The 115,343-nt window shown below is 36.8% G+C and carries 109 protein-coding genes, 17 tRNA genes, 1 other RNA gene, 4 riboswitches and 1 other annotated feature (1 of these 132 running past the window's edge); of the genes, 84 read left to right on the top strand and 43 right to left on the bottom strand.

Features of this window, described 5'->3' with window-relative positions; translation table 11 throughout:
• Nucleotides 1-38: 38 nt before the first annotated feature.
• The 19 genes from B3D94_RS06625 (at nt 39) to B3D94_RS06715 (ending at nt 3,485) form a co-directional block, all read left to right on the top strand.
• Nucleotides 39-114: transfer RNA gene (locus B3D94_RS06625), tRNA-Val, on the top strand.
• A gap of 4 nt (nt 115-118) precedes the next feature.
• Nucleotides 119-194 (top strand) — tRNA-Asp (locus tag B3D94_RS06630).
• A gap of 10 nt (nt 195-204) precedes the next feature.
• Nucleotides 205-280 (top strand) — tRNA-Thr (locus B3D94_RS06635).
• Between the two features lie 7 nt (nt 281-287).
• Nucleotides 288-371 (top strand) — tRNA-Tyr (locus B3D94_RS06640).
• Between the two features lie 4 nt (nt 372-375).
• Nucleotides 376-449 (top strand) — tRNA-Trp (locus B3D94_RS06645).
• Between the two features lie 43 nt (nt 450-492).
• Nucleotides 493-568: transfer RNA gene (locus tag B3D94_RS06650), tRNA-His, on the top strand.
• Nucleotides 569-577: 9 nt separating this feature from the next.
• A tRNA-Gln gene (locus B3D94_RS06655) sits at nt 578-652 on the top strand.
• A gap of 13 nt (nt 653-665) precedes the next feature.
• Nucleotides 666-738: transfer RNA gene (locus tag B3D94_RS06660), tRNA-Lys, on the top strand.
• Nucleotides 739-756: 18 nt separating this feature from the next.
• Nucleotides 757-833 (top strand) — tRNA-Arg (locus B3D94_RS06665).
• Between the two features lie 15 nt (nt 834-848).
• Nucleotides 849-925 (top strand) — tRNA-Pro (locus B3D94_RS06670).
• A 9-nt stretch (nt 926-934) separates the two neighbouring features.
• A tRNA-Ala gene (locus B3D94_RS06675) sits at nt 935-1,010 on the top strand.
• 13 nt (nt 1,011-1,023) lie between these two features.
• A tRNA-Ser gene (locus B3D94_RS06680) sits at nt 1,024-1,116 on the top strand.
• Nucleotides 1,117-1,120: 4 nt separating this feature from the next.
• Nucleotides 1,121-1,196 (top strand) — tRNA-Phe (locus tag B3D94_RS06685).
• 6 nt (nt 1,197-1,202) lie between these two features.
• A tRNA-Gly gene (locus B3D94_RS06690) sits at nt 1,203-1,276 on the top strand.
• Nucleotides 1,277-1,280: 4 nt separating this feature from the next.
• Nucleotides 1,281-1,354, top strand: a tRNA-Ile gene (locus B3D94_RS06695).
• A 7-nt stretch (nt 1,355-1,361) separates the two neighbouring features.
• Nucleotides 1,362-1,438, top strand: a tRNA-Asn gene (locus tag B3D94_RS06700).
• A gap of 1 nt (nt 1,439) precedes the next feature.
• Nucleotides 1,440-1,511 (top strand) — tRNA-Glu (locus tag B3D94_RS06705).
• A 340-nt stretch (nt 1,512-1,851) separates the two neighbouring features.
• Nucleotides 1,852-2,898, top strand: a complete 1,047-nt coding sequence (locus B3D94_RS06710) for a nitric oxide synthase oxygenase (protein ID WP_069479774.1) — start codon at nt 1,852-1,854, stop codon at nt 2,896-2,898.
• Nucleotides 2,899-2,963: 65 nt separating this feature from the next.
• Nucleotides 2,964-3,485 carry a hypothetical protein gene (locus tag B3D94_RS06715; RefSeq protein ID WP_291755913.1) on the top strand — a complete coding sequence of 174 codons (522 nt, stop codon included), beginning with the start codon at nt 2,964-2,966 and terminating at the stop codon, nt 3,483-3,485.
• 57 nt (nt 3,486-3,542) lie between these two features.
• On the opposite strand, the gene B3D94_RS06720 is transcribed toward B3D94_RS06715, so the two are convergent.
• Nucleotides 3,543-4,775, bottom strand: coding sequence for a CynX/NimT family MFS transporter (locus tag B3D94_RS06720; protein WP_291755915.1), 1,233 nt, complete (start codon nt 4,773-4,775; stop codon nt 3,543-3,545).
• A gap of 151 nt (nt 4,776-4,926) precedes the next feature.
• Nucleotides 4,927-5,103: riboswitch (Lysine riboswitch) on the top strand.
• 81 nt (nt 5,104-5,184) lie between these two features.
• On the opposite strand from B3D94_RS06720, the gene B3D94_RS06725 reads away from it, so the two are divergent.
• From B3D94_RS06725 to B3D94_RS06745, 5 genes are all read left to right on the top strand, one after another.
• Entirely contained in the window at nt 5,185-6,648 is a 1,464-nt protein-coding gene (locus B3D94_RS06725) for an amino acid permease (protein WP_036122337.1), read from the top strand.
• A 163-nt stretch (nt 6,649-6,811) separates the two neighbouring features.
• Nucleotides 6,812-7,504, top strand: coding sequence for a response regulator transcription factor (locus B3D94_RS06730; RefSeq protein ID WP_291755919.1), 693 nt, complete (start codon nt 6,812-6,814; stop codon nt 7,502-7,504).
• Nucleotides 7,505-7,509: 5 nt separating this feature from the next.
• Entirely contained in the window at nt 7,510-8,445 is a 936-nt protein-coding gene (locus B3D94_RS06735) for a sensor histidine kinase (RefSeq protein WP_291755921.1), read from the top strand.
• A gap of 136 nt (nt 8,446-8,581) precedes the next feature.
• Nucleotides 8,582-9,505, top strand: coding sequence for an ABC transporter ATP-binding protein (locus B3D94_RS06740; protein ID WP_291755923.1), 924 nt, complete (start codon nt 8,582-8,584; stop codon nt 9,503-9,505).
• Complete coding sequence (locus B3D94_RS06745) at nt 9,498-10,187, top strand: ABC transporter permease (protein WP_193830718.1); 690 nt, start codon at nt 9,498-9,500, stop codon at nt 10,185-10,187. The genes B3D94_RS06740 and B3D94_RS06745 overlap by 8 nt, the downstream gene beginning before the upstream one ends.
• A 614-nt stretch (nt 10,188-10,801) precedes the next feature.
• Here the strand turns inward: B3D94_RS06745 and B3D94_RS06750 are convergent.
• Nucleotides 10,802-12,067 carry an Nramp family divalent metal transporter gene (locus tag B3D94_RS06750; RefSeq protein ID WP_258269866.1) on the bottom strand — a complete coding sequence of 422 codons (1,266 nt, stop codon included), beginning with the start codon at nt 12,065-12,067 and terminating at the stop codon, nt 10,802-10,804.
• A gap of 214 nt (nt 12,068-12,281) precedes the next feature.
• On the opposite strand from B3D94_RS06750, the gene B3D94_RS06755 reads away from it, so the two are divergent.
• The 9 genes from B3D94_RS06755 (at nt 12,282) to B3D94_RS06795 (ending at nt 21,444) form a co-directional block, all read left to right on the top strand.
• A complete protein-coding gene (locus B3D94_RS06755) occupies nt 12,282-12,971 on the top strand; it encodes a response regulator transcription factor (protein WP_291755931.1) in 690 nt (229 codons plus the stop codon).
• Nucleotides 12,968-14,263 (top strand): HAMP domain-containing sensor histidine kinase, encoded by a 1,296-nt coding sequence (locus B3D94_RS06760; RefSeq protein ID WP_291755933.1) that lies wholly within the window; start codon nt 12,968-12,970, stop codon nt 14,261-14,263. Before B3D94_RS06755 ends, B3D94_RS06760 begins: the two co-directional genes overlap by 4 nt.
• Nucleotides 14,260-14,925 (top strand): PepSY domain-containing protein, encoded by a 666-nt coding sequence (locus B3D94_RS06765; RefSeq protein WP_291755936.1) that lies wholly within the window; start codon nt 14,260-14,262, stop codon nt 14,923-14,925. The genes B3D94_RS06760 and B3D94_RS06765 overlap by 4 nt, the downstream gene beginning before the upstream one ends.
• Nucleotides 14,926-15,017: 92 nt before the next feature.
• Nucleotides 15,018-15,536, top strand: coding sequence for a PepSY domain-containing protein (locus B3D94_RS06770; protein ID WP_291755939.1), 519 nt, complete (start codon nt 15,018-15,020; stop codon nt 15,534-15,536).
• Nucleotides 15,537-15,749: 213 nt separating this feature from the next.
• A riboswitch (cyclic di-AMP (ydaO/yuaA leader) is annotated at nt 15,750-15,899 on the top strand.
• A gap of 119 nt (nt 15,900-16,018) precedes the next feature.
• Nucleotides 16,019-17,842, top strand: coding sequence for an APC family permease (locus tag B3D94_RS06775; protein ID WP_069479787.1), 1,824 nt, complete (start codon nt 16,019-16,021; stop codon nt 17,840-17,842).
• Between the two features lie 164 nt (nt 17,843-18,006).
• Nucleotides 18,007-18,108, top strand: a riboswitch (purine riboswitch).
• 130 nt (nt 18,109-18,238) lie between these two features.
• Complete coding sequence (locus tag B3D94_RS06780) at nt 18,239-18,823, top strand: xanthine phosphoribosyltransferase (RefSeq protein ID WP_069479788.1); 585 nt, start codon at nt 18,239-18,241, stop codon at nt 18,821-18,823.
• On the top strand, nt 18,823-20,121 hold the full coding sequence (locus tag B3D94_RS06785; protein ID WP_069479789.1) for a nucleobase:cation symporter-2 family protein: 1,299 nt from the start codon (nt 18,823-18,825) through the stop codon (nt 20,119-20,121). The genes B3D94_RS06780 and B3D94_RS06785 overlap by 1 nt, the downstream gene beginning before the upstream one ends.
• Nucleotides 20,122-20,348: 227 nt before the next feature.
• On the top strand, nt 20,349-20,699 hold the full coding sequence (locus B3D94_RS06790; RefSeq protein ID WP_291755946.1) for a VOC family protein: 351 nt from the start codon (nt 20,349-20,351) through the stop codon (nt 20,697-20,699).
• 223 nt (nt 20,700-20,922) lie between these two features.
• Entirely contained in the window at nt 20,923-21,444 is a 522-nt protein-coding gene (locus tag B3D94_RS06795) for a DUF2179 domain-containing protein (protein ID WP_008179593.1), read from the top strand.
• 36 nt (nt 21,445-21,480) lie between these two features.
• On the opposite strand, the gene B3D94_RS06800 is transcribed toward B3D94_RS06795, so the two are convergent.
• Complete coding sequence (locus B3D94_RS06800; protein WP_291755956.1) at nt 21,481-22,770, bottom strand: DUF2252 family protein; 1,290 nt, start codon at nt 22,768-22,770, stop codon at nt 21,481-21,483.
• 171 nt (nt 22,771-22,941) lie between these two features.
• Here B3D94_RS06800 and B3D94_RS06805 point away from each other — a divergent pair, with 171 nt between their 5' ends.
• Nucleotides 22,942-23,514 (top strand): YitT family protein, encoded by a 573-nt coding sequence (locus B3D94_RS06805; RefSeq protein WP_069479792.1) that lies wholly within the window; start codon nt 22,942-22,944, stop codon nt 23,512-23,514.
• Between the two features lie 57 nt (nt 23,515-23,571).
• On the opposite strand, the gene B3D94_RS06810 is transcribed toward B3D94_RS06805, so the two are convergent.
• The 4 genes from B3D94_RS06810 to B3D94_RS06825 form a co-directional block, all read right to left on the bottom strand.
• Complete coding sequence (locus B3D94_RS06810) at nt 23,572-24,468, bottom strand: DMT family transporter (RefSeq protein ID WP_291755959.1); 897 nt, start codon at nt 24,466-24,468, stop codon at nt 23,572-23,574.
• A gap of 105 nt (nt 24,469-24,573) precedes the next feature.
• Nucleotides 24,574-25,734, bottom strand: a complete 1,161-nt coding sequence (locus B3D94_RS06815; protein ID WP_291755961.1) for a PucR family transcriptional regulator — start codon at nt 25,732-25,734, stop codon at nt 24,574-24,576.
• Between the two features lie 145 nt (nt 25,735-25,879).
• A complete protein-coding gene (locus tag B3D94_RS06820) occupies nt 25,880-27,298 on the bottom strand; it encodes an amidase (protein ID WP_291755963.1) in 1,419 nt (472 codons plus the stop codon).
• Nucleotides 27,288-27,473: a hypothetical protein gene (locus B3D94_RS06825; RefSeq protein ID WP_069479796.1), complete on the bottom strand. Its 186-nt coding sequence runs from the start codon at nt 27,471-27,473 to the stop codon at nt 27,288-27,290. Before B3D94_RS06825 ends, B3D94_RS06820 begins: the two co-directional genes overlap by 11 nt.
• Nucleotides 27,474-27,800: 327 nt before the next feature.
• Between B3D94_RS06825 and B3D94_RS06830 the strand changes: the two genes are divergently transcribed.
• The 3 genes from B3D94_RS06830 (at nt 27,801) to B3D94_RS06840 (ending at nt 31,296) form a co-directional block, all read left to right on the top strand.
• The gene (locus B3D94_RS06830; RefSeq protein ID WP_069479797.1) at nt 27,801-28,682 is read left to right on the top strand and encodes an EAL domain-containing protein; all 882 of its coding nucleotides are present in this window, start codon (nt 27,801-27,803) and stop codon (nt 28,680-28,682) included.
• Nucleotides 28,660-29,610: a GGDEF domain-containing protein gene (locus B3D94_RS06835; RefSeq protein WP_291755967.1), complete on the top strand. Its 951-nt coding sequence runs from the start codon at nt 28,660-28,662 to the stop codon at nt 29,608-29,610. The genes B3D94_RS06830 and B3D94_RS06835 overlap by 23 nt, the downstream gene beginning before the upstream one ends.
• Before the next feature lie 291 nt (nt 29,611-29,901).
• A complete protein-coding gene (locus tag B3D94_RS06840) occupies nt 29,902-31,296 on the top strand; it encodes an L-cystine transporter (protein ID WP_291755969.1) in 1,395 nt (464 codons plus the stop codon).
• A 49-nt stretch (nt 31,297-31,345) separates the two neighbouring features.
• Here the strand turns inward: B3D94_RS06840 and B3D94_RS06845 are convergent, their stop codons facing one another.
• The 3 genes from B3D94_RS06845 to B3D94_RS06855 all read right to left on the bottom strand — a co-directional run bounded on the left by B3D94_RS06845 (nt 31,346) and on the right by B3D94_RS06855 (nt 33,668).
• Nucleotides 31,346-31,660, bottom strand: coding sequence for a hypothetical protein (locus tag B3D94_RS06845; RefSeq protein ID WP_069479799.1), 315 nt, complete (start codon nt 31,658-31,660; stop codon nt 31,346-31,348).
• 100 nt (nt 31,661-31,760) lie between these two features.
• A complete protein-coding gene (locus B3D94_RS06850) occupies nt 31,761-32,300 on the bottom strand; it encodes a DUF1273 domain-containing protein (protein ID WP_193833583.1) in 540 nt (179 codons plus the stop codon).
• 228 nt (nt 32,301-32,528) lie between these two features.
• On the bottom strand, nt 32,529-33,668 hold the full coding sequence (locus tag B3D94_RS06855) for a DUF418 domain-containing protein (protein ID WP_291755972.1): 1,140 nt from the start codon (nt 33,666-33,668) through the stop codon (nt 32,529-32,531).
• Between the two features lie 103 nt (nt 33,669-33,771).
• Between B3D94_RS06855 and B3D94_RS06860 the strand changes: the two genes are divergently transcribed.
• Both B3D94_RS06860 and B3D94_RS06865 read left to right on the top strand, forming a co-directional pair.
• Nucleotides 33,772-34,473 (top strand): response regulator transcription factor, encoded by a 702-nt coding sequence (locus B3D94_RS06860; RefSeq protein WP_025115602.1) that lies wholly within the window; start codon nt 33,772-33,774, stop codon nt 34,471-34,473.
• Nucleotides 34,470-36,113, top strand: a complete 1,644-nt coding sequence (locus B3D94_RS06865) for a sensor histidine kinase (protein ID WP_291755976.1) — start codon at nt 34,470-34,472, stop codon at nt 36,111-36,113. The genes B3D94_RS06860 and B3D94_RS06865 overlap by 4 nt, the downstream gene beginning before the upstream one ends.
• A gap of 373 nt (nt 36,114-36,486) precedes the next feature.
• Here B3D94_RS06865 and B3D94_RS06870 read toward each other — a convergent pair whose 3' ends face one another.
• Nucleotides 36,487-37,404, bottom strand: coding sequence for a TetR/AcrR family transcriptional regulator (locus B3D94_RS06870; RefSeq protein WP_069479804.1), 918 nt, complete (start codon nt 37,402-37,404; stop codon nt 36,487-36,489).
• Nucleotides 37,405-37,561: 157 nt separating this feature from the next.
• On the opposite strand from B3D94_RS06870, the gene B3D94_RS06875 reads away from it, so the two are divergent.
• The 8 genes from B3D94_RS06875 (at nt 37,562) to B3D94_RS06910 (ending at nt 46,230) form a co-directional block, all read left to right on the top strand.
• Nucleotides 37,562-39,076, top strand: a complete 1,515-nt coding sequence (locus B3D94_RS06875) for a DHA2 family efflux MFS transporter permease subunit (RefSeq protein WP_036122415.1) — start codon at nt 37,562-37,564, stop codon at nt 39,074-39,076.
• A 154-nt stretch (nt 39,077-39,230) separates the two neighbouring features.
• The gene (locus tag B3D94_RS06880) at nt 39,231-40,250 is read left to right on the top strand and encodes a serine hydrolase domain-containing protein (RefSeq protein ID WP_291755979.1); all 1,020 of its coding nucleotides are present in this window, start codon (nt 39,231-39,233) and stop codon (nt 40,248-40,250) included.
• Entirely contained in the window at nt 40,247-41,560 is a 1,314-nt protein-coding gene (locus B3D94_RS06885; RefSeq protein WP_349679780.1) for an ABC transporter substrate-binding protein, read from the top strand. Before B3D94_RS06880 ends, B3D94_RS06885 begins: the two co-directional genes overlap by 4 nt.
• A 28-nt stretch (nt 41,561-41,588) precedes the next feature.
• On the top strand, nt 41,589-42,533 hold the full coding sequence (locus B3D94_RS06890; protein WP_291755984.1) for a carbohydrate ABC transporter permease: 945 nt from the start codon (nt 41,589-41,591) through the stop codon (nt 42,531-42,533).
• 11 nt (nt 42,534-42,544) lie between these two features.
• Nucleotides 42,545-43,372: a carbohydrate ABC transporter permease gene (locus B3D94_RS06895; protein ID WP_291755986.1), complete on the top strand. Its 828-nt coding sequence runs from the start codon at nt 42,545-42,547 to the stop codon at nt 43,370-43,372.
• Nucleotides 43,359-44,372 (top strand): N-acetylglucosamine kinase, encoded by a 1,014-nt coding sequence (locus tag B3D94_RS06900; RefSeq protein ID WP_291755989.1) that lies wholly within the window; start codon nt 43,359-43,361, stop codon nt 44,370-44,372. Before B3D94_RS06895 ends, B3D94_RS06900 begins: the two co-directional genes overlap by 14 nt.
• A 5-nt stretch (nt 44,373-44,377) precedes the next feature.
• Nucleotides 44,378-45,283 carry an N-acetylmuramic acid 6-phosphate etherase gene (murQ, locus tag B3D94_RS06905; protein ID WP_069479809.1) on the top strand — a complete coding sequence of 302 codons (906 nt, stop codon included), beginning with the start codon at nt 44,378-44,380 and terminating at the stop codon, nt 45,281-45,283.
• Between the two features lie 71 nt (nt 45,284-45,354).
• Nucleotides 45,355-46,230, top strand: a complete 876-nt coding sequence (locus B3D94_RS06910; protein WP_291755991.1) for a MurR/RpiR family transcriptional regulator — start codon at nt 45,355-45,357, stop codon at nt 46,228-46,230.
• A gap of 289 nt (nt 46,231-46,519) precedes the next feature.
• On the opposite strand, the gene B3D94_RS06915 is transcribed toward B3D94_RS06910, so the two are convergent.
• Nucleotides 46,520-48,706 (bottom strand): MMPL family transporter, encoded by a 2,187-nt coding sequence (locus B3D94_RS06915; protein WP_291755992.1) that lies wholly within the window; start codon nt 48,704-48,706, stop codon nt 46,520-46,522.
• A 118-nt stretch (nt 48,707-48,824) separates the two neighbouring features.
• Here B3D94_RS06915 and B3D94_RS06920 point away from each other — a divergent pair, with 118 nt between their 5' ends.
• From B3D94_RS06920 to B3D94_RS06935, 4 genes are all read left to right on the top strand, one after another.
• Nucleotides 48,825-49,454 (top strand): TetR/AcrR family transcriptional regulator, encoded by a 630-nt coding sequence (locus B3D94_RS06920; protein WP_254664212.1) that lies wholly within the window; start codon nt 48,825-48,827, stop codon nt 49,452-49,454.
• A 451-nt stretch (nt 49,455-49,905) separates the two neighbouring features.
• Complete coding sequence (locus tag B3D94_RS06925) at nt 49,906-50,334, top strand: DUF1641 domain-containing protein (RefSeq protein ID WP_004227758.1); 429 nt, start codon at nt 49,906-49,908, stop codon at nt 50,332-50,334.
• A gap of 45 nt (nt 50,335-50,379) precedes the next feature.
• Entirely contained in the window at nt 50,380-51,564 is a 1,185-nt protein-coding gene (locus B3D94_RS06930) for an NAD(P)/FAD-dependent oxidoreductase (protein WP_069479813.1), read from the top strand.
• A gap of 128 nt (nt 51,565-51,692) precedes the next feature.
• Nucleotides 51,693-52,646: a methyl-accepting chemotaxis protein gene (locus B3D94_RS06935; RefSeq protein ID WP_069479814.1), complete on the top strand. Its 954-nt coding sequence runs from the start codon at nt 51,693-51,695 to the stop codon at nt 52,644-52,646.
• 67 nt (nt 52,647-52,713) lie between these two features.
• Here the strand turns inward: B3D94_RS06935 and B3D94_RS06940 are convergent, their stop codons facing one another.
• Nucleotides 52,714-54,375: a M20/M25/M40 family metallo-hydrolase gene (locus B3D94_RS06940; protein WP_291756010.1), complete on the bottom strand. Its 1,662-nt coding sequence runs from the start codon at nt 54,373-54,375 to the stop codon at nt 52,714-52,716.
• 238 nt (nt 54,376-54,613) lie between these two features.
• On the opposite strand from B3D94_RS06940, the gene B3D94_RS06945 reads away from it, so the two are divergent.
• A complete protein-coding gene (locus B3D94_RS06945) occupies nt 54,614-55,342 on the top strand; it encodes an IclR family transcriptional regulator (RefSeq protein ID WP_069479816.1) in 729 nt (242 codons plus the stop codon).
• A 40-nt stretch (nt 55,343-55,382) separates the two neighbouring features.
• Here B3D94_RS06945 and B3D94_RS06950 read toward each other — a convergent pair whose 3' ends face one another.
• Together B3D94_RS06950 and B3D94_RS06955 are read right to left on the bottom strand one after the other, a co-directional pair.
• The gene (locus B3D94_RS06950) at nt 55,383-56,624 is read right to left on the bottom strand and encodes an MFS transporter (protein WP_291756013.1); all 1,242 of its coding nucleotides are present in this window, start codon (nt 56,622-56,624) and stop codon (nt 55,383-55,385) included.
• A 64-nt stretch (nt 56,625-56,688) separates the two neighbouring features.
• Nucleotides 56,689-56,947: a binding site (T-box leader), on the bottom strand.
• 36 nt (nt 56,948-56,983) lie between these two features.
• Nucleotides 56,984-57,625, bottom strand: a complete 642-nt coding sequence (locus tag B3D94_RS06955; protein WP_291756016.1) for a hypothetical protein — start codon at nt 57,623-57,625, stop codon at nt 56,984-56,986.
• A gap of 64 nt (nt 57,626-57,689) precedes the next feature.
• On the opposite strand from B3D94_RS06955, the gene B3D94_RS06960 reads away from it, so the two are divergent.
• Nucleotides 57,690-58,658 (top strand): quinone oxidoreductase family protein, encoded by a 969-nt coding sequence (locus B3D94_RS06960; protein WP_069479818.1) that lies wholly within the window; start codon nt 57,690-57,692, stop codon nt 58,656-58,658.
• A 47-nt stretch (nt 58,659-58,705) separates the two neighbouring features.
• Here B3D94_RS06960 and B3D94_RS06965 read toward each other — a convergent pair whose 3' ends face one another.
• Both B3D94_RS06965 and B3D94_RS06970 read right to left on the bottom strand, forming a co-directional pair.
• Complete coding sequence (locus B3D94_RS06965) at nt 58,706-59,512, bottom strand: EcsC family protein (protein WP_291756019.1); 807 nt, start codon at nt 59,510-59,512, stop codon at nt 58,706-58,708.
• Nucleotides 59,513-59,662: 150 nt separating this feature from the next.
• Nucleotides 59,663-61,021, bottom strand: coding sequence for a PLP-dependent aminotransferase family protein (locus B3D94_RS06970; RefSeq protein WP_069479820.1), 1,359 nt, complete (start codon nt 61,019-61,021; stop codon nt 59,663-59,665).
• 96 nt (nt 61,022-61,117) lie between these two features.
• Here B3D94_RS06970 and B3D94_RS06975 point away from each other — a divergent pair, with 96 nt between their 5' ends.
• The gene (locus B3D94_RS06975) at nt 61,118-61,702 is read left to right on the top strand and encodes a GNAT family N-acetyltransferase (protein WP_291756021.1); all 585 of its coding nucleotides are present in this window, start codon (nt 61,118-61,120) and stop codon (nt 61,700-61,702) included.
• Nucleotides 61,703-61,815: 113 nt separating this feature from the next.
• Nucleotides 61,816-62,967, top strand: a complete 1,152-nt coding sequence (gene ldmS, locus B3D94_RS06980) for an L-aspartate--L-methionine ligase LdmS (protein WP_291756023.1) — start codon at nt 61,816-61,818, stop codon at nt 62,965-62,967.
• Nucleotides 62,968-62,984: 17 nt separating this feature from the next.
• Here the strand turns inward: ldmS and B3D94_RS06985 are convergent, their stop codons facing one another.
• The 6 genes from B3D94_RS06985 to B3D94_RS07010 all read right to left on the bottom strand — a co-directional run bounded on the left by B3D94_RS06985 (nt 62,985) and on the right by B3D94_RS07010 (nt 67,324).
• Nucleotides 62,985-63,692 carry an ABC transporter permease gene (locus B3D94_RS06985; RefSeq protein ID WP_069479823.1) on the bottom strand — a complete coding sequence of 236 codons (708 nt, stop codon included), beginning with the start codon at nt 63,690-63,692 and terminating at the stop codon, nt 62,985-62,987.
• Nucleotides 63,689-64,537, bottom strand: a complete 849-nt coding sequence (locus tag B3D94_RS06990) for an ABC transporter ATP-binding protein (protein WP_069479824.1) — start codon at nt 64,535-64,537, stop codon at nt 63,689-63,691. The genes B3D94_RS06985 and B3D94_RS06990 overlap by 4 nt, the downstream gene beginning before the upstream one ends.
• 147 nt (nt 64,538-64,684) lie before the next feature.
• A complete protein-coding gene (locus B3D94_RS06995) occupies nt 64,685-65,641 on the bottom strand; it encodes a LytTR family transcriptional regulator DNA-binding domain-containing protein (protein ID WP_291756026.1) in 957 nt (318 codons plus the stop codon).
• 12 nt (nt 65,642-65,653) lie between these two features.
• Complete coding sequence (locus B3D94_RS07000; protein WP_083244588.1) at nt 65,654-66,268, bottom strand: dienelactone hydrolase family protein; 615 nt, start codon at nt 66,266-66,268, stop codon at nt 65,654-65,656.
• A 223-nt stretch (nt 66,269-66,491) separates the two neighbouring features.
• On the bottom strand, nt 66,492-66,740 hold the full coding sequence (locus tag B3D94_RS07005; protein ID WP_069479827.1) for a hypothetical protein: 249 nt from the start codon (nt 66,738-66,740) through the stop codon (nt 66,492-66,494).
• Between the two features lie 188 nt (nt 66,741-66,928).
• A complete protein-coding gene (locus tag B3D94_RS07010) occupies nt 66,929-67,324 on the bottom strand; it encodes a GNAT family N-acetyltransferase (protein WP_069479828.1) in 396 nt (131 codons plus the stop codon).
• A 532-nt stretch (nt 67,325-67,856) separates the two neighbouring features.
• Here B3D94_RS07010 and B3D94_RS07015 point away from each other — a divergent pair.
• From B3D94_RS07015 to B3D94_RS07030, 4 genes are all read left to right on the top strand, one after another.
• Nucleotides 67,857-68,906: an NAD(P)/FAD-dependent oxidoreductase gene (locus tag B3D94_RS07015; RefSeq protein ID WP_291756032.1), complete on the top strand. Its 1,050-nt coding sequence runs from the start codon at nt 67,857-67,859 to the stop codon at nt 68,904-68,906.
• A gap of 18 nt (nt 68,907-68,924) precedes the next feature.
• A complete protein-coding gene (locus B3D94_RS07020; RefSeq protein WP_291756035.1) occupies nt 68,925-69,788 on the top strand; it encodes a helix-turn-helix domain-containing protein in 864 nt (287 codons plus the stop codon).
• 107 nt (nt 69,789-69,895) lie between these two features.
• Nucleotides 69,896-71,410 carry a DEAD/DEAH box helicase gene (locus tag B3D94_RS07025; protein WP_036122476.1) on the top strand — a complete coding sequence of 505 codons (1,515 nt, stop codon included), beginning with the start codon at nt 69,896-69,898 and terminating at the stop codon, nt 71,408-71,410.
• 16 nt (nt 71,411-71,426) lie between these two features.
• On the top strand, nt 71,427-72,206 hold the full coding sequence (locus B3D94_RS07030) for a YqhG family protein (protein ID WP_069479831.1): 780 nt from the start codon (nt 71,427-71,429) through the stop codon (nt 72,204-72,206).
• A 35-nt stretch (nt 72,207-72,241) separates the two neighbouring features.
• Here the strand turns inward: B3D94_RS07030 and B3D94_RS07035 are convergent, their stop codons facing one another.
• Both B3D94_RS07035 and B3D94_RS07040 read right to left on the bottom strand, forming a co-directional pair.
• Nucleotides 72,242-72,562 (bottom strand): ArsR/SmtB family transcription factor, encoded by a 321-nt coding sequence (locus tag B3D94_RS07035; protein ID WP_069479832.1) that lies wholly within the window; start codon nt 72,560-72,562, stop codon nt 72,242-72,244.
• Nucleotides 72,562-72,984, bottom strand: a complete 423-nt coding sequence (locus tag B3D94_RS07040) for an SRPBCC family protein (RefSeq protein ID WP_036122484.1) — start codon at nt 72,982-72,984, stop codon at nt 72,562-72,564. The genes B3D94_RS07035 and B3D94_RS07040 overlap by 1 nt, the downstream gene beginning before the upstream one ends.
• A 166-nt stretch (nt 72,985-73,150) precedes the next feature.
• Between B3D94_RS07040 and B3D94_RS07045 the strand changes: the two genes are divergently transcribed.
• From B3D94_RS07045 to ytxJ, 6 genes are all read left to right on the top strand, one after another.
• A complete protein-coding gene (locus tag B3D94_RS07045) occupies nt 73,151-73,789 on the top strand; it encodes a LysE family translocator (RefSeq protein WP_291756043.1) in 639 nt (212 codons plus the stop codon).
• Nucleotides 73,790-74,011: 222 nt separating this feature from the next.
• Entirely contained in the window at nt 74,012-74,884 is an 873-nt protein-coding gene (locus B3D94_RS07050) for a LysR family transcriptional regulator (protein WP_291756045.1), read from the top strand.
• Between the two features lie 119 nt (nt 74,885-75,003).
• Nucleotides 75,004-75,711 (top strand): CoA transferase subunit A, encoded by a 708-nt coding sequence (locus tag B3D94_RS07055; protein ID WP_291756047.1) that lies wholly within the window; start codon nt 75,004-75,006, stop codon nt 75,709-75,711.
• Nucleotides 75,711-76,352: a 3-oxoacid CoA-transferase subunit B gene (locus B3D94_RS07060; protein WP_069479836.1), complete on the top strand. Its 642-nt coding sequence runs from the start codon at nt 75,711-75,713 to the stop codon at nt 76,350-76,352. The genes B3D94_RS07055 and B3D94_RS07060 overlap by 1 nt, the downstream gene beginning before the upstream one ends.
• Before the next feature lie 69 nt (nt 76,353-76,421).
• Nucleotides 76,422-76,835, top strand: coding sequence for a VOC family protein (locus B3D94_RS07065; protein WP_291756051.1), 414 nt, complete (start codon nt 76,422-76,424; stop codon nt 76,833-76,835).
• 100 nt (nt 76,836-76,935) lie between these two features.
• Nucleotides 76,936-77,265, top strand: a complete 330-nt coding sequence (gene ytxJ / locus B3D94_RS07070; RefSeq protein ID WP_291756053.1) for a bacillithiol system redox-active protein YtxJ — start codon at nt 76,936-76,938, stop codon at nt 77,263-77,265.
• Between the two features lie 52 nt (nt 77,266-77,317).
• On the opposite strand, the gene B3D94_RS07075 is transcribed toward ytxJ, so the two are convergent.
• Together B3D94_RS07075 and ssrS are read right to left on the bottom strand one after the other, a co-directional pair.
• Nucleotides 77,318-77,779: a hypothetical protein gene (locus tag B3D94_RS07075; protein ID WP_029986952.1), complete on the bottom strand. Its 462-nt coding sequence runs from the start codon at nt 77,777-77,779 to the stop codon at nt 77,318-77,320.
• Between the two features lie 264 nt (nt 77,780-78,043).
• Nucleotides 78,044-78,236, bottom strand: a non-coding RNA gene (gene ssrS, locus B3D94_RS07080) — 6S RNA.
• Between the two features lie 247 nt (nt 78,237-78,483).
• Between ssrS and B3D94_RS07085 the strand changes: the two genes are divergently transcribed.
• Nucleotides 78,484-78,822 (top strand): zinc ribbon domain-containing protein YjdM, encoded by a 339-nt coding sequence (locus B3D94_RS07085; protein ID WP_069479839.1) that lies wholly within the window; start codon nt 78,484-78,486, stop codon nt 78,820-78,822.
• Nucleotides 78,823-78,845: 23 nt separating this feature from the next.
• Here B3D94_RS07085 and B3D94_RS07090 read toward each other — a convergent pair whose 3' ends face one another.
• Both B3D94_RS07090 and B3D94_RS07095 read right to left on the bottom strand, forming a co-directional pair.
• Nucleotides 78,846-79,394: a zf-HC2 domain-containing protein gene (locus B3D94_RS07090; protein ID WP_291756058.1), complete on the bottom strand. Its 549-nt coding sequence runs from the start codon at nt 79,392-79,394 to the stop codon at nt 78,846-78,848.
• A 103-nt stretch (nt 79,395-79,497) separates the two neighbouring features.
• Nucleotides 79,498-80,136: a YfbR-like 5'-deoxynucleotidase gene (locus B3D94_RS07095; RefSeq protein ID WP_175422971.1), complete on the bottom strand. Its 639-nt coding sequence runs from the start codon at nt 80,134-80,136 to the stop codon at nt 79,498-79,500.
• 171 nt (nt 80,137-80,307) lie between these two features.
• On the opposite strand from B3D94_RS07095, the gene B3D94_RS07100 reads away from it, so the two are divergent.
• A complete protein-coding gene (locus B3D94_RS07100; RefSeq protein WP_025115556.1) occupies nt 80,308-80,748 on the top strand; it encodes a DUF2269 family protein in 441 nt (146 codons plus the stop codon).
• A gap of 47 nt (nt 80,749-80,795) precedes the next feature.
• Here the strand turns inward: B3D94_RS07100 and B3D94_RS07105 are convergent, their stop codons facing one another.
• From B3D94_RS07105 to B3D94_RS07120, 4 genes are all read right to left on the bottom strand, one after another.
• The gene (locus tag B3D94_RS07105) at nt 80,796-82,637 is read right to left on the bottom strand and encodes an FtsX-like permease family protein (RefSeq protein ID WP_291756063.1); all 1,842 of its coding nucleotides are present in this window, start codon (nt 82,635-82,637) and stop codon (nt 80,796-80,798) included.
• Nucleotides 82,627-83,388, bottom strand: a complete 762-nt coding sequence (locus B3D94_RS07110; protein ID WP_258269814.1) for an ABC transporter ATP-binding protein — start codon at nt 83,386-83,388, stop codon at nt 82,627-82,629. The genes B3D94_RS07105 and B3D94_RS07110 overlap by 11 nt, the downstream gene beginning before the upstream one ends.
• Before the next feature lie 103 nt (nt 83,389-83,491).
• On the bottom strand, nt 83,492-84,478 hold the full coding sequence (locus B3D94_RS07115; RefSeq protein ID WP_291756067.1) for a sensor histidine kinase: 987 nt from the start codon (nt 84,476-84,478) through the stop codon (nt 83,492-83,494).
• Nucleotides 84,475-85,164, bottom strand: a complete 690-nt coding sequence (locus B3D94_RS07120) for a response regulator transcription factor (protein WP_291756070.1) — start codon at nt 85,162-85,164, stop codon at nt 84,475-84,477. The genes B3D94_RS07115 and B3D94_RS07120 overlap by 4 nt, the downstream gene beginning before the upstream one ends.
• A gap of 367 nt (nt 85,165-85,531) precedes the next feature.
• Between B3D94_RS07120 and B3D94_RS07125 the strand changes: the two genes are divergently transcribed.
• Nucleotides 85,532-86,542: a GGDEF domain-containing protein gene (locus tag B3D94_RS07125; RefSeq protein WP_291756072.1), complete on the top strand. Its 1,011-nt coding sequence runs from the start codon at nt 85,532-85,534 to the stop codon at nt 86,540-86,542.
• A 43-nt stretch (nt 86,543-86,585) separates the two neighbouring features.
• Here B3D94_RS07125 and B3D94_RS07130 read toward each other — a convergent pair whose 3' ends face one another.
• Nucleotides 86,586-87,698: a response regulator gene (locus B3D94_RS07130; RefSeq protein ID WP_291756074.1), complete on the bottom strand. Its 1,113-nt coding sequence runs from the start codon at nt 87,696-87,698 to the stop codon at nt 86,586-86,588.
• 496 nt (nt 87,699-88,194) lie between these two features.
• On the opposite strand from B3D94_RS07130, the gene B3D94_RS07135 reads away from it, so the two are divergent.
• From B3D94_RS07135 to nhaC, 8 genes are all read left to right on the top strand, one after another.
• A complete protein-coding gene (locus B3D94_RS07135; RefSeq protein WP_193830778.1) occupies nt 88,195-88,950 on the top strand; it encodes a 3D domain-containing protein in 756 nt (251 codons plus the stop codon).
• Nucleotides 88,951-89,072: 122 nt separating this feature from the next.
• Entirely contained in the window at nt 89,073-89,624 is a 552-nt protein-coding gene (locus tag B3D94_RS07140) for a superoxide dismutase family protein (protein WP_291756079.1), read from the top strand.
• A 276-nt stretch (nt 89,625-89,900) separates the two neighbouring features.
• Nucleotides 89,901-90,893 (top strand): TAXI family TRAP transporter solute-binding subunit, encoded by a 993-nt coding sequence (locus B3D94_RS07145; protein WP_291756082.1) that lies wholly within the window; start codon nt 89,901-89,903, stop codon nt 90,891-90,893.
• Between the two features lie 114 nt (nt 90,894-91,007).
• A complete protein-coding gene (locus B3D94_RS07150) occupies nt 91,008-91,526 on the top strand; it encodes a DUF1850 domain-containing protein (RefSeq protein ID WP_069479850.1) in 519 nt (172 codons plus the stop codon).
• Nucleotides 91,523-93,562 carry a TRAP transporter permease gene (locus B3D94_RS07155; RefSeq protein ID WP_291756085.1) on the top strand — a complete coding sequence of 680 codons (2,040 nt, stop codon included), beginning with the start codon at nt 91,523-91,525 and terminating at the stop codon, nt 93,560-93,562. The genes B3D94_RS07150 and B3D94_RS07155 overlap by 4 nt, the downstream gene beginning before the upstream one ends.
• Before the next feature lie 239 nt (nt 93,563-93,801).
• Nucleotides 93,802-93,945, top strand: coding sequence for a hypothetical protein (locus tag B3D94_RS07160; protein WP_175422972.1), 144 nt, complete (start codon nt 93,802-93,804; stop codon nt 93,943-93,945).
• Between the two features lie 190 nt (nt 93,946-94,135).
• Nucleotides 94,136-95,245, top strand: a complete 1,110-nt coding sequence (locus B3D94_RS07165; protein ID WP_069479852.1) for an amidohydrolase — start codon at nt 94,136-94,138, stop codon at nt 95,243-95,245.
• 280 nt (nt 95,246-95,525) lie between these two features.
• The gene (gene nhaC / locus B3D94_RS07170) at nt 95,526-96,974 is read left to right on the top strand and encodes a Na+/H+ antiporter NhaC (RefSeq protein WP_069479853.1); all 1,449 of its coding nucleotides are present in this window, start codon (nt 95,526-95,528) and stop codon (nt 96,972-96,974) included.
• A gap of 56 nt (nt 96,975-97,030) precedes the next feature.
• Here nhaC and B3D94_RS07175 read toward each other — a convergent pair whose 3' ends face one another.
• Nucleotides 97,031-98,272: a hypothetical protein gene (locus tag B3D94_RS07175; RefSeq protein ID WP_069479854.1), complete on the bottom strand. Its 1,242-nt coding sequence runs from the start codon at nt 98,270-98,272 to the stop codon at nt 97,031-97,033.
• Between the two features lie 80 nt (nt 98,273-98,352).
• On the opposite strand from B3D94_RS07175, the gene B3D94_RS07180 reads away from it, so the two are divergent.
• Nucleotides 98,353-99,465 (top strand): mandelate racemase/muconate lactonizing enzyme family protein, encoded by a 1,113-nt coding sequence (locus B3D94_RS07180; RefSeq protein ID WP_069479855.1) that lies wholly within the window; start codon nt 98,353-98,355, stop codon nt 99,463-99,465.
• Between the two features lie 11 nt (nt 99,466-99,476).
• Nucleotides 99,477-100,157 (top strand): benzoate transporter, encoded by a 681-nt coding sequence (locus B3D94_RS07185; RefSeq protein ID WP_069479856.1) that lies wholly within the window; start codon nt 99,477-99,479, stop codon nt 100,155-100,157.
• A gap of 59 nt (nt 100,158-100,216) precedes the next feature.
• Here B3D94_RS07185 and B3D94_RS07190 read toward each other — a convergent pair whose 3' ends face one another.
• Nucleotides 100,217-100,927, bottom strand: a complete 711-nt coding sequence (locus B3D94_RS07190) for a Fe-S oxidoreductase (protein WP_291756093.1) — start codon at nt 100,925-100,927, stop codon at nt 100,217-100,219.
• A gap of 118 nt (nt 100,928-101,045) precedes the next feature.
• On the opposite strand from B3D94_RS07190, the gene B3D94_RS07195 reads away from it, so the two are divergent.
• Entirely contained in the window at nt 101,046-101,477 is a 432-nt protein-coding gene (locus B3D94_RS07195; RefSeq protein WP_069479858.1) for a DUF4395 domain-containing protein, read from the top strand.
• A 291-nt stretch (nt 101,478-101,768) separates the two neighbouring features.
• On the opposite strand, the gene B3D94_RS07200 is transcribed toward B3D94_RS07195, so the two are convergent.
• The 3 genes from B3D94_RS07200 to B3D94_RS07210 form a co-directional block, all read right to left on the bottom strand.
• On the bottom strand, nt 101,769-102,731 hold the full coding sequence (locus tag B3D94_RS07200) for a multidrug resistance efflux transporter family protein (RefSeq protein ID WP_069479859.1): 963 nt from the start codon (nt 102,729-102,731) through the stop codon (nt 101,769-101,771).
• A gap of 153 nt (nt 102,732-102,884) precedes the next feature.
• Nucleotides 102,885-104,111: a peptidase T gene (gene pepT / locus B3D94_RS07205; RefSeq protein WP_069479860.1), complete on the bottom strand. Its 1,227-nt coding sequence runs from the start codon at nt 104,109-104,111 to the stop codon at nt 102,885-102,887.
• Between the two features lie 29 nt (nt 104,112-104,140).
• Nucleotides 104,141-104,791 (bottom strand): lysoplasmalogenase, encoded by a 651-nt coding sequence (locus B3D94_RS07210; protein WP_069479861.1) that lies wholly within the window; start codon nt 104,789-104,791, stop codon nt 104,141-104,143.
• Nucleotides 104,792-104,998: 207 nt separating this feature from the next.
• On the opposite strand from B3D94_RS07210, the gene B3D94_RS07215 reads away from it, so the two are divergent.
• Nucleotides 104,999-106,678 carry a hypothetical protein gene (locus B3D94_RS07215; protein WP_069479862.1) on the top strand — a complete coding sequence of 560 codons (1,680 nt, stop codon included), beginning with the start codon at nt 104,999-105,001 and terminating at the stop codon, nt 106,676-106,678.
• Nucleotides 106,679-106,721: 43 nt separating this feature from the next.
• On the opposite strand, the gene B3D94_RS07220 is transcribed toward B3D94_RS07215, so the two are convergent.
• Both B3D94_RS07220 and chrR read right to left on the bottom strand, forming a co-directional pair.
• The gene (locus tag B3D94_RS07220; protein ID WP_069479863.1) at nt 106,722-107,147 is read right to left on the bottom strand and encodes a hypothetical protein; all 426 of its coding nucleotides are present in this window, start codon (nt 107,145-107,147) and stop codon (nt 106,722-106,724) included.
• Between the two features lie 210 nt (nt 107,148-107,357).
• A complete protein-coding gene (gene chrR, locus B3D94_RS07225; RefSeq protein ID WP_291756102.1) occupies nt 107,358-108,089 on the bottom strand; it encodes a class II chromate reductase ChrR in 732 nt (243 codons plus the stop codon).
• A 366-nt stretch (nt 108,090-108,455) separates the two neighbouring features.
• Here chrR and B3D94_RS07230 point away from each other — a divergent pair, with 366 nt between their 5' ends.
• Nucleotides 108,456-109,976 carry a succinate CoA transferase gene (locus B3D94_RS07230; protein ID WP_069479865.1) on the top strand — a complete coding sequence of 507 codons (1,521 nt, stop codon included), beginning with the start codon at nt 108,456-108,458 and terminating at the stop codon, nt 109,974-109,976.
• An 81-nt stretch (nt 109,977-110,057) separates the two neighbouring features.
• Here the strand turns inward: B3D94_RS07230 and B3D94_RS07235 are convergent, their stop codons facing one another.
• Nucleotides 110,058-111,539: a DASS family sodium-coupled anion symporter gene (locus B3D94_RS07235; RefSeq protein ID WP_291756106.1), complete on the bottom strand. Its 1,482-nt coding sequence runs from the start codon at nt 111,537-111,539 to the stop codon at nt 110,058-110,060.
• A 201-nt stretch (nt 111,540-111,740) separates the two neighbouring features.
• A complete protein-coding gene (locus B3D94_RS07240; RefSeq protein ID WP_069479867.1) occupies nt 111,741-112,373 on the bottom strand; it encodes a glycerol-3-phosphate acyltransferase in 633 nt (210 codons plus the stop codon).
• 155 nt (nt 112,374-112,528) lie between these two features.
• A riboswitch (SAM riboswitch) is annotated at nt 112,529-112,642 on the top strand.
• A gap of 116 nt (nt 112,643-112,758) precedes the next feature.
• Between B3D94_RS07240 and B3D94_RS07245 the strand changes: the two genes are divergently transcribed.
• The 3 genes from B3D94_RS07245 to B3D94_RS07255 form a co-directional block, all read left to right on the top strand.
• Complete coding sequence (locus B3D94_RS07245; protein WP_089985945.1) at nt 112,759-114,063, top strand: O-acetylhomoserine aminocarboxypropyltransferase/cysteine synthase family protein; 1,305 nt, start codon at nt 112,759-112,761, stop codon at nt 114,061-114,063.
• A gap of 326 nt (nt 114,064-114,389) precedes the next feature.
• Complete coding sequence (locus B3D94_RS07250; RefSeq protein WP_291756115.1) at nt 114,390-114,776, top strand: hypothetical protein; 387 nt, start codon at nt 114,390-114,392, stop codon at nt 114,774-114,776.
• Nucleotides 114,777-115,247: 471 nt separating this feature from the next.
• Nucleotides 115,248-115,343: the start of a homoserine dehydrogenase gene (locus tag B3D94_RS07255; protein WP_291756117.1), read on the top strand. The gene runs 891 nt beyond the window's last position; the window shows 96 of its 987 coding nt (coding positions 1-96); it begins with the start codon at nt 115,248-115,250; its stop codon lies off the right edge, out of view.

The following is a 115,343-nucleotide window of genomic DNA, read 5'->3' on the forward strand; positions in this document are numbered from 1 at the left end:
CCCTGTGAGAGTAGGACGTCGCTTCGCTTATTTTTTATGGAGGATTAGCTCAGTTGGGAGAGCACCTGCCTTACAAGCAGGGGGTCGGCGGTTCGAGCCCGTCATCCTCCACCATTTTGGTCCCGTGGTGTAGCGGTTAACATGCCTGCCTGTCACGCAGGAGATCGCCGGTTCGATCCCGGTCGGGACCGCCATTTTTTTATTGCCGGTGTAGCTCAGTTGGTAGAGCAACTGACTTGTAATCAGTAGGTCGTGGGTTCGACTCCTATCGCCGGCACCATTCCCTTGGAGGGGTAGCGAAGTGGCTAAACGCGGCGGACTGTAAATCCGCTCCTTAGGGTTCGGCGGTTCGAATCCGTCCCCCTCCACCATTTTAGGGGCATAGTTCAACGGTAGAATAGAGGTCTCCAAAACCTTTGGTGTGGGTTCGATTCCTACTGCCCCTGCCAGGTATTGAGGTACTCGTTCATATATGGCTGTTATTATATAGTGGCGGTTGTGGCGAAGTGGTTAACGCATCGGATTGTGGTTCCGACATTCGTGGGTTCGATTCCCATCAGTCGCCCCATTTTAAAATTGGGGTATAGCCAAGCGGTAAGGCAACGGATTTTGATTCCGTCATGCCTAGGTTCGAATCCTAGTACCCCAGCCATTTTTTCTTTTACGAGCCATTAGCTCAGTTGGTAGAGCATCTGACTTTTAATCAGAGGGTCGAAGGTTCGAGTCCTTCATGGCTCATCATTTTTTATTAATTTTGCGCCCGTAGCTCAATTGGATAGAGCGTCTGACTACGGATCAGAAGGTTATGGGTTCGACTCCTGTCGGGCGCGCCAATTTATTCATGTTTTCGGAATGTAGCTCAGCTTGGTAGAGCACTTGGTTTGGGACCAAGGGGTCGTAGGTTCGAATCCTGTCATTCCGACCATCTATAAATGGGGCCTTAGCTCAGCTGGGAGAGCGCCTGCCTTGCACGCAGGAGGTCAGCGGTTCGATCCCGCTAGGCTCCACCATTTTAATATTTTTGGAGGTATACCCAAGTCTGGCTGAAGGGATCGGTCTTGAAAACCGACAGGCGGGTAACACCGCGCGGGGGTTCGAATCCCTCTACCTCCTCCATTTCGGGTCAGTAGCTCAGTTGGTAGAGCATTAGATTGAAGCTCTAAGTGTCGGCGGTTCGATTCCGTCCTGACCCACCATTATTTGCGGGTGTAGTTTAATGGTAAAACCTCAGCCTTCCAAGCTGATGTCGTGAGTTCGATTCTCATCACCCGCTCCAAAATGGGCCTATAGCTCAGCTGGTTAGAGCGCACGCCTGATAAGCGTGAGGTCGATGGTTCGAGTCCATTTAGGCCCATCATTATTCCGAAGTAGCTCAGTTGGTAGTAGCACCTGACTGTTAATCAGGTTGTCGCAGGTTCGAGTCCTGCCTTCGGAGCCACGGCCCGTTGGTCAAGTGGTTAAGACACCGCCCTTTCACGGCGGTAACACGGGTTCGAATCCCGTACGGGTCATCAAGCATGTAGCACAGTTGTGTGCTACATGCTTTTTTCTATGTCTTTTCATAAACATGTTTAAAAGCTAAAAATCTTTTGATAAGGTTTTGTAGCTTTTGAATGTTAGGTCTAAATTCATTTCCTTCTCCCAAATGCTAATAATCCCTTTCTTTTTTATAGGCTCGTTTAAAGGAGTACTACAATTCAATTCAATTCAATTCAAACTATCTGGAGCGATGCTTCCTACTAAATTTGAACAAACTATTTCATATATGCAATATGTATGTTTTTTCACTAGCTATTTTCATGGTGCTTATTGACTTGTTCCTCTAATATGAGGATAAGTGGAGGAATCGATATGAATATACAGGAGATACAATGTTTTTTAAATCAATACCAGCTGGAACAAAATGAATCCAAACTTTGGTTAGAAAATAGATTACAACAGATTAAAAGTGCAGGGGAATATAAGCCTACTACAGAGGAGCTAGTTTTTGGCGCACGAGTTGCATGGCGTAATAGCAATAAATGTATTGGACGGCTGTTTTGGCAATCATTACATGTTGTAGATGCACGAGAAGTTTTAGATGAACAGGGCATTTTTCAAAAGTTACTAGAGCATATTGAGTATGCCACAAATCATGGGAAAATTCGTCCAACTATAACAGTGTTTGCAACTGATAGAGTACGGATTTGGAATCATCAGCTAATTCGTTACGCAGGCTACGAGACAGAAGAGGGCATTATTGGGGATGCACATTCTATCACTTTTACAAAAATATGCGAATCGATGGGCTGGAAAGGCGAGTATACGCCGTTTGATGTGTTACCACTCGTCATACAGGTAGACGGCCGTGCTCCCCAGCTATTTACGATTCCTGCTGAGTATATTTTAGAGGTTCCAATACGACATCCTGAATCGGAGGATGTAGAGAAATTAGAGTTAAAATGGTATGCTGTTCCTATTATTTCGAGCATGCGTTTTCAAATGGCTGGCATTGATTTTCAAGCGGCTCCATTTAATGGCTGGTATATGGGAACTGAAATTGGGGCACGCAATTTAGCCGATTATGAGCGCTATAATATGCTGCCAGCTATTGCGGATATATTTAATCTGGATACAACCAAACAAGCTTCTCTTTGGCGTGACCGAGCATTAGTGGAGCTCAATATAGCTGTCCTTCATTCTTTTAAAGAGGATGGTGTGAGCATTGTAGATCATCATACTGCTGCTCAGCAGTTTAAATTATTTGAGGAAGCTGAGGAATTAGCAGGGCGAGAAGTTACGGGTAACTGGACATGGTTAATCCCACCACTTTCCCCTGCGACCACTCATATATTCCATAAGCCTTATATAAATACCTACCATACGCCCAATTATTTTTATCAGAAACCATGTTATTAACTTTAAAGGAGTTGTTCATAAACGAACAGCTCCTAAGTACCTTTTTGGGAGAGAGGAAATTCAAGATGTTGACCCAAAATATTTCGAATATCCCTTGGCAACAATTGACGACACCTTATGGCAGAGGAACAGACATTCCTCGTCTAATTGAACAGAAACAATATCAAGAGCTGACTGAACTAATTGAACATCAAGGAACACTTTGGCAGGTGACGCCATGGGTTGTACTTATTCTTTTAAAAAAGCTCTCAAGTAAAAATGTAGAGGAAGTCTCCTTAGCAGAAATAGAGCTTTATTTAGCTGTGGCACATGCGATAACTGAAAATTATCAAGATTCAACATATAACGTTTCAACGATGCAGGAGCTTTTGGATAAGAGATATTTATGGGTGGAAAATGAAGAGGATGATGAGCTTGAATGGGAGGAAGATACACCTAGAGGCTATGAACCAGAAGCTTTTTTAGGCTATTATTATTTTAGTTTTTTACTCCTTCAAGAGGCAATCCCTGTTTTTACTGCTATTAAGGCACGTACCAAGAGCACAACAGAGGAAATTAAGGAACTGCTAGCCTTACTAAAACATTAAAAAAAGAAATGTTATATAGATAAAGCAGATGGGCTCAGCTTCCCAATCTGCTTAAATTTAATAGACATATTCATCTTTAGAAGCTCGCATGGAACATAAGAAGAGTGTCATAGCTACAACAACAAAGAGCCAACCTGTAATATTCCAACCACCAAATAAATCATGGAGGTATCCGAATAGAATCGGCCCAATGGCAGCGAATAAATAGCCCAATGATTGTGCAAACCCTGATAGATCAGCGGCTTCAAATGCTGTACGCGTACGGAGTGTAAAGAACATCATTGCTAATGCGAATGAAGCTCCACCTGCTAAACCTAGAAGGATCATCCATAATATCCCCAACGTTGTCCATTCCATTACAACGCCGACAAATCCTACTAAATAGAACGATGTAAACATAAAGACAAGTGGTCTTTGTGAAGCCATTTTACCAGCAATAATGGGGACAGCCAATGCCATGGGGACTTGTGAGAATTGCATAATGGAAAACATCCAACCAGCTTTATCAGGAGCCAATCCCTGCGCAATATAAATTTCAGGAATCCAAGCTGCTGTCGTATAAAATAATAAAGATTGTAAGCCCATTGCACCGGTTACTGCCCATGTAACAGGTGATTTCCAAAGGGGTTTACCTGTTTTCTTGGCCATAGTAGCTGGTTCTGGCTTATTCAATTTCAATTGAGGTATCCAAATTAAAATCGTTAATACGACTAATATAAGCGCTACAGCCAATGCTCCTTGCCAACCTAGAGAAGAATTAGCTATTGGATAACTAATACCTGCTCCAAGTCCAGCCGTTAAGTTCATAGACATAGTAAAAAATGCCATTAGTAACCCTACATGGTATGGAAATTTTAATTTTAATAAACCTGGAATCAACACATTTCCAAATGATATGGCTACGCCAATGAGCACTGTGCCAAATACAAGTAACCCTGTTGTACCAAGGGAGCGTAGTACAATTCCTAAGGCCAATAAAATAGTGGATAAAAATAAGGTTAGCTCAAGCCCAAGTTTTCGTGCTACAACTGGTGCGAACGGTGATATAATGGCAAAAGCAAGCAATGGAATAGTTGTCAAAAAACCGGCTAGAACATTGGAAATACCAAGATCGTCACGGATAAAGGATACAATTGGACCCACAACAGTTAGTGGCATTCGTAATGTAGACGCTATAAATATTATTCCAAAAACTAATAATAAGGTTGTTCCCTTCCAGCTAATTTTTCTGCTCGGGTAGCTGGCGGAATGATCATGTAAAGTCAAAATAATTCCCCCTGTTATAACCATTCTAATTGAACTACTATAACACTTTATCACACTATTAAAAATAGTGGAAAATTCACAAAATACAAAACATTAATGGTTATATTGAAATGTCTTAGGTCTTATGTTAGTATAGTAAGCATCATAAATTTAATAATTATATGCCTCATGTTTGTATTGAGGTAGAGGTCGCGATATTTATAAGTAAGCTAATTGAAATGACAAGCATTGAAGAGATTAGCTGAAAGGAAATATTGCCGAAGTGTGAGGGGACTTGAAAACCTCATGCTGGGGCTGTCTCCGAAAGGAACAGAACTGTCACGTTTGTACAACGTGTTGAGCTATCGTTTAGGAAAAACTGAGATTAACTTAGCCATCACATTGTTCATGTGATGGCATTTTTTTGCCTCATAAATAGGAAGGAAGCTATATCGTGAGTGAAATAAAAGTAAATCAGCTCGGCCATAAAGCACCGAAGCTGAAAAAAGAATTAAAAAGCCGTCATATCACAATGATTTCTTTAGGCGGTACAATTGGTACAGGGCTATTTCTAGCCAGTGGTGGCGCCATTGCACAAGCAGGACCGGGAGGCGCATTGCTTGCCTATGCGTTAATCGGTATTATGGTATATTTCTTAATGACAAGTTTAGGTGAAATGGCTGCATATATGCCGTCCTCGGGTTCTTTTAGTACGTATGCGACAAAATTTGTAGATCCAGCTTTAGGCTTTGCACTTGGCTGGAACTATTGGTATAACTGGGCAATTACGATTGCAGCAGAAATTGCGGCAGTGTCATTAATTATGAAATATTGGTTCCCAGATAGCTCATCAGCACTTTGGACAGTATTATTTATTGTAATTGTACTGACATTTAATTTATTGTCTGTAAAGAGCTATGGTGAAAGTGAATATTGGTTTGCGATGATTAAAGTGGCTACGGTCATTGTATTTATTATTATTAGCATATTAATGATTTTTGGTATTTTAGGTGGACAGGCACCTGTAGGTTTTACAAATTTCTTTATTAGTGATGGACCATTCCATGGTGGCTTCCTTGCTACATTTGGTATTTTCCTTGCAGCAGGATTTTCATTCCAAGGAACAGAGTTACTGGGGGTTACAGCAGGGGAAACAGATGATCCAGGAAAAAATATACCGAAGGCAGTAAAATCGGTGTTTTGGCGTATTATTTTATTTTATATTTTAGCTATTGCTGCTATAGGGATGTTGATTCCATTCACAGATGAGCGCTTATTATCGGAGGATATCGCTGTATCTCCATTTACGCTGGTGTTTGATCGTTTAGGCATTGCTTTTGCTGCTTCCTTAATGAATGCCATTATTTTAACGGCTATGCTATCAGCAGGAAATTCTGGACTGTATGCATCTTCACGTATGCTATGGCAATTAGCAGTGGATGGTCATGCTCCTAAATTTTTTGCAAAGTTAAGTCGTCGAGGTATTCCGATTTATGCATTGATCGCAACGTTAGCTGTAGGCTGTGTAGCGTTTTTAGCGTCATTCTTTGGTGATGGGGTTGTTTATATTTGGCTTTTAAATGCCTCGGGGATGTCAGGGTTTATTGCTTGGCTAGGTATTGCATTTAGTCATTATCGTTTCCGTCGTGCTTTCGAGGCGCAGGGTTTAGATCCAAAGCTATTACCGTATAAAGCAAAGCTATACCCATTCGGTCCACTATTCGCCTTTACTATTTGTATGATTGTCGTAATTGGACAGAATTACACAGCATTTATCGGGGGTACAATCGATTGGTATGGTATCCTTGTTTCCTATATTGGTATTCCATTGTTCCTGTTGCTATGGCTGGGGTACAAAATTAAACATAAAACAAAAATGCTTCCTCTTAAAGATTGTGATTTAAAAGTGGAAAATTAAACAGAAAAGCTGTTCTATAAACCATTGTGTGATGGTTGATGGGACAGCTTTTTTTATATAGAGACCTTTAAAATTAATACTAAATTAACATCATATATATGGTAATATACTATAGATATGGAAGTGTGATTTTTGACTTTCTAGTAGAGAGAGGTGCATGTAAATGCAAAAACATATTTTACTAGTGGAAGATGATGAGGCTATTCGCGAAATGGTAGCGAATTTTTTAATATTGGAAGGTTTCGATGTCACCACTGCAAATAATGGAGAAGAGGCATTACAATATTGTTTACATCAAACTTTTGATTTAGTCATCCTAGATATTATGATTCCTAAGCTTAATGGATTGGAAGTTTTAAAAGTAATCCGAGAACAGGCAGCACTTCCGATCATCATTATGTCCGCAAAGGATAGTGATGTAGATAAAGCGCTTGGGTTGGGATTAGGGGCAGACGATTATATTGCTAAGCCATTTTCTATGCTGGAATTCTCAGCTCGCGTAAAGGCCGTTATTAGAAGAGCTACGAAATACGCTGGACAAATAGATCACAAACAAGATGTAATAGTTATAGGCCATTTAAAGATAGATATTGTTAATTTCTCAATAAATAAAAATGGACAAGAAGTGAAGCTAACATCAAAGGAATTTGCCATCTTAAAGCTATTTGTAACAAACCGTAACCGAGTTTTTACGAAAGAGCAAATTTATCAGCTAATATGGCAAGAAGCATATTATGGTGATGAAAATATTATTAATGTACATATTCGAAGGCTACGCGAAAAAATTGAAGATGATCCATCCAACCCCCAGTATATTAAGACGCTGTGGGGAATTGGCTATAAGTTTGAAGGATAACAGATATGATAATCATTCTATTAATCATAATTGTGGTGCTTATAGGAATAGTTATTTTTCAATGGAAAGCAAAAAAAGAACAAAATCAGACGATCCAATATATGAATGAAAAACTCCAAGCCATTGTTCAAGAAAAAAGTAACGAAAAGATTTTGGTAACTACGAGCAATTCACAAATTCAACAGCTACTTATTTCGATAAACGCTTGGCTGGACCATCACCAAAAAGTTCAGGCGACCCATCGCAAAATGGAAGATTCTATGAAAAAAATGCTGGCCAATATTTCACATGATTTAAAAACGCCCTTAACGGTTGTGTTAGGCTATATTGAAATGCTTCAGCTTCAAGGTTCAGCTAGTGAAGAGGAGCGTCAAAGACTATTAGCGGGTGTACATGCTAAAACATTAGAAGTATTAAAAATTATTCATACATTTTTCGATCTTGCCAAATTAGAGGCAGGGGATACAGATTATCCAATTACTAAAATCAATGTCTGTGAAATTAGCCGTAAAAATATATTATCATTTTACGATATGGTCACGTCCATGGGACTAAATATTACTATTACAATCCCTGAAACACCTATGTATGCCCTTGGTAATGAAGAAGCGTTAGATAGGGTTCTCAACAATCTTTTATCCAATGCTCTTGCCTATGGAGCGGATGGTAATGTAATTGGTTTAACTGTAAGAAATGATGAAACAAATATTTTTATAGACGTATGGGATTGTGGTAAAGGAATCGATGAATACCATATTGATAGTGTTTTTGAGAGAATGTATACGCTAGAGGACTCTCGCAATAAATCCTTCCAGGGGAGTGGCCTAGGTTTAACGATTACAAAGCGATTAGTGGAAATGATGGACGGTTCCATCCAATTATCAAGTATTCCCTATAAAAAGACCATTTTTACCATTGCATTAAAACGAATGATGTATTGAAATCACAGCTTGTAGAGCTTTTATTGTGCTTTACAGGCTTTTCTTATGCTCTTAAGGAATTTGTAAGAATCCAGTAATAAATTAGAGAGTTTCATTTTTTATAATGACAATAGCCACATTTGAGGGAGAGATTGACATGACATATATTGTGAAAACAAACCAGCTTACGAAAGTGTACGAAGGAAAAGAAGTGGTTTCTGCTGTCAATATGAACGTGAAGAAGGGAGAGATTTATGGCTTTTTAGGCCCTAATGGAGCGGGTAAAACGACAGTTATGAAGATGCTAACGAATCTGACAAAGCCAACAAGTGGAGATGTTGAAATATTTGGTGAGAGGTTGACCGATCGTTCGTATGAAATATTAAAAAGAATGGGAACGATTATTGAATATCCTATTTTCTATGAAAAATTAACGGCTAGGGAAACCTTAGAACTGCATTGCGAATATATGGGCTATTACAATAAGCAGGAAATTGCCCATGTACTTAACCTTGTAAAATTAACAAATGCAGAGGAGAAACGGGTAAAAGATTTCTCACTAGGGATGAAACAGAGACTAGGTATTGCACGCGCTATTATTACAAAGCCAGAGCTCCTAATTTTAGATGAGCCAATTAATGGACTAGATCCCATTGGGATTAAAGAGTTGAGAGAGCTTTTTAAAATGCTCTGTACGGAGTATGGCATTACGATCATTATCTCTAGTCATATATTAGGGGAAATTGAACAATTGGCCGATACGATAGGTGTCATCAAGGAAGGTAGGCTCATTACTGAAGTAACGATGGATACGATTAATCGTAATCAAGCCGACTTTATTGAAGTGATCGTAAACGATGGTAAGAAGGCAGCCTTTATTTTAGAAAGTGAATTGAAAATGGCTAATTTCAAACTGATGGATGACAATTCTATACGAATTTATGATTTGACAGTATCCCAAAAGGTTCTAACAAAAACATTGATTGAACATGATATTGAAATAGAGGAGATTAGCAAAAAAACTAGCACATTAGAGGATTACTTCCTTAAGCTAATAAATGGAGGGATTGTTCATGCTTAATTTAATGCGTTTGGAAATGAAAAAATATCATTTAGGCTCCTATTTTAAAAGTGCTATGTTTGCTAACTTTATTATTTTAGGATTTATGTTTATGATTTTATTTATTTCTAAAGTAGAAGGGGAAGTTGATATTGCAAATTATGAAATGGCTTTAAGTGTCATCGATTCATTTGTCAGAGCCGTATTTATTATTTTTGCAGCTACATTAATAGCTAAACTGATTATCGGAGAATATAAGTTTAAAACAATCACATTGGCCTTTATGTATCCTGTAAGCCGAAAGAAATTAATCGCTGCTAAGCTTGCGATTGTCATGCTTTTTACCTTTAGTGCAATCATCGTTTCAAATGTCTTGATTACAACCATCTTTTGCATCGTAAGCGATAAATTTGATTTAATTCCTGATGTTTTATCTAATACTTTAATCATGCAACATATACCATCTGTACTCATGAATGCAATTGCTGCCTCAGGGATGGCATTAATTCCATTATATTTCGGAATGAGAAAATACTCTATTCCAGCAACAATTATTTCTTCTATTCTAATCGTATCATTGACTTCATCCAATACAGGTAACTTCACATTGAATGACATCATTATTATTCCAATCTCGTTAGCAATCATAGGTATTAGTATTGCCTACCTAGCTATCCGCAATATTGAGAAGGTCGATGTTTAATGAAAGGGCCAGGTACTCATAAGTTTTGTTGATATCGAATGATGATTATAGCAATTTGATAGTAAGCTACTCGGTTGTTACACTCACATAGTCGATCTTGTAAAATAGGTAACTAAACTTATTAAATATAGAAAAAAATTAACGTAGAGCAATAAAAATAAGTAATTTGATTCCCATAATAGAAATTTAATTAAAATAGAAAAGGAAATGGCCAATAAAATAGTTAAAAACAGATTTCCTTTTTTGCCATTATGGCATTGTAAAACTATTAATACAATCATAATAATTATAGGTATATAAAATTGCATTAAAAACCTCCTGTATTAAAAATGACAAAATAGTAAATATTTGTTTTATTAATCTTATATTTATTTTAAGGTGATTTCAACGAGGAAATTAAGAATTCCAACCATTGTTGCTGAATTATCAACTGTAAATTCTGCACTGCTTTAGCTGTCCCACAAGATGTGTCTATTTATGGTTTTCCTTTTGGGTGAACCGGACCATGTAATATTCAATGGTATTATTATCAACAAAAAGGCATCGAGATTTTTCTTCTCGATGCCTTTTGCTGATGATGCTCTTAATTTAAATTTTAGTATTAATTCACTACTTCATCCAAATATTGTTTCACCTAGTAAGTAAATATTTAATGCCACAACAATTACAACTACAAACCAGCCTAAAATAGTAGTAATACGGTGGTTCACTAAACCGCCCATAATGTCTCGTTTGCTTGTAAACATAACGAGAGGGACGAGGGCGAATGCAATACCGAAAGATAACACAACCTGACTAAGAACAAGCGCATGGGTTGCATTTACACCGGATGCAATAATTGCTAACGGAGGCACCATCGTAATGGCTCTCCGTAAATAAAGTGGTATTTTTCGTTGAATGAAGCCTTGCATCACTACGTCACCTGCTAATGTCCCTACAGAGGAGCTAGCTAGCCCAGCAATTAGTAAACCAAGACCAAAGGATACGGCGGCCATTGGGCCGAGAGCATCCTTTAAACCGTTATAGGCAACATCTAAATCCTCTACTACAATCCCTTGTGTGTGAAAAACTGCTGCCGCAATAATGAGCATACTCATATTGATGGCTCCAGCAATGATCATAGCGATGATAATATCAATAAATTCAAAACGGAAGATTCGTCTTTTTTCTTCTTCATTACGACCGATGATGCGACTTTGTGTTAAAGAAGAATGTAAGTAAATAGCATGGGGCATGACTGTCGCACCTAAAATACCTGTTGCTAATAGTAATGAGTCCACCCCTTCAAACTGAGGTGTGAACATACCAAACGCTACTTCGCCCCATTCTGGCTGAGCTAAAAATGTTTGGAAGGCAAATGCTAATACGACAATTAAAACCATGCCAGAAATGCCTGCCTCAAAGGCTCTGAATCCTCTTCTTTGAAGCTCTAGAATAGCAAATGATCCGACCGCTGTGATGATAGCTGCTGGAAGCATAGGGATATTAAATAACAAATAAAGCCCTAATGCTGCCCCGATAAATTCAGCAAGGTCGGTGGCGATAATTACTAATTCAGCCTGAATCCAAAGAAATATAGATGTCTTTTTAGAAAAATGTTCACGTGCCACCTCAGGTAAATTTTTTCCTGTCGCAATACCAAGCTTTGCAGATAAGGATTGGATGAGTACCGCCATTAAATTAGAAAAGGCTATTACCCAAAGGAGTAAGTATCCATATTGAGAGCCAGCTGTAATATTTGTGGCAAAATTGCCAGGATCAATATAGGCGACCGCTGCAATGAATGCAGGCCCAAGAAAAGGTAAAAACCGTCGCCAACCTTTTATATCTCCATCTAAAACCGCCTCAGCAGACGATTTTGTGACTTGTTTGTATACCATATTTGTTCCCTCATTTCAAAAAGTATCGTTTGAGAAATAAAGTTTCCTAGAGGAAAATAAGATAATAGTATTCTAACGCTAGGATTAGAAAAAGGGAAGCGCTTTGCTTAAAATTTTAAAAAAATAAGTATGTACATTTCTCATCATTTTCTAATTAGACTTTCACCGCTTGCATCGTTTACGATTAAAAGAAAAGGTGAAGGACTGATTCGACATGAGCAATCGAATTTTAATTATAGAAGATGAAGAAAATATTGCGAGAGTGCTCCAGTTAGAGCTTCAATTTGAAGGCTATGAAGCGGTGATGGCCCATACAGGAGCAGACGGTTTATTGCAATATCGTGAGCAGCAATGGGATTTAATCTTACTGGATATTATGTTACCCGAAATGAGTGGCATAGATGTACTAAAGCGTATTCGCGCAACAGAATCACAAACCCCAGTTATTATGCTAACTGCTAAAAGTGAGGTGGAGGATAAGGTAAAGGGATTGGATTTGGGAGCTAATGATTATGTGACAAAGCCCTTTGAAATTGAAGAATTACTGGCCCGTATCCGTAATGCACTACGGTTTTCTCAAAAGGCTAGTCCAACACAGGTTGGTGTATCGTTTGGACAGTTATCGATCAATGAGCAAACAAGAGAAGTTATTTATTATGGGAAGGAGATCCAACTGACTCCTAGAGAATACGATTTATTGCTATATTTAATGAAGCATCCTAAGCAGGTGCTCACAAGGGAACAAATATTAGAGACTGTATGGGGCTTTGATTACTACGGAGATACAAATGTTGTGGATGTCTATATTCGATATGTGCGCCAAAAGCTTGAAATCGCTAATGCAACACCCATTATTCAAACAGTTCGAGGTGTAGGTTATGTGTTAAAGGAAAATAAATCATGAAGCTTAAAACAAAGATTCATCTACTTACCACTTTGTTAATGCTAGTAATTTTAGTGGCAACCAATAGTGGAATTTACTTTTTGTACGAGAAATTTGCCTATAATACGGAATATAGTCAACTTCATACACGAGCAAATGATTTAAGCTCAACATTAAGTCAGTTGAATGCACAAACCAACCTACAGCAAGTATTAAGAGCGTATATGCCAGCTGGTGGTGCTATCTATGTTTATGATGGAGAAAATTTGAAGACGAAGGTTCAGGCCACCCTAGACATGCCTGATGTTACTTCCATTACCTATACAATGCCTACTATTTGGATAGATGGGACAATTGTGGGTATCACCTTACAGCAATCCATGGAGGAAGTAGAGAGCACACTGGATTTATTAAAGGCTATTTTGATTGTCGTGTCCATTATTGCCACTATCCCAATATTTTTAGCGAGTTTGGCACTTGGTCGCCTAATTTTATTACCTCTAGAACGCTTAAATGCGACAATGCGCAAAAGTGCATTGACGGGAAAATATGAAAAAATGGACACCCCTGCTAAAGGTGGGGATGAATTAGCAAAAATTAATCGAACGTTCAATATGATGATGGAGAAGCTTGAACAGCACTATCAAAAGCAACAAGAGTTCGTTTCAAATGCTTCTCACGAATTAAAAACGCCCATTACTGTTATCGAAAGCTATGCAAAGTTACTCTTAAGACGGGGCTTTGACAACCGTGAAGTAACGCAGGAATCACTTCAGGCTATTGCAAATGAATCTTCTCGTATGCATGAAATGGTATTGCAATTGTTAGAGCTAGCAAAAAATAATGAGCATATGGATATTCATATTGAACAGCTAGAGCTGGCTCCCTTCCTAAATAAAGTGGCTGCACAAATGCAGCAGGCGTATCATCGAACTTTTATAGTCGATGCAAAAGCACCGCAATTTATCTACAGTGATGAAAAAATTTTGAAGCAGTTACTCTTTATTTTGCTTGATAATGCTAGGAAATATAGTGAGGATGATGTTCATATCTCCATAGCTGAAACTACTAAGCATGTACGAATGATGATTCAGGATTTTGGGGTCGGTATTCCTGCAGAGCATGTTCCGCATTTGTTTGAGCGTTTTTACCGCGTCACAGAGGATCGTAATCGTAAAACAGGCGGTTCTGGCTTAGGGCTTGCGATTGCACATGATCTTGCTGGACAACTGGGCATCACCATAGATGTGGAAAGTACAGTTGGAGAAGGTTCAAGTTTTACCTTATGTATACCAAAGGAGGGGCAACAATGAAAAAGTGGGCTTTAATACTTATTGTGATTGTCCTTCTTTGTAGTGGAGTGCTGTGGTTTATTCAAAATCGCTATTTTCAAAAGGAGCCTCTCAGTGAAGAGGAGGCCATACACCATATCGAAGCTATTTACAAAGGTCAAGTTTCAGAAGTAAAGAAGCGTGGAAATTCATTTGAAATACAATTTACACGTGAGAATTTGAAATATACAGCCATGCTTGATGCTACAACACAGCAGGTTTCTGATCTAACGGTGCAAAAAGGGCAAAGTAAATTATTGTTAACAGAAAATCAAATAAGAAAAATGATAAAAGAAAAATATGGTGATGTAGAAAGCGTCATGCTCACTGAAACCATTTATACCGCACGTGTTGAAAAGGAGCATAAGCAAAAAGATATAACAGTAGATGGCTATTCGGGTGAAGTGTTATCTGAAAAAGATGTAGAACCACTAAATCAGCCTGAAAAACCCCATATTATTACCGAACAGCAAGCCATTGATATAGCGTTGCAACAATTAACTGGGAAAGTGGACTCTGTAGATTTTGAAGATACGGCAGATGGCGGTTACTATTTAGTTGAAATTGAAACAGAGCATGAAGAGGCCACTTTTCAAATTCATGCTGTATCTGGAAAGGTCCTTTCTGTTTCATGGGACGATTAAACGAGTTTCTCATGAAATTCTAATGTTCCTCTTATAGTTCTATCATCTTAGCTTGGTAAGCTAAAAGCAGATAAAACAAAGGAGAGATGAACATGAAAAAAATAATTATGATTCCTGCATTAGTGGTGACTCTTGGTGTTGGAGCGGCAATTGGTTCGACAACTTTATTATCAGGAAGTGCACAAGAAAAAAAGATCCTATCCATGCAAGAAATCGAAAAGAAAGCATTAGCAGTAGTAGATGGGACAGTAGCAGATATTGAACTAGATCAAAATCGCTATCGCTCTGTTTATGAGGTAGAGGTGCATGCTGATAAAGTAGAGTATGATTTAAAATTAGATGCCTATACTGGAAAATTACTTAAGCAGAAGAAAGAGCGTCAAGATGACGATGATAATGAATGGGTTAACGCTAATACTGCTACTAACCTTATAAGTAAAGAAAAGGCTATTGAAGCGGCTCTAACAAAAGCAAAGGGTACAGTAACAAAAATTAAATTAGATGATGGTATCTATGAAATCGAGTTAAAAAATGGCCAATATGAATATGACGTTGATGTTGATTCGATTACAGGAGAAATTGTCGACTTTGAACAAGATATGGAAGACTAATAATAGTTGTTGCCTTAAAAGTAGAGCATACTTTTAAGGTTTTTTTGTTGTAAAATGCCTTTAAATTAGGTGTTCGCCGGTAAATTAATTTCTACCATGGATGTTAACAATGTATTTCAAAAAGTCTATGTATTTCACTTGTAAAAAATAAAAATTTTCTTCTTTACTTTTTTTATCGACAGGCGTAATATGACATCATTATTAAAGTTTCAAATTTCTAAATCGCTGAAGCAAACTAGACGCGGGGGACCCATTTTAGACGGAGTGCATAAGCAATCCTTGGGGTGAATCTCTTCTTTTGAAGGGTAGGGCTACTCAGGCCCGAATCCGACAGCTAACCTCGTAAGCGTTAAGAGCAGAAAAGTTGGAGCTTGGCAGACAGATGAGCGTCTACAAGTCTTATTTAGTGATGACTTGTAGGCGTTTTTTGATCTCATTTAGGAAGGCGAAACACAATCTAAGAAACTAGAAGGTGTTTATTGATGAAATCCTCATTTAAACGTTATGTAATCGGCAAACCATTAAGATCCGATGCGTTAGGGGAACAAAAGCTTAGTAAAACAAAGGCATTGGCAATATTATCGTCCGATGCTTTGTCTTCCGTAGCCTATGGACCGGAACAAATATTAATTGTCCTGATGACTGTGGGAACATTAGCATTTTGGTATTCTTTACCGATTGCAGCAGGGGTTGTTGTCCTATTGGTGGCACTGACTTTATCATATCGTCAGGTTATATTCGCCTATCCACACGGGGGCGGCGCTTATGTAGTATCTAGGGAAAATTTAGGTGTGAACGCGGGTCTTGTAGCAGGTGGCTCATTGCTCGTTGATTATATTTTAACGGTAGCGGTAAGTGTATCAGCAGGGACGGACGCAATTACATCGGCATTTCCAAGTCTGCACCCATACAATGTGCCAATTGCTATTATCTTTGTGATTTTTTTAACGATCTTGAACTTACGTGGTGTAACAGAGTCCGCCTCTGTTTTGGCGTATCCAGTCTATCTGTTTGTAGTCGTTATGTTAGTGTTGATCGGGATGGGGCTCTATAATGTTGCAACAGGTCAGGTGCCGGCAGAGCTGCATCCAAAGATTGGTACACCAGTCGCAGGGATTAGTTTATTTATTTTATTAAAGGCATTTGCGTCAGGAAGCTCAGCTTTAACAGGGGTAGAAGCTATTTCAAATGCGATTCCTAATTTTAGAAATCCTGCCCCTAATAATGCTGCTAAAACATTGTTAGCAATGGGCGGAATTTTAGCGGTTTTATTTATCGGTATTGTTAGTTTAGCTTATTTTTACGGAATTGCCCCCACTTCGGAAGCGACAGTCGTTTCCCAACTAGCAGAAGCAAGTGTTGGTCGAAATTTCTTTTATTATATAGTACAGGGTACAACAGCGATGATTTTGGTACTTGCAGCAAATACGGGCTATTCAGCATTTCCTCTACTTGCTGTTAATTTATCAAAAGACGGATTTATCCCGAGAATATTCCAAATGCGTGGGGATCGCCTAGGGTATTCCAATGGCATTATGATGCTAGGGCTAGCAGCCATTGTCTTAATCATATTATTTGACGGGGCAACAGAACATTTAATTCCACTCTACGCTGTTGGGGTATTTATTCCGTTTACATTAGCGCAAACGGGAATGATGCGAAAATGGTGGCGTGAAAAACCTACTGGCTGGATGGCAAAATTTACGATCAACACAATTGGTGCAGCCATTTCGTTTATCGTAGCGATGATGTTTTTTGTGACGAAGTTGCCTCAAGTATGGCCAGTGTTTGTCTTTTTACCAATCATTATTTTTGTATTTCATCGGATCAAGCTTCATTATCAAGCCGTTGGAGAACAGCTGAGATTGAGTAAAGAGGAAGTGGCTACTATTGAAGGGAATGTATTCATTGTACCAGTAGCTGGTATAACGAAGGTGGTTGAAAATTCCCTTCATTATGCGAAATCACTTAAGGTTGATAAAATTATTGCCTTTTATGTTGCTTTCGATCAGGCGGATGCCAAAGCCTTCGAAGAAAAATGGCAGGCATGGCAACCAGATATTCGACTAGTAACCTATTATTCAGCATATCGTAGCATCACACAGCCATTGATAAAATTTATTGATAAAGTGGACCATCAATGTGCGAAAACAGGTCATAAAGTAACGGTTGTCATCCCTCAATTTTTACCGAAAAAGGGCTGGCATCATATGCTTCACAATCAATCTAGCTTATTAATACGTACGACATTGTTATTTCACAGAAATGTCGTGATTATGACAGTACCTTTTCATTTATCAAAATAATGCTAGCATGCTAGAAAATTGTCTGTTATAATCAGTACGTTGATTGAAAACACGAACGTTTACAATTAAAAAGTCACATAATACCATTAAATTCCGAAAAATTAAACTTTTTTTAGTAGGAGAAATAGGCTTCTACCGAATAAAGTGTTAAATTGGGTTTTCTGATAGATTCATACAATTTTACTCATATAATAGCGAGGATATGGCTTGCAAGTTTCTACCGATTTACCGTAAATAAATCGACTATGGGTAGCAATGCTTTTAGAGAACTTCTTTAATGATGTTTTCTATTCCTTTCGACGTTTTAACGCTGAATGCTTTGCTCCACTCGTAGCTGAATGGGACCAAGTGTTCAGCTTTTTTTATTAATATTTAAGAAAGAAGGATATGACAGAAATGAAGTTATTACACGACAAAATTATGCAAGAGGGTAAAGTACTATCATCTTCAGTATTAAAAGTAGATTCATTTTTAAACCATCAAATTGACCCATTGTTAATGAAGGAAATTGGTCATGAATTCGCAAACCGATTTGCTGACCAAGTAATTACAAAGATTTTAACAATAGAATCTTCAGGTATCGCTCCTTCTGTCATGTTAGGACTAGAAATCGGTGCACCGGTAGTGTTCGCTCGTAAACGTAAATCATTAACACTTTCAGATAACCTTTACACATCAAAAGTACATTCATTTACTAAAAATGAAACAAATGATATCTCTGTATCACGTAATTTTTTAAGTAAAGACGACAATATTTTAATTGTTGACGATTTCTTAGCAAACGGAGAAGCAGTAAAGGGCTTACTTGATATTGCGGCTCAAGCAGGGGCTAATGTTGTAGGAGTTGGCATTGTTATTGAAAAAGGCTTCCAGGATGGGGGCAAATTATTACGTGAGCAAGGTGTCCGCGTAGAATCATTGGCGATTGTAGATTCTCTTGAAGATGGCAAAGTGACATTTGCTACGGAGGCTCGCGCGTAATGAATACCTTTAAATCAACGACGCTAGCAATTCAACATTTACTTGCGATGTATGCTGGAGCCATCTTAGTGCCACTTATTATTGGAGGGGCAATTGGCTTTAATTCAACACAAATGACGTATTTAGTGGCGATTGATATTATGATGTGCGGGATCGCAACACTTTTACAAGTTTACTCAGGTAAATTTATTGGTATTGGCTTACCTGTAGTACTTGGTTGTACATTTACAGCGGTAAGTCCAATTATTGCTATAGGTACAAACCCAGAGCAAGGTATCACAGATATTTATGGCTCCATTATTGCATCTGGTTTGATTGTCGTGATTATTGCGGGCTTCTTCGGGAAGCTAGTGAAATTTTTCCCACCAGTAGTAACAGGATCTGTCGTTTCTATTATCGGTATTTCTTTACTGCCAGTAGCTTTAAATAATATGGCAGGTGGACAAGGAGCAGAGGATTTTGCATCCGGCTCAAATATTGCATTAGCATTTATTACGCTAGTCATTATTTTAATCGTCTACCGTTTTTCTACAGGCTTCATCCGTGCCATTTCCATTTTAGTTGGGTTAGTAGCGGGTACAATATTAGGGGCATTCATGGGCAAGGTTAATTTTCACCCAGTAGTAGAAGCGGATGTATTCCATATGGTACAACCATTCTACTTTGGAATGCCAACATTCGATGTAACGGCTATTATTACAATGACTCTTGTAGCAATGGTATCTCTAGTTGAATCATCTGGTGTTTATTTTGCACTAAGTGATATATGTAATAAAAAATTAGATTCAAAAGATTTAGCTCGTGGTTATCGCTCAGAAGGTCTTGCATCTGTAATCGGTGGAATTTTCAATGCCTTTCCGTACACAACGTTCTCACAAAACGTGGGACTTACACGTATGTCAGGTGTTAAAGATCGTAAAGTCATTTACATTACAGGTGGATTACTAGTAGCGCTTGGTTTCTTACCGAAAATCGCAGCGTTAACAACAATTATTCCAACATCTGTACTAGGTGCGGCCATGCTTGCAATGTTCGGTATGGTGATTACTCAAGGTATGGGTATGCTTGTACCAGTTATGAATGAGTCAGCTGAAAATGCGATGATTGCTGCGATTGCAGTTAGTTTAGGTGTCGGTGTATCAGTCGTTCCTGGTATTTTTGATGCATTACCAGAAAAAGTTTCTATTTTAACATCTAACGGCATCGTCTGTGGATCAGTCACAGCGATTATCCTTAATATTTTATTCAACATGATTGGGCCAAAGCATAAAAAAGACCCGATGCATGGGGAAGCATAAAGATTTTAATTAAACAATAAGCCACCTATCTTTGAACTGCCCCGTAAAAGTTTGACATCAATCTAACTTTTACGGGGGTTTTTTATTTGCAAAGGAAAATTGTAACGTGGGTGTTTTGTATAAAGGCTTTTTACTATGCAACTTGTAAGGGTATGTTAATGAAAGAAGGTATTCACATTTAAAACTAGAATTAAAATTCATAACTAATTGGTAGGAGGGAAATTCTTATGAAAGTAAATGGATTGGGAGGAGTCTTTTGGAGGACAAAAAATCTAGAAGAAATAAAACAATGGTATAGCAAAGTTCTAAACATGGAAATTGAAAGTTGGAATGGTACCATGATTACACCACAGTTAGGCAATGAAACGATCTTTTCCTTCTTCTCTGAGCATGACAGCTATTTCCCAACAGATCAACAAGTGATGCTAAACTTTCAAGTGGAAAATCTAGATGACAGTATTAAACATCTTGAAAAAATAGGTGTTCCCCTTGCAATGGACAAGACGATTCATGAGTTTGGAAAGTTTATTTGGATTGAAGATCCAGAAGGAAGACGTATAGAACTTTGGGAGAAATAAATCAAAGAAATTAATTTGAATGTTAACTTCGTTTAAATAGCTTGTGGCTTGCCTTTAAAGTCGTTTGAACAATTGAACGGCTTTTTTAGTACACAGTTTGTTTTAGGCGTTGATGTTTAGAATTGAGTGGCGAGGGAATTTATAAATAAGGTATTTTTAATAGAATGTAAATCTCTATTTCAACATACACTTATATAACTACTCTTAGAAAGGTCTAGTATAAATGCAAAGTATCGTTTTGATTTTAATACTTCAATTAGTATATGTACCTTTTTTAACTTTACGTACAATATTTTTGGTGAAAAATATTACTTTCCTTGCTGCCATATTCGGTATGCTAGAAATGCTAGTGTATGTGTTTGGCCTTTCGCTTGTTTTTAGTGGGAAACAAAGTATGTTAGCTATGGTCGTTTATGCAATTGGTTTTGGCTTAGGTATATTTTTAGGAGCCAAAATTGAACGAAAACTGGCGATTGGCTATGTTTATGCAACAATCAATACTCAAAATAAGAATGAAGAGCTTGTGAGGTTTCTCCGTAATGAGGGATTTGCTGTTACGATTTATGTTGGAGAGGGGCGAGATAGTAATCGCTATAAATATGAGATTTTAACAAAGAGAAATCGAGAGGCAGAACTCTTTCAAATAGTAGAGCAATTCGAACCTAATGCATTTATAATTTCGTACGAGCCGAAGTCATTTAAAGGTGGTTTTTTACTAGCTCGTATGAAGGCTAGGCAAAAATAATTGGACCTTAGCTACTAGCTAAGGTCCTTTTCATTACTATTTAAACTTTGCATCCATCCAGTTTTTAAATAGGTGATAATCTGAGTAGACTGTGTCTTTGTAGTTCATAGACTGTAAAATTACTTGTTCAACAAAAACATGTCGATCTTTCCCAATCGCTTTTAATATCTCATCCTCACTATGATAGGTAAAAACAGGAGAATAATCGATATCTGCTCGTGCATGTATTTTAGCGGCAATTTGTCCCATGATCGAGGTTGTTGTATAGTAATCGTCGACATTTTTATAGTTTTTAGGCTTTACTTTCTTTTTATAAGGAGAACGCTCTCGAATGTAAAATTCCTGCTCATTCATGGTCATAAATTGTAAATGAGGGTCCTCTAAATGGTGCATAGCTTTTTGTGTCCCAACTACTCTAGCACCTTGATGCTCATAATGCTTCCAAAATTCATGATTGTAAGAAAGGAAATAGGCTGGGATCGCTGTACGTACCTCTTTCATTTCTAATACTAAATCTTCTGCTCCTGATGCATCTTTTTTATCTTCCACTAAAATATAGTAACGTTTTAAGCTTATTGAAGCAGTACCTGAGCCATACTTGCAAGCAATGTCCTTAATCTTGTAAGCAGGAAGTGCACTCGAAATTGCCTTGTATTCCTCGGCAGTAACTGGCTGAATTTCATCATTGCTACTAAATTTGCGTTGCCCTTCTTCATCGACATAGGAAATATCCTGTAAAAACTGGGAGCGTTGACGTTTCTCTAGCTTTTTCAATAATTTTTTGGCTGGTCCCTTTGTGTTGTCTTTCGTAAATACGAGCGTTAGAGGATCATCCTGTTTACGTTTAAATCGTTTTAACTGATCTATATAGCTGTTGAGCAGATGTTGAATGGCCGTTTCCTGAGCAGCCCTATGTATGCCTTGTTCTTCTAAATAAAGTGCAATACTAACACTCATACGAACAATATCATATAAATAAGAGCCAACATAACCCTCATCAAAATCATTGACATCAAAGACAATCTTGCCATCTTCGTTTTGAAAGGCACCGAAGTTATCCATATGCATGTCTCCTTGAATCCAAGTCGGTTTGAGAGTAGGCGTATGGAAGATGGAAGAAGTTTTTGTCATGTCAAAATAAAATAGATAAGCACTTCCTCGGAAAAAGCGGAATGGACTTTCAAGCATTTTCTGATACTTCTCCAATCGCTGTTCTTCAGTTAACTTCATTCGTTGAGCATCAAACTCCTCAAAGATGGTATTTAATAGCTCCTTTCTTAAAAAAACTCTTGTATGTTTCACCTGTTCCAATAATGCATGCTCCATCTAAAAACCCCCTTTAGGTTACATGTATATACGAAAAATAAAGGAATAGGTTTCGAAGAAATTTATCAAAAGTGCTCGATAAAAATGGCTAAGGATCTAGGGTTATTTCGTAACATGTTCAATCAGCTATTTTCATACTATAAGACATGCTCAGTTACGGAGGGGGGTTATATGTATTTTTTGACAAAAAGCCTTGTCATTATAGTAGGAAGTATTTCTTTGTCGTTAGGAATTAACTTATTCTTAACGCCCTATGAAATATTAGATGGGGGGGTAGTAGGATTAGCGCTGATTTTACATTATTTATATAAGCTAAAGATTGGTCTAATGATTATTATCATTAGTATTCCTATTTTTATTATTGCCTGGTTTAAATATAGAGCTTATTTTTACAATAGTATTCATGGCTTAATTACCTCTTCCTTGACTATAGACTTGTTAAAGCCAGTCAGAAATCTCGTTCAAATAGATGCTCTATACAGTGCTATACTTGGGGGGATTCTCGTAGGTTTTGGGATCGGCTTAATGCTTCGTTTTCAGACAAGCACGGGAGGGACAGATCTCATTGCACAATTTATTAGTGATAAGACAAGTATTAATGTAGGGGTATTAATATTTTTTATTGATTCTATCGTTATTGTTGTTGGCGGTTTCTTGTTGTCCTCCACTACTTTTTTATTGTCTATTATTACAGTGTTAGTAGTAGGCATAACGACAAGCATTATTACGAGTCGTGCTTCCTAACATTCGTTTACTCCTGAGCGTGTGGCATAAAAAAATAGCTCCAGTAAGAGACTGAAACTATTTTGGTGTTTGATTGTCGAGTGTTTTCATAAGCTTCTTTTTAGGGTGTGCTGGTTTGACCTCCGCAATGAGTATGGCGAGTAATATAAGAACAGCCCCTACAATCATACGGCTCGTTAAAATTTCGTGCAAGAAGATAACTGATAAGATCATGCCGAAAAATGATTCCGTTGATAGAATAATCGCAGCCTTTGTAGCAGTTGTATATTGATTCGCCACATTTTGAAAAAGGTAAGCAATCGTTGTTGAAAAAATTCCTAAGTAAATAATCGAATAAATAGCTTCTTTTTCTAGAGACGTAGGGATTTCTCCTTGGCTAATGACCACAAGAATACCTATAAAGGAAGCGGTAAGAAATTGAATGATAGTTAGTGCAATGGCATCTTCCTTTTGGACAAAAAGATTTGTACAAAAGATATCAAAGGCAAAAGCAACGGCACAAGCTAACGAAAGTGCATCACCCATATTCATCGTCAATGAACCTTGTAACGATAGAAAGCCAATTCCAACAATGGCCATTAAGGACCCAATAATTTCATACCCATCAATACGACGTTTATAAACCGCATAGGCGATTAAAGGAACGATAACGACATTAACTGCGGTTAAAAAGGCATTTTTCGATGGTGTTGTATATTGAAGTCCAACCGTTTGAAGAGCAAATGCTATATACAATATGGTACCTAATAAAGCACCTTTCCATATGACCGATTTTGACGCTTTTTTTAATCGGGAACCAAATAAAACAGTTAATATAATTGAAGCTAATAAAAATCTACCAGCCATAACTTGATAAGCCGTTAAATATTCTAAGGCAATGGCTGTTATAACAAACCCACTGCCCCAAACAATGGCTGTAACGAGTAGCATGCCATCCGCTATGTAAGTTTTCATGAAATTCTTCCTCCTAACTTCAATTAGGATAGCATAAGAGAGAAGAAAATAATTTGATTTTATTTCTAAATATTCAGGCGTTTTTTTGTACTTATTCCAAAGCGATTATTCATCACTCAATTTGCTATGTAATAAGTACAATTTAACGGCTGCAGCTAGACGCTCATAAAATACATAGTCATTATCTACAGGTACTAATAACTGACGGATTTTAGCCATGCGATAGCGGACGGTATTGGGATGACAATAATGGTCAACAGCCACTTCTTTTATGTTTCCTTTTTTTGTAATATAGGTTTTGGCCGTTTCCAATAAATCTGGGTCTGCCTTATCATCGAGTAAAGGTGCTAAAAAGGAAGTGACATAATCCATCGCAAATGTAGGATCTTTACGATACAGCTCTATTAATAAACGATCTGATGCAAGGGACTTATAATGGCAGCTTGGTACCTTATCAATTTCAGCAAAAATACTAGCAAAATAGGCTTCTCGCAAAGCAGTTGAAATTCCTGTTTGTGTGTCGTACCAATTGCTATAGCCAAAGATGAATGCTTCAGTAGGGATAGCACTTACTGTTAGCCATTCATGTATAAACCTCTCAACCTGAAACTGCTGAGATGGGTGAGTTATAATCAGAAAAAGACTTTGCTTATAGGAGCAAATTAAACCAGATTTTAATAAAGGCTCCAATGATAAAAAGTTTTGCTTCCAACCACTTTGAGATAAACCCTTTCCCCGTAGATTTGTGACAAATACATACTTGTCAAAAGGTCTATCAATTTGCTGTAAATTCGACTTTAGCTGCTCCTGTGCAAGATCCTCCTCCATTAATCTTCGTACAATTGTTTCTAAAAAGAATGAGTAATCCTGTGTTTTAGCATAGGCCATCGTTTCTAAAATGATTTTTTCAAAAAACTCATCTCCACCAAATCGAAGGATAGGAAAATTACGTTCTTCCGCATAAGTTAAAACCTCTTCTGGTAAATCTTTATAAATAACAGGTTTATAGGCTAAGGCACTCGCGCCTAGCTCGATCAAGCTTTTGACGGCATTTAATAAATACTCAGGCTTTTGCTTTGCAAATAATAGGCTACTTAACACAACACTGTTTGGCGTGAATATCGTATCTCGCACATGATGTATATCTGGGGAGAATTCAAAGTCGAGTATTTCTACGTTGTGAACAGCTTTATGCAAACCGCTGTGACCAGCAACAACGATAAAATCTTTTGTAATGGGTAGTTGTAAAAAGTTCTCTACATTCATGAATGGATCATTGCCTTTCTTGTAGTAAGCTATTATCTTCTATTATAAAAGTACGCCTCAATAAAAAACCATAAGTTTGAAAAGATTATACATACAATGAAAAAATCTGCTCCTAGTGAGCAGATTTTTCAATGTTATTTATAGATTAAATAGTAGAAAAAATATTAGGCTTTCTATTTTTTAATGGGTTTGTTTGTTCGATAGCATACCCAACATTTAAAATTCGACCTTCTTTAAAGGCAGGACCAATAATTTGTAGACCTATTGGTAAATTTCCTTTAAAGCCGCAAGGAACTGAAAGGGCAGGTAAGCCTGTTAAGTTACTTGGACCTGTAAAACGAATAATATTATCAATTAAATCTACTTTTTTACCATTTAGCTCAGCGAAATCATCACCAATGGTATTTGCCACAACAGGTAGAGTAGGGGTAATCAGCACATCTACTTGATTAAAAATTTCGTTAAACTCCTGCTTAATTTGACGACGTACCTGCTGTGCCTGTAAGTAATCAACTGCAGAAGGTAGTTCCCCTAGCTCAAATAATAACCGGATATCGTCTCCGAATTCTTGAGGTCTCTTTTGTAAATCAGAATGGTGTATAGCTGCTGCCTCTGAAAGGGATGTTACAAGCTCTGCCCATTCTGCGTATTGTAAGGATCGGATTCGCACTACTTCCACTTTAGCACCTTGATCTACTAAACTTTGAATGCTCGCTCGAACAGCCTTTTCTATGTCAGCATCTACGTCTTTAAAGAAGTAGTCCTCATTAATGCCGATGACTAAATCCTTACTATTGCCTGAAATTTGCTGCACGTAATTGTCAGTAGGTACATCTATGCAAGTAGGGTCTCGATGATCAAAACCAGAAATGACTTCCAGCAAGCCTGCTGCATCCTTTACTGTTTTTGTCATTGGGCCGATATGGTCTAAGCTCCAAGCAAGTGGGTAACAGCCATATTTACTTACACGACCATGTGTAGGCTTTAAGCCAACGATACCACAGGCAGAAGAAGGGATTCGAATCGAGCCTGCTGTATCCGTTCCTAGTGAGGCGACACTTGCACCTGCCGCAACAGCGGCACCAGAGCCACCACTAGAGCCACCAGGAATCTTATCTAAATCCCAAGGGTTGCGAACGGGTCCGTAATGAGGATTATTATTAGTAATTCCCCAAGCATATTCATGCATGCTTAATTTTCCAGTGAAAATAACACCAGCGTCACGAAGTTTCTCTACTACTGTTGCATCATAATCTGAAATGAAGTCCTTATGAATTTTGGAGGACATCGTTGTTATTTTATCTTTAAAATATAAGTTATCCTTTAAGGCCATAGGAATTCCATGATACATTCCTTTATATTGCCCTTGGAGAATCTCTTTTTCTATTTCATTTGCTTGAGACAATGCTTCTTCTCGATAAAAGGCCATATAGGCATTAATCCTAGGCTGGCTTTCCTCAGCAAAATCTAGAATAGCCTTTGTAAGCTCCACGGGAGATAAAGCCTTCGATTGTAGTAAAGGCGCCAGTTCTTCAACGGATTTTAAATGTAAATCAGTTGTCAATGTGATCACCTCCAGGAATGCTGCGTACAGCGATATCCGCGTCATCAATCGCAATACCTTCTAGGTGGCTACGAAGTGACTGCATACCTTCCCAGCGTGTTTTTAATAGTTCAAGGTGCTCAGGTTTCGGTGTAATTCCTTTGTTCTCCAATAATTGTTGAATAGACAAGCTCATTAACAAGATCCTCCCTTGAATGGTTTTAATATCTAAATAGGTTTCCCCATAAAGACCGATATCGTCAATCACAAATAATTATAATAGGTAATATAATCCTATTATTACAATCATACACTAATGGTGGTTTATATCAAATAAATAATTCTCAATAGAGTGAATATTGTGAAATAGGTACGATTTAATAGATAAGAATAAAAGCTTACTACTCGGAAAGAAATATTCAGAATTCTAGCGCTGGAGCTTGCTCTTTTTACATGCGATTCACAGTCTATTTACAATCGAAGCGTACAATGAACCATAATAACCAATTGAAGAGGTGCAAGCATGGAGTCAGCTGTGGAACAAAATATAAAAACGAATAATGTTTTTTCTTTATTAAAATATTTATACGGACAACATCAACAAAATACGTTATATATAAAACGTTTAAAAGCATTGAAGCAAATTATTCAACAAGGTTCTTTACATACATACTTTCAGCCTATTGTGGATTTACAGACAGCGCAAACAATTGGATTTGAAGCTTTAAACCGTCCAATACCCTCGGAATTGTTTACAAGTGTCGACCAGTTTTATGAGTTTGTAGGACAAACAGATTGTGTATTTTTATTTGAATGTTTTTGTAGAAATCTTTCTTTACAACGTTTCAAGGAACGTATGCACAATGATTTAGTGGATAAAAACCTTTTAGTGTTTCTTAATATACATCCGAATGTATTATTAGACAAAAAATACCATAGTGGAGAGACGCTACAATTATTAAAGGAACTCGGCATTAAGCCACAACAAGTAGTTTTTGAATTAACTGAGCGTAGTGCTGTTATAGATTTTGTTGAGTTTGAACGTGTATTATCACATTATAGATCGCAGGGCTATCGTATTGCGGTAGACGATGTTGGCTCGGGCTATAATAGCTTGAAAACACTTATTTATTTAAAGCCAGAATTTATTAAACTAGACCGTTCATTAATTCAATGTATTGATCAGATTAGTGAACAGCAGCAGCTTGTTACATTGCTAATGAAATATGCCGAGCAGGCCAAAACTAAAATTATTGCTGAGGGAATTGAAAGACAGGAAGAGCTTGAGTATCTACATCGTATCGGTATTCACTATGCGCAAGGTTATGCGATAGGAAAGCCCGCAAAGGAAATACATTTGGGGAAAATAAGGGTGGGTGACCATGAAGATTGGGGAAGTCATTGAAAAGGTTCCATGTATTGATGAATTTGTGAAAAATAAAGAAGTAGATGTACTTTTTACGAGTAATCCTTCATTACGTAGTGTTGTTGTAGTTCGTGATGAAAAACCTATTGGGCATATTACACGTACACATTTCTATCAAAAAATAGGTACTCAATATGGCTATCATTTATTTATGGGACGGCAAAATCAATTAATCATTAAAGAAAATCCTTTAATTGTAGATAGGAATATACCGATTACTGAGGTTAGTACTCAAGCAATGTCTAGACCTCCGGAGGATTTATATGATGATGTGATTGTCACTAAAAATGACGTATATTATGGAATGGTTAGTATAAGGGAGCTTCTGTTAAAGCTCGTCGACACACAGGTGGCTATTGCTAGCTTTTTGAATCCACTAAGTAGTTTACCAGGTAATCAATTAATTAATGAAAAGCTTGAGGAAGCGTTAAAATTTCCACAATATAGTTTAATATATTTCGATTTAGATCATTTTAAATCCTATAATGACACATATGGCTTTAATAAAGGGGATAAAATCCTACTTTATTTAACAGATATACTTAAAAGACATATATGTGAGGTAGGTGATTTTTTAGGGCACATTGGTGGCGATGACTTTGTAGCGATTTTGCCCGATTATGACGCTGCTTCGATTTGCCAAAGAATTATTGATGATTTTGATGCAAATATTTTGAGCTTTTATGAATTAGAGGATCTCGAATATGTGCAGGTAGCAAACCGAGTTGGAAAACTGGAGCCATTAACATGTACTACTTTATCCGTTGCAGTTATCACGAATGAATTTCACTATTTTGACTCCGTAGAACAATTATCTAATGCGGTGACACACGTGAAAAAACAGTGTAAAAAAATTACTGGAAGCTGTTATTTGATTAATAAACAAGAAACCTACATCGTTCATTGAACGATGTAGGTTTTTGTTAATGTTGGTGGCTTTTTGGGTATTAATTTTGTAACCACTGGGATCATGACCAATTAAAGTGATAATGTTGTCACCAATTAAAGCAAGGGAGACTAAAATATTTTAAAGAAGTCTCTTTAAAATAATTATTTTACGTTTCGAGGGAATAATGAATGGCAGCAAATCGTTTTTATTTTATGAAATTATTAATCTTAATAAAACATACTTGAATTATAGGGATTATAGGTATATAATTCGATTACATTATTATAAAACACCTTAGGAGGCATTCCATTGTCGAATTTACAAATCATTCTTAACGTAGCAGTTCTGCTTGTGTTCGTTGGAATTTTATATGTGATGAATAAAAAACACGTGAAGTTTTCGAATCGTGTTTTTGCAGGTCTAGGTTTAGGGATTTTGCTTGGTCTTGGACTTCATTTTATCTACGGTATTGATTCTGAAGTTTTAGCTAAAACAACATCTTGGTACAATATTATAGGTACTGGGTATGTTAAATTATTACAAATGGTAGCAATGCCATTAGTATTCATATCTATTCTTATTGCTTTTACAAAAATGAAAATTGGCAAAAATTTTGGGAAGATGGCTGCTCTTATTTTAGCTATTTTAATTGGGACGACAGCTGTTTCGGCAGCGGTAGGTATTCTTTCTGCCACAGTATTTGATTTAGATGCAACACACATTTTACAAGGTGAAGCGGAGACAGCTCGTGGGCAATACCTTGAGGAAAAAACGACTGGCTTAGCAGCACCTGATTTACCAACGCAAATTGTTGAGTTATTCCCAGCTAATCCATTCCTTGATTTAACAGGAGCTCGTTCAACTTCAACAATTGCTGTCGTAATTTTCTCAGCATTCCTTGGCTTTGCTTATTTACGTGTAGCACGTAAAGATGAAGGAACAGCAGCAACAATTAAAAAAGGATTAGATGCTATTTATGCCCTTGTCATGGGTGTTGTAACAATTATTTTACGTTTAACACCATACGGGATTTTAGCTATTATGGCTCGTACTGTAGCAACATCTGATTTCGGTGCCATCTATAATTTAGGTAAGTTTGTGATTGCCTCTTATGCAGCTTTAATAATTGTATTCTTAGTACACTTATTAATCTTGACATTAAGTGGATTAAACCCAATTACGTATGTGAAAAAATCTGCGGAAACATTATTATTCGCCTTTACTTCACGTTCAAGTGCTGGTACTTTACCGATGAATATTAAAACGCAAACAGGTCGTCTTGGGGTATCTGAAGGTATCGCCAACTTCTCAGGTTCATTTGGTTTATCCATTGGTCAAAATGGCTGTGCTGGTGTATATCCTGCCATGCTAGCGATTATGATTGCACCTACAGTAGGCATTAATCCTCTTGATCCTGTGTTCATTATTACAGTTATTGCAGTAGTAGCAGTTAGCTCATTTGGTGTAGCAGGTGTTGGTGGTGGTGCAACATTTGCAGCGATCCTTGTACTATCAGCTCTTGATTTACCAGTTGCCCTTGCAGGTGTATTAATCTCAGTTGAGCCTTTAATTGATATGGGACGTACAGCTTTAAATGTAAGTGGTTCAATGACAGCTGGTGTTACAACAGCACGTATTACGAAAGAATTGGATACAGTAATGTATAATAATAAAGAATTAGGTGCTCAAGTATCAGACCTATAAGATAGAAGAAGGAACCCCCTTTAAAGGTGAAACTTTAAAGGGGGTTGTTTTATATGATCTTTACATAAAAATCTTTACCATTGATTATTTCAGTTATCTCAATATTAAAGTTTTCTTTATAATACTCAAAAATATTGTAGGCTAAACCGGAGTGTCCATTTAAATATGTTCCTTTTTTAATCTCCTTACGAGGGTTATGAAAATCAAAATATAAGCGGGAATCCCTACTCATTGTACTTAAAATGGCTAGAAATTCTTGTTCTTCAATATGAATGCCACGCGTATAGCTACACTCTCTGCGATACGTATCATGAGTAATATTTATCGGAGAAGCTTCAAAAATTACTTCGATTTGTTTCTTCAAATGTGACAGCTCCTTTCGAATTGTGATCAAAAAGTTAGCTACAGACAACCTATTTCATAATACTAGTATATAATTGTCGGAAAATTATAGCAATTAATTTCTACCAATCTTGTTGCTGTATTTCCTCCGCTATAATTTGTAAATCATAGGCATTGATTGTCAAAAGTGAATAGTCATGAGACTCCATGAATTTTTCTGCCAGGCGTTTGATATATTTTGGAGAGCCTTCATTTTCTTCATCATAAATTAATAATAGTCCATCTGTATTTTGAATAATAAATTTATCCTTCTCAATAAATTGCCAAGGAGCTTCGTACGGTTTTTTCGTAATGCTTGTGACGAAATCTGCTCGGGCAATTATGGTTTGGTATTTTTCTTTTTTACGGTCCTGCCAATTTTTCTCTTGTTCTAAAAAGGGTGTGATAACTGCATATTTTAAATGAGGAAATTCCTTTTTTAGCGTCCATACAACTTCAGCACTCCAAGATTCTACACCTTGTTGGCCGCTAATAATAACCCATTCGAGCCCTTCATCAAGTAGAAGACGTAGACGGTTTTCCAATGCCTTTTTAATGATACTAATCCCAGGATGTTTATCATTAAAAATACCAAGTTCATGTGGCTTATAGCCTGTAATCATTATACGCGTTAACAAGAAAATGCCCCCTAAGCTGTATGGTTGTAGTAATAGTATACAGTAGGGGGCAAGGAAAACGAATGCCGATATTAACGATTAAAATGCAATAGTGTTAAAATTACTGCTACAGCCGCACAAATACCTAAAAACCACCACGAGTCTGTAAAGTCTTCTTTAGAGTCACTATTCATATGAAATAATTCCTTTCTTATATAGTAGTTTGTAGGAGTCTTACTTCACCTGACCAGTCCACGACCAATTCGTCCATACACGTAAGACTGTTTCAAATGGGCCGCGTTTAAATTTCTTTAAATAGGCAAGGCTGAGGACACATTGTAGGCTGTAAACAACGATACCGAATAAAATACCGCCAAAGACACCTAACTTGCCATATAATCCTAGACCATAACCGTAAAAAACAGTTGTACAAATAATAGTTTGTAGTAAATAATTGGTTAAAGATAATTTTCCCACGCTCTCGAATGCAGGAGCAAGGAGTTGTACAGGGCGTGTTTGATAGATTAAAGCTGCAAGGCTGACATAGCCGAGTGCTAATAGTTGAGATCCGCCCATCAATAAGATGGAAGAAAAATTACTTTCTATAAAACTTACACTTTTGCATGCGAGACCTATAGGAACTAGGAGTGCCCCTAGCTTATACCACTTTACTTCCTCGTCCATTTTCACAAAGGCTTGCTTTTTAGCGAGTGCCATACCGAAGAGGAATAGGGGAGCATAAAACATTGGCGCAAAAATTAATACAATAAAGATGAAGGAAGGGTCCTCCATTCCAGGTACTTCTGCATTTGCTCGGAAATCAAAAATTTCTAAGTAACTTCCTTTAGCATAGACATCATCTGCTTGTTCAATGTAAGTATCTAATTCCTTTTGTTCCTTTTTAGTTGCCTCCATAGAACCGTATGTTACAGCTGTCGTAAGGACAAATAGAATGCCCGCCCATATAAACAAAGTTTTAGGTTTACGATTAATAAAGGGAATTAAAAATAAAGTCATACAACCATAAGAAAAAAGAATATCGCCTTCCCATAATAAAATGGAATGTAGTAAACCAAGGGCAATTAAACCAGTTGCCCGACGTAATACTGACCAGCGGCTTTTATTTTTTTTTCTTCGAATGGATTCAATTAATTTAATAAGCGAGAAGCCGAATAAAATAGTGAAGATTGGCATAAAGGAGCCTTCAATCACAATCTTTACAAAATATAAAGCTCCATTATCTAAGGTAGAAAGATCTTTTAATTCATCTTTGCCATACATCCCAAATTGGAATATCAACAAATTCGCCATTAAGATGCCAAATAAACTAAACCCACGCATTGTATCAATGAAAGTAACACGATTAGTTGTCATTGCGTTTTATCTCCTTAATTGGTTATCTTATACATAGAATAGTTGAGAAAGCTTATGGTGAAATAATGACTACCTTAAAGTAATCTTAAAAGTAGGTGAGGATATGCAGAAAGCATCCATATTAGTATTAGAGGATGAACGTGCGATTGCTGAAATGATTGATATCATTTTAAGAAAAGAAGGAATGACAAGTATTACATTATGTAACACGATAGAAGCAGCGAAATCCGAAATTTATGCTAAAACATTTGATTTTTATCTTTTAGATATTATGCTGCCAGATGGTAGTGGATTAGAAGTGGCCAATATTATTCGGGAAAAAAGCGATGCTCCTATTTTTTATTTAACAGCTAAAAGCAGTGACGCCGATAAACTTCGTGGTTTTATGAATGGTGCAGATGATTATATTACAAAACCATTTAACCCACTGGAACTTGTTGCAAGGGTGAAGGTACAGTTAGCACGTTACATGAAGAAAAAGCAAGTCACAGAAAATCATCTTTTTACATGTAGCCGTTTTACATTCGATATTGATGCAGCAGAAATCACTGTTGATGGGGTAAGGGAAATCATTAGTGGTCGTTTGTTTCATTTATTGAAATATTTATGTGATAATGCCGGGCAAGTTTTATCTAAGGAACAAATTTACGAGCGTGTATGGGGAGATTGTTTGTTTGATGATAATACAGTAATGGTACATATACGAAAACTTCGAGAAAAAATTGAAAAGAATCCTGGAAAGCCTACCTGTATTATAACGGTCAGAGGTATTGGTTATAAGCTTGTTGGGGATGTTTCTTCATGAAGCCAGCAGGGAAATTAACGCTTCGTTTTGTATCTTATTTCATCATATTTTATTTATTAATTATTTCAGGCTTTATTATGAGCTTAGTGTTTTTTGCGATCTTTATTAATGATCGTGTAGGAGACAATATTCATGTCATGAGCTCCTTCGAAATTGAGGACGATGCTGTCGTCGAAAAAGGAGAATCCATTAAAATTGCCGATTATTTAGTAAAGCGTGCTGAGGAAAATGCAGGTCAACTTTACTTATTTGATCAGTCGATGACCATTGTAGATTATACAGGGGAAAGTTGTGAATTATGTGGAATGCCTGATAGCGAAATTTTTGCATTAAAACAGCCGGGTATGCACACATGGGAACTTCCAAAGTATTATTTGTTATTTCTACCGATTTCTCCTGTTCAACCACTATTTGAGGAGGCTCTTGATAATTGGTTAGCCACAGGAGCAATTTCAGACGTGACACTACAGCGTTTAAAAGAACATAAAGCTAGTGTTGAACTTTATGATACGGAATGGAACCGGACGGACATTGTAGGAAAGCGTTACGAAGAGCTGAAGAAGCCCCAACTGGTCGAGGAGAAATATGACATTTTCGAGCATGAGGAACTTAAGCAAAGCTCAACCTTAGCGGATGGTTCCACATTTGTCGTTCGCATGCCAAATCCATCCTATAAACCATTTGAAGAGCCCTTCAATAAGGCAATGATTTTATTTGTTTCCATTTTCTTTGGTGGGCATATTATTTTATTATTGGGTGTTATCTTTTTATCGATTAGTATTTCGCGACAATTTGTAAGACCACTTGTTTATGTCATATCACGCATTGAGCGACTTACCCAATTCGATTACAGTGATATAAGTGATAGGAAAATCCATCATAAGAAAACAGGAAAATTGAAACGAAAATTTAGATTATTTCAGCCTGTAGAGGAGTCCTTAAACCATTTATCTGAGCGACTTGATTCAAATGAAAGGCAAATTAAGCAATCGGAGCAGTTACGTGAAGAGTGGATTACAGGTTTATCGCATGATTTAAAGACGCCTTTAAGCTCTATTTATGGCTATTCCACAATGCTTGCCTCGGAGGATTATGAGTGGACAAAGGATGAGATGCGTATTTTTGCACAAACTATGCAGGAAAAGGCAACATATATGGATGCGCTTATACAAGATTTAACGTATACGTATCAGTTAAAAAATAAAGCCATACAGCTTGATAAGGTATTACTGCCGTTGACAACATGGTTAACACAATTTGCAGATGAACAGGTAAGCGTAAAGGTTTATGGTGATGTGATGCTGCAAGCAGATGAACTTTTGCTCAAGCGGATTATGGATAATTTAATAACCAATGCGAAGAAATATACTCCTGTAGGCACGAAGGTAATGGTGGAAGCGCAACATACTGGTAAAGAAGTGATGCTAACAATCGCTGATCATGGTCCTGGCATTCCTCAGGAAGAGCTCGATAACCTATTCGAACGCTATTATCGTGGAACTAACACTACAGATGATACAGCAGGGACAGGGTTAGGACTAGCCATTACAAAACAGCTCATAGATCTCCACAATGGCACCATAAGTGTGCGTTCAGATCGTGACGGTACGGTATTTATTTTAAAATTCCAATGTCATTGAAAAGAGGTATCAAAATCCACTTTGATACCTCTCAGACTGGAGACAACTCGATGAATTTTGAGTTTGCCTACAGTCCTTTTTCAATAAACAATGAAATAAAGTAAATCCATTGTTTTCACTATGGGCAGGGTCGAGCTGTTTCCCCAACTCCGTTCAGTCCAGGATCTCAGCCTACTATCGATTTTTCATTTACCTATCCTTGAGTAGAAAATTTCTATTCTGCATAGGGACGTCCTAGTATTGAATCTATCGTTTTCTTCAGCGGTAATTTACCCAATATTGAAAATGACAAGAGCCATCGAGAGTGAACTTCTCAATGGATTTTGTCTACAATCTGAAAGAGGTATCAAAATTCACTTTGATACCTCTTTTATTATTGTCTATTTTTATTGCAGCGCTCAGCTGGTCGCTCAACTTTTACATAGCGCCATAGACTATTAGCGATATCGCGGGCTTCTGCGACATGTTCTGTTCCAACGAATGCCTTACGAAAAGGTGTAAGAAGTGATTCGATGATAAAGAGCTTTGGATTTTCGCGTTGAAGCTCTTCTAATAAGAATTCCGCATACTCCAAGCCTTCCACTGTTTCATTGTTCGTTAATCCTTTGGCAAAGCCATGTAATTGATCAATGACCATATCTTTTGTAACGGTTTTATAATTCACTACATTTTGAATAGTATTGATCATTTCAACGCTAACGATGATTTCTTTCGATTCAAGCATAGTAGGTATAATAACGCTAATATTGCGCAATGCTACACGTACAATGGCTTCTCGATTGATATATTTATTATAGTCAGCAATAAAAACTGCGCGCAATGTGAGGTTAATCATTCCAAGTGTTTGCACAGCACATTCATAGCTTATTGGGCTAATCTCTTCACCAAAGACTTGGACAAGTCGATTAGCTAACCATTCTAATTCCTGTAGGTGGTAGTTAATAATAATTTTTTTCAGTTCTTTATCTCTTGAATGGAAGATCGATTCAAAAATTTGAATTAAATTATGTTCACGATTGACGTACATGAGAACAGCGACTTGCTGTGTTAATACTTCTAAATCTGTAGGATCTTTCCCATAAATAAGTTCATGTCGACGATTACTTGCTTCCTCACGTCCTTCATCTAAAATTGCGATTAAGCATTCGTTCTTCGAAGAAAAATGATTGTAAAACGTCCCCTTTGAGATTTTAGCATCATGGATAATGTCGTTAATCGATGTATCTAGAAATCCTTTTTCAATAAAAAGTGCACGCGCAGCTGTAATAATCTGTCTTTTTCTTTTGTTCATGACCTCACCTTTTTTAAAATATTATACTCTTATTCTACAACATAAACGCTGATATATCAACGTTTATAAAAAATATAAACTTATTTGTTGAAAAAAGTAGACTACGAGTATAAAATAAGTTTTATCGAAAAACACAAGAAAGAATTGAGGGATATAAATGAATAGTGAGCAGACAATGAAGAAGCCCCCTTATGGCATGATTGCTATATTATTTGTGGGTGCTTTTGTTGCTTTTCTTAACAACACATTGTTGAATGTGGCATTACCAACAATCATGAAAGATTTTGGGATCACATATTCAAAAGTACAATGGCTCGCAACAGGTTATATGCTAGTAAGCGGTATTTTAGTTCCTGCTTCAGCATTTTTTGTGACACGCTTTAAAAATAGACATTTATTTATTGCGGCGATGTCCATCTTTACTATTGGTACAATTATGGCAGGCTTCGCTCCTAACTTTGACGTGCTATTAGCAGGTCGTATGGTGCAAGCAGCCGGAGCATCTAGTATGTCACCACTGTTAATGAATGTTATGCTAACTAGCTTCCCGAAAGAGAAGCGTGGGGCAGCAATGGGGATCTTCGGCTTAGTTATGATCATGGCTCCAGCAATTGGACCGACATTATCAGGTTATATTGTTGAGCATCATGATTGGCGTATGCTTTTCCAAATGATTATTCCATTTGCGATTATTAGTTTATTATTTGGTGTTTGGAAATTAAGAAACGTGATGGAGACACGTGAAGTTCACTTAGATTTCCTATCAGTACTTTTATCAACAGTTGCATTCGGCGGTATTTTATACGGCTTCAGTACAGCAGGAGATAAAGGCTGGTCAAGTCCTTGGGTATATGGCACAATTTCAATTGGCTTTATTGCCTTAATTATTTTCATCATTAAACAATTAAAAATGGATCAACCATTACTGGAATTACGTATTTATAAATACCCAATGTTTGCATTAGGGTCTGTTATCTCTGTTATTGTTTCGATGGCAATGTTCTCAGGGATGATTTTAACACCAGCTTACGTACAATCTATTCGCGGTATTGAACCTTTTGAAGCTGGCTTAATGATGCTTCCAGGAGCGCTTGTAATGGGGATTATGTCACCAATCACTGGTAAGCTTTTCGATAAGTTTGGTCCACGTATATTGGCCATTATCGGATTAACGATTACAACAATCGCTACATTCGGTTTAACAAAATTAGAAATTGATTCAAGCTATACATTTATCGTATCGATGTATACAATTCGTATGTTCGGTATGTCGATGGTAATGATGCCTATTATGACAAACGGTTTAAACCAATTACCACAAATTATGAATCCACATGGTACGGCTATTAACAACACATTACAGCAAGTATCAGGAGCAATTGGTAGTGCGATTTTAGTTACATTCATGAATAATCGTACAAAAGCCAAAGCTGAAGAATTAATTGTCGAGGCGAAAGCAAATGCGGCACAAGCAGGTGCAGCACCTACCGCAGAGCAAATGCAACAAATGCAAGATCAAATTATGCAAACTGCTTTATTAGATGGTATTACACACTCATTCTTAATTGCAGCTGGTATAACAGTGATTGCAGTCGTGCTTGCATTCTTCTTAAAACGCGTAAAGGTTGAAAGCGCAGCAGCTTCAATGGATTTGAAAAAACCAACTAAATAGTGAAGAACTCTCTATTAAGTAAGCAATTACTTGGTGGGGAGTTTTTTTGTGTAAAAAAAAATTTTAAGATTGAAGTAATTTTTTATCATTTTATTTTATATGATAATACTAATTTTACAGAAAATTTAGATAGTTAAAATTGTGGGGTGTTCATTTGGTAGATGCCTATATAAATGAATTAGTGCAAAAAAAGGAAATTCCAGGTGCAGTATTGATTGTTCAACAACATCATAAAAGAATTTTGTCTCGTAGTTACGGGGTTTTTACAGCGCAGGATGGCAGCAAACAACCCATTTTGAGCCATACATTATTCGATGTAGCATCATTAACAAAAGTAGTGGCAACGCTACCAGCTACTTTACTGCTCTTGAGTCGACAACAAATGACTGTGGACGATAAAGTTCAAACATATTTACCGAATTTTAAGTATGCCAATATAACCATTCAACATTTATTACAGCACAATTCAGGGCTACCAGCAGACTTAATGCCAGTAGTAAAGAGGCATCATCAACGCGACATAATGACAGAGATATTTTCCAGTAAAGTAGTGTTTCAGCCAGGCGAGCAAGTACTCTACAGTGATCTAGGTATGATTTTATTAGGGAAAGTAATTGAAAAAGTATCAGGAAGGTTACTTAGCCAATTCGTTGAACAGGAAATACTGAAGCCTTGGGGGCTGAAGCATACTCGCTTTCAATTACCGGACCATCAACAGGAACTAGCGGCATCCACAGAAATGGTGGGTGGTAAATTTGTTCAAGGAATTGTCCATGATGAAAAGTCCCTGCTGTTGGAAGGTGTGGCTGGTAGTGCTGGTCTATTTTCATGTGCGGAAGATTTAGCGAAGTATGCAGAAATATGGTTAGGTCTTACACAACAAGATGTTCTTCCATATAGGTGGCTAGAACTTGCTCATACGAAGACATTCCGGAATAGGGGTCTTGGTTTTGAAGTGTGGAATGGCAACTACTCATCGTCTTGTTTTGCTAGGAGGTGGAGTAAGGGGTCATTTGGTCATACAGGCTTTACAGGCACAAGTATTTGGATGGACCCTGTCGAAAAGGCCTTTGTTATTTTCCTGACGAATGCAGTTCATTATGGAAGGAATACAAATATGAGAAGTATTCGGGAAAAGCTTCATACGTTGATCTATGAAAAATTACTTATATGAAGGGTGGATTAGTTGATATGAAACAAAAGAGTAAATGGTTATGGCTGTTTCCATTATTATTCGTTGTAGCTTTAGTGGGGTGTACCTCAAAAGAGAAAACAACGGTCTCAACAACACCTGATAAAGAAGAAGGGGAGAAAACGGAAGAGATTTCTCTCACGATAGGAAGTTGGCGTACTGAGGATGTGGCAAAATATGAAAAAGTGATTGCTTTATTTAATGAACAACATCCCGAAATACACATTTCCTTTAATCCGACTAAAAATACAGAGTATAACACTGTTCTCAATACAGCACTACAGGCTGGGGAAGGCCCAGATATTTTCCACTTACGACCTTATGCGGCTGGATTAAAGCTTGCTGAAGCAGGATATGTAGAGAAAATAAATGGTTTAAACGGTTTAACTTCGTTTCCTAAAGAGGCTTTACTAGCATCACGTGATGAAGGTGGAAATCAATATGGGATACCGATCAATTTGAGCTCAACGCAATTTTTCTATAATAAAAAAATCTTCAAGGATAATAACCTCGAGATACCGACTACTTGGGAGGAGTTTATTGCATTAAATGATCAATTGCTTGAAAAGGGCATTACACCAATAGCAATGGGTACTAAGGAAGGGTGGTTATTATCATTACTGCATGGGATTGTTGGACCAGCGATTTACGAAGGGAATGATTTCTACCAAGCGGTGCTTGCTGGAGAAAAGGATTTTACAGATGCTCAGTTTATAGAATCAATACAAGTAATGAACGACTTAAAGAAGTATTTTCCTGCTAATTCAGAAGGCTTAGGAATGGATGATATACGTACTTTGTTTGCATTAGAGGACGCTGCTATGTTTCCGTTAGGTAGCTGGGAAATTCCTGTTGTATTAGAAATGAATCCGGATTTAGATTTAGGGTATTTTCCTATTCCATCTAAAGGAGGTCAAAAAACAGTGACGACTTGGGTGGATGGCTCATTTGCTATTAATGCAAATTCGAAAAATGTAGAGGCTGCCAAAGTATTTTTAGAGTTTTTAACAACAAAGGAATTTGGTGAGTTGTTTGTGAAGGAGTTTTCCATGATCAGTGCCATACCTGATATTACCTCTGACGATGCCTTATTAAATGAGATTAGTAAATCCACTGCAAATGAAGCTACACCATACATGTGGGTGACTAATTTTACGGGTGGGGATCCAACAACAAAAAGTTTACTTGAAAGTGAATTACAAGGTATGTATTTAGGTCAGGTAACGCCTGAAGAGGTCGCTACAAAAGTACAAGAAAACGCTAAAACTTGGTATACGCCATTTCAAAAATAAATAATGCTCCTAAAGGAGGCTGTTCACCATGAGGGAATCTACAGCTTCACTGTTATCAAAAAGAAAATCATGGGCAAGGTGGTCTATCCACCTTTTCCCTATCCCTGCAATTATAATTTATGGGATGTTTGTGCTTTATCCAATTCTGGCGGCTTTATCCTATAGTTTTTTTGAATGGAATGGGATGGCGCGTGGGGACTTTATTGGCTTCCAAAACTTCGTGACGCTTTTCACGGCAGAACCTTATGGCTCCATGTTTTGGAATGCCTTCAAACATAATGTTCTATATTTTATTGTGCAAATGGTGGTCATGAATGGTGTAGCTTTCTTTTTAGCATTTATTATCTACCAAAAAATTAAAGGTGCTGAATTTTTCAAGGCAGCCTTTTTTCTCCCGCGAGTATTATCCGTAATTGTCGTGGGTTTTTTATGGAAGCTGATTTTAAACCCTAATTTCGGAACCTTAAATGTCCTTTTAGAGAAATTAGGTTTAGAGACGTTGCAAAAGGCTTGGCTCGGTGATCCTGGAACAGCTTTGATTGCCATTATTTTAGTCAATTGTTGGTTTGGGGTAGGATTTGGCGTTTTAATTTTTTTAGCTGGGTTCCAAGGTATCCCCAATGAATTGATTGAGGCTGCGAGACTAGACGGTGCAAAGGGCTTCACCTTATTACGTACGATTTATTTGCCTTTAATGGTGCCATCGATAATGATCATGGGCATTTTAACATTTATTCAATCCTTTGAGGCATTTGAACTTGTTTACGCCATGCAAGGCTCTATGGGAGAGCCTTATTATTCTACAGATACTTTAGCAGTGTTTTTCTATCGCTTAGCATTTGGTAGTTCTACAGCTTCCGGTGCGACAGCTATTGGCTTGGGGTCTGCGCTAGCGACAGTACTGTTCCTATTTATATTAATTTGTACAACGCTATTTTTACGCTTGGCCAATAACAAAGACGTTCAAATGTAAGGGGGAAGTATATGAAGCAAGGGGCCATTTGGGTTCGACCATTCTATTATCTTGTTGTGTTTACAGTGGCGACAATCAGCTTATATCCTATATTGTTAATGATCTTGTCCTCCTTTAAGAAAAGTGTGGACATTTATAAGGATCCATTAGGCTTGCCATCTAGCTTTAGCTTAGATACTTACCGCACATTATTGTCTAAAATTCCATTCACCACATATTTTATGAATAGCCTATTTGTCAGTATTGTATCTGTTGTACTGATTGTTGTTGTTTGTTCATTGGCATCTTTTTATATTGCACGCTTTAAATTTTCTTGGAATCATGCTTTATTCTTTATTTTCTTATTAGGCATGATGATCCCAATAAAATTAGGGATCGTCCCTCTTTTCATTTTAATGCGTGATTTAGGACTAATTAATTCTTTATGGTCTTTAATTTTAATGAATACAGCGACAGGTATACCTTTATCCATGCTCATACTAACAGGCTTTTTTAAAACAATGCCGTCTGAATTGGAGGAGGCTGCCCGTATGGATGGGGCAGGAAATCTAAGGGTCCTTTGGTATGTTGTTTTGCCATTAATGCGACCTGCACTAGGAACAGTCGTAATTATCAATTTTATCGCAGCATGGAATGATTTTTTCTTCCCGCTTATTTTTATTACCGAAAAGATGAAACGGACAATCCCGGTCGGAATGATGTCGCTGTTTGGGGAACATTCAGCTGATTGGGGATCACTATTTGCTGGACTGACATTAGCATCATTGCCAATGATTCTATTATTCTTTATTGCTTCAAAGCAATTTATGGAGGGGCTGACGGCAGGTGCCATTAAATAAGCAATACATTATTGGAGTCGATGGTGGGGGAACGAAAACCCGTGTGGTAATCGGCACAAAAAAAGGAAATATTCTCGCCTTTATGGATGGAGGCGGCACGAATATAAAGTCAACTCCATTCCATGAGGTAAGGCAACAAATTCAACAGTTACTAGATAGCCTAATACTAAAGATAGGTGCTACAAAAAGTGATATTTCAACGGTTTTCTTATGTGTAGCAGGAGGGGATCGTCAGGAGGATATAAAACGCTGGAAGGCGTGGATAGCTCCTATGTTCCCTTCAGCTTCCTGTAAGGTTACTATTACTGTCACTAATGATGCAGTGGCGGCACTTACTAGTGGGACGTTTACGCGGGAAGGGTTAGTAGTTATAGCGGGAACAGGCTCAATTGTTTATGCCGTTCAACAAAATTCCATTAGTCGTATGGGGGGATGGGGTTACCTATTGGGAGATGAGGGAAGTGGCTACTATATTGGACAAGAGGCATTGCGTACCATTACTCGTCAATATGATGCTTGTGGTTTATATGAGGATGCCTTTTCTAAAGCTGTTTTAGAGCGTCTAGCACTAACAAATCCTACGGAGATTATTACACTAATTTATGAGCAATCGCAGCCACGCATATGTATTTCCTCTATTGCTAGGACCGTATTACTTTTAGCTACCCAAAATAATGAGATAGCGAAGAGGCTTGTTGACCGTGCAGTTACCCATTTAGTTCAACTTCTCCAAATGATGTTTAGAAAAGAACCACAGGTGAAAAAATTCCCAATTGTTACTTGTGGGGGATTATTCGAAAATCAATACTTTGCTCAATGCTTTCAAGCAAAATTGCAACAATCTACTATTGATAATCAAATCATTCAGCCTGAAGTACCACCTGCGATTGGTGCTTTTATAAATGGGCTCTTTAGTGAAGGAATTCCAATGACAAAGGCTTTACAACAAACAGTAAAGGAAACTTGGATGAGTGTAAAAAAATCGAATGGAGGGATTTGATTTCGATGGAGCGAATGACAAAACTGACGACTGAGGATTATCATCCAGACACAACCAATTTAGATTTAATGTCCATTGCTGAAATTGTAAGGCTAATGCATGAAGAGGATCAAAAAATTCCACAGGCTATTGCCAAAGTATTACCTGAAATAGAACAGACTATTATGGCTGTTGTACATGCGCTAAAAAATGGCGGTAGATTGTTTTATGTAGGGGCAGGGACAAGTGGGAGAATCGGGCTGTTAGATGCCGTTGAATGTCCACCAACATTTAGTACTTCGCCTAAGCTAGTGCAAGCCATATTAGCGGGTGGGTCAGAGGCAGTAATGATCGCCATAGAAGGGGCAGAAGATGATTTATCTTTAGGTCGGCAAGAATTGGAGAAACAACGCTTAACAAATCTAGATATAGTCATTGGTATTGCGGCAAGTGGTAGAACTCCTTTTGTCAAGGGAGCTTTAAATTATGCTCAGCAAATAGGAGCGAAAACGATTAGCTTGGTCAGCAACGCTCGTTCTACCATTAGCGAAAATGTAGATATAGCTATTGAGGTTATTACTGGTCCAGAAATTCTAACCGGTTCCACTAGACTAAAGGCTGCAACAGCCCATAAACAAATTCTCAATATGATTACGACCTCAACTATGGTCAAACTTGGTAAAGTTTATAAAAATTTAATGGTGGATGTTCATGCTAGTAATTTTAAATTGCGAGAACGTGCCAAGCAAATTGTTTGTGAAGTGACAGGAGTATCGTATATTCAAGCTGAGCAAGTTTTAGAGCAAACCAATTATCAAGTAAAACTGGCTATTGTCATGTTATTAACAAATACAGTGTTAGAAGAAGCGACAGCATTACTCGCCCAATCCGAAGGGCATGTCCGTAGAGCAGTAGAATTACGTAAGCTTTGAAGAAAGAGGTGGATGGAACTGCTCCATTTACTTTTCCGTGAAGGCTACATACTAGAGGTGGGGATGGACGTATGGAAAAAATAAATGCGGGTTTAATTATGCTATCAGAAATGCGTGAGAAGCTGCCCCCTTCCGAAAAAAAGGTGGCGAGCTTTATTTTAGAGCATCCCACTCAGGCGATTAAAATGACCGCTGTAGAGTTGGGGGAGGCAAGTCAGACAAGTAGTGCAGCTGTTATACGATTATGCAAATCTCTGCATGTCAGCGGCGTTCAGGAATTAAAATTGCGTATTGCTGGTGATTTACAGCGTAAGAACACCGTCGACAGAGATATAGAGGCCAATGAGCCGTTACAATCAATTGTAGAGAAGGTGACCTTGCAAAGTAGTGAAATTTTGACACAAACGGCTAATTTAATAGATAAAGCTGAATTAGAACGTGCTGTATCAGCTTTAGCAAATGCTAGAAGAATTATTTTTTTTGGCGTAGGTGCTTCTGGCATTACTGCAATGGACGCAGATCAAAAGTTTTTAAGGATTAATAAGCATAGTAAAGTATTCATGGATTTACATTTAGGAGCTACAGCGGTCGTCAATGCACAGGAGGGGGATGTGGTAGTCGGGATATCCTTCTCTGGGGAAACGCACGAAGTGGCCAAAATCCTTGAAATAGCGGGTAAAACTCCTGCTACTACCATAAGTTTAACGCGTTACGGTAATTCATTAGTATCGAGTTTAGCCAATATTTGTCTATATGTGTCACCGAATGTCGAAGCTACCTTTAGAAGCGGTGCCACTTCCTCTCGTCTTGCCCAGCTTCTTGTCATTGATATTTTATTTATGGGAGTAGTGACCAGTGCCTATAATCAGACAATTGATTATTTAGATGAGACACGAACAGTAATTCAAGGACTGCATAAAAAAGTTGCTAAAAGAAAAATAAAGTAGAACGAAGACGAGTTCTTAGCATCGTCTTCTTTTTTGTTGATCTGTCACAAATGGAGTGTTGGTACAGAAAAAGTCTACCCGTTATAGAAGTTCTTCCGTTACAGGGACAAAAAACTAAACATTGGAGAAAGCTTACTAGGTCCAAGTAATTCAGCTACACCGACTGGTAGCCAAAGAAAAAGCAATAGGTCCAGAAAAGATTTGTAGCAGCTCTTTTCTAGTATTCATACGAAAAATAACACGGATATTAGCAAGTAGAGTTGCTAATGACCGTGTTATTTATAATAGGCTAGACTTCTTTTTTGAATAGTTTTCCTGGCCAAAAGGCGTATTTGCCTAGAACCGTTGTAATGGCTGGTACAAGCAATGGTCGAACAATGAATGTATCCAGAAGGACACCGATTGCAGTGACCACACCAAATTGAACAAGTACTTGAATTGGTAATGTTGCCAGAACAGCGAAAGTCCCTGCTAAAATGAGACCAGCGGATGTTATGACACTTCCCGTTCGGACAACCCCTTCTTCTACAGCTGTTAAATGATCGGTTGTTTTACGTTTTTTCCAAATCTCTGAAATCATAAAGATATTATAATCTTCGCCGAGCGCTACTAAGAACACGAATGCATACAATGGGATAGCTCCAGAAATGGCTTCTGCCCCCATGATATGATGTAAAATCAACCAACCTGCCCCTAATGCTCCAAAGTAAGAGATGATCACGGTTGCTAATAAATAAACAGTGGCCGTAATGGAACGTAAATAAACAAATAATAATAATGCGATTAAAGCAATCATGGTTGGCATAATAACCGTTTCATCACGCTTAGTTATTTGCTGGGTATCATATTGACTAGCAGTTTCTCCACCGATCCAAACATGCTTATCGGCATTTTTAAGCCCACTTTGCTCCAGCATTTCGACAACTTCTGCCTTTAATTCAGGAATATGAGCCAATGATTCCTTCGCATAGGGGTTGGCATTTAAAGATACCTCATATAACTGAATAGCATTATTTTTTTCACCTATTTGCACATCTGCCACGCTATCAATATAAGAAATTGTTGAAAGCTGTTGCTGTAAATTAATTTCATTTCCCTCTGTATCAATCACTAATTGTACAGGTGCTAATTCTCCAGGCGAAAAATTCTCTTCTATTAAAGTGAAGCCTTCTCTTGACGGCATGTCTTTTGGGAAGGATGAAAGTAGATCAAACGTATATTGAATACGTGGAACGAATGCCGCTAATCCACCAAGTAAAATAACAGTTACAGTAATAACTATCCATGGCTTATGCGTAACGAAATGTCCGATTTTATGACTAATCTTATGTGACGGCTTATGTTGTTTCTTCCCTTTGCTAAGTGCCATCTCTTCTGTACGTGGAACAAATGGAAAGAAAGCTACACGACCAATGATAACAAGAATAGCAGGAAGGACAACGAGAGCTGCAATTCCCATTACAAGTACACCAAAGCTGAATGGCACGGCAAAGCGTTGGAATGCACCATAATGAGCCAGACTAAGGGTAGCTAGGCCAATGACCACCGTCAGGGCACTCATTAAAATAGCACCACCTGATTCTTTCACAGCGAGTTTCATTGCGACAGTTTTATCCTCAACATGGAAGAGAACTTCTCGGTATTTAGAAATCAGGAATAAACAATAATCCGTACCTGCGCCAAAAAGCAATACCGTCATAATAGAGACAGCCTGCGAATCTTTATCAATCCATCCTTGATCCGCAAAGAAGCCTAATGTTGGGCTGATCACTCCATAGGCAAGACCTACAACTAGTAAAGGAATAATAGCCAGTAATGGCGAACGATATATGATAATAAGTAGTACTAAAACAAGCAATACGGTTGCAATCAATAGCTTCACATCTGCTTGGGAGAATAAACTAACAGCATCAGTAGCGATTCCAACTGGCCCTGAATAGCGTACATGAAGCATGTCATTCGAAAGTTTCTTATCTAATTGAACTTCGTTACTCTCCATTATTTTAGTAAGTTTATCTAAACTATCTTGTAGGGCATCTGTAGCGACACCTTTTTCAAAAAACACAGGTGTAACAATGGTTGTGCCATTTTCTGAAGCGGCGGCTGATAGAGCCTGGGCTGGCATTTTATCAAATGGTGGGACCATCGTTTGATGAGCTAATGGTTTACCTTGAAGCTCACTGTATATACTTTGTATAGCTGAATAGTCTTCAGTCGTTAGACCGCTGTCTCGATACCAAACTAATAATAATGGTGTACCTGCATCATTAGGGAATTGTTCGGCAATTATTGCCGCGGCCTGTTCAGACATTTCCGTGTCAGGTAGGTTTTTGCCTGACTCACTTTCGATGCTATTAATTTGTGGCCAAGCAAACGACAATACAATGACTAATAACACCCAAAAGGCTAGTGCTAATATTCGCCCCTTTTTACTTGCAACCATTGAGCCCCATTGCTCAAGTGGATGTTTTTTCATGAGAAGACCTCCATTTCATGTAAGTGATTTAATTATATATACTAGAAGGTTAATTAATCAATCTAGAAATACTGTTATGTTATAATATGAGTAAAAAGACTGCTTATTTATAAAGGAGGTGAACTTGTTGAAACAGTCACCGCGTGTGCTTGGAAGACCTCGCCATGATGAAAATGCGAAACCGACAAAAGATCTAGTCCTTGAGACGGCTACAAAACTTTTTATTAAAGAAGGCTACAAAAATATTTCGATGGATGATGTAGCGAAAGCTTGTAACGTAACAAAGGCGACTATCTACTACTACTACCCAACTAAAGGCGAATTGTATACATCGGCACTCATAGCTATGATGGATCGCATCAGGTTATCCATTCTACAAATTTTGGAGCAACAAAAATCATTTAAAGAACGCCTTGAACAGCTCGTTGAAGTTCATTTATCAGCAACTATTGATATTGATATGAATAATTTTATGCGGGAGGCCTCCATCAATTTATCGGAATCTCAGTTGAGACAAGTACAAGCATCCGAAAATGAAATGTATCAAACAATTGAGCGGGCTATGCAAATGGAGATGGAGAAGGGCACGATTCGAAAAGGAAATGCCAAGTTTTTTGCTCATAACTTTATGGCATTGATGACAGTAGGGTATTTTAAAGATGGCGATGGAAAAACTTTGTTAGGTTCAGTAGATGTAACGGCAAAAGAAGTAACAAATTTCTTTTGGCTGTCTGTTCAAAATAAATAAAGCTTTGAAAGGAGTTATCTCATTAGATTAGAGATAACTCCTTTCATTGTTATATTTAAAAGAGGGCTCTAAAAATGACCAGAAAGTGAATGATAATAAAAGAATTTGATGTATTAGAAAATTTATGATAGTAAGGCAGTTAATAGTTGATAAAATCAATGAATTTTGAAAAGATTGTCGAAATTGTGATTTAGCGCATTGAAATAATGTACAAACAGTCTTATAATGAAGGTTGTAATGTCACCAAGACAGATAAGGATGGTATTATGATGCGCTTTTTGCGACTTAAAGTTAACATTGTAATAACAAGTCATACGAATCGCTATCCAGCCCTTGTGACTGGTGATTGTGTAGGATATACGCTGTAACGACTGTTAAGTTTTACCTTAATGGTCTTTTTTACATGTAAGCAATAAAAAATAGTACTAGTGATGGCAAAGGAGAGTTCAAAATGTCAGAAACGAATAACCAAACACAGGCTGAACAAGTAACTGTGAGTAAAGAGCAATTAGATGTACTAGATCAATTACTAAAACCTGAAGTTCAAGAATCACTTACAACTTTAGTTGAGCAATTACCAAAGTTAACTGAAATGATGACTTTATTAACGAAATCATACGAGTTTGCTCAAGCTGTTGCAACAGACGAAGTGCTTAAAAATGATACTGTTGGTGCAGTAACAGAAATCGCTGGACCTGTAGTAGGCTCTGCGAAAAACCTAGCAGCAACTGCAATTGAAGCGAAAGACCGAGCATCTGAAAGCCACGAAGTAATTGGTTTATTCGGTCTTGTGAAAATGTTAAAAGACCCTCAAGTTCAAAATGTATTCCGTTTTGTTAATGCTTTCTTACAAGTAAGCTCAGAACGCAAAGCTAAATAAGACTTAAGGTAAATTCAATTCGTAAGGACGGAGGATTAATTAATCATGTCAAAAGAAATCGTCATCTTAGGTGCAGGTTACGCTGGCGTTTTAACTGCATTAACTGCACGTAAGTATCTATCAGCTGATGAAGCTAAAATTACCGTAGTAAACCAATTCCCAACACACCAAATTATCACTGAACTTCACCGTTTAGCAGGTGGTACAATTGCAGAAGGTGCTGTTGCATTACCACTTAAAAAAATCTTTAAAGGTTTAGACATCGATCTACACATTGCAAAAGTAACGAAATTCAATGTAGATAATAAAAAAGTGGATTTAGATAATGGCTATACATTAACGTACGATACGCTTGTAGTATCTTTAGGAAGCCAAACTGGTTTCTTCGGTATCCCTGGATTAGAAGAAAACTCAATGGTTCTTAAATCAGTAAATGATGCCAATAAAATTAACAAACATATCGAAGACCGCATTAAAGCATATGCACAATCTAAAGATGAAGCAGATGCAACAATCGTTATCGGTGGTGGCGGTTTAACAGGTGTTGAACTTGTTGGTGAAATCGTGGACAACTTCCCGAAAATCGCTGCAAAACACGGTGTTAACTTTGCGGATCTTAAAATTAAACTTGTTGAAGCTGGTCCAAAAATCTTACCAGTACTTCCGGATACACTTATCCAACGCGCTACTGAGAGCTTAACAAAACGCGGTGTAGAATTTATTACAGGAACACCTGTAACTGGTGTTGACGGTAATGTTATTTCTCTAAAAGACCGCGAACCAATTGTTGCAAACACACTTGTATGGACAGGTGGGGTAGCACCACTTCCACTAGTTGGTGAATCAGGCCTTGCAGCTGACCGTGGTAAAGCAACAATTAATGAATTCCTACAATCTACATCACACGAAGATGTATTTGTTATTGGTGATGCATCTGTAGCATTACCAGCTGATGGTGGTCGTCCACTTTACGCGCCAACTGCGCAAGTTGCGTGGCAAATGGGTGAGCTTGCTGGTTATAACGTCTTTGCACAATATAAAAACCAAGAGATGAAATCATTCTCTGCGGTGAATTCTGGTACACTTGCAAGCCTTGGCCGTAAAGATGCGGTTGCTACAATTGGTGCAAGCAACACAGAGCTTAAAGGTCTTCCTGCAACATTAATGAAAGAAGCTTCAAATATTCGTTATTTAACACATATTAAAGCTCTATTCGGTTTAGCTTACTAAAAATTATTATCCCACTTCCATTAGGAGGTGGGATTTGTTTATGGAAAGCTTGCTTTTACGATATTTGTTTATTAATTACTTCAAAGAGAGTAAAATTAATACAAATCTAGTTACTGGAGTGATGACATGTGTTAACGATATTTCAATCAAAAAGAGAAGATATAGAGCAATTTAAGGATAAAATTGATGAGTTGAATGCAAAGCTAGATAAGAAGGATCATGAATTTCAAATTTTTCTCAATGAATTACATAAGGAATTAATTTCGACGATTGGACAGCACGATATAGTTAATCACCAACATGTCATTTTGGGTGAAATGGTTACTACTATTTTAAACGAGTTTAATCGTGTAGAAAGCAGCACCATTGAATCCAATACCATATCTGGCCATGCTCTAGAAAAAGGAAATTCTTTAATTCTTTCATCAGATGAAATGGTTTCTTTATCGATTGATAGTAAACAAGCTGTAAAAGAAGTTCAGCATGTTATTGATGAGCTTGGTGAGCAATCAAGAAAAACAACGAATAGTATGAACCATTTAAGTGAACGTTCAAAGCAAATAACAGATATCGTCAAAGTCATCAGTGAGATTTCTAATCAAACCAATTTACTGGCATTGAATGCATCGATTGAAGCAGCGAGAGCAGGGGAGCACGGCAAAGGGTTTTCAGTCGTTGCAGAAGAAGTACGAAAGCTTGCTGAAAATACAAAATCAAGTACAGAGGATATTGTGAATCTTACGAAAAAAATTGAGGATCAAATATCTGAGGCATATGATGATAATAAAAATAATATGCAACTGGTGACAGAAGGGCTTCAAAAGAGCACAGATACGTCTGAGCAAATTAACGCATTACTCCAAATCATTATGAATGTCCAAGGTGAAGTGAAGGAATTACTTCATTATATAGATAGCCAAAAAATTTCGACTGAAGATGTCATGAGTAAATTTAAAACAACGACAGCACTTTTTGATGAAACAAATAAAGTCTTAACTGACCATATTGATGAATCAGATATCGTCACAAAAAAATTACTAGAAGCAGTTGAAAAGGTGAAGGGTTTCCCTAATTCAATTTAACTATAGTTGTACTTGATACATAAAAAGGCACCGTTCTAAAAATGATTAGAATGGTGCTTTTTCGATATTAAAGATTGGAATTAAATATTTCTTTTGTAGCTTTCTGTATTAGCTTTGGTAGCACGCCGAAGGAATAAGGTTTATAAACTCTCTCAGTCCATTTGTGGCCATCTTTTCCGTATACACCCATTGTAACAGAAGGGATATTCAGCGCCTTTATTTTTTCAAATGGTAGAGGATAAAGGGTATCCCATTTTGGGAAGTTATTGAGCAACTCTTGGAGTTCTTCTTGTGTAGCATGAATAGATAAGAAGCTTCCATCCGCTAAGTAAGGAAAAAAGCGTTTCACCTGAAATACTTCTCCTGTTTCATTCGCTACCTCATGAACGACTTGTGATATGGTTTGCTTTAATAACTGATCTCTTACCACATTTCTCTTTAAATAATTATGGGGGAGGAATGGTGGTGCAAAGAATAGCACAACTCGAGGCTTATGCTCGGGATCTGCCTTTTGCAGGGCATCAACGATTGCAAACGACTGTTGGCGTAATTCCTTGCCTACATTTTTTTTCAAGACATCAGCAATAATAAGCTCAGTCTGAATACCCTTTCCGTTTAAATAAACAATAAGCTCATCATAAGTAACAACCTCTATATGCCATGATAATGAACGCTTAGGTACGTTGGAACGTTCAATATATTTCTCATACTGAAGCTGTAAATATTGCTCTGCCTCAAGACATGCCTGTTGTGCGACAGACTTAAGTTTCTTAACAACATGATCTGGTGACTCTTCATATAAAAAATAGTTAAAATAAATTTGGCTAGTAGATGCCGTTTGAACCGTATAGGATTCTTTGGTGTCACGTTGGTATAAGCATGTAGGTGGAAGGATGGTTTCTCCTGCAATTGCCTCCGTTAATGCTAAATTATTATGAATACGCTCCGTTATTTTAGCTGCCATATAATTAGGGTCGATACCACTTAATGTATCTCCCACATGTACTTCCCGCCCATAAATGTGGAAAGAGGGTAGTAATTTTCCGGCAACACCCGTATAAATATAACGGTGAGGATCATCACCATATAAAGGAGTTGTAAAGTCCGTATTAATTGCCATTAAAAAATCTAGTGCTTGTTCCACTTTTAAACGGTTAAGCTCATCTAATGCATCAATAATTCCATTATGCTCTGCTTCTTCGCCACCATTTAAAATAAGTAATATATTTCCTTCTAATTCATTAAGATGATTGGTGAAATATTGAATATTGGCAATATGGACTGCAGCTCCGCTTTTCATATCTACAGCTCCACGCCCAAACATCCAGTCGCCACTTTGAGCATCCTTCTGTACATCCGTATTTCCTTCATAGGTTTTAAAGAAATCCTCAAGCTTGGTAGGAGAAAAAGCAAACTCTTTTAAATGACCATAATCCTCTATATCCACTGTATCTAGATGAGCGTGGTAGATTATTGTTTTTTTTGTTTCATTAGGACTTTTTACGAAGGCGAAAAGATTTTTCCGGCCAATGGGGTCCTGTTTTACGTTTAAAGTCCAAAGAAATGTAGGATTTTCTTGATAGTAAGGGAATTCCTTCATTTTCTCATAGATATACTCGATAATTTTCCCTTCACCTTGAGTACCATTAATACTATTAATAGTTACTAATTCATTTGTAAGCTCTTCAATTTGCTGTGCGATGGGTAACTGTCTTAGTTGTGAATACATGTATATTGCTCCTTTTTTGTTCGATTAGATATCATTCAAAATAGCAACTATGTTTACTTTGTTGTTTCGTTATGTGAAAATTAATCCGCATTGTGGAATATAATTCATCATATAAGAAAAAACTATAAACGTCAATTTTCATTTTTATAAAATTCTGTTTCTTTTTATTAATTTATTCGGTTGCAAGTCTATATAAATGAGTAAAAATTCGTTAAAATGAATAAAAGGAGGATGAGCAATGATTCAATCCATTGAAAGAGCAATGATGATTATTCATGTACTAGCCAAGAATCCTAAACGATTCTTTTCTGTTCAAGATATATATAATGAAACAGACTTACCTAGCAGTACAATATATCGTTTATTGTATACATTAGAAAACTTTGATTTAGTAGAAAGAAATGAGGAAAAAAAGGAATTTCGTTTAGGGTATACATGGTTACAGCTCGGCATGAAAATGTACCACCATACAAACATCCGAGAAAAAGCCCATCCTTTATTAGAAGAGCTTGCGATTAATGTCCGGGAAACAGCATATTTAAATATTCCAAAACTAAATAATTCTATTATTATTGATCGTGTAGATAGCCCTAAAAATGTACGTATCATTGATATGATAGGTGAAAAAATCCCCTATCCAATTGGAGCAGCGAATAAAGTATTACTTGCATTCTCAGAGAAGGAAATGCATGCAGGCTTTCTAAAAAATATAAATGATCTTGAAAAAATAGAGTTAATGGAACAATTAAATGTCATCAAAGATAAGGGATACTCCATTAGCTATGGAGAAAAAACAAAGGGAACAGTATCGGTGGCGGCACCTGTATTTGATTTAAATAAAGAACCAATTGCTGCAATTAGCGCAGAGTGTTTTGAGTATGATACAGATACTGAAAAATTAGAAAGTATTGCAAAGGAAGTCACAAGAGCTGCTCACCTACTTTCACAAGAGCTAGGTCATATGTAAATAGGTCTTTTCCACGTAAGGAAAAGACCTGTTTTTTTGTTTACCTAGGAGAAGTGCTTTGATACAAAGTCGCTTTAGAAGGGCATATCGTTAAAATAAATAAAATGATGGCTACCGTCACCATGACAAATGAGGCACTCACTATAACAAATCGTATAGAAATAAATTCAGCAGTCAATCCAAATACAGCAGTCAGAATTATAATGAAAAGGGCTTCAAAAAAACCATAAATACTCCCTATACGTCCCATGCTTTCAGCAGGGATATTATTTTGATAAAAAGTATAGAAACCTGTATTCGCAAAAGCTGTTGCGAATGATAAGAGGAAGCAACCTAAAGCTGCCATAAAAAAAGTATAGGAAGAAGTAAACAGTAAATAACCGAAGGCCGTCATTATAGACCCCATACCAATTAACCAAGCAGTAGAGGTTTTTTCAACAAAGGCTGAATTGGTTAGAGAGCCAATTAGTACACCGACACCTGCAATACTGACTAAAACCCCATATTCTCCCTCCGATAAAGCAAGTACTTGAGTGGCAAAAGCAGCCTCTAAAGAATCAGTCGCTGTCATTATTACAATGGTAGCACTAAATAATAAATAAACTGCCATCACATAGGCATTTTTTAAGCTAAAATGGATGACCATTTTCCAATCATGGAGCCATATTTTATAAAGTGTTGCATTTTCTTTACCATGAGCAAAGCCTAATTGTTCATGTCCTTCAACGTCCGGCATCTTTATAGTTATGCAGGCAGATAAAAATAAAGCAATAGCATTTAAGTATATAGCCGTATTCGGTGTACCTAGTGTAAATAGAAAACCTGCTATAGCTGGACCTGTTAGGAAGGCCCCAGAATCAAGCAAACTACGTAATGAGTTAAAGCGTTTTCTTTGCTCTATAGGTATCAATTTAGTGATATAAGTCATAGAGGTAGGATGATACATAGAACTAGTAGCTGTAATGATAAAGACTAAAATATAAATCCATCCTAAGTTCGAAAAGCTAGGAAGTGCGACAATCAGTATGGACCGGCAAAGATTTAATAGGATCATCAGGTGTTTTTTATTAAAGCGGTCTATTAAACTACCAGACCAAAAATTAATAAACAATGCGGAGAGAGCTCTGACAATATACAAGCCAGATACGGCAAGTGCGGATTCTGTCAGATTGAGTACAATAAGGTTTAAAGCAATAAAATAAATCCAATCACCGATACTAGAAATACCAATACTAGTTAAAAGGATACTTGGATAGCGCCACGATTTTAAAGACTTTTTCATATAAATTCCTCCTTCAGCAAAAGTGATCTTGCAAAATAAAAAATCCCACCCCCAAGACAGTAGTCTTAGGGACGAGACGGAAGAATTTATGCTCACGTGGTGCCACCCTAGTTCACTATTATGTTGCCATAATAGCCTTTTCAGTACGACATGAATGTTTATACTGTGACTCTATAACGGGAGTTCCCGTCGCACCATCATTCCAATGGAAATCCAATGCGCTACTCTGAGACTTGTTTCAATAATTCGTTCCTGCTCGTTTTCAGCAACCGGAGCTCTCTGGGAAGAACAGCCTTATTTACTCTTCTCTTCACTGTATTTTGGATAGTGTAGCATATATAGATAATATTGGTAAAGGACTACGTTGAAATAGATAGTTCATTTTTTTGAATGTAAGCTTTTAGTTGCATGAAAAGCGACTCGCAAAACTGGATGGACTGAATTATATTGGAAGCATCCTCAAGGGAATGATTAAGACCATCAAAAACAGCAAGATCGAGAGTAGTAAGTTGAGCTATTTTTTCCTGTGAAAAATGTGGATCAGCTGTGCCAATCGCCAAAAATGCTTGTTTATTTAATAGATTAGCCATTGTATGATCTAGCGACAATAGTGGTGTTAAGAGTATATATCGAGCAGGTATTGAAGACGACTGTTGCATATAAAAGTCTATTATAGGTAAGGTTCCTAATGATTTACCTATATAAACTGCATTTGTATAAGGTTTTGTTCTTAAGCAGTGTTCTACAATAGGATTGACAATGCTATAGACCATATTTGAAATAGCCTGTGGTTCCTGTTCGAACAGTTGTTGTTCAAACGAATAATTGATTTGGATAACATCATATCCAAGCTCTAACAGTAGTAATCGTGAATAATAAAGAACAGGTTTTTCGTAGCTATAGCCTGTACCAGATAACATAAAGCATATGCTATTGCTGTTTTGATCAAAAAAATCATAAGGTATTCCATTACAGTTCTCTTGCTTAGCTTTAATTTTCATAAAGATATCTCCATTCTTTGGAAATTTAGTTTATAATTCGACTATAACAAGGAGGGAGAGAAAAATGAAGGCTATAGTAATAAATGAATTTGGTACGTCTGATGTATTAACATATACGGATTATCCAAAGCCTACAATCTCTACAGGAGAAATCCTAATACGTACAATCTATACGAGTGTGAACTATGCAGATATTAAAAACCGTACAGGTAATAAGGCTAAAGGGAATTTTCCAATGATTCTCGGGTTAGACGTTGCAGGTATTGTAGAAGCGGTTTTTAATGAAAACAGCAATTTTCAGAAGGGGGACCAGGTCATTGCATTTCCGACAAATGGTGCTTATGCAGAGTATGTCGTAGCAAAGGAACAATTGGTTTTTAAAGTCCCCTATGATGTACCACTAGAGAAGGTAGCAGCTGTGCCAACTGTATCGTTTTTATCGTACATCTTAACAAATCAGATAGCACCTATTAGTCAAAATGATTCGGTATTAATTCATGCTGCATCTGGTGGGGTAGGAACAATGCTTATTCAAATGGCTAAAAAGCTAGGCGCTAAACAAATTATTGGAACTGTAAGTACTTTGGAGAAGGCATCGATAGCTTATCAGCTTGGGGCAGATCATGTTCTTACATACGATCAATTTAGTGAGCATGTACGAGGCTTTACTGGAGGCCTTGGTGTCGATATTATCTTTGATTCGATTGCGGGAGCTATAACGGAGGAAAGCTTAACTTGCTTAGCACCGTATGGCACACTTGTACAATTCGGCAATAGTGGAGGCAAGGCAGGAACTATTAAAACATCGGATTTACATAGTAGCTGTCGTAATGTAAAAGGATTTAGTCTTGGTACGACTAGGGACTTAAGACCGGAAATGTTACAACAGGTCGCTCAACATATTTTTTCTTTATTAAAAGAGGATAGTTTTCAAGTGCCCATTGCTAAAGTATTTTCATTAGAGGATATGCAGAAGGCTCATGAACTGATGGAAAGTCGTCAGCATCAGGGAAAAATAGTAATTAAAATATAGAAAAAAGGGGAGAGTGACGCTCATAGGAAGAGCGCCATCTCTCTTCATCAACTGTCTAATTCATTTAGTTTTTCACAAATTCGTCTTTTTCGATATAGCATAATACCCGTTTCAGCAACATCTTGAATCATTCCTTTATTTGCATATGCGCCGAAGATCATACCTGCAATAGGTATCATCTGAAACAGTTTTTTCCAGCCCATCTGGTCCCGATACGTATAAAATACCTCCTGCCAGCCTTGTAGCTGGGAAATCATATTATCAGTAGCTTTATTAGTACTATTCATAGTGGAAAGCTCCTGTAGGATGGCTTCCTTACCGACAATATCTGCTGATGTGAATTGCAGGCATTTCACAATAAAAATACGCTCCATTTTATCGTTAGGGTCATAGCCGTGAATAATAGCAATTTCTTGCAATGTCTTCAGTGCGGTTCCTAAAATAACAGGTATATCGATAGCCAAGGTAAATATTCCGCCAAACCCAGTAGAAGCCCCTTGAACAGTTGCAAACTTTACACGCTCATTTTGCAATTTATCACTAAGAGTAATCATATCCTCTAACGGGATTTGACCAATATCTGAAATGCCCAAAATATGCTCTGTGGCAGAATGGTTACGGACTTTTTGAATCATAGCTTGTTCATTGATTAAATATTTTCCACCGGATTGTATGTAGTTCCCTAATTCATCGACTAATATTGCAATTTTATTTTGAATAAAAGTAGGCGTCATTTTATCTAACAACTTAAACGGTATTCTACCTAGTTTCTCCCAAAACCATAAATCCTTTTGATCCTTTTCCCAAACCTGAATTTCCTGCAAGTGCTGCTCTAATAGCTGACGGTTCTCCATTAATGTCTATCCCCTTATGTGTTCATTTACTTTACATACGAAAAAAAAAGTATAAGGTTTCGCCTTGCCTCGATTCATCTGTATATTTTTTGTGTCGAAAATAAAGTCATGTACAAATGGACTCTGATCATCTAATAAAATGACATGTTTTTACCAGACAGAAGCAAGGAGTGCAATACCTTCATCTATTTGCTGAAGTGTCAGTCCCCCGTAGCCTAAAATGATTAAAGTATCATCTGTACCATGCTGATAGGAAGTAGAACATGGATAGACAAGAATTCCGATCTTTTGAGCAAGTTGAATCGCATTTTTCTCAGAGAGTCTATTAGGTAACTTCATCACAATATGTAGCCCAGATTTTTCACCAATGATTTGAAATTCCTCCGAAAAATGAGTGGAGATAGCAGTTAGTAGAGCTTGTTGTTTTTTACGATAAACTGTTCGCATTTTCGCTAAATGCTTATCAAATTGACCTTCTGCAATAAAATCAGCTAAAACAAGTTGCTCTACTCTGGAGACAACTGATTTTTGTTCATGGTTAAAGGCATTAAACGATGCAATTAATGACTTTGGTAAAATCATATAACTGATTCGCAAAGAAGGCAGCAACGTTTTAGAAAATGTTCCAAAATAAATAACTCGCTGAAGCTGGTCCATTTTTGCTAAAGAGGGGATTGGCTGCCCTTTATAACGAAATTCTGAGTCATAGTCATCTTCAATAATGTATGCATTATTCAAATTTGCCCATTGCAACAAGGCGGCTCTTCTCTCTACGGTCATAATCATGCCTAAAGGAAATTGATGAGCTGGTGTTGTGTATAACATGTGAATTGTTTTTGAAGGAAGCGTTATACCGGCTTTATCCACAGGGATGGCCTCTGTAGACAATCCACATTGTCGTACAGTAGTATGTACCCGTTTAAAACCTGGTTCTTCTACTCCGACCTTACTCCGGGGACCAAAAAAGAGACTAAGAGCTTGAAGTTGACTTTGTGTTCCACCATAAACAAACACTTGAGAGACATTACAAACAACGCCACGTGAACGTTGTACATAGCGCGCAATTTCAGATCGTAAAACGTCTTCTCCTGCCCAAGGACTTGTGGATAAATTATTCTTGTTTACATGTTTTTTCAGGAGCTTATGCCAAAGTGAATAGGGAAAAGCCTCGTTATCCACATGACCGTTATGAAAATCATACTGAATGTCATTGGATATGATTGTCCCTAGAGGAGTCTCATGCTGCTGTTCCTCTTGTACCCAGTCAAATTCAAAGGGAGCAATAAAATAACCCGACCGCTCTTTACTATAAACATAACCTTCTACCAGTAATTGTTCATAAGCCTCCTTTACAGTATGTACACTTACATCGAGAGTTCGCGCAAGAGCTCGCTTAGAGGGTAATTGCTCATGACTTAAAAGCCTTCTTGCTAAAATGGACTGCCTAATTTCTTCATAAATCTGTATGTATTTGGCTGAATCTCCTGTCAATGAAATGGATAGCTCCACAAGATAACCTCCTCTGGTATGGTGTGGTTTTTAATAATTGGTACTTTCTATCATATCAATTTTACCGTTAAATAATTAAAAAAGGAGTGATATATCATGGAATTTATTGCATTAGAAAATGAAATAGTTAAACTGAAGCCTTTAGAGTTAAATGATTTATCGGGGATATTAGAGGCGGCGAGTTATCCAGAAATTTGGTCACATATGTCCACAACGATCGAAAAAATGGTGGATGTGAATAACTTTGTGGAAAATGCTTTATTAATGCGGCATAATAAAACAGAATTTCCTTTTGTTATTGTGGATAAAAAGACGGGAGAGATCATAGGGTCTACACGTTTTATGGATATAGATGATACACATCAGCGGGTTGAAATAGGAACAACATGGCTGACACCAGCCTACTGGCGTACTGCTATTAATACCAATTGTAAATACCTATTATTACAATACTGTTTCGAAACCCTTCATTTACAGCGAGTTCAAATCAAAACTGATCTTGAAAATAGTCAGTCTCAGAAAGCTATTGAGCGTATAGGAGCGACAAAGGAAGGGGTATTACGGAATCATATGATTCGTAAAGATGGAACCACTCGCCATACAGTCATGTATAGTATTACGTTAGAGGAGTGGCCGCAGGTGAAAATTCACTTAAATCAATTATTAGGCGAATCTATTTAATATTTGGGTTTTAATGGATTTTTATTGGCCGCTAAGGCTTTTTTTTCTATTAAAAAGTGTCAAAAAATAAGGGGAAGGGTAGAGTACTTAAAAATTGAAAGAGGGTAATCTACTTGAAACCAAAATACACGCTAAGACAAATCTATGGTGAGAATGCAGTTTATACACCAAGAACGCCGTTTAGTGATAATCCATGGATGATGGACGATCCCCATAAGCTGGATGCCCTAACCTCTAGAGAAGTAGCAATTGCGGATATTCCTGTATTGGTGCATCGAGCTACCCAAACTGAAAAAGCTCAGGAACTACATCGATTAACAGGTTTACCATGGGTAGAACAGCCTTTTAGTTATGACACACAGGCGGAGTATTTAGCTCATATTCGTTCTTGGTGTGAAGACGACAAAACGATTGTTTGTCAATATATACATGACTTGGAACATATGGACCGTCAATGCTATTGGATGGATGCCGAGAAATTTAATGAATTGAATTCAAAAGCATATATTGATCATTTAATCGATAGCAAATTTGTTCCGAGTCGTTTAAATGTTGAAACCTATAGGCTCTCAGATGCCATCAAAAATTGGCAACCGCCTGTGGTACTTAAGCCGGGCGATGATTCCCCAACCTCTGGAGGATATGGAGTCATCATTTGCCATAATAAAGAGGAACTGACGGAAGGTCTGCGGCAATTTCGAATGACTGGAACGGAGAGCATAATTATTGAGGAGTTATTACAGACAAAGGACAATTATAGCTGTCAATTTGTCTACTCCGAGGAGCTAGGTATCCAATATTTAGGAGCGTCTCAACAAATTACCGATGAAAACGGTATTTATCACGGTAATATTATAGTAGATGAAGTTCCTGAAAAGGTCATCGAAGTAGGAAGACATATTATGGAGCAAGGTGTTGCAGAAGGTTTCGTTGGTGTGGCAGGGTTTGATTTAATTGTCACAGAGGCTGGTGATGTTCAGGCTATTGATTTGAATTTCCGCCAAAATGGATCCACCTCAATGCTAATGTTTCATGATACTTTAGGTAAGCCTATCAATAAATTTGCCTCCTATGTTGCACAAAGTCCACAGGAAAATGAAGTTTTCTTTCAAACCATTAAGAAGTTTGTTGAACAGAAAATTTTATTTCCGTTATCATTTTATGACGGGAATTATTTTGATGAACCTGTTCCCTCTAGATTCGTTGGAATATGGTATGCCGATCAACTTAGCGAGATTGAAAAACTTGAGCAGGAACTATTATAGTAAAAAAAGAATGGTCATTAATCGACCATTCTTTTTTTATAAATAAATGCAGCAAGAAACCAAGAAAATAGAGACCATACAACTATCGTAATCATAGGAATGAAAACATCTGTCATTGAATATTTACCTTCTAATGCTTCTGCTAATTGTAATAATTGTGAGCTTGGTAACCATTCTGCAATCTTTAGGATTGGATAAGTAGAAGCAAAATTTAGGGCGATTGGGCCAAAAGAGAAAATTATGATAACCGGTAAAACAATGATGGAACCTTCCATAATAGACTTAGAAAATAATCCACAAATCGTTCCAAGTGCAATATAAAATACAGTAGAAAGTATTAATGAAATCGCTAAAATGAGTAGGTTAGATGGTTTATATCCGACAATAAAAATAGACATAGCCACCACGATCATCGTTACGATAAGAACAAATAAGCTTTTACCAATTAATATATCTACTAGTGAGGCAGGGGAGAGCATCAGGCTGCGCAATGTATTTTTCTCCTTCTCCTCCGCAATTAAACAGCATTGTATATAAGCCGTTACCATTGAAAACGTCATATTAATAGGTAAGAGAAAAGCGTTGATAGAGGATGCACCTGATTGGTTATATAAAAATGCCAAAATTATTGGCAAGAGTACCATCGAAGACACAGCATAGTTACGTGAAAATTCCTTATAATCTTTCATTAATATAGCTTGAATTCTTGTCATTGAAATATTCATACTAAATCACTCCCTGTTATTTGCATAAAAATATCGCCTAATGTTGGTTCATTTGTATGGATTCGAGTAACGACGTTGGCTTGCATCCATTGATACAGCTTTTGAGCATCTTGAGCGCCGTTTTGAATAACTTCTTGTGTACCATCTGTAAGTTCAACAGTCATAGAATCGGTGCCAAATTCCTGCTTCAAGTCGCTTGGAGCACCAATTGCTCGAATTTTCCCTTTATGCAGAAAAGCAACTCGGTCACAAAGTATTTCGGCTTCGCTCATGTCATGTGTTGTTAAAAATATCGTTGTCCCCATGGCATTCAGTTTTCGTAAACCATTATATATATGTTCTGTATTGACAGGATCAAGGGCAGAAGTAGGCTCATCTAAAAATAATAATTCGGGCTTATGCATAATAGCTCTAGCCAGTGTAACCCGCTGAATCATTCCCTTTGATAGCTGACTAATCTTCTTTTTGCGATCAGCATATAAGTTCACAAAATCAAGAGCTTCTTTAACTGCAGTAACTGACAGCTCATATAGCTTACTATAGAGTAATAAATTCTCCTCAATAGATAACCTAGTATACAAACCGCTATTATCTGTTAATATGCCAAAACGTTTACGATTTTGACTTTGTTTCATGTCAGCTGCTGGCTGTCCAAATAATAGAACATTTCCAGCAGTTTTTTCAGTTTGCGCAGTCAATATTTTAATAGTAGTTGTTTTTCCAGAGCCGCTCGGACCAAGGAAACCAAATATTTCTCCTTTTTGTATAGTAAAGGAAACATCTTGTAGTGCGGTTTCTTTATTAAAGGTTTTTTTCAAATGCTGTACATCAATTACTGCGTTCATGTGTAAGCCTCCTGTTTTGTTGTTGATGTCTAAACTATAAACAACAAGTGAAAGGTTCACAGCAAAAATTAGATGAGAGGCGGAAAAAAGACCATCAACGAAACAATATAGAAGGTGACAGGAGTCGTTTATTTCCTGGGAAATCTACTAAATTCCGAGTATTTCCTTTAAATCTGCTAGTTTATTTTTCGACAAAGGCACAACGGTTTTATCAGTACTGTTGAGTGCAAGGCTATAGCTATTGCGTGTCCATGTAATGATTTCTCGAACCTTTTGTAGGTTAACAATGTATGAACGGTGGCTTCTGAAAAAGCCGAATGGTGTCAGTTTTTGCTCTAGCTCATTCAGTGATAGTGTACATGGATAGGCTTCACCTGCAACATTAATAGAAACGATACCTTCCACACTTTCAATATAATCAATTTCTGGTGGATTGAATAAAATGATCTTGTCATTCTTCTTTGTTGGAATTTTATCAATGCGAATCGGTGAATTTTCAAGATGGGGAAGTGTTTGCTCTACTTCTTCCTCTTTAACATCCAAGGTATGTAAGCCGGCCCCATCTAATCTATGTATAGTAGTACTTGCAATCATTAAGTCTTCTAGATTATTAGAAAGTAAAATGATGCTTTTTTGCCTTTCAGTGAGTGTTTTTAGTATTTGTTGGACATTTTGCTTAGAAAACTCATCGATATTTTGAAAGGGTTCTTCTAATACAAGAAGAGACACTTCCTGAAGATATGTACCCGATAACTTTAATCGCTGTTTTTCACTAGTAGAAAGCTTACTAATTCGAATGTTTCTTTGATCAGTTAAGCTAAATAGCTTTAATAAATCCTCAACCTCATTAGTTGGGCGTTTAAATAATTTTAAATAAAAACGTATATGCTCACGAACAGTAAGGCGTTCATAGAGTGCACTTTCGCGAAAATATGTAAATGTATGGTCTCGTTTCATAAACCATTGCGTTAAAGTATGTATTTTAGAAACATCCGTGTAGATGCCGATAATCATGCCGGGTTGTAAGTAAATAGGAAAACTCGGATAAATCACATTACCTCCCTCAATATATGGGTCAACCAAAATATCTAGATGTTGTTCCATTGTTTGTTCCTCCTAATGTTGTTCTACTCGTAAAAAGTTTAAGATCTTTGCGTGTGCTTGCAAGTAGCTAGCTGGACAAAAATTGGAATTATAAGTATCCATAAAACCGTGATGTCCTTGATATTGCTCTGTCTGAACATTGAATTTATGTCCGAGTTCCTGTTTTATTGCATTCACATCAAAGCTACTTTCATAGCTAGGTAAAATGATCAAAGTTGGACATGATGGTTGGACATCTAAGAATTGGCGTATTCGTGAGCCATAAACACAAATAACTCGATGTAAGGGGAGCGTTGATAATCTCCAGGCTAATGTGGCACCTACACTATATCCAATTAGCACTACCTCATCATACTTTTCACATGCCTCTAGTAGTTTTTTGGATAACATCTCAAGAGGTGCGTCAAAGCCGACTGTATGTAAGAAATAATCATAAGCTTGTTGTTCCTGTTTGTATGAAAAGGATTTTCCTTCTGGATAAAGCGAAACACAGCAAACGGAGGTATACTCGTCAAGGTAAGATTGGGCTTGTTCTTTGATAAATTGATTGATGCCATATATTTCATGTAAAATAAAAATTTTTCTTTTCATGACGACCCCTTTTGGCTTTTTCCAATAGTGTATCAAAAACTAACGTTTACGTATATTTTAGTAATTTATGGATTTGTTTTTTGTGTTACTAGAATAATTTATGGTTAGATGGGGGAAAGTGTTGAAAATAAAAGGACCACACAATTTAGTTATATCTAATTATGTGTGGTCCCTTTATTTAGTTTCTTATTCAACGAATGCATCCGATTGTTGAAAATCTTATTTTTTATTCAATTGTGTCTTACTGTCAACAAAATTTCTAACCTAAAAATACAATTTCACCATTTTCCTTTTTTGCTCGAATTGTAATTTTGCCCACACATTGTTCTGGATTGTTATAACCATTTTCTACTTCTTGAAATAGCGTAGATAATAGATTTTCTACTTCACCTAATGTTGTATCTTTAGAAAGTTTATGTACACGCATTAATTCAATACCTTTATAAGCATCTTCTGTTCCATGAACTTCAATTCCTCCAAATGCTCTAACTTCAATTTCTATTTTCAAATTTTTCAGCTCCTCAAAATTATTAACGCATTTACGTATTAACTTTTAAAGTGTTTGGAAAACTTGTCCTATATTCAACAACCATGGATCAATTTCCTTTATTCAGCAATATGGCCTTTTAGAATAAAAAGATGCTAAATAAACGCGCCCAATTGTTGAATACCTTATTGAAGATAAAAGGATATGTTTCATTTTTTATGCATTACATATTGAGACTTACTGAACTTAAAGTTATTTTTCTCGTAAAACGAAATTAATCCTTCTCCACAAAATAAGCTAATTACATCAATATGGGAAAGTTCGTCCAACAATTTTGATACAAGTTTCGTTCCTATTCCCGCCTTTTGAAATTCATTATGTATAACTACATCTTCAATGTACGCCCTGAATTTACCGTCTGAAACAGCTCTTGCGAAGCCTACAAGATTATCGTCAATCCACACACCAATTGAAATATTCTGTTTTAACATATCTTCAATATCTTTCTCTTTTCTTTCTTCCCACCAACCTGCGTCTTTATAAAGCATCATAAGTTCAGTGCCTTTAATTGGTCTTTCAGAAAAACTTAAAAATTGTATATTCATTCGTTATCCCCCTTTGACTTTTCATTGATTTTACATTTACAGTATAGAGCTGTCTTCTTCAACTAAACTGCCCCCGTTAGTTAAAGAACAATTCTTCACAATTTCACCTATATGTTAACATAAATATCCAGATCTTTTAAAAGTAGTGTTCAATTATATGGCCCAATTGTTTGAACCTCTATCTCTTATTGGAGCAAAGCACACCGTATAGCTAAGGAGCAGTCTGCTGCCAGGACAGCTATTTTTTATACTTCATACATATTAAAACTAGCAATTAATGTTAGTTTGAGAGTGCATGGTCGATGGAATTACGATATAAAAATGATTTAAAGAATAGTAAGAATTGACAAAATAGCTTTGAAAAGGGGAAGTTTTACTTGATAATGATTATCATTATCGTATAATAGGGGAGTAAGGAAATAATAAGCATTTTTATAAGATGAAAAGTATACAGTAGGGGTTGTAGTTCAGCTGATGCCGCAGCCTAATTGTTGAGATAGGAAATAAACATAAACGAAAGGTGTGTTAAGTATTGTTTGAACAAGAATTGTATGATGTAACGATCATTGGTGGAGGACCAGCAGGGTTATATTCTAGCTTTTATTGTGGCTTACGTGAAATGAAGACGAAGCTAATTGAATCACAGCCGCAGCTTGGGGGGAAAATCCACGTTTACCCAGAGAAAATGATTTGGGACATTGGGGGCGTTACGCCAATTTCAGGTGGCCAACTCATTAAGCAGTTAGTAGAGCAAGCCTTAACATTTAATCCTTCTATTTATACAGATGAAAAGGTATTATCAATTGCTAAAAACGAAGAGGGTATTTTCGTTATTACAGCCGAGTCTGGGAATATCCATTATTCAAGAACGGTCATAGTTGCTATTGGTGGAGGCATCCTTAATCCTCAAAAAATAGAGATTGAGGGAGCTGAACGATTTGAGGTATCTAATTTAAACTATACTATTAAATCCTATGAAAAATTTAAAAATAAAGCGGTCATTATTTCTGGTGGCGGCAATACAGCGGTAGATTGGGCACTAGAGTTAATGGAAGTGGCGTCAAAGGTCTATTTAACGTATCGGAAAGATCAATTGTCTGCACATGAGGCTCAAATTACGGAGCTTACGAATAGTGCGATTGAATGCCATTATAATTCTGAAATTACAAAATTAATTGCAGATGATCAAGAAGGAATGATTAAAGCAATTGCTTTAACAAACCATGAAATGGCTACTGTAACGGAAATTCCTATCGATGAAGTTGTTATTAGTCATGGCTATGTACGTGATAAAGAGCTATTAGATAATAGTCCATTAGCAATTGAACGTAAAAACGACTATTTCATAGCTGGTACTATAAATAGTGAATCATCTATTCCGGGTCTTTATGCGGCAGGAGATATTTTGCACCATGATGGCAAAATCCATTTAATTGCAGCAGCTTTTCATGATGCATTGCACGCAGTGAATAGTGCGAAGAAGTATATTCAGCCAGATGCTTCTGATGGCGGTATTGTATCCTCCCATAATGATATTTTCAAACAACGTAATCGCAAGCTATTACAGGAAAGCTTAAAATAATCAATCTTAGGAGCACTAATGCATTTTAGGTGTTCCTTTCTTGTTGTTTTAAAACATGCTATAGGAAGGGAGCTATTCAGTATCAATACGCAAGAAATTATAGAATTCTATACAATGGCACCTTTAACATTTACGTCTGTCACTACTGGCCAGATTTCTTCAGAAATGGTTGCTGAGACTAGCGAGACGAAGGAAAATGTAGCTAGACTTATCTTCCCATTCAATGGGATAGGAGACGTTAAAATTGAAGGCACTAATTATCGCATAAAAAAAGGAAGGATCCTCCATGTTGGTCCGAATTTTCCCATTCAATTCTTAGCTGCAAATGAGGCCAAATTAGAATATGTAGTCATTTACTTTCACCTATCTGATGAAGAACAGGCGAAACTTCCTCTTTATAATAGTCATTTTCCTTTACAGATTGTAGAGCACATGAAATTAATGAACCTCGTGCAACAATTAATCGAAACAAATCAAAAGGGTAGTCATTTATCATTTCTTCAATCCAAAGTACTCTTTTTAAATATTTTAGAGGAAATAATTTTATTGATGAAGGTGAAAGGCTATCAAAACATAGCATCCATTTTGACGTATATACAAGAAAATTTTACAAAGAATATTACTGTGAACGATATAGCTAATGAATGTAATTGGGATCGTAGAAAATTGAGCTATGTATTTGAAAAAAGAATGGGTGTCAGTCCCCATGTTTATTTAACTGATTTACGTATCCAAAAATCTAAAATGCTATTAAGGTCATCTGATTTTTCTATAAAGGAAATAGCTGATCGAGTAGGTTATACGGATTATTTTTATTTTAGTCGTGTCTTTAAAAAGGTGACAGGTTTATCACCTAGTATTTTCCGCAAACAGATGAATTAACAAACACTCGATGAAAAAATTACATTCATTGGGTGTTTTTTGTATAGATCGAACATAGCTTTAACTTTTTTGGACAACCTAAGTAGAAATACTGACATGGTGGGGTGATGATCATGAAAATAGAGAGGTCGTCAGAGTGGGAAGAAGGCTTTATCAATCGCGTCAATGATCTTGAACAATGGCATAGCTGGACATTATATAAGATGAACTATGATATTGTAAAAATGAAATTAATCCCTGATTTCAAAGGTCTACAAGCTACAAAGTATTTACCAAATTTAAAACCTCTTGCACATCAGCTAGAAGCAGCTGAAACAGTCATTGAACGCATGAATGGAAAAGCCATTTTAGCAGATGAAGTAGGTCTTGGTAAAACAATTGAAGCGGGTTTGATTTTAAAAGAATATCTGTTAAGGGGCCTTGTGAAGAAAGCGTTAATATTAGCGCCAGCTTCTCTTATTAATCAATGGATTGAAGAGTTAAATTTAAAATTTCATATACCTGCTATCGCTTATAAAAAAAATTGTCCAATAGAGCGCTATGACGTCATTATCATGAGTATGGATACGGCGAAGAAGAGCCCTCATAGGGAACGTATTTATGAGCAGGATTACGATATGATTATTATTGATGAGGCCCATAAATTAAAAAATAATAAAACACAAATTTATGAGTTCGTCCAAGGATTAAAGAAAAAGTTTTGCTTATTATTAACTGCCACTCCTATACAAAATGATGTTTTCGAATTATATTATTTAATTTCCTTATTAAAACCAGGACATCTGGGGAACTATGATACCTTCCAATCGGCCTTTTCAGCCAGTAAGCATCATCTAGAACATGATGATTATTTGAAGGAATTGGTCAATCAGGTGATGGTGAGAAATCGAAGAGAAGATACAGGTATTGAATGGACTAATCGTTGCGTTCAAATTGTGCCGATTACATTTACGGAAGAAGAAAGAGAAGTTTACGATCTCCTTGGCTCTCTCGAAAACAAAGGATCTTTTGCATTAATTACTTTGCAGAAGGAAATGTGTAGTAGCAAGGAAGCTACAGCATTAACATTAACAAATATGCTGAAGGAGCATGGACAATCACAAGAAATGGAAGATATTATAGCCAAACTAATGGCGTTAGAAGTGAATTCTAAAGCAGAAAAGACGATTGAGATTATTGAACAGGCGAAGGATAAAGTTATTATCTTTACAGAATACCGTGCAACTCAAATTTACTTACAATGGTATTTACATTCTAAAGGTATTACAAGTGTATTGTTTAACGGAAAATTTAATAAAAGTAAACGAGATTATATGAAGCATTTATTCAAAGAAAGAGCACAAGTACTTATTGCCACAGAGGCTGGTGGAGAGGGAATAAATCTTCAATTTTGTCATCATGTCATCAATTATGATTTACCATGGAATCCAATGAAGCTAGAGCAACGAATTGGTCGTGTCCATCGTTTGGGGCAGGAGCATGATGTTCACATATATAATCTTGCTATTGAAAATACCATTGAAGAAAAAATCTTAGAATTACTTCATACCAAAATCGATGTGTTTGAAAAAGTGGTTGGTGATTTAGATGCCATTTTAACAAACTTAAAAAAATCAGTATGAGGTAAGGAGGGAAACTATGTATCCGCAGCAAGTTCATGAGTATTTAAAGGGATTTTTCACCGAAAATGAATGCCCTATTTTAGGGGAAGAGGATCATTCTTTGACCGTGCAGTTGACGGTAGATATTGATAAAAGAATTATGAATAGACCATTTTATTGGCAATATATAGAGGCAACTAATAGTGAACCAAACCCAGCTCAAGTGACTTTTATTACAGATCAGACAGCTATGGCCGGTAACTTGTTTGGTGAAGTGATTCATTATGGCTCACCACGGTTAAATCAGCTTTTTCATGCGACAGGAGAACTAGGTGCCTATGTCCAATTATTTGAAAAAGTGGATCATGCAATGGGGCAGGTTATCCTTACACCATGGCTAGGCGTTAATTTTAAAGTTTCCTATTGCTGTGATCGGACAAAAGAAATGATGTATTCATTTGGTATTAATTTATTAACGGGTGTTATCAAAGAGAATTTTCATGAATCGATTTATGCCTCAGATTTTGACACCGAACCAGCAGAGAATGTTTTTCATGTGCAATATATAATTAAACCAGTACGTGCTCTTGAAAGATTAAATGCAGCAGTGGAATCCATTATTGAAAAGGATGATCATTCGTGGGCCATTGAAGCGCAAAAGAGATGGCAACGTGATCAACGAGTATTGGATTATTTTTATGAGGATGTAGAGGATAAACCGGAATGCTATGAAATTGAAAGAAAAGCATTAGAGGAGCAATACGAATCTAAAATTAAAATTGACATTATTAATGGAGGATTATTTTATCTCTTTTAAATGAGGAGCTGTCCCTAATAAGACAGCTCCATTTTTTAATTGTCTTCCACCAGGCTTTGTAGCTGGGCCAATTTATTGTCCCAAAATAAATGAAAGTATTGGAGCCAATCCTCAATTTCCTTTAAACGCTCACCATGCAAAGTGTATATCTTTTCGCGCCCCTTTTTTTGAGCAGACACAAGTTCTGCCTGTTCTAAAATTTTTAAGTGCTTCACGACAGCTGTTCGACTAATCGCAAAATGCTCTGAAATATTAGAGATAGGTCGATCACTAGATGCAAGTAGCTTTAAAACATTTCTTCTTGTAGGATCTGCAATTGCCTGAAAAATGTCATATTTAATTGCTTCTTGGATCATTAGGCTTCTGCAATTTCTTTTAATTTATGGTGGATGATCATTGTCCAGCCGCCATCCATTTTTGTGCGTATGGCTTCAGTAGCAGCGTTAGCTTTTGGAATAATATGTGAAGCTTCCTTCCAGCCACCATGTGTTAAGGTAAATTCTGTTTGTTCTCCGACTTCTTTTAACTCAAAAGTAACGAACCAACCATCCTCATCCCAAGCAAATCTTAGAAAATGTGGCGCATCTACACGTTCAACTTTACAGGGTGAAGGACCAAACGGCGATTGAATCGTAAATTCATGACCTTCAATAGGTTGAAAATCATTGGGCATAAACCAAGAAGCGATTTTTTCTGCAGTTGCTACCGTATCCCATACCTTTTCTATAGGTGCATTAAGTGTAATTGTTTTAACAATATCGGGTAATTTTCCGCTCATGTGTCAATCTCCTTTATAGATAAAATGTAACCATTAGGTGTTATGAATATATAACACCCAATGGTTGTATGTCAATGTCAAAAGAAAAAATTTAGTATCTTTCTGTAAGGAAGTACATATGCTACAATTATTTTTATAATTTTCTGACAGAAAGTAGGGGAGCAAAATGGTGAACATCTCTGTTTTCTTAATTATGTGCATTTTACTCATAATTTTACCTGGTCCAGATACAGCTATTGCGACAAAGAATACCTTGACTGTAAGTAGAAAAGGAGGCTTGCAGACTATTTTAGGGTCTTGCGGTGGTTTATTGATTCATACGTGTGCAGCAGTCATTGGGCTTTCCGCTATCATTGTGAAATCAGCTTATGTGTTTGCTGCATTAAAGTATATTGGTGCAGTTTACTTATGTTATTTGGGTATTAAAACATTGTGGACCTTACGGACAATTCGCGCACAATCACCCGAAGTGCAGGATGAAGCTCATATGGATCATAAGTACTCACATCAATCATGCTTTAAGCAAGGGTTCCTCACTAATGTGACGAATCCTAAGGTGGCTGTATTTTTCCTAACATTTCTTCCTCAATTTGTGGATGGAACGAGTGGAACATTCCTACCGTTTTTAATCATGGGATTAATATATACAACTTTAACGATGTTATGGTTTGTATTTTATGTTTATCTATTAGATCGCATTAGTGCATTTATGAAAAGGCCAACTACTAAGGCAGTAATCGAAGGATTGACGGGTGCGGTGTTAATAGGCTTCGGCATTAAATTAGCATTGGAAAAGGCCCACTAATATCCAATACACCACTATATTTAGATGTAACAATCTAATGATAGGTGGTGTATTTTTTTGTTGAAGAGGTGTGTGAAAAATAAAGGAATATCTTCTGAATGAAAGTTGTAGTTTCAGTGCACTTATTTTTTTAGAAGGATTACCATAGATGAAGAAGAATTAATTACTATAAGAGAATTTTGCTGAGGCTTTCATCAAAAAGAATAAATGGGGAAGATAGTTATGGAATTACGAGATTTAAAAGCATTTATGTCTGTTGTCGAGTATGGTAGCTTTACGAAGGCTGCGAATGAATCATTTGTATCTCAGCCTTCACTAAGTAAAAGCATAAAAAAATTAGAAGATACATTGCATGTAGAATTATTGAATAGATCTACACGCCATGTCGAGCTAACAGATGCAGGCAGTATTGTCTTTAAACAGGGGCAAAAGATCATGCGTTCCGTTCAAGACCTGCACATTTTACTAGATGATTTATTAAATATAAAGACAGGCTCCATCAAGCTAGGGATTCCACCTTTAATTGGGACATTATTTTTTCCGAAAATAGCTAGAGAATTTCATCAACAATATCCTGACGTGCATTTGGAGCTTGTTGAACGAGGTGCAAAAACGGTGGGGACGTTAGTAGAAAACGGTGATGTTGATATGGGTATTGTCGTACTACCGACGGATGAAAGGAAGTTTTCGGTTCAGCCATTTGTAGAAGATCAATTTTATGTATTTATAAATGAACTACACCCATTAGCTCAGTTTAACGAAATACAATTGCAGGATTTAAAAAATGAAACCTTTATTATTTTTGCTAAGGAATTCGCTTTACATGATTATGTGATTAAATCATGTGAAAGTGTTGGATTCTCACCAAATATAGGCTATAAAAGTTCACAGTGGGATTTGATAGTTGAACTGGTATCATCAAATTTAGGAATAACATTACTGCCATATTCTATTGCTGCTAAGCAAACAAATAATAATGTCAAAATGATTCCCTTAGCTAATTTTGACATGCCCTGGCGTTTGGGGATTATCACCAAAAAAAATACATATCAATCGTATGCCTTAAAACAATTACTTAATACGATACGTAAGTAAGACATATAGCGATTTATTCTATTTTGGAATAAGTAGTATTCTAATTAATTCCTTTACTTGTAAAATGCTAATAAGGTAGAATTTTTCTTAATAAACGAGCAATTTTAGGGGGTTTCGAGATGAAGGATGGGAAAGTGTGGGGTTCATTTGAAGAAGCGGTTGCTGATATTAAGGACGGTGATATATTAGCAGTAGGAGGCTTTGGTCTATGCGGTATACCAGAGAAGGCTATTGCAGCTTTAGTGCAAAAGGGCACGAAGGATTTAACAGTCGTCAGTAATAACTGTGGTGTAGATGATTGGGGCTTAGGCTTACTATTAGCGAATAAGCAAATAAAAAAAATGGTTGCCTCTTATGTAGGTGAGAATAAAATTTTTGAGCAACAATTTTTAAGTGGTGAGTTAGAGGTAGAGTTAACGCCTCAAGGAACGCTTGCCGAGCGCCTACGTGCAGGAGGAGCGGGGATTCCTGGGTTTTATACAGCTACTGGAGTTGGTACGCCTATTGCTGAAGGCAAAGAAGTAAAGGTCTTTGATGGGAAAGACTATATATTAGAAAAAGGAATTACTGCTGATTTTGCTCTGGTTAAAGCATGGAAAGCAGATAAGCTAGGTAATTTAGTGTATAGAAAAACATCACGTAACTTTAATCCGCTAGCTGCGATGGCAGGTAAAATTACCATTGCTGAGGTTGAAGAAATTGTAGAAGTTGGCGAGTTAGACCCAGATCATATCCATACACCAGGAGTTTTCATTCAACGTGTTTTATTGGGTGAAAGTTATGAGAAACGTATTGAGCGTTTGACAGTGAAAAAGGGGGAAGCGTGATGGCTGATACAAGACAAAGAATCGTAAATAGAGCAGTAAAAGAAATTCAAAATGGCATGAATGTAAATTTAGGTATTGGTATTCCAACTTTAGTTGCCAATGCTATTCCAGCCGATTATGAAGTACTTTTACAATCAGAGAACGGATTACTTGGCATCGGTCCCTATCCAGTTGCAGATGACGTAGATCCCGATTTAATTAATGCGGGGAAAGAAACTGTAACAGCTATGCCGGGTGCCTCATTTTTTGATAGTGCAGAATCATTTGCTATGATTCGCGGTGGTCATATTGACCTTGCTATTTTAGGCGGTATGGAAGTTTCAGAGAATGGAGATCTGGCAAATTGGATGATTCCAGGGAAAATGGTCAAAGGTATGGGGGGCGCCATGGACCTTGTAGTAGGAGCAAAAAGAGTCATCGTCGTTATGGAGCATGTTAATAAAAACGGTGAATCCAAAATTAAAAAACAATGTGAACTCCCATTAACAGGTAAAGGTGTTGTCCACCGATTAATTACAGACTTAGCTGTATTTGATTTTACCAAAGATGGGATGCAGCTTATTGAATTAGCAGAAGGCGTTACTTTAGAGGAAGTAGAAGCAAAGACTGCGGCTTCGTTTCATGTAGCTTTAGCACAATAATTTCAGACTTAGGACTGTTTTCAACTTGGGTGTATCATCCTATACTCGTTTAAAAAGGGAGAATTTCGGATGGACCAACAATGGACAAATGAACTAGCAGTTGCACAGGTCAGAGTAGCAAGGCCAACAGATCAATTAGAAGAAATTGAACGATTTTATTGTGATGGCATAGGATTAAAGAAAATTGGTTCTTTTTCAGGGCATCGTGGCTATACAGGAATAATGATTGGTCTTCCAAATGCACACTATCATTTGGAATTTACAGAACATGTTGAAGGGAGCCCTTGTCCTGCTCCAAGTAAGGACAATCTGTTAGTGCTCTATATTCCAAATAAAGAAACCATTCATAGCATTGCTAAACGCTTATCACGAATGGGGTACCCGAAGGTAGAGCCTGAAAATCCATATTGGATGCAGAAGGGTATTACTATTGAGGACCCTGATGGCTGGCGCCTTGTATTAATGAATACAGAGGGCATTTAAAAAGAAAAAGGAATGCACGAGCTATAATGGTAGTCTCGTGTTTTTTTTGTCTGAATAAATACCCTGCATAGTATATAATTTATAAGGGGGGTATTTATATATGCAACGAATTAAAACTTTAGATAGTTGGAGAAAAGTGTTAGAACAATCTCACGAAATGCCATGTCTTGTCTTAAAATTTAGTCTGACATGTATAAGTAGCATTTCAGCTTTAAAAGAGTTCAAAGCATTATCGACAGAATTACCTAAATATGTAGTCATTGTCCAAAAGGAACGTGATGTTTCCAACGCCATAGAATGTGATCTACAGGTAAAGCACGAATCACCGCAGTTTATAATTTTGCAGGGTGGTAAAGGAACTTGGCAAGCAACCCACTACAAAATAAAACAGTCTCTGTTAGCGGAGGGACTTAGTCTGTATATGAAATGAACACAAAAGATACCCCTCTATACATGGAGGGGTATCTTTTGTTTCGATAAACTTAATCCTCTAAAGCTTCACTTTCATGATAATTCGTTGCGGTTGACTCGATATCTACCTGTAAATAATTGGCCCAATCTACTTTATGATAATCCTCTTCACTAAAATAAATATTCAATACTTCGGTCATAGTTTTATCTCCATCTGGTTCAGTAAGTGGAGCATACCAAGTAACAGCAGGTGTCTTTACATCTTTCAGCTTCGACAAATCAGCAAAAATTTTAGTGGAGTCCTTCAGCATCTGACTTTTCGAACCTTCTGTCACATCCGTATCTTGTATTGATATTGTGACAACACCTTTGGATTCTTCAACCGTAAACTCATTTTTAACAATTGCTCCGACAATATCTTCAACGGAAGTGTTTTGATCTACTGCGACCTCTTTTGGATCGTCACTCTTTCCGCAAGCTGTTAGTAGCAGTGAAGCAAATACCATTACATACATTAACTTTTTCAATATCATTACCTCCCTTGTTACTCCATATATGCGCAAAATGGATGGGAATTATACAAAATATGAGAAGGTTGTATGTACTTTTTAAAACTAGGATTTAAAACGTTAGATGAACGTGGCTTTTTAAGGAAATTATTACAAATAGGATATTTAAAATTGAAGATATAGGAGGTGTGTAGGGCAAATACGTATGGGGGATTTAGAATGCATTTTTCATAAATAAAAAAGCACCTTAACCATATTGGCTAAGGTGCTGTAAAAGTAAATGTAATATAAAAAGCCGCGTATGCCGTAGTTATTATAGAAAGTTTTAAACCACCACTCCTCAAAGTGGGTGTTCGCAGAAGTTTTCCTGCTTATCCTCATGCACCGTAGTGTGAGGCCCGTCATTCCAACTCCAATAATAAAACTCCCTTTTACAGCTTAAAGGTTAAAACTTAATATTATACGAACAATGCAGCCTTTATGGATATATTAAAGCATGATCGACAAACATGCAAGTAAGATGATTGCTTGAAATAAGTCAATGGGCAGGTGTACCAAGTTATGCAATACGTAGCGACAAATACCTTTAGAAATGAACTGGAGCTTCATATTATTTTCACAAATACGAACAAAAAATACGAACAACCTTTGCTTATTATGGACGACTATGTAAAGATAGGAACATATAGAGGATTTATCTAGTAAAAAAGTAAAGGGAGGAAGCAGAAATGTCAGCTTATCCAAATTGTCCAAAATGTAATTCTGAATACACATATGAGGATGGAACGAATTATGTATGTCCTGAATGTGCGCATGAGTGGAGCATGGACGCAACGGAATCAGAAACAGATGCACTTATTGTCAAAGATGCAAATGGTAATCTGTTAGCTGATGGTGATTCAGTTACGGTTATTAAGGACCTAAAGGTAAAGGGGAGTTCTTCCACTTTAAAAATAGGAACGAAGGTAAAAAGCATTCGCCTTGTAGAAGGGGATCATAATATTGACTGTAAAATTGATGGCTTTGGTGCTATGAAATTAAAGTCAGAATTTGTGAAAAAAGCATAGTACAGTGAAAAAGCGTCTAAACATTAGTTTATGTTTCGGCGCTTTTTTGTATTAGTATTTATTTTAAAAATTCTGCGTAATAAAATGGCAAAGGCCGCACCCACTAAGGCAAAAATCGTATGTAAGAGAGCGATATAGCCTGCTCCCATCAAAAGTGCCCCAAATTCTGTAAAGGAGTAGGTGGTAATATAGAGCTCATTAGTTAAGTTGTCGATAATCGCCCAAACAAATACAGGCACAGAGCTAATGATAAAAACAATCCAAATGTTTTTATAAAAAAGGTAAGACAGACAACCGAAAATGGCATACGAAATGACAAAGCCCATTTGATTGCCAAGTAACGATGAATTAATGGCAAACATGAAAGAAAGTACAATAAATATAAGATGAAAAAAAGATAACGTTTGTTTCACCGGTATGTATTCTTTTTGAATTGGTTTTGAGCTAAAGAGCTGCTGGCAGTGCGAACAACTTGCTAAATGCTGCTCTACATATATTAATGTTGGTACTTGAAGCATTTGTTTCTTATATAACGGTAATAAATCTTCTACAATTGGGCAATCTTCTGACAAAACTCTCCCTCCATTCAATCACCTTTCATTATACGATTTTTTTAGAGGAAATAAAAAAAGCCTTCCTGAACTTTTCATTCGGAAAACTTGTACATGCACCTGACTATTTGGCTGTTAGTACTTCATTTGTTAATGCTTGAATATCAATATGGGTTTTCTCCTGTACGGCGTCTTTTAATATTTCAGTGCGGAAATAATGGACAGTTGCCTCAAGTGGAATGGCTAAAAGCTTAGATAAGGCATTTTGATACATATAGACGAATTCTTTATCAGTATTGCCACGCTTTAATTCTGCAAAAGCTTCGTAAAATTGGTCCAGCTTATCTGCAAATTCAAGTAAACGTCCTTCTATCGTATTATCCTTGCCTTCTTTCATGCGTTCAAAGAAAATGGCCTGGAATTCTTCAGGGATTTCATTGCTAATAAACTTTTCCATCATCTTTTCTTCCACATGCGCTAGCATTTGCTTGAGCTCGGGGCTAGCATGTTTTACTGGCGTTTTAATGTCACCAATGAAAACTTCAGCAAAGTCATGATTAATTGTTTTTTCATATAAAGATTTCCAATCAATCCTTTCGCCATTCATTTCTTCTAATGTCGCGAAGAACATCGCATATTGTGATACTTTCCAGGAATGGGCTGCCACATTATGTTCTTCAAATTTGAATCGCCCAGGGCAACGAATAATTCGTTCTAAATCATTGAGGCTTGTAAAAAATTGATGAATTCCTATAAAAATCACTCCTTTTGTTCTATAAGTGCATGTTACTATAAACAATACCCTCTTTGTGAGATTTTCAAACAATTTAACAATGATTCAATTTGTGTTTACAAAGGATTCACAATTACCGAATAAGCAGACGAAGGTTGAATGCTATAATGTAGGGGACTGATGAAAGGGGGAGTACACATCATGTTTTCCATTTATACGCTTCTTCTTTATATACATATTTTAAGTGCAGTTCTTTCGATTGGGCCATTGTTCGTTGTGTTAACGATTGTAAAAAAAATGCGTACAGCTTCAAATGGTGAAATGCCACCATATATAGAATCTTTTAAAGGGGCTATAGCCATTGTCAAACATTCAGGACATGTACTTGTAGTTTCAGGTATTTTACTAATGTGGCATGCCGGTTACCATTGGAGTACTTCGTGGATTGTTCTCACTTTCCTCGTGATGCTTGCATCCATTGTATTTTTAGCCAGAGCGTTTAAACCAACATTACGGACTTTTAATACACCAGCTTACAATCACCAACGTTTTGTTGCTCTATTACAGCGCAAGACGTGGATGTACATTTTGCTATTGCTCATTATGTTATGGCTAATGGTGGCAAAGCCAATTGTTTGGTAACGAGTCTTTTATTATTGAAAAATCGCACCCCGAGGAGTGCGATTTTTTTAGTTCACTAAACGTTTGAAATAGCTTTTTCGTATCCATAAATAACTGATGAGGAACAGTACAAAGAAACAACAAGAACTGGCAATGGAAACTTGTAAAAATGCTGTAGAGACCATTGTACGCATAGCTAATAAAATAGTAAGTAATAGCAAAATTGCTATTGTGAAGGGTACAAATATAAGAATGGCCAATTCCTTAGCAATTACGGAGGATAATTCTTTTTTAGACAGTCCTAGCTTACGAATGCCCATATATTTTTCTTTTTCCTGTAACAATGTTGTTTGTAAATAGAAGTAAAGTATACTCATGGCTGCACTTAAGAAAATTAAACTTAACATAGAGCCAATGAAGAACATAACGCTTTTAACAAACATTTCTGTATCATATAAGTTGATTTTGGATGTAACGTAACGTTCACCAGGTAAGGATGGTATGTGTTCAGTAATGGTCTTTGCCAATTCGGTATGTGCTGTCCAATTGTCTAATTCATAAATATAGGTTTTATAAACAGGGTAGTCAATCGACTGATAAATAGAATCTGGCACTATAAAGTAAGTTTCCTGGAACCCTGTAGATAGTAGGTTCTTTTCGTTAATTTCAGCGAGTTTGAATGATTTTATATAACGGTCACTAGCATTGTTGGTTATTGGTGCTATACCATGATTCCCAGCAACGGCTATAAATTCATTTTCATTAAGGCTGTTTTCCTTTTGCTGTAGTAGGTTGTAATCAGATAATGACATATAGCCAAGGCGTCGATTCTCATCTGATTTTAATTCAATAAAATACTTGTTTGCTTTTACTGTTGCTAGCTTCGTTTCAAGATAGTCTAAGTCTTCCTTCACTTTAATGTCTTCAGCTTTTGGATCCGCAATATATTGAAAGCTATACGGATAATTTCCTTCGCTATCTTTTTGAACATTGTAATAAGAGCTAAACAAAATGCTTGTACATAGAAACACGCCACTTAACAAAATGGTAATTAGAAATAGCATATTTGCATGAGATTTCATTTTTGCATTTAAATTTGACGCTAAAAGCATATTTGTTTTGCGAAGGTAAGCGGGCGACTTCTCAAATATTTTCAGAAATAGACGTAAGCCTTGAGCAATGACTAAATAAATCGTACTAAGAATGCTAGCGAAAAATAATAAATAATAGAAAACACTTAAAGACTGTACAATAGCATGCTCAATCTTTAGTAAATAAGCGAAAAGGGCGGTCATCACTATGCTAGCAGCTAATAATATATAATGCGGTTGAATAGATTTTTCGATAACAGTATCACTTTTTAAAAGCTGTATGGAGGCTTCCTTATTAATAAATTTAGTGACGACTTTGGAAATTATCATAAATAAGATTAAAAATAAACCTATTGTTAAACCAATTGCCTGTAGAGGTATATACATACTAAATGTATCTGCTTTTAACACTACTTTAGCAGCCATTAAGAACAGGGGAGTCATGACAAGGCCAAGAACGATTGCTGCTATAATCGCCATAATTCCAATGAATAAGTTTTCGCGGAATATTAGCTTTCTTACTTGTGTCATGGAAGCCCCTGTAATCATGAAAATGCCAAGAGTTTTGGTCTTTTTGCGTAAAAATGCCATGATCGAATAAGTGATATAAATAAATGAAAATAAATAAACAAGCATACTGGCAAACATTAATGAAATGCCAAGTGTTGAGTCAGGATCTAGGCTTTTTAAGCTGGGATGAAAGACGATTACAGAAAATAAAAAGAATATAATGATGGAAAACATACTGCTCAGAAAATAAGACACATATGTCCATTTATCTCGTAAAATATTTTGGATAACAATGTGGTTAAAGGTCATGTTGCCCACCACCTAGAAAAGCAAGAGTGTCCATAATTTCTTGATAAAATTGCTTACGATTGTTGCCCCGATGTATTTCATTATATAATTTGCCATCCTTGATGAATATAATACGATTGGCAAAGCTTGCTACGTAAGGATCATGTGTCACCATGAGAATGGCAGTTTGTAGTTCCTGATTGATGGAGGTGAATAAGTCCATCACATCATTGACGGCTTTTGAGTCCAGATTCCCTGTAGGCTCATCTGCTAATAACAAGCTTGGTTCATGGATAACAGCACGAGCAATAGCTACTCGTTGCTTTTGCCCACCTGAAATTTCATAAATACGTTTCGGTAAAAGCTCCTCAATTCCAAGAAATTGCGCTACATGCTTTAAACGTTGACGCATTTTGGCGCTAGGTATGCTATCTAATGTTAGCGGCAATAAAATATTTTCCTTTACCGTTAAAGTATGAACAAGATTAAAATCCTGAAAAACAAAGCCTAATTCAGAACGTCTAAATTTTGCAAGTTCCTCATCATTTAAAACATAAGGATTTCTATTATTAATAACAATATCTCCAGCAGTGGGGCGATCAATGGTGGATACACTATTTAGAAATGTTGTTTTGCCACTTCCGGAGGGCCCCATGACCGCTACAAACTCCTGTTGCTGTAACTGGAAGTCAATGCCGTTTAATGCCTTGTAGGTAATCTCCCCGATATATTCTTTCTGCAAATTGGTCACTTGAAGAATGGTGTTTCCCAACTTGGAACAACTCCTTTAAATTGATTTGATAGCTTTAGTATAAAAAAGGAGCGATCAATAACCCATTTCGTTTGATGACGGGAATATGACAAAGTTGTCATATTCATTTTTTAAGACTGCTTGAGAAATTGATGGAAAACATAGTGTGATCATATGAGGATTGCAATGTGAAGGGATGGCCTAGTATAGTTAAAACCTTTTTCACTAAAAATAATCCTATGCCTGTTGCCTCTCCATTTGTTCGTCCTTTTTTGCCCGTATAAAATAAATCAAAGACACGAGAAATTTCGCTAGTAGGGATTGTCTCACCACGGTTATCTATGTGCAAAATGCCGTTGTCATAATAAATATGGATAGTGCTTGCTACTTCACTGTATTTGACAGCATTATTTAGTACTTGATAAAGGACAACCTTTAACCATTTACGATCGGAGTAAATCAGAGGATCTTCTGCCATCGTTAATTTTGGGAAAACTTCTTTTGTAATAAAATAATCTTTCAAATCATTCACGACTTCTTTTACAAGCTCTTTTAAAAGAATAGGCTCAATTTTTAAATCAGTTACTAAATTTGAACTACGCTCATACGTTAATAGTTGATTGAGTGTAAATGTCAGTTTATCACATTCTTTACTAATTGTTTGCCATTGCTGTAATTCATTAGAAGTTTTGATGGACGCTGATTGAGTAAGTAATTGAATGACAGATAACGGCGTTTTCATTTGATGTGCAAAATGTGATAACACGAGATGCTTTTCCTCCGCTTGCTCCTCTAATTGTTGCTGTTGCGTTAAATGTAAATATTGCATTTGTCTTAGTTTTTCACTATAGGCTTGTTCAATTGAAGCTTGGGGCTCATACAGATGAAGGTCGTCCTTTGATAGATCATCTTTTTCTAAGTGTGTATATAGTTGTCTTCTTCGGTAATAACGGCCTACAAGCCAAAGGATAAACAGAAAGCTAACGAGAAAAATAAAATAAAAATAATGCGATGTTAAATCATCCAATGCTTGAATCATCCAGGGTAAAAGTAGGAAGCTTATACCATAAAGAATAATAATACTCATATGATCTTTAAAAAACAGCTTCATTTTCCTTCCTCCACAAGTTGATAACCTAGACCACGAATGGTTTTAATTTCAAGCTGAGAGTGGATAGCTTCGAATTTTCTACGTAGTCGACCAATGTTCACAGATAATGTGTTTTCCTCCACAAAGGTTTCATCATCCCATATAGCACTTAATAGTTTTTGGCGAGCTACAACATTTGGGTAGGCTTCGAATAATAGTTTACTGAGTTGCATTTCTTTTAATGTTAGGAGGCTCTCATTGCTACCTGTTTGGAGACGGACTGTGTCTGGGTTTAATGTAGTATTGGCTATTGTAATGGTAGATGTATCAAAGGAAGCATACTCACCATATGTACGGCGAAGTAAACCATTCACTTTTGCCATAAAGACATCTAGTGAAAATGGTTTAGTAATAAAGTCATCAGCGCCATTTTCGATACCATATACTTGATCGATATCATTGACTCTAGCTGAGACAATGATGATGGGACAAATGGAAAGCTGACGAATTTTACGTGACCAAAAATATCCATCAAAGGTTGGAAGATTAATATCCATAATGACTAAATGTGGTTGGATGTCATTAAATTCTTCTATGATGTGCTGAAACCGTTGTACTGTATGGCATTCAAACTGGTATTTCGATAAATGTTCGACAATTAGTGATGCTATATTGCTATCGTCCTCTACTATGTATATCTTGTACATTTCTATCAACCCTTCCTTCGTTCTTTTCTTTATAATGTACCCTTTTCCCATAAATCTATAGAAGAATTGTACCTTGGAACATCAAATAAGAGCTACCACAAACTTAGTTTGAAGCTATTTTTAGATAAATCACCTGTTAGACCTTTAGGATTATAAAGAATACTTTAAGTGTGAATATAAAGAACTAAGTACCGTGTATGCATTCTTTGAATTCAAGCGCTTTACTCAATGAAGTAAAAAATACCCAGCTGTTAAGTTTTCTTTAAGAAGTATGACGTATGATGATTGAATAGATATATTAAAGTTTAAGTTAAAACATAGATAAGATTTAACGAAAAAATCATCTCAATGGGAGAAATGATCTATTGTGGGTAAATTCAAGTTAAAGTTATCATTTCTTATTGTTTGTATGACAATAATGGTTGTACTGGCGACATCTAGTGTTAGTATTTGGAGTAGCTATCAAAGTTTTAATGAAATTTTGATGGAAAATAATTATGTTATGAAAGATAAATACGTAAAGGGATCTTCGGCAATTGAAGGCAGCTATCTAGAGGACTCGGTCCATGAAGATATTGCATTAGAACCATCTATGGAACAAGTTGCTGCAAATGAAAAGGCTATTCCTTTGAGCCTGTTTTTTAAAAAGGTTATTGTCCCTATCGTTTTAGTCATTGCTGTAATATTGGTGCTCGCTATATGGCTAGCATTAAAAATAGTACGCCCCCTAAATGAGCTTTCGACCATGATAGAAGTTGGCGAAAACGGGCAGGGGAACGAACATATTGTTGATTGGTATTATGAAGCAAAGTTGCTGAAAAAAAACGTACAAAATATGATGATTTGCGCAGAAAGTAAAATTACTGATTTAACGGATCAATTAAATTTAGACTCATTAACAGGTATTCCGAATCGCAGAATAATGGATCAAACTCTCCATGAATTAATTATTAATAAAGTTCCGCATGCAGTCATTTTAATTGATCTAGATGATTTTAAAAGTATAAACGATACGTATGGTCATACCGTAGGGGATGAGGTATTAAAAGCTTTTGCTCATCATATGCAGCTCAATATAGAGGAGCAAGGTATGTGCTTCAGATATGGTGGAGAAGAGTTTATGATTATTTTGCCTTCAAGGAGTATAGATGAAGCGGTGGAACTTGCAGAAAGGTTGCGGGTTAAACAGGCCTTACAGGAAACTGCGTGTGGTAGACCCGTTACAATGTCCGCCGGAATTACTGCTTTTACACCAAATGTACAGAGCCCAAATCAATTGATAGAAATTGCAGATCATGCTCTGTATAAAGCAAAACAGTCGGGAAGAAATTGTTTATGTGTAGTACGGAATATGAGACAAATGATTATTAAATCATGAGTAAAAGCATGCTGGCTTTCTACACTAGCATGCTTTTTTGTCGTCACTCTTGTTCGGCAATGGTTTGAAAAAGAGTTGTTGTTTCCTGCATAGGCAAAACATTTAACTCAGACAATAGAGTACGTTTAAAAGAACGGTAAATTTTTATAGCCTCTGCTCGGTTCCCAATATTAGCATAGTGCTTGATTAATTGCTGGACAGCTTGATCAGAATATGGATTTAACTCTAAAGCTATAAGTAACGAACGTTCTAGATAATTGACATCCTGAACTTGTTCATAATAATGGGCTAGTTCATTCAGTAATTGAGTAAATAATTTATTCATCAAATTTGCTTTACTAGCTATCCATGGGTGGGCCATCGTAGCCATAAATTCTCCACGATAATCTTGAAGAAGTGCTTCAGCCCTTTCGATATCCAATTTTCCAGTTTGTTCTTTTTTATTCAAAATAATCTCTAAATCATTAGCGTCACTTTGTATATGGTCTAATGTTAAAATATAACATCCGTTCGTATATTCGATTACCTTTAAAAAGCCATATGCTGAAAGGGAGGAGCGAAGGTATGAGACAGTGGTATGTAGTTGAACCTTCGCTTTATTAAAATCCGTATAACGCCACAGATTATCAATAATAGTGTCACGAGGCACAGGGGTATTAAGATGTAAAAACAGTAATGCAAACAATTCTTTCGTTTTAATAGTCCGCCAATGAAGTGGTTTTCCTTCATAGGAAACAACAAATTCTCCGAAGCATTGTATTTTTAGCAATGGCTCTGAATGAGATAGTGTTGGCAATGACATTATTTTTGGCTGAAGAAGTTCTTCAATCCTATGAATAGTCGTCGCTAAGCGAGATGTTGAAACAGGCTTTAACAGGTAATCAATTGAATGTAGTTCAAAGGCTTGGACAGCATAGTCTCGATAGGCAGTAACAAAAACAATATAGATGCTCTCATTCCACGATTTTAATAATTCTGCAATGTCTAATCCATTCATACTTGGCATTTCAACATCTAAAAATGCTACTTGAAAGTCCAAAATCGGCCCCTCTATAAGGAGATCTTTTACAGATGTAAAAGTTTTAATAACCTCAATCCTATCAAATTTTTGCAAGTGTTTTTCCATACGAACAAGTGCTAAAGGCTCATCGTCCATCAATATCGCCCGAATTAAAATAAAAACACGACCTTTCATTTCAGTCTAGAGGTTATTAGATTGAGATATCTATCCTTTATATGGATGTGTTGGCCTTGCTGCTGAGGTAAATTGTTTAGTAATTGTATGCAGCAGACGTATTTAGTTTCCATGCTTGTTGCCCACGCGTATCTTCACGATTTGCAAAAGTTTTGGATTAATTCTCAAATTTTCATGTTATCTTTTTCTTCTTTTATGGCCTTTAAATAGTAAATATCTAATATAAAAAATACTAGTCTAAACGATGGTTTTTTTCCATCTAATTGGACAATTTTCTAAAAAAATAATCGAAATTGTATAATTTTCCGTTTTTATAGTAATAATTCCTAATATCAGGCAGACAGTCCTGAGTTATTAATTTGCAAGCTTATTGTTGCTTACATACTAGATTATTTGACTCTAGCGTGCTATCAGCAGACTTGCAAAAAATAATAAAATATTGGAGGTATTACTAAACATGAAGAAGAAAGCTTTAGCTTTAGCAGTAACATTGACCGTTGGTTTGAGCCTATATGCCAGTCCTTCCTCTGCGAAAGACAATTCCGGCAATATTCTATGGGCACTCCCTCAAATTTATAATTTAACCGTTGGAGAGTTTCAACAATTGGCAGAAATGGATTCTTTTTGGTTTTATCCAGAGCAAGATTTAGTGAAGGACACATCCAATACAGAAAAAACATTGGAAGATGAATATGTCATTAAAGGCGGTGACACATTATTTTCAATCGCACGTAAAAACGATATAACAGTAGATGAATTAAAAGCATGGAATCACCTTGCTACAGATTTGATTTTTGCTGGTGAATCTTTAGCTATAAAAGCTTCCGCAGCTAAACCAAAACCTAAAACATCCGAAGCAGCTACAACAAGGGTTGCTTCAACAGCAAAAACAAAACCTGCGAGCGCTCCGTCAAGTGGATCTGGTAGAACGTTAACAATGCGTGCTACTGCCTATACAGCCTATTGTGAAGGATGTTCAGGAATTACTGCGAATGGAACGGATATTCGATCCAATCCAAACTTAAAGGTAATTGCGGTTGATCCTCGTGTCATCCCGCTTGGTTCAAAGGTATGGGTTGAAGGGTATGGTGAAGCGATTGCAGCTGACACAGGCGGAGCTATTAAGGGCAATAAAATTGATGTCTTTATTCCTACCGAGGGGCAAGCTCTTCAATGGGGCGTCAAAACAGTAACCGTTAAGATTTTAGACTAAATCATGAAGGGATTTCTCGTTGGAGAGGTCCCTTTTGTTCATGTAATAACCTCCGTAAAATCAATAAGAAGTGAATAAGTATTGATTAACTTGGAAACCATCAGAAATAGAGGAGGTATTTCATGAAAAAAATAAGCTTAATTAGCCTTTCTTTATTAGTTTTAGTTGGTGGTTGTAGTCTCTTTGATAAGAAAGAAGAAAAAGTACAAGTTAATGCGTCATCCCCCTTAACAGCTACTGCAAAAGTAATTGGTGCAAATAACGAAAGTTATGGGAATGCGTATTTTCAGGAAGAAGATAATGGTGTTATGATGACACTGGCATTATCAGGTCTACCACCAGGTACACATGGAATTCATATTCATGAAGTAGGGAAGTGTGAGCCCCCTAAGTTTGAATCGGCTGGTGCGCACTTTAATCCGACCAAAAAAGAGCATGGTAAGTTAAATCCAAATGGTTATCATTTAGGGGATTTACCAAATTTAGAGGTTGATGACGATGGCAATGTTGATTTGAATTTCTTAGCAGAAGGGCTAACATTACAAAAAGATCAACCAAATTCTTTGTTAGACAGTGACGGAAGTTCAATTGTTATTCATGAATCAGCAGATGACTATAAAACAGATCCAGCAGGTAATTCTGGTGCAAGAATTGCTTGTGGCGTTATTCAATAGAAGAGTAACTGTATCCAATCATCATTGGATGCAGTTTTTTTAGTTCTCATAATTTATATGCATTTTTTATACGGTTTTGAATTTAGAAATTAAATGTTTTTTATAGATAAATAAAGGTTAATTAAATAATACACTATTTTTGAAAATTAGTAGTAATCATCAACGGTTGTATAAATATAATATTCAGAATTTACTATAAACTAATTGACATAATAATACCAAATTTGATAATTTTAAGTAGAATGTCTTAAATATTATACAGAGGGGGAAAATACTATGAAAAAGAAACAATTTAAATGGTTGTTATTAGTAAGTGCGTTTGCACTAATGATTTTAGCAGCATGTGGGTCAGATGGTGGAAGTGGCTCTAAGGATACGAACGAGAACGCTTCGGAGTCTTCTGAAAAGCCCAAATTTTTAAGCTTATTAACAGGTGGAACACAAGGTACTTACTATGCACTTGGCGGTACATTTGCTGATTTAATTACGACGGAAACAGATATTAAAACAACTGCTGAGGTGTCTCAGGCATCTGCTGCTAATATGACTGCTTTGCAAGAAGGTAAAGGAGAAATTGCATTTGTTCAAACGGATATTGCTTACTATGCTACGGAAGGAAAGTTAATGTTCGATGGAAAGAAAATTGATACAATTTCAGCTTTAGGTGCCCTTTATCCTGAAACAGTACAATTAGTTACTACAGAAGCAACAGGTATTAAGACTTATGCGGATTTAAAAGGGAAAAAGGTGTCTGTAGGGGCGCCTGGTTCAGGTACTTATGCGAATGCCGAGCAATTACTGGAGATTCATGGCTTAACGATGGATGATATCAAGGCTCAAAATTTAGATTTTGGGGAGTCAACGGATGGTCTTCAATCAGGTCAAATTGATGCGGCATTTATTACTGCAGGTACGCCAACAGGTGCAGTTGAAGCGTTAAATGCTACAACGAAAGTAAATATTGTTGGTGTAGATGCAGGTAAAGCAGATGAATTAATTGCTAAATATCCTTATTATGCAAAGGAAACAGTAAAAGCAGGCACTTATGGAATTGCACAAGATACAGAAACAGTTTCAGTTCTTGCTATGCTAGCAGTGAAAAAGGAACTACCAAAGGATGTTGTCTATGCTATGACAAAAGCTATTTATGATAATACTGATAAAATCTCTCATGATAAAGGTAGATTTATAAAAGCCGAAACAGGTTTAGATGGAATTAGTATTGATATTCATCCAGGTGCTCAAAAATATTTTGATGAGAAAAAATAGTCAAAACTATTACTAAAATATGAAGGGGCTCGGATTGCGTAAAGCTTCGAGTCTTTTTCCTACTATACGGTGTGAGTATAGGCGAGTAGCTTTTAAAGTAGGGAGAAGGATGAAATGCAACAGGGGAAAGTTAGTATTGCAGTCGTTTTAGTAATCTTCTGCTTAATGATTGTAGTTATTCTTCCATTTCAAAAGGTATTCAGCTTTACAGAAACGCGCATGGCAAATCCAAGAGTGCACTACATACCAATTACTGAAAGTGAAAAATTTCAATTTAGATATACCCATTCCATACATAATTCAGATGTATACGAATCCTATCAATATGTAAAGGGAAATCACATTCAGATGTTAGAGATGGAATATGAGGATTTAGCAATAGGTATGCCAGGCTATGCCGAGGAGGGCCAAACATTTATAGAAAGAGACGGCAAATATGTTCTTCAATTTGATGATCATCGTGTCATTGACAATTTTACCATTTTAATTGGCGATTTGGATTTAGATCTGGTATTCAACTACGAAGATGTGGAATATGATTTAAAAAAAGATTTACAAAGGGGAAAATCCTATTTATTTGAAATAAGGAAACTATCGCTATATGAACAGTGGAAAGGAGTAAGGATGAAATGACAACACAGGAAAAAGCAAAAAAAGAAAGAGTAGAAGAATTCGAGCAAATTTCTGCTGAAGAGCAACAAGCTATACTAGAAAAATATGATATTGAATCCAACGTAAGAACTGTAACCGGAATTATGAGGCACATCATTTTCTATGGTCTTTTAGCATTCTCTTTGTTTCAACTTTATACAGCCATTTTTGGGCAATTCCCAGCACAAATCCAGCGTACCATCCATTTGGGCTTTGGATTGACACTTATTTTTCTACTATTTCCCGCTCGTAAAAAAGCACCAAAGCACAAAATTGCATGGTTTGATTATTTATTGGCTTTGCTTTCGGTAGGGGTAGGATCGTACTGGTCTATGAACTATACTGAGCTCGTGAATCGCAATGGCTCCATAACACAAATGGATTTTATTGTAGGTCTTATTGCTGTTGTATTAGTACTTGAGGCTGCTCGTCGCGCTGTCGGGTTACCGATTACGATTATTGCAGCTTGTTTTTTAATCTATGCTTACTATGGTCCGTATTTTCCAGCATTTATGGCACATAGAGGGCAAGATTTAGAAAGTATTGTAAACCTTATGTATTTTACAACAGATGGGATATTCGGCACACCGATTAGCGTGTCAGCCACTTTTATATTTGTATTTTTACTCTTTGGAGCTTTTCTAGTAAAAACGGGGGTCGGTCAGTACTTTAATGACCTAGCCGTTTCATTGGCAGGTAAATTAATAGGTGGCCCAGCAAAAGTAGCAGTCTTTTCAAGTGCTCTACAAGGTACCATTTCGGGAAGCTCTGTAGCCAATGTCGTAACATCAGGTTCCTATACGATTCCGATGATGAAAAAACTAGGCTATCGTAAAGAATTTGCAGGTGCAGTTGAAGCGGCAGCGTCAACTGGTGGTCAGCTAATGCCACCAATTATGGGAGCAGCGGCTTTTCTAATGGTAGAGTTTATTGGTCGTGGCATTACCTATTGGGATATAGCGAAGGCGGCAGCTATTCCAGCACTTCTATACTTTACAGGTATTTGGATTATGACGCACTTTGAAGCAAAACGAGTTGGTTTAAAAGGTCTTAGAGACGATCAAATGCCTAATCGAAAGGAAGTATTTAAGAAAGTCTATCTTCTATTACCTATTATTGCCATTATCGTGCTAATGTTGACGGGGACACCTGTTATGCATGCAGCGTTGTACGGAATCATTATTTCGATTGCGGTTGCAATGTTTAATAAGGAGACACGCCTTAAACCGATAGACGTGATAGAGGCATTGGTGGAAGGTGCTCGCACTGCGTTAGGTGTAGTGGCAGCAACAGCTTGTGCAGGGATTATTGTAGGGGTAGTTGTAAAAACAGGACTTGGTTTAAGTTTAGCCAATAGTTTAGTAGCTTTGGCTGGTGGTAGTATTATTTTGACATTGATTTTTGTGATGATTGCCTCTCTTATACTTGGTATGGGTGCACCAACTACCGCAAATTATGTGATTACATCGACGATCGCAGCTCCAGCGATTGTAGCATTATTATCGCCGAATACACCGCAGGAGTTAGTACCAGTAGTTGTATTACTATCAGCTCACTTCTTTGTGTTCTATTTTGGTATTATTGCAGACATTACACCACCTGTAGCGTTAGCAGCCTTTGCAGCATCAGGTATTTCAGGTGGCGATCCTATTAAAACAGGTGTGAATTCAGCAAAGCTTGCTATTGCGGCATTTATTATACCGTATATGATTGTCTTTTCACCGTCTTTACTAATGATTGATACGACAGTATCACAGATAATATGGGTTGTATTTACTGCTATTACAGGAATGGTTGCCATCGGTTCGGGTGTTATTGGTTATTGGTATCGTAAATTGTATTGGTTTGAAAGAATAATTGTTATAGCTGCTGGTTTATTACTTATTTATCCAGAGAAATTCTCGGATTGGGTAGGTTTAGGCATCTTTATTATCATGTTCGTGATTCAAGTATTATCACATAAAAAAGGTACTCACAATGATCATACAAATGACAAAACGAGTGTGACGGTATCGTAAATTTTTGATTTACTACAATAGTAGTCTGCTCTATTAATAGCTGGCCCATGATTTCAGTCAGGTGTTAATGGGCAGACTATTTGGCATCTAAAGGAAGAATTTGTAACTCGATTGTTCTAAAATTGAGATTAATTTTATATTTATAATGCATAATGAATATAATTTATTGCATTTCATCGAAAAACTATTGTATAATTCTTTTATCAGAAAATTCAATTAAATAAAAGAGGGGTGATACAATGGGTAAATTGTTAAATTCAAAATTTGAGACATACTTAATGGATCAAGAATTTGACCGTAAGGAAGAGGAAGAAAAAAATGAGGAATCATTAGCAATTGTGCAATATGAGGAATATCCAGAAGGTTTTTTTACAAGTTTATAATGAATACTGGATGGGCTATGTTGAAAGAGATAATAACTTTTAACATAGTCCATTTTTTTGTGTCATTGCAATTTCAAGTGGCATATAAATTTATTAAGACACTTCATATTAATGGGTCTTACTGCGTATATACTTTTATAAAATAGATTCATGTATAATGAGAAACAAAAATGCGTATAGAGGTGTCGTTATGTCAAAAGCTATAACATTAGAAGAAACAATGTATCAATGGTTTGAACATTTTCACAAATACCCTGAAGTGAGCTGGAAGGAGTTCGAGACGACAAAAAAATTAGCGTCAATCTTAGACGAATTGAATGTTACTTATCGTTTGCTTGGGGATGTTCCTGGATTAATTGCAGAAATTGGAGCAGGTGAAGAAGTTGTTGCGGTACGTGCTGATATTGATGCTTTATGGCAAGAAGTGGATGGGAAATGGCAGGCGAATCATTCTTGTGGTCATGATGCTAATATGACTATGGTGCTTGGGGCATTATTACTACTTAAAGATCAACCATTGCAACATCGCGTCCGTTTTATTTTCCAGCCTGCCGAGGAATTAGGGAATGGTGCATGTGCTGCTTTTGATCGAGGAGCTGTTGAGGGGGTATCACATTTATTTGGTGTACATTTAAGACCTATTGAAGAGCTACCGCTTGGTAAAGTTTCACCAGCTATTCATCATGGTGCTGCCTATTTCCTAGATGGGACTATTCAGGGAATCGACGCTCATGGGGCGAGACCACACCAAGGGAAAAATGCTATTGATGTCATTATGGCTGTTCAACAAATGTTAAACAGTATTCATCTATCGCCTTTTGAGCCACATTCTGCAAAGTTAACAAAAATTATAGCGGATGGCGGTAGTACAAATATTATTCCAGGGAATGCTAGTTTCTCGATGGACATTCGAGCACAGCATAATCAACAACTTGAATTACTTCGTAACAAAATTGAGCATGGCTTAAAATCAATTCAGCAACAATTTGAAATTGATATGGATTGGAAATGGCTTGATTTCACACCAGGTGCGGAGGTTTCAACAATTGCTGCAAAAATGGCGAAAGAGGCAATTGTTCAAGCATTGGGCGAGGAATATTTAGCGGATGAAATAACGACTCCAGGCAGTGATGATTTCCATTTTTATACGGTGAAGAAGCCAGAATTAAAAGCGGCAATGATTGGAATTGGGGCAAACTTAACACCAGGATTACACCATCCTAAAATGACATTTGATCGTAGCGCATTAATTGATGCTGCCAAAGTACTTGCCTGCGTATTAGAAAAAAAACCTGAATAAAAAAATATTTTTTTAGCTATATGAAAAATGCAATAATTTTTTCATATAGCTTTTTTTGCATGAACATTTCTTGAAATGTATGGATATTCAAGGGTTTGCGGAGCTTTTTATTGCTACTTGAAAGCGTTTTATTGCCCTAAAACAAAGGGATTTGCTAGAGAGGCATAATTTTTTTGCGTTGACTTTTAATTTTTTGAATATTAAGCTAAAAAACGTAAAAAATTATTTGCGTCGTTGAAAAACCGAAAAGGGATTTGGTGCAAAAAAAGGGGATGGAAAAATGAAAAAGGATATAAATGCGGGCTGGGCACTACTAACTTTTGCAATTATGATTATTACAATGTTGATTACAGTAGTTGTTTTAGAGCAAAGTCCTCACGTACCTCTTCTTGTCGGCACAACTGTAGCAGCAATTGTTGCCAAAATGCATGGATACAAATGGTCGGAAATTGAAGAAATGATGTATAAGGGGATACGTTTGGCATTACCTGCCATTGTCATTATTATTTTGGTAGGTTTGACAATTGGAGCATGGATTGGCGGCGGGGTCGTAGCAACGATGATTTTCTATGGCTTAAAGCTAATATCTCCAGCGTGGTTTTTAGTGACAATTATGCTCTTATGTTCGATCGTGTCATTAGCTATTGGTAGTTCGTGGTCGACGATGGCGACAATCGGTGTCGCAGGCATGGGTATTGGTTTAAGTATGGGTATTCCAGCAGCTATGATTGCCGGTGCGGTTATTTCAGGTTCTTACTTTGGAGATAAAATGTCACCATTATCAGATACAACGAATCTGGCAGCTGGTTTAACAGGGACAAATTTATTTGAACATATTAAGCATATGCTTTATACAACGATTCCAGCGTTAATTATTTCACTTGTTGTTTTCGGATTTTTGGGTAGAAAATTTGCAGATGTTTCGATGAAATCAGAAGAAATTTTAACAACGTTAAAAGTAATGGAAGAGAGCTTTGTTATTTCTCCTTTACTATTACTTGTACCAGTGGGTGTTATTGTTTTAGTAGCTAAGAAAGTACCAGCAATCCCAGCTTTAATTATTGGGATCGTATCAGGTTTCTTACTACAAATTTTTGTACAAGGCGGTTCGGCTGCAAGTGCTGTACAAGCATTACAAGCCGGATTTGAAATCTCGACAGGCAATCACATGGTAGATGATTTATTTAACCGTGGTGGTTTAGATTCTATGATGAATACGGTTTCAATGACCATTGTGGCAATGACTTTTGGTGGTATTTTAGAGTATTCAGGGATGTTGAAAGCTCTTATGAATGTAATTATGAAGTTTGCTAAATCTACGGGGAGTCTTATTGCTTCAACAATTGCAGCGTGTGTCACAACGAATGCAACGTGTTCAGAGCAATACATTTCAATTGTAGTCCCTTCACGTATGTTTGCAGGTGTCTATCAACAACGAGGTCTACATTCTAAAAATCTATCTCGTGCTTTAGAGGATGGGGGAACATTAACATCTGTTTTCTTCCCATGGAATACTTGTGGTGTGTTTATTTTAGCGACATTGGGTGTAGGCGCTATGGAGTACGCACCATATGCCATTCTTAATTTCATGGTACCTATTATTTCCATTATCTATGGATATATTGGATTTGCTATTGTTAAACTAACGCCAGAAGAAATGGCAGAAGCAGAGAAACGTAAGAAGGAACAAGAAACGGAAAATGCTGATAATATGGTAATGGTTGATTAATCATATGAATTCTCGTAGATGCTTAGCATTTACGAGAATTCCTTTTATATAATTGGTTAATAGGTGGCGAAATTTAATTCATAAATGGTGCGAGGTCGACCCTGTTGATGTGTCATTTCTTCGCCAACGACCTTAGCATAACCTTGATCTACTAATTTTTTTATAATACGCTCAGTTGTACGTCTAGTAACCTGTAGGTATTCTGAAAGATTCTGCGATGTAAATTGTGCGGATTGCCTTTCATGACTAAAATTGATGATTTTAGAAATATTTAATGGACTTAAGCTTGTGAGTTTGGCCATTTGTAATACATAAGGATCATCTGTTTTTAAAGATAATTTACCTTCTGATTTTGGAAAGGGACCTAAAAGGTTTTTATGTTCATCTAGAATATAAATTTCAAATGATTTCGAAAATGTTAAAGCATGCTGAGCATTTTGGGTGGCTTCTAACATGGAGTGACCATACCCGAAGGCTAGTTTAAATGGTATTTCAATTTGTTTAATAAGTTCTTCTAAAGTTTCCTTTTCAAGTGCATTTTGTAAATGGCCAGCAGTTGTATAAAGCTCAAAGGTTTGTGATGAAATTTGTTTATATGTTGAAAAGGTAGCCTTTGCAATTTGATTTAAAATAGTTGAATCAATGGAAGAATCAGTAGGGATTTCTAAAAATCCAACTACGGCCTTAAATGATTCGGATTTTGTTAAAAGTGATTTTGATTTGGTTTCTTCGAGACATTGAATAATAGAATTCGTGGCATCTATCATGCGCATTGCAGGTATTTGATGTGCTTGTAATGTATCAAAAACACTGTGGATACTTGTAATCACGAAATCTATGCTGTTGGTATTCCACAACGCAATGTGACGCTTTAGAATACTTTCTGTTGGTTCTGTAATAGAAATATGTTGAATATGTGGCTTCGGACCCCTATAGTCAATTTCTGTTAAAACATTATCTACAAATGCTGGATTCATTACATCAATTGAAATTCTATTGATCGGTATAGCATGTTTAGCTACTAGTGATAACAGAGTTGTAGAGATAGTTGTTTCATCTTGTTTAATATAATTCCAAGGTATTGGTATTTCCGATAGGAGAGATTGAGCATGTAAAAAGGGTAATGTTCCTCCGAATAAAAGGGCATCACAAGGTTTAATTCGCTTCATTAAAGCTGGTGCCTCAGAGGGGTGGCTGTATAGATAAAATTCTAATTGAATATTGTCTATATTTTGTGCGATACTAATAATACGTTTCATAAATGCTTTAGAACAAATAATCGCTATTTTCGTAGACATGGGCATCGTTCCTTTTCTATTTTTTTAAATATTTAGCGACGTATTAGCGACGTATATAACAACAAAGGAGACTGATTATTATGAAAATCCAACAAGTAGAAATTTATGCTATACATTTACCGCTAATTGATCCATTTATCATTAGTTATGCTACATATGATACAATGCCTTCCATTATTTTAAAAGTAACAACTGATACTGGTATAGTAGGTTATGGAGAAGCGGTTCCTGATGAACATGTAACGGGTGAAACATGGGAAAGTACTTATGCTGTGCTTCAACACCATCTTGCACCTGCTGTTATCGGTGAAGATCCAATGGCCTTTGAAAAATTGCACGATAAAATGAATAAGGTTGTAAAAGATGTTCCGGCAGCAAAGGCAGCTATTGATATTGCTTGCTTTGATATTACTGGGAAAGCATTGGGGGTTCCGGTATATCAGCTTTTAGGTGGGCGTTATCATGAAAAATTCCCTATTACACATGTGTTAAGTATTGGAACGCCCGAGGCAATGGCTGAAGAGGCTGCGAAGCGTGTAGAGATGGGGTACCGTTCATTTAAAATGAAGGTAGGTACAGAGGTAACCCGTGATGTTGCTCGTATTAAAGCAGTAAGACAGCAAGTAGGTGAAGATATCGCCATCCGAGTAGATGTCAACCAAGGGTGGGGGAATGCTGCAACTACATTACAGGGCTTACGTGCGATGAAGGATCTAAATATTGATTGGTTAGAGCAACCCGTTAATAGTGAAGATATCGATGGAATGGTAGAAATTAAGTCAAAATCTGATGTACCTCTAATGATTGATGAAGGAATTCGTGGAGTACGTGAAATGCGTGAAATCATCGCCAAGCGTGCTGCAGATAAAGTAAATATAAAATTAATGAAATGCGGAGGTATTTATCCTGCAATGAAGCTGGCAGTTATGGCAGAAATGGCAGGTATTGAATGTCAAGTTGGTTCCATGGTAGAGTCCTCTGTTGGCTCTGCGGCAGGTTTCCATGTAGCATTTTCTAAAAAAACTATGACAAGTGTTGAATTGACAGGGCCATTGAAGTTCTCAAAAGATGTGGGCAATCTTCATTATGATGTTCCTTTTATCTGTTTAAATGAACAACCGGGTCTCGGTGTTGATGTAGATGAAGCTGTTATGAAGGAATTATGTAAGTTTTCAACTGTTGTCACAGCCTAAGGAGGCGAAACATGGAAAAAATATATGAAGGTATGCTAGGGGAGGCTCCATTTTTTGTCACTGAGTTAACAACTCAGCATTTACAACAAATCGAAGACTTGCAGGTTGAGGTTTATGAAGCTTTAGCTGATAAAACCATCTTACAGCCATTGAGCACCGAGGAATTCGAATATATTCTAAATGGACAAGGTATGATGATAGGCGCCTATGCAGGTGAGAAATTGATTGCCTTCCGTGCCCTATTAAATCCTCCTATTGATGAGGAACATCTTGGGTATGATTGTGGAATTCCTGAAATCGAATTTAATCGAGTTTTATATCAGGAGATTTCTAATGTTTCACCAAAGTACCGAGGGTATGGCTTACAAAAAACATTAGCGACAGTAGTGATGAGTAACATCGATGTGGAAAAATACGATTACGTATGTTCAACAGTCAAGCCATTTAATATTCCGAGCTTAAAGGATAAGTTCTCCCAAGACCTCGTTATTAAAGGACTAAAAATCAAATATGTAGACAAACTACGTTATATATTCTTTAAGGATTTACGTCGAGAGCTCCCTTTATTGACAGAAAAACAAGTGATCAACATGGGAGATACAGCGGCGCAACAGCAACTTTTGAAGCAAGGCTTTCTTGGTACATCTATGTATGAGGAAAATAATGATTGGTTTGTAGTATACGAAAAATAACATAAAAAGCCTTAGCTTTCACATGTATTTGTGGAGGGTAAGGCTTTTTTGTCTTGCTATTATTTCTTCATTGGACAAAATCCACAAGCCATTAATCCCGGTATATCTTTCGAAAAACAACAAGATTTACGGACAGGGACATTTACTAAATTTGTTGGACTTATACCACCTGTATATTGTGCCCACCAAGATTTATTAGAGAAGCGTGCCCATGTTTTAGGGTCCTCCAATATCTCTATATCGTCCATAGCTTGATCGGCTAAGCCGGGGTTCGACAGTAAAATATGATAATGCCATAGTAAATAGCCAAAGAAATTTTCCCATATAGTAAGAGGGGAGATTGAAGTCACTTTTCGAAGTTGTTGAACAATCACATGCCCATCGTATAGGATTTTTTCAATGACCGTCTGACGTTCATCCTCCTCAACATAGCGCCAATCATTTGGATTAACAAACATAGCGACTGTAAAGCTGTTGAATTCCTTGGCAGCATCGAAGCGTAATTCAATCGGCTTTCCATCCCACACCTCATCATAAGCGGAGAGCATATAAAGCTGCATAGCAAAAAACATTCCATATCGGCGTGCGAAGTGAGAAATCGCGGCAGTTTCCGTAGCGGCGTCCGTGATACCCATCATGAGATTTAAAAAATCAGGATGGTAAAAGTCTTTATGTATATCAGCTAAAGTAAATAACGTTCGCTTTGGTTCCGTTGTATAAATACTATAGGAGTTTAATTGTTGAACTTGATCCATCGTTAAAGCTGGCATGATGATCCCCTTTTCTTAAGAGCTTTCGTAATTCAATTATAAAGTAATCATTTTTGCTTCACAAATGGAATGTCATATAGTAAAATATATTAAACATATAAGAAAGGTAGGTTTTGTAGTGTCATTGCCTCATGCAATTCCAAGACCACTTGTACGACTTAACCAATGGACGATACTATTAAGTGTGATTGCCACATGGATAACAGGAATCATATGGATTTTAGCTATACCATTGGTTGCAAATTTATTGGGTGTCTTCTTTAACTATAACCCCATTATTCGGTTTGGGAGGTTGTTTCTCAAAAAAGCTCCATCTACCTATATACCAGAGGATGCACAGCAACAAAAATTTAATGCGAGTATAGCTAGCTTTTGTTTAACGGGTGGCTTGTTAGGCTATCTATTAAATTGGCAGGTAGTGGGTCATATCTTTACGGCAATGGTAGCAATAGCTTCTTCCATTGCTATAGCAGGTTTCTGTGTAGGCTGTTTTTTACATTTTCAACTGAAGCAATGGCAGTACCGCCGTTCGTTAAAAAAATCTTTTTAAAAAATTATTAGATTATTGTTGACAATTTAATTGATAATGATTATCATTATCGTATAAAGATTATTCCTCCACTACAATACAGTGTAGAGAGGATGAACTTTAGCTACTTTTCTCCAGAAGTTTGCTAGTTCATGATTACGCTCCTAAAACCCCCCTCATTTTTTGGGAACGTGAAAATCTCAGACGACTCTTTCTATTATAGAATGGAGTCGTCTTTTTTTGAATCTATCTGTAGGGCAGACGTTTCAATTTTAATACACCCAAGAAAAAAACAGCCCATCAAACGGGCTGTTAGGAAGAAGGCGTTTGTTGGGCAGTACTTTTTCTCCCAAGAATCATTGTGTAATAACTGTGCAGTAGCATTCCGACAATAATGACGCCTAGACCTGCTAGGGCAATCGAGTTAGGGAATGGAATACCTAATAATATTACCTCACCAATAATGACAAAAAGAATTTCTGTTGACTGTGTAGCTTCAACCGCTGCTAGTTTGCCCTGATGGTCTCTTACACGATCTGTTGCAATGAAAAATAAAATAGTTGCAATAACACCTGAACTAATCCCAACAAGTAATGATTGGAATAACTGGCCTGTTGAAGGTAGACCGACTGTGAACAGGGCATAAATAGCCATGATAATCCATGCTGGCATTGAGGCGATTGTCATACCAAGAACACGTTGGAAGGTATCGATACGCCCTCCACAGACGTCCATCATTTTACGATTGCCGAGAGGGTAAGCAAATGCAGCGACGATGACAGGCAAAATCCCCAGCATTAAACTTTTAAATGAAACCGATTGTGCCTGAGGTATTTGGATTAGTAAAATACCTACTAATATGACACAAGAGATTAGAAGAGAAATGAAGGGTATTTTTTGACGTACCTTTTTACCAGCGATAACTGTCATAAAGAGTGGAGCTAATAATACGCCAGCAACAATGGTAAATTGCCAAGTGCCAGAAACCAACCAGCCTGGGCCAAATGCAGCGGCATAGGTTAACGGTGCATAGAATAAGACAAATCCTACAAAGCTCCAAAGAAGCCAAGCTGTAGGCTGTGCTTTTATCTCATTAGATAATTGAGAAAAACCTCTGCGATAAAACACAACGATAAGTAAAAAAGGTAGCATGAAAAAATAGCGTAATGATGCGCTCCATAGCCAGCTACCACCTTGCATTTCCATGGCATGATTTAAAATAAATGTTACAGCAAAAAAAAGGGAAGCTACTATGCCTATAGCAATTTCTTTCATAATGATCACCTCAATTTGAGTTCATTACTCAAATTCTTTATGTAATTAGAATATTCAGTAATTAGTATAGAAAAAATGACGAAGAAAGGAAAAAACCTTTCTCCGTTATATTTCAAGTCCACTTAAAAAACTACTTTGGCACTAGGTAAACTATTATGCACGTTGTTCAAATAGCTGAACGATTTCAATGATGACTTGTGTTGCCTTTTCCATTGTTTCAGCAGATACATATTCAAATTTACCATGCATATTTTCGCCCCCAGCAAAAATGTTTGGTGTTGGTAAGCCCATATAAGATAATTGTGAGCCGTCAGTACCACCACGTATAGGTAGGGTAATTGGTGTAATATCTAATTTTTCCATAGCCTCACGAGCGATGTCCACGATTTCTTTTACAGGTTCGATTTTTTCGCCCATATTATAGTATTGATCTTCAATAGTAATGCTTAAAGCATTCTCACCAAATTGCGCTTGAATTTTGGCTGCAGCATCTTGCATTAACTGTTTTTTCTCTTCGAATTTTTGACGATCATGGTCACGAACGATATATGATAGCTCTGCATGCTCGATAGCCCCTTTAAAGCCCATTAAATGAATGAAACCTTCATAACCTTCAGTCTTTTCAGGAACCGCCTCTCCCGGCATTTCATTTTGAAAGGCAATAGCCATTGTGATGGCGTTAACCATCTTATTTTTTGCAGATCCAGGATGGACGCTTGTTCCTTTTGTCACTACCTTTACGCCAGCAGCATTGAAGCTTTCGTATTGTAGCTCACCTAATGGTCCGCCATCCATAGTATAGGCATAGTCTGCTCCAAATGCAGCCACATCAAATTTATGTGGGCCACGTCCGATTTCCTCATCAGGTGTAAACGCTACGCGTAATTTACCATGCTTAATACTTGGGTTTTGGATAAGGTATTCCATAGCTGTTATAATTTCAGCAATACCAGCCTTATCATCTGCTCCTAACAATGTCGTGCCATCTGTCGTAATAAGTGTTTGACCAATGTAATTTTGAAGCTCAGGGAAATCAGTTGGTGACATCACTAAGTTTTCATTTAGCTGAATATCTCCACCATCATAATTATCTAAGCGCTGCGGGTTAACATTTGTTCCCGTAAAATCCGTAGTTGTGTCCACATGTGCTAAAAAGCCGATAGTTGGAATGTCTTTATCTGTATTTGCTTCTAGTGTCGCAAATAAATAGCCATTTTCATCTAATGTAATGTCTGTTAAGCCTATAGTAGCTAGTTCATCTTTCAAAACATGTAACAGATCAAATTGTTTTGGTGTAGAAGGAGTCGTTTCGCTTGTGAAGTCTGATTGTGTATCAATTTTTGCATAACGTATTAATCGCTCAATTACTTGTTCTTTCATAAGTATGGCCCCCTAATGTGTATGTGTACTTATTGTAACACTTTACTTCGGATTTCGGAATATTGAAGAATACTTAAAGCTATGAGTAATTGGGCACTATAATAAGTCAGCATAATGACTTCATGTGAAAAAGCTAATGGCATTACAAATTTATTAATAGATAAATAGGAATCTGAAGCAATAAACAACAAAGCACCTATTGTTGCGAATCTAGAGCCAGTTTTAATTGCTGTCCATCCCATCGTTAATATGACTGCAATATAGGCGATCACTGCAATAGCTAGAATCGTTTCACCAGTTTTGAAAACCGATCCTGCTATCCAAATGGCCATTCCTGCTCCATACAGTAATAAGATTATTTTTGCCCATATTGGTACTGGTCGCTCATTTGCAGATGAGAAGGCAAAAATATAAAAGATATGGCCGATTAGAAAACTAGTTAGCCCAATTAAAAACCATTGCAATGTATAGTCACCAATCATACAAAATACTAGACCTATGATAATCAATAGTTGATATTTTTTTATATGTACTGGTTTCTGAATGGCCGCTAAAATAATCATCAACAACATCGGGATGACCTTAAAGATTAATTGTAAGCTTTCTGGAATATGAGAAAAAAGAAAAATATAATACAACCCAAATAAAATAATGAAAACAATTAATAATTTTTTAAACAATATTTTCAGCTCCTTTTCTATTGAAATTCTTTCTTTATGATAGAATTCCTTTATTTAACTATGCAGCAAAACATTTTTTATCTGATAGTGTATAACAATCTGAACATAATAACGCCGACATGTAATTTAATATACTTTATGTATGAAACTTTTTTAGTATGTAACCGTAAATAAGAAGACAGAAAGCTTTAAGAGAGGATGAACCAAATGACTAAGCTACTAATAGCTTCTGCAGTCATTGCATTAATCGCGAGTGTGTTAGTAACACCGCTTATTACTAAGAAGCGAGAAGATGGAAAATCTAGAAAGGTGATTGGATACTTTTTTATTGGTGTCTTTGTGCTAGGGTTTTTAGCAACGGGAGTCACTTTGTATGTAACAAAAATTGACGTCAATTGGCTTGTTTTCTGGCCAGTTATTATTTTATTAACGTTAATTGGTGCAATGCTAGCAAGTGGCATTGAACGAAAAATAAAAGGTATTTTATTTTTAGCAAGCCTAGGTGTTGCAGTCTATGTTCTATCAGCACCATTATGGAACGCGGATGAGAAATTTAAGTCTTCAGAAATGAAGGAAGAAGTGGAGCTAAAGCCTTTTGATGAGACGCAGACACCTGCCAGTGTTCCACCAAAATTTGCTCGTAATAAAATGAAAAAGGCATTCGGGCAAGTACCGAATACAAGCTATTATGAATTAGGTCGTTTACAAATTCAAAAAGTAAAAGGTGAATATGTTTATATCGCTCCAGTTGAATTTTCGGGATTCTTTAAATGGATGAATGGTGATACGACACCTGGTTACTTTATTATGAGTGCTACAGATTCTGCAGATAATCCTAAATTTGTAAAAGAGGAAATGAAGTATGTTCCCTCAGCCTATTTAAATACCAATTTAGAACGCCATATTCGTTTACAACATCCATTCCTTATATTCTACGGAGATGTACAACTTGAAGTAGATGATGAAGGGAAGCCTTATTACATTCGCTCATATGGTGAATTTATTTCTGGGCGTAATGGCTTTGATGTAAAAGGTATTGTCTTGGTCGATGCACTTACAGGGAAGTCAGAAGTGGTTAAGCTAGATGCTATACCTGAATTTATTGATGGTGCAGTTTCACCAGAGACTGTAAGCTTACAGAACAGTTATTTTGGTAATTATGTTCATGGTTTTTGGAACAGTATGTTTGGTAAAAAAGATGTAAAAATTCCTTCGGACGAAGGTACAGAATCGAATGTTAGTCCTATTTTTGATGAAAAAGGCGATATGTATTACTTCACCGATTTTACAAGTCCTAAAGAAGGCGTAGATTCCATGTTAGGTTACTCCTTAACCAATGCAAGAACAGGGGAAGCAACCTATTACACAGGTAATCTAGATTCAAGCTATATGGACTCACAGGGGAATTTGCAAATTATCGAAAAGAAATTTATTGAGAAAAAATGGGCTGGTGAAATGCCTGTATTATATAATTTTTATGGAGAAGCTAGCTGGCTGACAGCGGTGCTTGATTCAAATGGATTTTTACAAAACTATTTCATTGTTTCAGCAGCCAATCCTGAAATTTCTGTTTACGCTACCACTCCAAGAGAAGCACTGAAGCTATATAAAACTGCTTTAAGTCGTGGAGGAAATACGGTAGATGGTAGTTCTAATGCAGAAGAAAAACAGGCTAGCGGAAAAGTTGTCCGAGTTTACAAGGAACGACTTGGTGATTTTACGACGATTTCTTTCTTATTAAGCAATGGTGAAAATTACTTAGTAAGTGCCGAAACAGAACCTTTAGCTATTTATTTACAAGAAGGTGACGAGGTAATAATCAAATATGGTGAAACAGGGGAGCAATTCCTGCCAGTCCGTTCTTTAATTATTAAAGGCTTACAATAAAAAAGTAAAAGACGATCTTGTTCGTATTTCAAGATCGTCTTTTTTATGTTCCTTCGTTTTGAATAAAGGTAAGCATTTTTTCTCTATGGTTTATAAAGAGTGTTTTGGCATGATCGTTTAATGTGAAAGTATCTTGTAAGTATCCTTTTAGCAATTTTTCCTCGTAGGCAAAAGACTGGTTGTCCTCATTTTCTAAAATATAGGATAGTAGAAGAGCATGTAATACTAACACTTCTAAATTTTGAGTATTAGTAATAAATTTTAAATTGAGGATAGAGGTATGGGCAACAAATTGATTGACATAATCTATCGCATATTTATAAACGGCTATATCTGTTTCAGGCTCAAGTCGTTTTCGTAGTTGAGTGCAAGCAGCATTTAGTTCTTCAATTTTTAAAAATAAACCTCTTACACTTCTCTTATGTTGTTGTTCTAAGGTACGAGCAAGATGTTTATTGATATAGGACATTGCTTGTATAACTCCTTTCGTAAATACGTAATCATTTATTAATATGAATGGAATTGTTTGAAAATGGAAGAGTCTTTTCGTTTAATTTATTATTGTACTTAATAGATATATCGAGACATAATGACTAGAGTTAATACAAACAGGTAACGAAATTATGAAAAAAATGGGGTTATTATCATCCGATAGTAACCCCATTTTAGAAGAAGTTATTTATTTCCAGTTAAATCCTTTAGTAGCTAAAAACTCTTTTATATGAGGACGACGTTGCTCAATTAAAAAATCAGCCATTTGCTTTGTCCAATTATCGATTTTTCTGTTAGATGATCGACTATTATAATACGCTTCCATTGTCTCATTATATGCTGGTAAAAGTTCATCATACTTTTCGGTATTGTATTCATTTTCATGTAATACAGCAGACACAGGCAATCGTGGTTTTACCTCATTACGACGAACAGGTACGCCAATTGTTAGACCGAACAACGGGAAAACGTGATCAGGTAAATTAAATAAATCACTTATTTCTGAAGGGTTATTGCGCACTCCTCCAATATAGCAAATGCCATATCCCATTGATTCTGCTGCAATAACAAAGTTTTGTGCAAATAATGATACATCAGCAACTCCAACAAGGACATTTTCGGCTGAATCGGCCACGATATCTACTCCCTCTAACTTACCTGCCATTTGTAGGCGTTTGAAATCAACGCAAAAAACAAAGGCACCACCAGAAGTTTCATACTGACGGGGATTCCCAGAGAGTAATCCTAATTTCTCCTTTTTGCCTGCATCTGTTACCCATATAACACTATATGCTTGCACAAAATGTGACGTGGCAGCCATTTGGGCTGTTGCGATTAATTCTTCAATAATTTCTTTTGAAATCGTGCTTCCATCATAGATTCTTACTGAAGAATGGTTTCGTAATAATTCTTTAACCATTTCTTTACTCTCCTTTGTCACTTTTATATCAAGAGCATAGCATGCTTTTCAATCAAAATCGATTAAAGAGGGGTATATAATTATATTTAAATAGTTTGGAAATGTAGAAATTATCTCGAAAAGTTAAATATTTCATTTGATATAGATTAAATATTCTAAATAGTATAAAATTATATAATCGGCTGTTTATTTGGTTGTGCTACCAAAAATTAGATTATTCTTATGCGGAAGAGGAGTGGGTTTAGCTCTTTTAATTAAGGATAAAGCCTCCTGCATATTTGTTTGAAGCAGAGGTAATTTTGATGACTGAGATAATGGAACCAAATACTAGTTGAACAAAAATAAAGTGGGATGGAGGAATAAGGAATGGAAGAAAAGTTAGCGAAAAAGCTTCGTCATGAGCAATTACGGGGCAAGGTTGTAACAGCAGAAGAAGCAGCATCTTGGATTAAGGATGGCATGGTACTAGGGATGAGCGGTTTCACTCGTGCTGGGGATGTAAAAGTTGTACCTCTTGCGCTTGTAGAGAAAGCTAAAAAAGAGAGCTTCCAGGTAGATATATATACAGGAGCATCTCTTGGTCCTGAGGTAGACCAATACCTAGCGGAGGCTGGCGTTATTCGCAAGCGAGGACCTTTCCAGGCAGATGCTGGTATTCGTAATAAAATTAATAGTGGTGATATCACATTTGTGGATGCACATTTATCTCATAATGCGGAGTTAGTTCGCCAAGGCATTATAGGACCTATTGATTTTGCGATTATTGAAGCGGCTGCTATTACAGAAGATGGCTTATTAATTCCTACAACTTCAGTTGGTAACTCTCCGATTTTTGTGCAAGAGGCAGATCAAATCATCATTGAATTAAATGTAGCACAACTTGATGCATTAGAGGGTGTACATGATATTTTCGTTCCTGCACAACAAGGGAAACGTGACCCAATCCCTTTACAACATGTGTCTGATCGTCTTGGTACATTTGGTATTCCATTAGATTTAGATAAAGTAAAAGGTATCGTAGTTTCTGATATTTTAGATGCACCATCAACGATCCTTCCTGCTGATGAGGAAACAGATATTATGGCTAATCACCTGTTAAATTTCCTGCGCGAAGAGATTAGAGTTGGCCGTTTAACAACAAGCTTGCGTCCAATTCAATCTGGGGTTGGATCAGTGGCGAACGCAGTATTACTTGGTTTTAAAGATTCTGAGTTTGAGAACCTAGAAGTATTCTCTGAAGTTCTTCAAGATGCAGTATTTGAATTAATCGATGCAGGAAAAGTGAATTTTGCTTCTGCTACTTCCATTACCCTCTCTGAACAAGTAGGAAACCGTGTTTATGGAAATTTTGAAAAGTATGCGGATAAATTAGTACTGCGTCCACAAGAAATTTCTAACCAACCAGAAATTATTCGCCGACTCGGCTTGATTTCAGTGAATACGGCATTAGAAGTTGATATTTACGGAAATGTTAATTCTACACATGTTTCTGGCACTAAAATGATGAATGGTATCGGGGGATCGGGTGACTTCGCCCGCAATGCGCGCTTAGGTATTTTTGTGACTAAATCCTATGCTAAGGGTGGCAATATTTCGAGCATTGTCCCAATGGTATCGCATGTGGATCATACAGAGCATGATGTTGATGTTATTGTAACAGAGCAGGGAGTGGCTGATTTACGTGGGCTTGCTCCGAAAGAACGTGTAGGGCTAATTATTGATCATTGTGCACACCCTGATTATCGTGAGCAGCTATGGCAATACTTTAATGACGCTAATGAGGCAACTGGTGGACATCATACACCGCATGATCTTGAAAAAGCGCTGTCATGGCATGTTAATTACGCAAAAAGTGGAACAATGAAAGATCCAGCTTTATCAAAATAGAGTTTTAATAAAAAGGCCTTGAAGGACAGCTGCTCCCTCAAGGCCTTTTAGTGTATAAATTTATCTAAAACGATTAATGCTTTATAGTAGGCCAATCCATTTCCAATAAGTTGCAGAGAACAGCAAAATTAGGAGGAAGCCGAGAATCGTTAATGGAATACCTGATTTCAGGAAATCCTTTGTTGTAAACGCTCCTGTACCGTAGGCAAGCATATTTTGCGGTGCACTAATTGGTAATAGGAAACCAAAGCTAATAACAAATTGTTGTACGATAACAAAACCAACCTGATCAACATTAGCTGTTAATGTGGAAGCTAGCACGATAAACACTGGTATAAGTGCAGAGGCTAAGCTTGTTGCACTAGCGAAACCTAAATGAATAAGAATATTAAATAATGTTACGATAGCAATCGTAGCAAGAATTGGCATAGTATCTAGACCAAGTGAACCAAAAACTTTATCTGATAACCATGCTGCACCTTTTGTATTTAGTAAAATAGTTCCGAGCATAATACCAACTGCAAAGACAATGATTGTTCCCCAAGGAATATGAGGTTCAACTTCCTTCCACGAATAAACGCCGATTTTAGGCATTAGTAGTACAGCAATGGCGATAATTGTAACCGTTGTTGTATCAAATGGATGAAGCTTGCCTTCCGTTGCCCAGAAAAATAGTAAAACTAATGATGTAACGATCAATCGAATCTCAGGTGCTTTTAACGGTCCAAGCTCAGCCAACTGTCTCTTGATAACTTCTTTACCACCTTCAATATTGCTCGTCTCAGGCTTTATAAGCGTAATCATAATGAAAAATAAGGCTACTGACATAATAATCGAGAATGGGGCAGCATAAAGTAACCAAGCACCCCATGAAATATTCACATTAAATTGCTCTTGGATGAAATTTAAAGCAACCATATTTTGCGCTGCCGCAGTTTTAATACCGATATTCCAAATGGAGACGGCTTGTACAGAAGTAATAACGAGTAAAGCAGCAAGTCGACTATCACGTGGTAAACCGAATGCTGCAACCATCCCAAGAAGAATAGGGACTACTGCGCCAGCACGTGCAGTAGCCGAAGGAACAAAAAATGCAAGGGCAATTGAAACTAATATAGCACCGAAAACAATGGCTTTTGTTTTTGTTCCTACAAGTGAAAGAATCCAAAGAGCAAGTCGTTTGTGCAAATTGGTAATTTGCATGGCTGCTGCTAGAAAAAGAGCCGCTGCTACTAGGGCCACGGCAGAATTACTAAAACCACTTAATGATAGTTTTAAGGCGCTAGCGGTACCTAGTTGTGTTGTTGGGTCATCCATGGATGGTGCAAGTCCTAGTAAAACAGTGACGAGTGCAATAATCATTGCAGAGCTAACAGGATATGAAACGGCTTCTGTTACCCACAGGATAACCGCGAAAGCTAAAATGGCTAAAGCGCGCTGCCCAGCTACAGGTAGCTCACCGTTATTAGGTAAAAAAATAATGATAATTAATAAAGCAAAAGCCAACCCAATCCATAAAGGCTTTAAATTACGCTTCATTGTTGCTTGTTTAGGTGAAGACATATTTTCTCATCCCTTCTACGTCTACATAAAAATGACAGTTATTATCCATAACATCGGTCAATATAATGTTTTCTTAAGATAAGAATTCATCCGTTTATTGTATAGAATGAAAGGAAGCGAAATATGTCTGTTTTACAGCTTTAATAGTAATTAAAGAGATAATTTGTGGTCATAAAAAATACAAATACCTCCTAAAAAATATTATTTCTTTTTCTTGAAGGCAGCAGTAACTTTAGGCTCGGTTCCATTGATTAAACGTTGAATATTTTCAATGTGCAAAATAATAGCAATACCAAAAAGTAGAATGGCAATAATAATCGGACCTAGCCCAGGAATCCATAAATAAGTAGCTGTACAAAAAACGAGGTAAAATTCTAATACCCCAACAATTAAATAGTTCGTTGCAAAAGATAAAATAACAAAAAGAATAAGTGCAAATAAACCAATCTTCCAATCAACCGCAAGTAAAATTCCAATGATAGAGGCAGTCCCTTTTCCACCATTGAAGCCCATATAAAAAGGGAAATTATGCCCCAAAATAACCCCTGCAGCTAACAAGTAGGTGAGGAGCCATGTTTGTTCTGCTGTTAAATGTGTTGCATCTGCTAAATAAAAATGTGCACCGACGATGGCTGCGACGCCTTTGCCAATATCGATAAGAGCTACTAAAACGCCATATTTCCAGCCGAGTGAAAGCGTAGCATTAGAGGCACCAGCATTGCCATGACCAGCTTTTTTTAAATCAACCCCGGATAAAAATTGTGCCACCTTAGAACCGTGAATACAGCCAATCAAATAGCCGACAACTAGAAAACAGATCACGGCTTTTACCATAAAAATACTCCTTTCAAATTTTTTTCTAAAATAGTGTATGCGTTCTTACTACGTAAAAGAGCAGACAGAAGTTTCGGAAAAAATAAAATTTAGATGTTGACAGAAAAAAACTCTATGCTTATACTTTGTAACAACGATGGAAATTGAATCTCATACTCTTATCAAGAGCGGCGGAGGGATAGGCCCTATGATGCCCGGCAACCAGTAGGTGATGAACTTACTAAGGTGCTAATTCCTACAGATTCTTACTTGGATCTGGCAGATAAGGGGAGGAAAACTTGCAACCGCAACCCTCTTCTTAGCTGAAGAGGGTTTTTGTTTTCTACAGAAAAATCCTCCTCATCTCCGGTACCATCGTAAAAAAATAACCAAATGGAGGTACACAATGACAAATTTTAAACCAGAAACATTACTGTTACATGGTGGTCAAGAGCCAGACCCTGTGACGGGTTCTAGAACAGTTCCTGTCTACCGTTCAACTGCTTTCGTTTTTAAAGACACTGCTCATGCGCAACGTCTTTTTGCTTTAGAGGAGGCGGGGAACATTTACACGCGAATTACGAATCCGACAGTGGATGTTTTTGAAAAGCGTGTGGCTTTATTAGAAGGTGGAACAGCAGCAGTAGCACTTTCATCTGGTGCAGCAGCTATTGCATTTTCTATTTTAAATCTAGCTGGAGCAGGAGATGAAATTGTAGCTGCTAGTTCTTTATATGGTGGTACGTATAATTTATTCGCTAATACATTACCAAACTATGGTATTAAAACGATTTTTGTAGATGAAACAAACCCAGAGAATTTTAAGGCTGCCATTACCGATAAAACAAAAGCTGTCTTCGCTGAAGTTTACGGTAATCCTAGCTTAAAGGTTTTAGATATTGAAGCTGTAGCTAAGATTGCACATGACAACAGCTTACCATTAATTATCGATAGTACATTTGCTTCTCCTTATGGTTCTACACCAATTGACTACGGTGCGGATGTGGTAGTTCATTCAGCAACGAAATGGATAGGTGGTCATGGGACAACTTTAGGTGGTGTTGTTGTAGACGCTGGTAAGTTTGATTGGACTAGTGGGCGATTCCCAGGCTTTACAGAGCCGGATGCTTCTTACCATGGTTTACGCTATGGAATCGATACAGCTTCTGCAGCTTTTGCTACAAAGCTGCGTGTACAGTTGTTACGTGATTTTGGACCAACATTAAGTGCAGATGCAGCTTTCAATCTATTACAAGGTTTAGAGACGCTTCATTTGCGTATCCCTAAACACAATGAAAATGCTTTAGCTGTGGCTGAATATTTACGTAACCACCCATCTGTGGAATATGTAAATTATAATGGCCTAGAAGATTTTCCAACACATGAGTTGGCGAAAAAGTATTTAAAAAATGGCTTCGGTTCAGTGCTTACATTTGGCATTAAAGGTGGACGTGAAGCAGGTCGAAAGCTTATTGATCATGTAAAGCTGTTTTCACATGTGGCAAATGTAGGGGATGCTAAGTCGCTAATTATCCATCCAGCATCTACTACACACCAACAATTATCCGCAGATGAACTAATACAAGCTGGCGTAACCGAATCGCTCATTCGCTTATCAATCGGTTTAGAGGCAGTGGAGGACATCATTGCAGATTTAGAGCAGGCTATTACTCAGGCAACAGCAACAACAGAACAAACAGTAGAAGCTTAATAGAATGACAGGCGAATGTTGTAGCGTTTACGTATTTTCTCATTCGAATAGCCTCATTTGGTATACGTCAAACGTTGCTACATTAACCAACTGTCTCATCCGGTAATTATCAGAACCTTTTAAAAAATAATACCGAGTAATTTCATATGTATTATTGACTTTAATAAAACCTTGTTATATACTTGGAATTAAGTTAAGTGTACGGAAAAACCTTGTTGAAAAGGTAAATGTTTTCATAAGTGCTCCCCCACTTTTGAATAGATAGGAGAGTAGTTACATAGCCAGTGGCTACTCTTCAAAAAACTAATGATAAAGGAGTGTTTAAAATGGGTAATCTCTATAGTGCGCAAAACATTGCATCTTATCTAATTTATGAACTAAATGAAGGTCGTGTATTTGTTAACAATCAATCCATTCAACACATCCTTACATTAGTGGAACATAAATGGCAGCAAATTTTCGGTCATTCAGCGTATCAGGAACAGGTTTGCGCAAATGATAATGGCTATATGGTTAAGGAAGTTTATGAGACATATGAGAAGTATGGTGTGAGCCACATACAGCTTCCAGCAACAGAATTTTATTTGAAATATGGTACATTTCAATTAGTAGAACGTACGTATGCAATACCAAATTTTACAGAAGAAGAAATTAGTATTGTTCAACAAGCTTTAACACAATATCGTTTTCAATTGCTTTCAAAAGCGAGCTAAATAATCCCTCATATATTTAGGCTCATTCTCTGCTGCTACAGGGAATGAGCCTTTTTTATAGTAGTTTATTTATTTAGCTGGTTTATGGGTGTCTGAACATACATATATAATAGAAGAAAGACATCAAAGTTTGAGAGTAAAGAGTCAATATTTGTTCAAATCTTATGGATAAACTAAAAAAACGTATAGTAAAAGGAATGAAACCGATTTCTTTTGCACGTCTAGGGAAAACAAATGTCCTTCCTAGAAAGATTTTTCTTGTGTAAAGTATATATATGCGTTACAATTTTCTTTAAGTTAAATTTCGAATTATTTGAATTTGTATATGATCTAACATGTACTAAATATCAAAATTTATCCAAAATTAAGGGTTGGCTAAGACCTGCGGTTGGTGTCAAATGATTTGGCACAACCCCACGGAGAGTTTGGCTTGATGAAACTGCGGAATGTAAGTTGGAGGGAATAATAAGAATGGCAACTATAAAGGCAGCGATTTTAGGATTTGGAACGGTAGGTCAAGGGATCTATCATATATTAAATGAAAAGCGAGAAGATCTTAAAAATAAA

Source organism: Lysinibacillus sp. UBA5990, from assembly GCF_002429815.1.
GTDB classification, from domain to species: domain Bacteria; phylum Bacillota; class Bacilli; order Bacillales_A; family Planococcaceae; genus Lysinibacillus; species Lysinibacillus fusiformis.

Bases quoted from the DNA above. Each gene is read 5' to 3' on its own strand.
- B3D94_RS06710 (WP_069479774.1), top strand. From the start codon at position 1,852: ATGAATATACAGGAGATACAATGTTTTTTAAATCAATACCAGCTGGAA.
- B3D94_RS06715 (WP_291755913.1), top strand. From the start codon at position 2,964: ATGTTGACCCAAAATATTTCGAATATCCCTTGGCAACAATTGACGACA.
- B3D94_RS06720 (WP_291755915.1), bottom strand. From the start codon at position 4,775: ATGGTTATAACAGGGGGAATTATTTTGACTTTACATGATCATTCCGCC.
- B3D94_RS06730 (WP_291755919.1), top strand. From the start codon at position 6,812: ATGCAAAAACATATTTTACTAGTGGAAGATGATGAGGCTATTCGCGAA.
- B3D94_RS06735 (WP_291755921.1), top strand. From the start codon at position 7,510: ATGATAATCATTCTATTAATCATAATTGTGGTGCTTATAGGAATAGTT.
- B3D94_RS06740 (WP_291755923.1), top strand. From the start codon at position 8,582: ATGACATATATTGTGAAAACAAACCAGCTTACGAAAGTGTACGAAGGA.
- B3D94_RS06745 (WP_193830718.1), top strand. From the start codon at position 9,498: ATGCTTAATTTAATGCGTTTGGAAATGAAAAAATATCATTTAGGCTCC.
- B3D94_RS06750 (WP_258269866.1), bottom strand. From the start codon at position 12,067: ATGGTATACAAACAAGTCACAAAATCGTCTGCTGAGGCGGTTTTAGAT.
- B3D94_RS06755 (WP_291755931.1), top strand. From the start codon at position 12,282: ATGAGCAATCGAATTTTAATTATAGAAGATGAAGAAAATATTGCGAGA.
- B3D94_RS06760 (WP_291755933.1), top strand. From the start codon at position 12,968: ATGAAGCTTAAAACAAAGATTCATCTACTTACCACTTTGTTAATGCTA.
- B3D94_RS06765 (WP_291755936.1), top strand. From the start codon at position 14,260: ATGAAAAAGTGGGCTTTAATACTTATTGTGATTGTCCTTCTTTGTAGT.
- B3D94_RS06770 (WP_291755939.1), top strand. From the start codon at position 15,018: ATGAAAAAAATAATTATGATTCCTGCATTAGTGGTGACTCTTGGTGTT.
- B3D94_RS06775 (WP_069479787.1), top strand. From the start codon at position 16,019: ATGAAATCCTCATTTAAACGTTATGTAATCGGCAAACCATTAAGATCC.
- B3D94_RS06780 (WP_069479788.1), top strand. From the start codon at position 18,239: ATGAAGTTATTACACGACAAAATTATGCAAGAGGGTAAAGTACTATCA.
- B3D94_RS06785 (WP_069479789.1), top strand. From the start codon at position 18,823: ATGAATACCTTTAAATCAACGACGCTAGCAATTCAACATTTACTTGCG.
- B3D94_RS06790 (WP_291755946.1), top strand. From the start codon at position 20,349: ATGAAAGTAAATGGATTGGGAGGAGTCTTTTGGAGGACAAAAAATCTA.
- B3D94_RS06795 (WP_008179593.1), top strand. From the start codon at position 20,923: ATGCAAAGTATCGTTTTGATTTTAATACTTCAATTAGTATATGTACCT.
- B3D94_RS06800 (WP_291755956.1), bottom strand. From the start codon at position 22,770: ATGGAGCATGCATTATTGGAACAGGTGAAACATACAAGAGTTTTTTTA.
- B3D94_RS06805 (WP_069479792.1), top strand. From the start codon at position 22,942: ATGTATTTTTTGACAAAAAGCCTTGTCATTATAGTAGGAAGTATTTCT.
- B3D94_RS06810 (WP_291755959.1), bottom strand. From the start codon at position 24,468: ATGAAAACTTACATAGCGGATGGCATGCTACTCGTTACAGCCATTGTT.
- B3D94_RS06815 (WP_291755961.1), bottom strand. From the start codon at position 25,734: ATGAATGTAGAGAACTTTTTACAACTACCCATTACAAAAGATTTTATC.
- B3D94_RS06825 (WP_069479796.1), bottom strand. From the start codon at position 27,473: ATGAGCTTGTCTATTCAACAATTATTGGAGAACAAAGGAATTACACCG.
- B3D94_RS06830 (WP_069479797.1), top strand. From the start codon at position 27,801: ATGGAGTCAGCTGTGGAACAAAATATAAAAACGAATAATGTTTTTTCT.
- B3D94_RS06835 (WP_291755967.1), top strand. From the start codon at position 28,660: ATGAAGATTGGGGAAGTCATTGAAAAGGTTCCATGTATTGATGAATTT.
- B3D94_RS06850 (WP_193833583.1), bottom strand. From the start codon at position 32,300: ATGATTACAGGCTATAAGCCACATGAACTTGGTATTTTTAATGATAAA.
- B3D94_RS06855 (WP_291755972.1), bottom strand. From the start codon at position 33,668: ATGACAACTAATCGTGTTACTTTCATTGATACAATGCGTGGGTTTAGT.
- B3D94_RS06860 (WP_025115602.1), top strand. From the start codon at position 33,772: ATGCAGAAAGCATCCATATTAGTATTAGAGGATGAACGTGCGATTGCT.
- B3D94_RS06865 (WP_291755976.1), top strand. From the start codon at position 34,470: ATGAAGCCAGCAGGGAAATTAACGCTTCGTTTTGTATCTTATTTCATC.
- B3D94_RS06870 (WP_069479804.1), bottom strand. From the start codon at position 37,404: ATGAACAAAAGAAAAAGACAGATTATTACAGCTGCGCGTGCACTTTTT.
- B3D94_RS06875 (WP_036122415.1), top strand. From the start codon at position 37,562: ATGAATAGTGAGCAGACAATGAAGAAGCCCCCTTATGGCATGATTGCT.
- B3D94_RS06885 (WP_349679780.1), top strand. From the start codon at position 40,247: ATGAAGGGTGGATTAGTTGATATGAAACAAAAGAGTAAATGGTTATGG.
- B3D94_RS06890 (WP_291755984.1), top strand. From the start codon at position 41,589: ATGAGGGAATCTACAGCTTCACTGTTATCAAAAAGAAAATCATGGGCA.
- B3D94_RS06895 (WP_291755986.1), top strand. From the start codon at position 42,545: ATGAAGCAAGGGGCCATTTGGGTTCGACCATTCTATTATCTTGTTGTG.
- murQ (WP_069479809.1), top strand. From the start codon at position 44,378: ATGGAGCGAATGACAAAACTGACGACTGAGGATTATCATCCAGACACA.
- B3D94_RS06910 (WP_291755991.1), top strand. From the start codon at position 45,355: ATGGAAAAAATAAATGCGGGTTTAATTATGCTATCAGAAATGCGTGAG.
- B3D94_RS06915 (WP_291755992.1), bottom strand. From the start codon at position 48,706: ATGAAAAAACATCCACTTGAGCAATGGGGCTCAATGGTTGCAAGTAAA.
- B3D94_RS06925 (WP_004227758.1), top strand. From the start codon at position 49,906: ATGTCAGAAACGAATAACCAAACACAGGCTGAACAAGTAACTGTGAGT.
- B3D94_RS06930 (WP_069479813.1), top strand. From the start codon at position 50,380: ATGTCAAAAGAAATCGTCATCTTAGGTGCAGGTTACGCTGGCGTTTTA.
- B3D94_RS06940 (WP_291756010.1), bottom strand. From the start codon at position 54,375: ATGTATTCACAACTAAGACAGTTACCCATCGCACAGCAAATTGAAGAG.
- B3D94_RS06945 (WP_069479816.1), top strand. From the start codon at position 54,614: ATGATTCAATCCATTGAAAGAGCAATGATGATTATTCATGTACTAGCC.
- B3D94_RS06950 (WP_291756013.1), bottom strand. From the start codon at position 56,624: ATGAAAAAGTCTTTAAAATCGTGGCGCTATCCAAGTATCCTTTTAACT.
- B3D94_RS06955 (WP_291756016.1), bottom strand. From the start codon at position 57,625: ATGAAAATTAAAGCTAAGCAAGAGAACTGTAATGGAATACCTTATGAT.
- B3D94_RS06960 (WP_069479818.1), top strand. From the start codon at position 57,690: ATGAAGGCTATAGTAATAAATGAATTTGGTACGTCTGATGTATTAACA.
- B3D94_RS06965 (WP_291756019.1), bottom strand. From the start codon at position 59,512: ATGGAGAACCGTCAGCTATTAGAGCAGCACTTGCAGGAAATTCAGGTT.
- B3D94_RS06975 (WP_291756021.1), top strand. From the start codon at position 61,118: ATGGAATTTATTGCATTAGAAAATGAAATAGTTAAACTGAAGCCTTTA.
- B3D94_RS06985 (WP_069479823.1), bottom strand. From the start codon at position 63,692: ATGAATATTTCAATGACAAGAATTCAAGCTATATTAATGAAAGATTAT.
- B3D94_RS06990 (WP_069479824.1), bottom strand. From the start codon at position 64,537: ATGAACGCAGTAATTGATGTACAGCATTTGAAAAAAACCTTTAATAAA.
- B3D94_RS06995 (WP_291756026.1), bottom strand. From the start codon at position 65,641: ATGGAACAACATCTAGATATTTTGGTTGACCCATATATTGAGGGAGGT.
- B3D94_RS07010 (WP_069479828.1), bottom strand. From the start codon at position 67,324: ATGAATATACAATTTTTAAGTTTTTCTGAAAGACCAATTAAAGGCACT.
- B3D94_RS07020 (WP_291756035.1), top strand. From the start codon at position 68,925: ATGCATTTTAGGTGTTCCTTTCTTGTTGTTTTAAAACATGCTATAGGA.
- B3D94_RS07025 (WP_036122476.1), top strand. From the start codon at position 69,896: ATGATCATGAAAATAGAGAGGTCGTCAGAGTGGGAAGAAGGCTTTATC.
- B3D94_RS07030 (WP_069479831.1), top strand. From the start codon at position 71,427: ATGTATCCGCAGCAAGTTCATGAGTATTTAAAGGGATTTTTCACCGAA.
- B3D94_RS07035 (WP_069479832.1), bottom strand. From the start codon at position 72,562: ATGATCCAAGAAGCAATTAAATATGACATTTTTCAGGCAATTGCAGAT.
- B3D94_RS07040 (WP_036122484.1), bottom strand. From the start codon at position 72,984: ATGAGCGGAAAATTACCCGATATTGTTAAAACAATTACACTTAATGCA.
- B3D94_RS07045 (WP_291756043.1), top strand. From the start codon at position 73,151: ATGGTGAACATCTCTGTTTTCTTAATTATGTGCATTTTACTCATAATT.
- B3D94_RS07050 (WP_291756045.1), top strand. From the start codon at position 74,012: ATGGAATTACGAGATTTAAAAGCATTTATGTCTGTTGTCGAGTATGGT.
- B3D94_RS07055 (WP_291756047.1), top strand. From the start codon at position 75,004: ATGAAGGATGGGAAAGTGTGGGGTTCATTTGAAGAAGCGGTTGCTGAT.
- B3D94_RS07060 (WP_069479836.1), top strand. From the start codon at position 75,711: ATGGCTGATACAAGACAAAGAATCGTAAATAGAGCAGTAAAAGAAATT.
- B3D94_RS07065 (WP_291756051.1), top strand. From the start codon at position 76,422: ATGGACCAACAATGGACAAATGAACTAGCAGTTGCACAGGTCAGAGTA.
- ytxJ (WP_291756053.1), top strand. From the start codon at position 76,936: ATGCAACGAATTAAAACTTTAGATAGTTGGAGAAAAGTGTTAGAACAA.
- B3D94_RS07075 (WP_029986952.1), bottom strand. From the start codon at position 77,779: ATGATATTGAAAAAGTTAATGTATGTAATGGTATTTGCTTCACTGCTA.
- B3D94_RS07085 (WP_069479839.1), top strand. From the start codon at position 78,484: ATGTCAGCTTATCCAAATTGTCCAAAATGTAATTCTGAATACACATAT.
- B3D94_RS07100 (WP_025115556.1), top strand. From the start codon at position 80,308: ATGTTTTCCATTTATACGCTTCTTCTTTATATACATATTTTAAGTGCA.
- B3D94_RS07105 (WP_291756063.1), bottom strand. From the start codon at position 82,637: ATGACCTTTAACCACATTGTTATCCAAAATATTTTACGAGATAAATGG.
- B3D94_RS07115 (WP_291756067.1), bottom strand. From the start codon at position 84,478: ATGAAGCTGTTTTTTAAAGATCATATGAGTATTATTATTCTTTATGGT.
- B3D94_RS07120 (WP_291756070.1), bottom strand. From the start codon at position 85,164: ATGTACAAGATATACATAGTAGAGGACGATAGCAATATAGCATCACTA.
- B3D94_RS07130 (WP_291756074.1), bottom strand. From the start codon at position 87,698: ATGGACGATGAGCCTTTAGCACTTGTTCGTATGGAAAAACACTTGCAA.
- B3D94_RS07135 (WP_193830778.1), top strand. From the start codon at position 88,195: ATGAAGAAGAAAGCTTTAGCTTTAGCAGTAACATTGACCGTTGGTTTG.
- B3D94_RS07140 (WP_291756079.1), top strand. From the start codon at position 89,073: ATGAAAAAAATAAGCTTAATTAGCCTTTCTTTATTAGTTTTAGTTGGT.
- B3D94_RS07145 (WP_291756082.1), top strand. From the start codon at position 89,901: ATGAAAAAGAAACAATTTAAATGGTTGTTATTAGTAAGTGCGTTTGCA.
- B3D94_RS07150 (WP_069479850.1), top strand. From the start codon at position 91,008: ATGCAACAGGGGAAAGTTAGTATTGCAGTCGTTTTAGTAATCTTCTGC.
- B3D94_RS07155 (WP_291756085.1), top strand. From the start codon at position 91,523: ATGACAACACAGGAAAAAGCAAAAAAAGAAAGAGTAGAAGAATTCGAG.
- B3D94_RS07160 (WP_175422972.1), top strand. From the start codon at position 93,802: ATGGGTAAATTGTTAAATTCAAAATTTGAGACATACTTAATGGATCAA.
- B3D94_RS07165 (WP_069479852.1), top strand. From the start codon at position 94,136: ATGTCAAAAGCTATAACATTAGAAGAAACAATGTATCAATGGTTTGAA.
- nhaC (WP_069479853.1), top strand. From the start codon at position 95,526: ATGAAAAAGGATATAAATGCGGGCTGGGCACTACTAACTTTTGCAATT.
- B3D94_RS07175 (WP_069479854.1), bottom strand. From the start codon at position 98,272: ATGTCTACGAAAATAGCGATTATTTGTTCTAAAGCATTTATGAAACGT.
- B3D94_RS07180 (WP_069479855.1), top strand. From the start codon at position 98,353: ATGAAAATCCAACAAGTAGAAATTTATGCTATACATTTACCGCTAATT.
- B3D94_RS07185 (WP_069479856.1), top strand. From the start codon at position 99,477: ATGGAAAAAATATATGAAGGTATGCTAGGGGAGGCTCCATTTTTTGTC.
- B3D94_RS07190 (WP_291756093.1), bottom strand. From the start codon at position 100,927: ATGCCAGCTTTAACGATGGATCAAGTTCAACAATTAAACTCCTATAGT.
- B3D94_RS07200 (WP_069479859.1), bottom strand. From the start codon at position 102,731: ATGAAAGAAATTGCTATAGGCATAGTAGCTTCCCTTTTTTTTGCTGTA.
- pepT (WP_069479860.1), bottom strand. From the start codon at position 104,111: ATGAAAGAACAAGTAATTGAGCGATTAATACGTTATGCAAAAATTGAT.
- B3D94_RS07215 (WP_069479862.1), top strand. From the start codon at position 104,999: ATGACTAAGCTACTAATAGCTTCTGCAGTCATTGCATTAATCGCGAGT.
- B3D94_RS07220 (WP_069479863.1), bottom strand. From the start codon at position 107,147: ATGTCCTATATCAATAAACATCTTGCTCGTACCTTAGAACAACAACAT.
- chrR (WP_291756102.1), bottom strand. From the start codon at position 108,089: ATGGTTAAAGAATTATTACGAAACCATTCTTCAGTAAGAATCTATGAT.
- B3D94_RS07230 (WP_069479865.1), top strand. From the start codon at position 108,456: ATGGAAGAAAAGTTAGCGAAAAAGCTTCGTCATGAGCAATTACGGGGC.
- B3D94_RS07235 (WP_291756106.1), bottom strand. From the start codon at position 111,539: ATGTCTTCACCTAAACAAGCAACAATGAAGCGTAATTTAAAGCCTTTA.
- B3D94_RS07240 (WP_069479867.1), bottom strand. From the start codon at position 112,373: ATGGTAAAAGCCGTGATCTGTTTTCTAGTTGTCGGCTATTTGATTGGC.
- B3D94_RS07245 (WP_089985945.1), top strand. From the start codon at position 112,759: ATGACAAATTTTAAACCAGAAACATTACTGTTACATGGTGGTCAAGAG.
- B3D94_RS07250 (WP_291756115.1), top strand. From the start codon at position 114,390: ATGGGTAATCTCTATAGTGCGCAAAACATTGCATCTTATCTAATTTAT.